The organism is Rhodobacter capsulatus, from assembly GCF_052363175.1.
GTDB classification, from domain to species: domain Bacteria; phylum Pseudomonadota; class Alphaproteobacteria; order Rhodobacterales; family Rhodobacteraceae; genus Rhodobacter; species Rhodobacter capsulatus_D.
In genome coordinates, this window is record NZ_CP198946.1 from 447,303 (window position 1) to 557,560 (window position 110,258).

General features: G+C 65.6%; 106 protein-coding genes and 3 pseudogenes (2 of these 109 cut by a window edge). 54 read left to right on the forward strand and 55 right to left on the reverse strand.

Features of this window, described 5'->3' with window-relative positions; all coding sequences use genetic code 11:
• Positions 1–641, reverse strand: partial view of a protein-disulfide reductase DsbD domain-containing protein gene (locus tag ACTTAI_RS02995; protein ID WP_444454168.1) — the 5' portion only. Its footprint begins 157 nt before the window's first position; only the first 641 of its 798 coding nucleotides appear in the window; its start codon is at positions 639–641; its stop codon lies off the left edge, out of view.
• Positions 642–781: 140 nt separating this feature from the next.
• Between ACTTAI_RS02995 and ACTTAI_RS03000 the strand changes: the two genes are divergently transcribed.
• The gene (locus ACTTAI_RS03000) at positions 782–1,087 is read left to right on the forward strand and encodes a YqgE/AlgH family protein (RefSeq protein ID WP_444454170.1); all 306 of its coding nucleotides are present in this window, start codon (positions 782–784) and stop codon (positions 1,085–1,087) included.
• Positions 1,084–1,335 carry a YqgE/AlgH family protein gene (locus tag ACTTAI_RS03005; RefSeq protein WP_444454171.1) on the forward strand — a complete coding sequence of 84 codons (252 nt, stop codon included), beginning with the start codon at positions 1,084–1,086 and terminating at the stop codon, positions 1,333–1,335. The genes ACTTAI_RS03000 and ACTTAI_RS03005 overlap by 4 nt, the downstream gene beginning before the upstream one ends.
• Positions 1,336–1,478: 143 nt before the next feature.
• Here ACTTAI_RS03005 and ACTTAI_RS03010 read toward each other — a convergent pair whose 3' ends face one another.
• The gene (locus ACTTAI_RS03010) at positions 1,479–2,432 is read right to left on the reverse strand and encodes an L-threonylcarbamoyladenylate synthase (protein ID WP_444454173.1); all 954 of its coding nucleotides are present in this window, start codon (positions 2,430–2,432) and stop codon (positions 1,479–1,481) included.
• A 142-nt stretch (positions 2,433–2,574) separates the two neighbouring features.
• Here ACTTAI_RS03010 and ACTTAI_RS03015 point away from each other — a divergent pair, with 142 nt between their 5' ends.
• The 3 genes from ACTTAI_RS03015 (at position 2,575) to ACTTAI_RS03025 (ending at position 6,042) form a co-directional block, all read left to right on the forward strand.
• Positions 2,575–4,257 carry an acyl-CoA dehydrogenase gene (locus ACTTAI_RS03015; protein ID WP_444454175.1) on the forward strand — a complete coding sequence of 561 codons (1,683 nt, stop codon included), beginning with the start codon at positions 2,575–2,577 and terminating at the stop codon, positions 4,255–4,257.
• Entirely contained in the window at positions 4,254–5,285 is a 1,032-nt protein-coding gene (locus tag ACTTAI_RS03020; RefSeq protein WP_444454177.1) for an MBL fold metallo-hydrolase, read from the forward strand. The genes ACTTAI_RS03015 and ACTTAI_RS03020 overlap by 4 nt, the downstream gene beginning before the upstream one ends.
• Positions 5,286–5,412: 127 nt before the next feature.
• Positions 5,413–6,042 carry a hypothetical protein gene (locus tag ACTTAI_RS03025; protein WP_444454179.1) on the forward strand — a complete coding sequence of 210 codons (630 nt, stop codon included), beginning with the start codon at positions 5,413–5,415 and terminating at the stop codon, positions 6,040–6,042.
• A gap of 6 nt (positions 6,043–6,048) precedes the next feature.
• On the opposite strand, the gene ACTTAI_RS03030 is transcribed toward ACTTAI_RS03025, so the two are convergent.
• Together ACTTAI_RS03030 and ACTTAI_RS03035 are read right to left on the reverse strand one after the other, a co-directional pair.
• Entirely contained in the window at positions 6,049–6,390 is a 342-nt protein-coding gene (locus tag ACTTAI_RS03030) for an AzlD domain-containing protein (RefSeq protein ID WP_444454180.1), read from the reverse strand.
• Entirely contained in the window at positions 6,387–7,106 is a 720-nt protein-coding gene (locus tag ACTTAI_RS03035) for an AzlC family ABC transporter permease (protein WP_444454182.1), read from the reverse strand. The genes ACTTAI_RS03030 and ACTTAI_RS03035 overlap by 4 nt, the downstream gene beginning before the upstream one ends.
• A gap of 107 nt (positions 7,107–7,213) precedes the next feature.
• On the opposite strand from ACTTAI_RS03035, the gene ACTTAI_RS03040 reads away from it, so the two are divergent.
• Positions 7,214–8,074, forward strand: coding sequence for a GNAT family N-acetyltransferase (locus tag ACTTAI_RS03040; RefSeq protein ID WP_444454184.1), 861 nt, complete (start codon positions 7,214–7,216; stop codon positions 8,072–8,074).
• On the opposite strand, the gene ACTTAI_RS03045 is transcribed toward ACTTAI_RS03040, so the two are convergent.
• Positions 7,989–9,467: an NAD-dependent succinate-semialdehyde dehydrogenase gene (locus tag ACTTAI_RS03045; protein ID WP_444454186.1), complete on the reverse strand. Its 1,479-nt coding sequence runs from the start codon at positions 9,465–9,467 to the stop codon at positions 7,989–7,991. The two genes, ACTTAI_RS03040 and ACTTAI_RS03045, sit on opposite strands and share 86 nt — an antisense overlap.
• An 88-nt stretch (positions 9,468–9,555) precedes the next feature.
• Between ACTTAI_RS03045 and ACTTAI_RS03050 the strand changes: the two genes are divergently transcribed.
• Positions 9,556–10,329 carry an alpha/beta hydrolase gene (locus ACTTAI_RS03050; protein ID WP_444454188.1) on the forward strand — a complete coding sequence of 258 codons (774 nt, stop codon included), beginning with the start codon at positions 9,556–9,558 and terminating at the stop codon, positions 10,327–10,329.
• 55 nt (positions 10,330–10,384) lie between these two features.
• On the opposite strand, the gene ACTTAI_RS03055 is transcribed toward ACTTAI_RS03050, so the two are convergent.
• Together ACTTAI_RS03055 and ACTTAI_RS03060 are read right to left on the reverse strand one after the other, a co-directional pair.
• Positions 10,385–11,371 carry a P1 family peptidase gene (locus tag ACTTAI_RS03055; protein WP_444454190.1) on the reverse strand — a complete coding sequence of 329 codons (987 nt, stop codon included), beginning with the start codon at positions 11,369–11,371 and terminating at the stop codon, positions 10,385–10,387.
• Positions 11,368–12,965 (reverse strand): annotated as a pseudogene (locus ACTTAI_RS03060) (GMC family oxidoreductase). Before ACTTAI_RS03060 ends, ACTTAI_RS03055 begins: the two are co-directional and overlap by 4 nt.
• Positions 12,966–13,074: 109 nt before the next feature.
• On the opposite strand from ACTTAI_RS03060, the gene ACTTAI_RS03065 reads away from it, so the two are divergent.
• Together ACTTAI_RS03065 and ACTTAI_RS03070 are read left to right on the forward strand one after the other, a co-directional pair.
• Positions 13,075–13,518 (forward strand): DUF1178 family protein, encoded by a 444-nt coding sequence (locus tag ACTTAI_RS03065; RefSeq protein ID WP_444454192.1) that lies wholly within the window; start codon positions 13,075–13,077, stop codon positions 13,516–13,518.
• 56 nt (positions 13,519–13,574) lie between these two features.
• Positions 13,575–14,219: an SDR family oxidoreductase gene (locus ACTTAI_RS03070; RefSeq protein WP_444454194.1), complete on the forward strand. Its 645-nt coding sequence runs from the start codon at positions 13,575–13,577 to the stop codon at positions 14,217–14,219.
• Positions 14,220–14,231: 12 nt separating this feature from the next.
• On the opposite strand, the gene ACTTAI_RS03075 is transcribed toward ACTTAI_RS03070, so the two are convergent.
• Positions 14,232–15,119, reverse strand: a complete 888-nt coding sequence (locus tag ACTTAI_RS03075; RefSeq protein WP_444454196.1) for a LysR family transcriptional regulator — start codon at positions 15,117–15,119, stop codon at positions 14,232–14,234.
• A 157-nt stretch (positions 15,120–15,276) separates the two neighbouring features.
• Between ACTTAI_RS03075 and ACTTAI_RS03080 the strand changes: the two genes are divergently transcribed.
• The gene (locus ACTTAI_RS03080; RefSeq protein ID WP_444454198.1) at positions 15,277–16,161 is read left to right on the forward strand and encodes a DMT family transporter; all 885 of its coding nucleotides are present in this window, start codon (positions 15,277–15,279) and stop codon (positions 16,159–16,161) included.
• Between the two features lie 246 nt (positions 16,162–16,407).
• On the opposite strand, the gene ACTTAI_RS03085 is transcribed toward ACTTAI_RS03080, so the two are convergent.
• Positions 16,408–17,028, reverse strand: coding sequence for a TetR/AcrR family transcriptional regulator (locus tag ACTTAI_RS03085; protein WP_444454200.1), 621 nt, complete (start codon positions 17,026–17,028; stop codon positions 16,408–16,410).
• 115 nt (positions 17,029–17,143) lie between these two features.
• On the opposite strand from ACTTAI_RS03085, the gene hpbA reads away from it, so the two are divergent.
• On the forward strand, positions 17,144–19,180 hold the full coding sequence (hpbA, locus tag ACTTAI_RS03090) for an N-methyl-L-proline N-demethylase HpbA (protein WP_444454202.1): 2,037 nt from the start codon (positions 17,144–17,146) through the stop codon (positions 19,178–19,180).
• 232 nt (positions 19,181–19,412) lie between these two features.
• Here hpbA and ACTTAI_RS03095 read toward each other — a convergent pair whose 3' ends face one another.
• On the reverse strand, positions 19,413–20,921 hold the full coding sequence (locus ACTTAI_RS03095) for a pyruvate kinase (protein ID WP_444454204.1): 1,509 nt from the start codon (positions 20,919–20,921) through the stop codon (positions 19,413–19,415).
• Between the two features lie 178 nt (positions 20,922–21,099).
• Here ACTTAI_RS03095 and ACTTAI_RS03100 point away from each other — a divergent pair, with 178 nt between their 5' ends.
• A complete protein-coding gene (locus ACTTAI_RS03100; RefSeq protein ID WP_110804876.1) occupies positions 21,100–22,359 on the forward strand; it encodes an aspartate kinase in 1,260 nt (419 codons plus the stop codon).
• A gap of 38 nt (positions 22,360–22,397) precedes the next feature.
• Entirely contained in the window at positions 22,398–24,644 is a 2,247-nt protein-coding gene (ptsP, locus tag ACTTAI_RS03105) for a phosphoenolpyruvate--protein phosphotransferase (RefSeq protein WP_444454206.1), read from the forward strand.
• Between the two features lie 18 nt (positions 24,645–24,662).
• Here ptsP and ACTTAI_RS03110 read toward each other — a convergent pair whose 3' ends face one another.
• From ACTTAI_RS03110 to ACTTAI_RS03120, 3 genes are all read right to left on the reverse strand, one after another.
• Positions 24,663–24,926 carry a DUF6455 family protein gene (locus tag ACTTAI_RS03110; RefSeq protein WP_444454208.1) on the reverse strand — a complete coding sequence of 88 codons (264 nt, stop codon included), beginning with the start codon at positions 24,924–24,926 and terminating at the stop codon, positions 24,663–24,665.
• Positions 24,923–25,240: a DUF6455 family protein gene (locus ACTTAI_RS03115; protein ID WP_444454210.1), complete on the reverse strand. Its 318-nt coding sequence runs from the start codon at positions 25,238–25,240 to the stop codon at positions 24,923–24,925. Before ACTTAI_RS03115 ends, ACTTAI_RS03110 begins: the two co-directional genes overlap by 4 nt.
• Positions 25,241–25,384: 144 nt before the next feature.
• A complete protein-coding gene (locus tag ACTTAI_RS03120) occupies positions 25,385–26,137 on the reverse strand; it encodes a M48 family metallopeptidase (RefSeq protein ID WP_444454212.1) in 753 nt (250 codons plus the stop codon).
• Positions 26,138–26,262: 125 nt separating this feature from the next.
• Here ACTTAI_RS03120 and ACTTAI_RS03125 point away from each other — a divergent pair, with 125 nt between their 5' ends.
• A complete protein-coding gene (locus tag ACTTAI_RS03125) occupies positions 26,263–26,514 on the forward strand; it encodes a hypothetical protein (RefSeq protein ID WP_444454213.1) in 252 nt (83 codons plus the stop codon).
• A gap of 103 nt (positions 26,515–26,617) precedes the next feature.
• Here ACTTAI_RS03125 and panC read toward each other — a convergent pair whose 3' ends face one another.
• Complete coding sequence (gene panC / locus ACTTAI_RS03130) at positions 26,618–27,457, reverse strand: pantoate--beta-alanine ligase (protein ID WP_444454215.1); 840 nt, start codon at positions 27,455–27,457, stop codon at positions 26,618–26,620.
• On the reverse strand, positions 27,454–28,278 hold the full coding sequence (gene panB / locus ACTTAI_RS03135; RefSeq protein WP_444454217.1) for a 3-methyl-2-oxobutanoate hydroxymethyltransferase: 825 nt from the start codon (positions 28,276–28,278) through the stop codon (positions 27,454–27,456). The genes panC and panB overlap by 4 nt, the downstream gene beginning before the upstream one ends.
• A 189-nt stretch (positions 28,279–28,467) precedes the next feature.
• Here panB and ACTTAI_RS03140 point away from each other — a divergent pair, with 189 nt between their 5' ends.
• Positions 28,468–28,806, forward strand: coding sequence for a cupin domain-containing protein (locus ACTTAI_RS03140; protein WP_444454219.1), 339 nt, complete (start codon positions 28,468–28,470; stop codon positions 28,804–28,806).
• A gap of 3 nt (positions 28,807–28,809) precedes the next feature.
• Here ACTTAI_RS03140 and ACTTAI_RS03145 read toward each other — a convergent pair whose 3' ends face one another.
• The 4 genes from ACTTAI_RS03145 to ACTTAI_RS03160 form a co-directional block, all read right to left on the reverse strand.
• Positions 28,810–29,661, reverse strand: a complete 852-nt coding sequence (locus ACTTAI_RS03145; protein WP_444454221.1) for a L,D-transpeptidase — start codon at positions 29,659–29,661, stop codon at positions 28,810–28,812.
• A gap of 171 nt (positions 29,662–29,832) precedes the next feature.
• Entirely contained in the window at positions 29,833–31,038 is a 1,206-nt protein-coding gene (locus ACTTAI_RS03150) for an aminopeptidase P family protein (protein ID WP_444454223.1), read from the reverse strand.
• A gap of 193 nt (positions 31,039–31,231) precedes the next feature.
• Positions 31,232–34,300, reverse strand: coding sequence for an efflux RND transporter permease subunit (locus ACTTAI_RS03155; protein ID WP_444454225.1), 3,069 nt, complete (start codon positions 34,298–34,300; stop codon positions 31,232–31,234).
• A 10-nt stretch (positions 34,301–34,310) separates the two neighbouring features.
• Positions 34,311–35,423 (reverse strand): efflux RND transporter periplasmic adaptor subunit, encoded by a 1,113-nt coding sequence (locus ACTTAI_RS03160; protein WP_444454227.1) that lies wholly within the window; start codon positions 35,421–35,423, stop codon positions 34,311–34,313.
• A 285-nt stretch (positions 35,424–35,708) separates the two neighbouring features.
• Here ACTTAI_RS03160 and ACTTAI_RS03165 point away from each other — a divergent pair, with 285 nt between their 5' ends.
• From ACTTAI_RS03165 to ACTTAI_RS03175, 3 genes are all read left to right on the forward strand, one after another.
• Positions 35,709–36,137, forward strand: coding sequence for a hypothetical protein (locus tag ACTTAI_RS03165; RefSeq protein WP_444454229.1), 429 nt, complete (start codon positions 35,709–35,711; stop codon positions 36,135–36,137).
• Between the two features lie 131 nt (positions 36,138–36,268).
• Positions 36,269–36,451: a hypothetical protein gene (locus ACTTAI_RS03170; protein ID WP_013066180.1), complete on the forward strand. Its 183-nt coding sequence runs from the start codon at positions 36,269–36,271 to the stop codon at positions 36,449–36,451.
• A gap of 135 nt (positions 36,452–36,586) precedes the next feature.
• Positions 36,587–37,075, forward strand: a complete 489-nt coding sequence (locus ACTTAI_RS03175) for a cytochrome b (protein ID WP_444454231.1) — start codon at positions 36,587–36,589, stop codon at positions 37,073–37,075.
• A gap of 3 nt (positions 37,076–37,078) precedes the next feature.
• On the opposite strand, the gene ACTTAI_RS03180 is transcribed toward ACTTAI_RS03175, so the two are convergent.
• Together ACTTAI_RS03180 and glyA are read right to left on the reverse strand one after the other, a co-directional pair.
• On the reverse strand, positions 37,079–37,861 hold the full coding sequence (locus ACTTAI_RS03180) for an alpha/beta fold hydrolase (RefSeq protein ID WP_444454233.1): 783 nt from the start codon (positions 37,859–37,861) through the stop codon (positions 37,079–37,081).
• An 82-nt stretch (positions 37,862–37,943) separates the two neighbouring features.
• A complete protein-coding gene (gene glyA / locus ACTTAI_RS03185) occupies positions 37,944–39,236 on the reverse strand; it encodes a serine hydroxymethyltransferase (RefSeq protein ID WP_444454235.1) in 1,293 nt (430 codons plus the stop codon).
• A gap of 194 nt (positions 39,237–39,430) precedes the next feature.
• Here glyA and ACTTAI_RS03190 point away from each other — a divergent pair, with 194 nt between their 5' ends.
• Complete coding sequence (locus tag ACTTAI_RS03190; protein WP_444454237.1) at positions 39,431–40,192, forward strand: NAD kinase; 762 nt, start codon at positions 39,431–39,433, stop codon at positions 40,190–40,192.
• On the opposite strand, the gene ACTTAI_RS03195 is transcribed toward ACTTAI_RS03190, so the two are convergent.
• From ACTTAI_RS03195 to ACTTAI_RS03210, 4 genes are all read right to left on the reverse strand, one after another.
• Positions 40,189–41,553 carry a sigma-54-dependent transcriptional regulator gene (locus tag ACTTAI_RS03195; RefSeq protein WP_444454239.1) on the reverse strand — a complete coding sequence of 455 codons (1,365 nt, stop codon included), beginning with the start codon at positions 41,551–41,553 and terminating at the stop codon, positions 40,189–40,191. The genes ACTTAI_RS03190 and ACTTAI_RS03195 overlap by 4 nt on opposite strands.
• Positions 41,550–43,082 carry an ATP-binding protein gene (locus ACTTAI_RS03200; RefSeq protein WP_444454241.1) on the reverse strand — a complete coding sequence of 511 codons (1,533 nt, stop codon included), beginning with the start codon at positions 43,080–43,082 and terminating at the stop codon, positions 41,550–41,552. The genes ACTTAI_RS03195 and ACTTAI_RS03200 overlap by 4 nt, the downstream gene beginning before the upstream one ends.
• A gap of 147 nt (positions 43,083–43,229) precedes the next feature.
• Entirely contained in the window at positions 43,230–45,122 is a 1,893-nt protein-coding gene (locus tag ACTTAI_RS03205) for a propionyl-CoA synthetase (RefSeq protein WP_444454243.1), read from the reverse strand.
• Positions 45,123–45,324: 202 nt separating this feature from the next.
• Positions 45,325–47,604 (reverse strand): NADP-dependent malic enzyme, encoded by a 2,280-nt coding sequence (locus ACTTAI_RS03210; RefSeq protein ID WP_444454245.1) that lies wholly within the window; start codon positions 47,602–47,604, stop codon positions 45,325–45,327.
• Positions 47,605–47,747: 143 nt separating this feature from the next.
• Between ACTTAI_RS03210 and ACTTAI_RS03215 the strand changes: the two genes are divergently transcribed.
• The 5 genes from ACTTAI_RS03215 (at position 47,748) to ACTTAI_RS03235 (ending at position 53,061) form a co-directional block, all read left to right on the forward strand.
• Positions 47,748–48,140 (forward strand): cytidine deaminase, encoded by a 393-nt coding sequence (locus ACTTAI_RS03215; protein WP_110804896.1) that lies wholly within the window; start codon positions 47,748–47,750, stop codon positions 48,138–48,140.
• Complete coding sequence (locus tag ACTTAI_RS03220) at positions 48,140–49,459, forward strand: thymidine phosphorylase (protein ID WP_444454247.1); 1,320 nt, start codon at positions 48,140–48,142, stop codon at positions 49,457–49,459. The genes ACTTAI_RS03215 and ACTTAI_RS03220 overlap by 1 nt, the downstream gene beginning before the upstream one ends.
• Entirely contained in the window at positions 49,459–50,670 is a 1,212-nt protein-coding gene (locus tag ACTTAI_RS03225) for a phosphopentomutase (protein WP_444454248.1), read from the forward strand. The genes ACTTAI_RS03220 and ACTTAI_RS03225 overlap by 1 nt, the downstream gene beginning before the upstream one ends.
• 12 nt (positions 50,671–50,682) lie before the next feature.
• Positions 50,683–51,315, forward strand: a complete 633-nt coding sequence (upp, locus tag ACTTAI_RS03230) for a uracil phosphoribosyltransferase (RefSeq protein WP_444454249.1) — start codon at positions 50,683–50,685, stop codon at positions 51,313–51,315.
• A gap of 66 nt (positions 51,316–51,381) precedes the next feature.
• Positions 51,382–53,061 (forward strand): SPOR domain-containing protein, encoded by a 1,680-nt coding sequence (locus tag ACTTAI_RS03235; protein ID WP_444454251.1) that lies wholly within the window; start codon positions 51,382–51,384, stop codon positions 53,059–53,061.
• Between the two features lie 64 nt (positions 53,062–53,125).
• Here ACTTAI_RS03235 and ACTTAI_RS03240 read toward each other — a convergent pair whose 3' ends face one another.
• Positions 53,126–54,151: a hypothetical protein gene (locus tag ACTTAI_RS03240; RefSeq protein WP_444454253.1), complete on the reverse strand. Its 1,026-nt coding sequence runs from the start codon at positions 54,149–54,151 to the stop codon at positions 53,126–53,128.
• 209 nt (positions 54,152–54,360) lie between these two features.
• Between ACTTAI_RS03240 and ACTTAI_RS03245 the strand changes: the two genes are divergently transcribed.
• From ACTTAI_RS03245 to ACTTAI_RS03255, 3 genes are all read left to right on the forward strand, one after another.
• Positions 54,361–55,260, forward strand: a complete 900-nt coding sequence (locus tag ACTTAI_RS03245) for a DMT family transporter (RefSeq protein ID WP_444454255.1) — start codon at positions 54,361–54,363, stop codon at positions 55,258–55,260.
• Positions 55,261–55,269: 9 nt separating this feature from the next.
• Complete coding sequence (locus ACTTAI_RS03250; protein ID WP_444454257.1) at positions 55,270–55,917, forward strand: sulfotransferase family 2 domain-containing protein; 648 nt, start codon at positions 55,270–55,272, stop codon at positions 55,915–55,917.
• A gap of 191 nt (positions 55,918–56,108) precedes the next feature.
• A complete protein-coding gene (locus ACTTAI_RS03255; RefSeq protein ID WP_444454259.1) occupies positions 56,109–56,774 on the forward strand; it encodes a Hint domain-containing protein in 666 nt (221 codons plus the stop codon).
• 56 nt (positions 56,775–56,830) lie between these two features.
• Here the strand turns inward: ACTTAI_RS03255 and ACTTAI_RS03260 are convergent, their stop codons facing one another.
• The 7 genes and pseudogenes from ACTTAI_RS03260 to ACTTAI_RS03290 form a co-directional block, all read right to left on the reverse strand.
• Positions 56,831–57,619 (reverse strand): amino acid ABC transporter permease, encoded by a 789-nt coding sequence (locus tag ACTTAI_RS03260; RefSeq protein ID WP_444454261.1) that lies wholly within the window; start codon positions 57,617–57,619, stop codon positions 56,831–56,833.
• Positions 57,616–58,392 carry a transporter substrate-binding domain-containing protein gene (locus ACTTAI_RS03265; RefSeq protein WP_444454263.1) on the reverse strand — a complete coding sequence of 259 codons (777 nt, stop codon included), beginning with the start codon at positions 58,390–58,392 and terminating at the stop codon, positions 57,616–57,618. The genes ACTTAI_RS03260 and ACTTAI_RS03265 overlap by 4 nt, the downstream gene beginning before the upstream one ends.
• Positions 58,393–58,453: 61 nt before the next feature.
• Positions 58,454–59,485: pseudogene (locus tag ACTTAI_RS03270) on the reverse strand (HesA/MoeB/ThiF family protein).
• A gap of 3 nt (positions 59,486–59,488) precedes the next feature.
• Positions 59,489–59,956, reverse strand: a complete 468-nt coding sequence (gene dut, locus ACTTAI_RS03275; protein WP_444454265.1) for a dUTP diphosphatase — start codon at positions 59,954–59,956, stop codon at positions 59,489–59,491.
• Between the two features lie 86 nt (positions 59,957–60,042).
• A complete protein-coding gene (gene coaBC, locus ACTTAI_RS03280; protein WP_444454266.1) occupies positions 60,043–61,239 on the reverse strand; it encodes a bifunctional phosphopantothenoylcysteine decarboxylase/phosphopantothenate--cysteine ligase CoaBC in 1,197 nt (398 codons plus the stop codon).
• 51 nt (positions 61,240–61,290) lie between these two features.
• Positions 61,291–62,100, reverse strand: coding sequence for a ChaN family lipoprotein (locus tag ACTTAI_RS03285; protein WP_444454268.1), 810 nt, complete (start codon positions 62,098–62,100; stop codon positions 61,291–61,293).
• On the reverse strand, positions 62,097–62,975 hold the full coding sequence (locus ACTTAI_RS03290) for an RNA polymerase factor sigma-32 (RefSeq protein ID WP_444454270.1): 879 nt from the start codon (positions 62,973–62,975) through the stop codon (positions 62,097–62,099). Before ACTTAI_RS03290 ends, ACTTAI_RS03285 begins: the two co-directional genes overlap by 4 nt.
• Before the next feature lie 178 nt (positions 62,976–63,153).
• Between ACTTAI_RS03290 and ACTTAI_RS03295 the strand changes: the two genes are divergently transcribed.
• Together ACTTAI_RS03295 and ACTTAI_RS03300 are read left to right on the forward strand one after the other, a co-directional pair.
• Entirely contained in the window at positions 63,154–63,846 is a 693-nt protein-coding gene (locus tag ACTTAI_RS03295; protein WP_444454272.1) for a glutathione S-transferase, read from the forward strand.
• Between the two features lie 61 nt (positions 63,847–63,907).
• On the forward strand, positions 63,908–65,422 hold the full coding sequence (locus ACTTAI_RS03300) for a YifB family Mg chelatase-like AAA ATPase (RefSeq protein ID WP_444454274.1): 1,515 nt from the start codon (positions 63,908–63,910) through the stop codon (positions 65,420–65,422).
• On the opposite strand, the gene ACTTAI_RS03305 is transcribed toward ACTTAI_RS03300, so the two are convergent.
• The 4 genes from ACTTAI_RS03305 to rsmI are packed head-to-tail and all read right to left on the reverse strand — an operon-like array spanning position 65,388 to position 68,580.
• Entirely contained in the window at positions 65,388–66,311 is a 924-nt protein-coding gene (locus ACTTAI_RS03305; protein WP_444454276.1) for an alpha/beta hydrolase, read from the reverse strand. The genes ACTTAI_RS03300 and ACTTAI_RS03305 overlap by 35 nt on opposite strands.
• Positions 66,311–67,255, reverse strand: coding sequence for a glutathione synthase (gene gshB, locus ACTTAI_RS03310; RefSeq protein ID WP_444454278.1), 945 nt, complete (start codon positions 67,253–67,255; stop codon positions 66,311–66,313). The genes ACTTAI_RS03305 and gshB overlap by 1 nt, the downstream gene beginning before the upstream one ends.
• Positions 67,256–67,312: 57 nt before the next feature.
• On the reverse strand, positions 67,313–67,672 hold the full coding sequence (locus tag ACTTAI_RS03315) for a YraN family protein (protein ID WP_444454280.1): 360 nt from the start codon (positions 67,670–67,672) through the stop codon (positions 67,313–67,315).
• A complete protein-coding gene (gene rsmI / locus ACTTAI_RS03320; RefSeq protein WP_444454282.1) occupies positions 67,669–68,580 on the reverse strand; it encodes a 16S rRNA (cytidine(1402)-2'-O)-methyltransferase in 912 nt (303 codons plus the stop codon). Before rsmI ends, ACTTAI_RS03315 begins: the two co-directional genes overlap by 4 nt.
• Positions 68,581–68,672: 92 nt before the next feature.
• On the opposite strand from rsmI, the gene ACTTAI_RS03325 reads away from it, so the two are divergent.
• From ACTTAI_RS03325 to murJ, 3 genes are all read left to right on the forward strand, one after another.
• Positions 68,673–69,848 carry a penicillin-binding protein activator gene (locus ACTTAI_RS03325; RefSeq protein WP_444454284.1) on the forward strand — a complete coding sequence of 392 codons (1,176 nt, stop codon included), beginning with the start codon at positions 68,673–68,675 and terminating at the stop codon, positions 69,846–69,848.
• Positions 69,849–69,913: 65 nt separating this feature from the next.
• Positions 69,914–72,676 (forward strand): [protein-PII] uridylyltransferase, encoded by a 2,763-nt coding sequence (locus ACTTAI_RS03330; protein WP_444454286.1) that lies wholly within the window; start codon positions 69,914–69,916, stop codon positions 72,674–72,676.
• Positions 72,673–74,223 (forward strand): murein biosynthesis integral membrane protein MurJ, encoded by a 1,551-nt coding sequence (gene murJ / locus ACTTAI_RS03335; protein WP_444454287.1) that lies wholly within the window; start codon positions 72,673–72,675, stop codon positions 74,221–74,223. The genes ACTTAI_RS03330 and murJ overlap by 4 nt, the downstream gene beginning before the upstream one ends.
• Here the strand turns inward: murJ and ACTTAI_RS03340 are convergent, their stop codons facing one another.
• Complete coding sequence (locus ACTTAI_RS03340; protein ID WP_444454289.1) at positions 74,224–74,907, reverse strand: rhomboid family intramembrane serine protease; 684 nt, start codon at positions 74,905–74,907, stop codon at positions 74,224–74,226.
• Positions 74,908–74,993: 86 nt separating this feature from the next.
• On the opposite strand from ACTTAI_RS03340, the gene trpS reads away from it, so the two are divergent.
• Positions 74,994–76,046 carry a tryptophan--tRNA ligase gene (trpS, locus tag ACTTAI_RS03345; protein ID WP_444454291.1) on the forward strand — a complete coding sequence of 351 codons (1,053 nt, stop codon included), beginning with the start codon at positions 74,994–74,996 and terminating at the stop codon, positions 76,044–76,046.
• A 68-nt stretch (positions 76,047–76,114) separates the two neighbouring features.
• On the opposite strand, the gene ACTTAI_RS03350 is transcribed toward trpS, so the two are convergent.
• Genes ACTTAI_RS03350 through ACTTAI_RS03360 form a run of 3 tightly spaced genes read right to left on the reverse strand, consistent with a single transcriptional unit; the run spans position 76,115 to position 78,419 of the window.
• Positions 76,115–77,482, reverse strand: a complete 1,368-nt coding sequence (locus tag ACTTAI_RS03350; RefSeq protein WP_444454293.1) for an MATE family efflux transporter — start codon at positions 77,480–77,482, stop codon at positions 76,115–76,117.
• On the reverse strand, positions 77,479–77,985 hold the full coding sequence (locus ACTTAI_RS03355) for a PaaI family thioesterase (RefSeq protein WP_444454295.1): 507 nt from the start codon (positions 77,983–77,985) through the stop codon (positions 77,479–77,481). Before ACTTAI_RS03355 ends, ACTTAI_RS03350 begins: the two co-directional genes overlap by 4 nt.
• Complete coding sequence (locus tag ACTTAI_RS03360; protein ID WP_444454297.1) at positions 77,982–78,419, reverse strand: PaaI family thioesterase; 438 nt, start codon at positions 78,417–78,419, stop codon at positions 77,982–77,984. The genes ACTTAI_RS03355 and ACTTAI_RS03360 overlap by 4 nt, the downstream gene beginning before the upstream one ends.
• A 120-nt stretch (positions 78,420–78,539) precedes the next feature.
• Here ACTTAI_RS03360 and ACTTAI_RS03365 point away from each other — a divergent pair, with 120 nt between their 5' ends.
• The 4 genes from ACTTAI_RS03365 (at position 78,540) to ACTTAI_RS03380 (ending at position 81,787) form a co-directional block, all read left to right on the forward strand.
• Positions 78,540–78,995 (forward strand): hypothetical protein, encoded by a 456-nt coding sequence (locus tag ACTTAI_RS03365; RefSeq protein WP_444454299.1) that lies wholly within the window; start codon positions 78,540–78,542, stop codon positions 78,993–78,995.
• Positions 78,992–79,366 carry a MerR family transcriptional regulator gene (locus ACTTAI_RS03370; RefSeq protein ID WP_444454301.1) on the forward strand — a complete coding sequence of 125 codons (375 nt, stop codon included), beginning with the start codon at positions 78,992–78,994 and terminating at the stop codon, positions 79,364–79,366. The genes ACTTAI_RS03365 and ACTTAI_RS03370 overlap by 4 nt, the downstream gene beginning before the upstream one ends.
• A gap of 228 nt (positions 79,367–79,594) precedes the next feature.
• A complete protein-coding gene (locus ACTTAI_RS03375) occupies positions 79,595–79,969 on the forward strand; it encodes a MerR family transcriptional regulator (RefSeq protein ID WP_444454303.1) in 375 nt (124 codons plus the stop codon).
• Positions 79,970–80,011: 42 nt separating this feature from the next.
• Positions 80,012–81,787, forward strand: a complete 1,776-nt coding sequence (locus tag ACTTAI_RS03380; RefSeq protein ID WP_444454305.1) for an acyl-CoA dehydrogenase C-terminal domain-containing protein — start codon at positions 80,012–80,014, stop codon at positions 81,785–81,787.
• A 201-nt stretch (positions 81,788–81,988) separates the two neighbouring features.
• Here the strand turns inward: ACTTAI_RS03380 and ACTTAI_RS03385 are convergent, their stop codons facing one another.
• Positions 81,989–82,723, reverse strand: a complete 735-nt coding sequence (locus ACTTAI_RS03385; RefSeq protein ID WP_444454307.1) for a DUF1013 domain-containing protein — start codon at positions 82,721–82,723, stop codon at positions 81,989–81,991.
• Between the two features lie 134 nt (positions 82,724–82,857).
• On the opposite strand from ACTTAI_RS03385, the gene ACTTAI_RS03390 reads away from it, so the two are divergent.
• Positions 82,858–83,493, forward strand: coding sequence for a ribonuclease T2 family protein (locus ACTTAI_RS03390; protein WP_444454309.1), 636 nt, complete (start codon positions 82,858–82,860; stop codon positions 83,491–83,493).
• Positions 83,494–83,573: 80 nt separating this feature from the next.
• On the opposite strand, the gene ACTTAI_RS03395 is transcribed toward ACTTAI_RS03390, so the two are convergent.
• Together ACTTAI_RS03395 and ACTTAI_RS03400 are read right to left on the reverse strand one after the other, a co-directional pair.
• Entirely contained in the window at positions 83,574–84,542 is a 969-nt protein-coding gene (locus ACTTAI_RS03395) for an NAD(P)H-quinone oxidoreductase (protein ID WP_444455690.1), read from the reverse strand.
• Between the two features lie 17 nt (positions 84,543–84,559).
• Positions 84,560–85,240, reverse strand: a complete 681-nt coding sequence (locus ACTTAI_RS03400) for a COQ9 family protein (RefSeq protein WP_444454311.1) — start codon at positions 85,238–85,240, stop codon at positions 84,560–84,562.
• 105 nt (positions 85,241–85,345) lie between these two features.
• On the opposite strand from ACTTAI_RS03400, the gene rpsU reads away from it, so the two are divergent.
• On the forward strand, positions 85,346–85,552 hold the full coding sequence (gene rpsU, locus ACTTAI_RS03405) for a 30S ribosomal protein S21 (protein WP_011748553.1): 207 nt from the start codon (positions 85,346–85,348) through the stop codon (positions 85,550–85,552).
• A gap of 90 nt (positions 85,553–85,642) precedes the next feature.
• Here rpsU and ACTTAI_RS03410 read toward each other — a convergent pair whose 3' ends face one another.
• The 3 genes from ACTTAI_RS03410 to ACTTAI_RS03420 all read right to left on the reverse strand — a co-directional run bounded on the left by ACTTAI_RS03410 (position 85,643) and on the right by ACTTAI_RS03420 (position 88,188).
• A complete protein-coding gene (locus ACTTAI_RS03410) occupies positions 85,643–87,349 on the reverse strand; it encodes a methyl-accepting chemotaxis protein (RefSeq protein WP_444454313.1) in 1,707 nt (568 codons plus the stop codon).
• 1 nt (position 87,350) lies between these two features.
• Positions 87,351–87,641 carry a hypothetical protein gene (locus ACTTAI_RS03415; RefSeq protein ID WP_444454315.1) on the reverse strand — a complete coding sequence of 97 codons (291 nt, stop codon included), beginning with the start codon at positions 87,639–87,641 and terminating at the stop codon, positions 87,351–87,353.
• Positions 87,642–87,729: 88 nt separating this feature from the next.
• Positions 87,730–88,188, reverse strand: a complete 459-nt coding sequence (locus ACTTAI_RS03420) for an Lrp/AsnC family transcriptional regulator (protein ID WP_013066227.1) — start codon at positions 88,186–88,188, stop codon at positions 87,730–87,732.
• 139 nt (positions 88,189–88,327) lie between these two features.
• Here ACTTAI_RS03420 and ald point away from each other — a divergent pair.
• Together ald and ACTTAI_RS03430 are read left to right on the forward strand one after the other, a co-directional pair.
• Positions 88,328–89,448, forward strand: a pseudogene (ald, locus tag ACTTAI_RS03425) (alanine dehydrogenase).
• Between the two features lie 102 nt (positions 89,449–89,550).
• Entirely contained in the window at positions 89,551–90,252 is a 702-nt protein-coding gene (locus ACTTAI_RS03430; protein ID WP_444454317.1) for a glutathione S-transferase N-terminal domain-containing protein, read from the forward strand.
• On the opposite strand, the gene ACTTAI_RS03435 is transcribed toward ACTTAI_RS03430, so the two are convergent.
• From ACTTAI_RS03435 to ACTTAI_RS03450, 4 genes are all read right to left on the reverse strand, one after another.
• Positions 90,243–90,896, reverse strand: a complete 654-nt coding sequence (locus tag ACTTAI_RS03435) for a hypothetical protein (RefSeq protein ID WP_146227872.1) — start codon at positions 90,894–90,896, stop codon at positions 90,243–90,245. The genes ACTTAI_RS03430 and ACTTAI_RS03435 overlap by 10 nt on opposite strands.
• Before the next feature lie 101 nt (positions 90,897–90,997).
• Entirely contained in the window at positions 90,998–91,789 is a 792-nt protein-coding gene (locus ACTTAI_RS03440) for an inositol monophosphatase family protein (RefSeq protein WP_444454320.1), read from the reverse strand.
• A 61-nt stretch (positions 91,790–91,850) separates the two neighbouring features.
• A complete protein-coding gene (locus tag ACTTAI_RS03445) occupies positions 91,851–93,047 on the reverse strand; it encodes an MFS transporter (protein WP_444454321.1) in 1,197 nt (398 codons plus the stop codon).
• A gap of 96 nt (positions 93,048–93,143) precedes the next feature.
• Positions 93,144–94,049 carry a LysR family transcriptional regulator gene (locus ACTTAI_RS03450; RefSeq protein ID WP_444454323.1) on the reverse strand — a complete coding sequence of 302 codons (906 nt, stop codon included), beginning with the start codon at positions 94,047–94,049 and terminating at the stop codon, positions 93,144–93,146.
• A 93-nt stretch (positions 94,050–94,142) separates the two neighbouring features.
• On the opposite strand from ACTTAI_RS03450, the gene metF reads away from it, so the two are divergent.
• Both metF and ACTTAI_RS03460 read left to right on the forward strand, forming a co-directional pair.
• Positions 94,143–95,009, forward strand: a complete 867-nt coding sequence (metF, locus tag ACTTAI_RS03455) for a methylenetetrahydrofolate reductase [NAD(P)H] (protein ID WP_444454325.1) — start codon at positions 94,143–94,145, stop codon at positions 95,007–95,009.
• 145 nt (positions 95,010–95,154) lie between these two features.
• Complete coding sequence (locus ACTTAI_RS03460; RefSeq protein ID WP_444454327.1) at positions 95,155–95,646, forward strand: PaaI family thioesterase; 492 nt, start codon at positions 95,155–95,157, stop codon at positions 95,644–95,646.
• On the opposite strand, the gene ACTTAI_RS03465 is transcribed toward ACTTAI_RS03460, so the two are convergent.
• Both ACTTAI_RS03465 and ACTTAI_RS03470 read right to left on the reverse strand, forming a co-directional pair.
• The gene (locus ACTTAI_RS03465) at positions 95,598–96,746 is read right to left on the reverse strand and encodes a DUF2235 domain-containing protein (protein ID WP_444454329.1); all 1,149 of its coding nucleotides are present in this window, start codon (positions 96,744–96,746) and stop codon (positions 95,598–95,600) included. The two genes, ACTTAI_RS03460 and ACTTAI_RS03465, sit on opposite strands and share 49 nt — an antisense overlap.
• Before the next feature lie 127 nt (positions 96,747–96,873).
• Positions 96,874–98,019 (reverse strand): type III PLP-dependent enzyme, encoded by a 1,146-nt coding sequence (locus ACTTAI_RS03470; RefSeq protein WP_444454331.1) that lies wholly within the window; start codon positions 98,017–98,019, stop codon positions 96,874–96,876.
• Between the two features lie 233 nt (positions 98,020–98,252).
• Between ACTTAI_RS03470 and ACTTAI_RS03475 the strand changes: the two genes are divergently transcribed.
• From ACTTAI_RS03475 to ACTTAI_RS03485, 3 genes are all read left to right on the forward strand, one after another.
• Complete coding sequence (locus ACTTAI_RS03475; protein ID WP_013066238.1) at positions 98,253–98,684, forward strand: Lrp/AsnC family transcriptional regulator; 432 nt, start codon at positions 98,253–98,255, stop codon at positions 98,682–98,684.
• A 104-nt stretch (positions 98,685–98,788) separates the two neighbouring features.
• Positions 98,789–99,547, forward strand: a complete 759-nt coding sequence (locus tag ACTTAI_RS03480) for a VOC family protein (protein WP_444454333.1) — start codon at positions 98,789–98,791, stop codon at positions 99,545–99,547.
• Positions 99,548–99,621: 74 nt separating this feature from the next.
• Complete coding sequence (locus tag ACTTAI_RS03485) at positions 99,622–102,735, forward strand: valine--tRNA ligase (RefSeq protein WP_444454334.1); 3,114 nt, start codon at positions 99,622–99,624, stop codon at positions 102,733–102,735.
• A 146-nt stretch (positions 102,736–102,881) separates the two neighbouring features.
• On the opposite strand, the gene ACTTAI_RS03490 is transcribed toward ACTTAI_RS03485, so the two are convergent.
• Together ACTTAI_RS03490 and ACTTAI_RS03495 are read right to left on the reverse strand one after the other, a co-directional pair.
• Positions 102,882–104,321, reverse strand: coding sequence for a UbiA family prenyltransferase (locus ACTTAI_RS03490; protein WP_444454336.1), 1,440 nt, complete (start codon positions 104,319–104,321; stop codon positions 102,882–102,884).
• A gap of 2 nt (positions 104,322–104,323) precedes the next feature.
• Complete coding sequence (locus tag ACTTAI_RS03495; RefSeq protein ID WP_444454338.1) at positions 104,324–105,193, reverse strand: lytic transglycosylase domain-containing protein; 870 nt, start codon at positions 105,191–105,193, stop codon at positions 104,324–104,326.
• 444 nt (positions 105,194–105,637) lie between these two features.
• Between ACTTAI_RS03495 and ACTTAI_RS03500 the strand changes: the two genes are divergently transcribed.
• From ACTTAI_RS03500 to ACTTAI_RS03535, 8 genes are all read left to right on the forward strand, one after another.
• The gene (locus ACTTAI_RS03500) at positions 105,638–105,832 is read left to right on the forward strand and encodes a hypothetical protein (RefSeq protein WP_110804951.1); all 195 of its coding nucleotides are present in this window, start codon (positions 105,638–105,640) and stop codon (positions 105,830–105,832) included.
• Between the two features lie 290 nt (positions 105,833–106,122).
• Entirely contained in the window at positions 106,123–106,317 is a 195-nt protein-coding gene (locus ACTTAI_RS03505; protein ID WP_110804951.1) for a hypothetical protein, read from the forward strand.
• Between the two features lie 199 nt (positions 106,318–106,516).
• Positions 106,517–106,711, forward strand: a complete 195-nt coding sequence (locus ACTTAI_RS03510; protein WP_444454341.1) for a hypothetical protein — start codon at positions 106,517–106,519, stop codon at positions 106,709–106,711.
• Between the two features lie 219 nt (positions 106,712–106,930).
• A complete protein-coding gene (locus ACTTAI_RS03515) occupies positions 106,931–107,125 on the forward strand; it encodes a hypothetical protein (protein ID WP_444454343.1) in 195 nt (64 codons plus the stop codon).
• A gap of 170 nt (positions 107,126–107,295) precedes the next feature.
• Positions 107,296–107,487, forward strand: a complete 192-nt coding sequence (locus tag ACTTAI_RS03520; RefSeq protein ID WP_444454345.1) for a hypothetical protein — start codon at positions 107,296–107,298, stop codon at positions 107,485–107,487.
• 131 nt (positions 107,488–107,618) lie between these two features.
• A complete protein-coding gene (gene cpaB / locus ACTTAI_RS03525) occupies positions 107,619–108,488 on the forward strand; it encodes a Flp pilus assembly protein CpaB (RefSeq protein WP_444454346.1) in 870 nt (289 codons plus the stop codon).
• A gap of 185 nt (positions 108,489–108,673) precedes the next feature.
• Entirely contained in the window at positions 108,674–110,083 is a 1,410-nt protein-coding gene (locus tag ACTTAI_RS03530) for a type II and III secretion system protein family protein (RefSeq protein ID WP_444454348.1), read from the forward strand.
• A 25-nt stretch (positions 110,084–110,108) separates the two neighbouring features.
• Positions 110,109–110,258, forward strand: partial view of an OmpA family protein gene (locus ACTTAI_RS03535; protein ID WP_444454349.1) — the 5' end (the start) only. The gene runs 513 nt beyond the window's last position; only the first 150 of its 663 coding nucleotides appear in the window; its start codon is at positions 110,109–110,111; the stop codon falls past the right edge of the window.

Below are 110,258 nucleotides of genomic sequence, written 5' to 3' on the forward strand. Positions count from 1 at the left end.
GAGACCCACATCGGCCGCGAGCGCAGCTCGAACAGCGCGGTTTCGCCCGCGGCTTGCGGCATGTCGATCCGCGCCGCGACGCGCACCCCGTCGCGAATGGGCGTGACGGTGCAGCGGGCCAGACCGGGCGCGGGGCGGGGCGCCGCCGCCATCGCCGCGACGATCTCGGGATCCTCGGCGCCGGGGCCGGACAGATCCTTCGTCAGCGCGACGCTGACAGGCACGCAGACCTCGTCGCAGATGCCGAACTCCAGCCCGGCGGTCAGCGTGACCGGAGCCTCTGGCGCCTTCGGGGTGATCTGCAAGGGCAGAACCAGCGTGTCGTGATAGCCGACGGTCTCGCTCTCGCCCGCCTCGAAGACCTCGGGGGCGGGCCAGATCACCTGCAGCGCCGCCACATTGGTCGAGGCATTGAAATCGAATTGCGGCGGCACGCCGACATCGCCCGGCACGCGCCAATAGGTCTTCCAGCCCGGCGCCAGCACGATGCGCAGCGCGGCCATCCGGCTGCCGTCCTTTTCCTGCCAGCCCGGCAACAGCTCGGCCGACAGGAGGCCGGGGCTCAGGGGCTGCACCTCCTCGGCCGCGACGGGGGCGGCAAGGGCAAGGCAGAGGAAAGGGGCAAGACAGCGCGCAAGCATGTCCTTGCGATAGCCGCCCCCCTCAAACCGGCCAAGTCACAAACGCGACAGGAGCCTATGGACAGGGTGTCGCCGGGGCTTGATTGCAACGCTGCCCGGGTCCACCTTTGAGACAGGCAGAGCGACCGAAGGAGGGCAGCATGGATCTGAGCGGCAAACTTCTGATCGCGATGCCGGGCATGGGCGATCCGCGCTTCGAGCATTCCGTGGTGGCGATGTGCTCGCATTCGGCCGAGGGCGCGATGGGGATCATCGTCAACAAGCCGCTGCCGAAACCGCCGATGGACGACCTGCTCGATCAGTTGGGGGATTCCGGTGACCGCCTCCGATCGCAGCTCGGCGCCGCTCTTTTTTGGCGGTCCGGTCGAGACCGGGCGCGGCTTCGTGCTGCATTCGGCGGATTGGTTCGCCGCGACGATGCCGGTGGGCGAGGGGGCTGGCGATGACCGCGACGCGCGATATCCTTGAGGAAATCGCCGCCGGGCGCGGCCCGTCGCGGGCGATCCTCGCGCTCGGCTATTCCGGCTGGGGGCCGGGGCAGCTCGAGCAGGAGATTCTCGACAATGGCTGGCTGGTGGCCGAGGGCAATGCGGCGCTGGCGCTCGATGCCGATCACGCGACGAAATGGACCCGGGCGCTGGGCACGATGGGGATCGACCCGCGCACGCTCTCGGCCTCGGCAGGTCATGCCTGAGGCCGGGCAGGGGGGCGCTGCCCCCCGCTTCGCTCCCCCCGAGATATTTGAGGCAAGATAAAACGAAGCCCGGGTCTGTTTTATCTTGCCCCAAATATCTCGGGGGTGAATTTTGGCGCAGCCAAAAGAGGGGGCAGCGCCCCCTATCCGCGCGGCGCGGCGGCCCGGCGCAGCCGGTCGTTGATCGCGCGGCCAAGGCCGGTTTCGGGGATCGGGGCAATGGCAATCGTGGCCGCCCCGCGCGCGCTGGCGAGCTTGTCGGCGACCCGCAGCATGGCAAAAAGCTTCGTCGCGGCCTCGATCAGATTGCCCTGTGCCGAAAGCGTCAGATCGGCCTCGGGGCCGGGGCCGAAGCCCAGATAGATCTCGCCTGGCTGCTTGTTGGTTGCCTCAAGCCGCACCGCCGCGCCGGGCGCGTAATGCGAGACAAGCTGCCCCGGCGCATTCGGTTTCACCGCATCGCCGCCAAAGGCAAGCGGCTGGCCCAGCATCTCTTCCAGCGTTTCGACATCGACCCCGCCCGGGCGCAAGAGCATCGGCGGATCAAGCCCGAGGATCGTCGATTCGACGCCAACGGGACAGGCGCCGCCATCGACGACGGCGGCGATCCGGCCTGAAAGTCCTTCCAGAACGTGATCCGCCTCGGTCGGGCTGACCTTGCCCGAGGGGGTTGGCCGAGGGCGCGGCCAAAGGCCCGCCAAAGGCCAAAAGCAGCGCGCGCGCGCCACCGGATGCGCGGGCATCCGCACCGCCACCGTGGGCAGTCCCGCCGTGACCAGATCGGAGATCCCGGCTTCCGGCCGGGCGGGCAGCACCAGTGTCAGCGGGCCGGGCCAGAAGCGCGCGGCCAGCGCCCGCGCCTGATCGGAAAAGATCGCCACCTGTTCGGCCATCGCCATGTCGGCCACATGCACGATCAGCGGGTTGAACTGCGGACGGCCCTTCGCGGCATAGATCCCCGCGACGGCCGTGCCCTGCCGGGCATCGCCGCCCAGCCCGTAGACCGTCTCGGTCGGGAAGGCGACAAGCTGCCCTGCGCGCAACAGATCGGCCGCGCGGGCAAGCCCCGGGGCCTCTGCCTCCAGACGTTCGGTCATTTCCTGCATCCCACCCTCGTGACGCTGCGTTGCGGTGGACGGGGGCTTCCCTTGCGGTAACCTGCCGTCAAACCCGACCCCGAATTTGCCCAACGCATACGCGCCCCGGCCCCATTTGCCAAGCGCAGCTCAGGAGACCGTCATGGCCTATCGCTCGCCCGTCGCCGACATCCGCTTCATCCTCGACAAGGTGGTGCCCTTGGCCCCGGTGGCGGCGACCGAGCGCTTTGTCGAGGCGACGCCCGAGACGGTGGAAGCCGTGCTGACCGAGGCGGGCAAGCTCTGCGACGAGGTGATGGCGCCGCTTTTGCGCAATGGTGACCTGCATCCGGCTCGGCTCGAAAACGGTGTCGTGCGGACCTCGCCCGGGTTCAAGGAGGCCTATCAGCAGATCGCCGAGGGCGGTTGGGTCGCCGTGGCTGCGCCGCAGGAGTTCGGCGGGATGGGCCTGCCGCAGACGATCTGCGTGGCCGTCAACGACATGATGTCGGGAGCCAATCTGGCCTTGCAGCTCAATCCGCTGCTGACGCAAGGCCAGATCGAGGCGCTCGAACATCACGCCAGCGACGAGATCAAGGCGCTTTACATTCCGAAGCTGATTTCGGGGGAATGGTCGGGCACGATGAACCTGACCGAGCCGCAGGCGGGCTCGGATGTGGGGGCCCTGCGAAGCCGGGCCGAGCCGCTAGGCGATGGCACCTATGCGATCACCGGGCAGAAGATCTTCATTTCCTGGGGCGATTCCGATGTGACCGAGAACATCTGTCACCTCGTGCTGGCGCGGCTGCCCGATGCTAGCCCGGGCACGAAGGGGATCAGCCTGTTCATGGTGCCGAAATATCTCCCCGATGCTTCGGGCAAGCCCGGCGTGCCGAATACGCTCGGCGTCGTGTCCTTGGAACACAAGATGGGCCTGCATGGCTCGCCCACTTGCGTGATGAGCTTCGACGCGGCCAAGGGCTGGATGGTGGGCGAGCCCGGCAAGGGCATGGCCGCGATGTTCACGATGATGAACAACGCCCGGCTGGCCGTCGGCGTGCAGGGGATCGGCGTGGCGGAAGCCGCGTTCCAGCAGGCCCTGACCTATGCGCAGGAGCGGGTGCAGTTCTCGCAGATCATCCAGCACGCCGATGTGCGCCGGATGCTCGCCGAGATGCGGGCCGAGATCTTTGCCGCGCGCTCGATCGCGCTCGCCTGCGCCGTCGCGCTCGATCTGGGGCGGGCGACGGGCGAAGATCACTGGCTGGCCCGCGCGGCGCTGCTGACGCCGATCGCCAAGGCCTATGGCACCGATACCGGGATCTGGGTGGCCGAACAGGGCGTGCAGGTGCATGGCGGCATGGGCTTCATCGAACAGACCGGCGCCGCGCAATATTGCCGCGACGTGCGGGTGACGGCGATCTACGAGGGCACGAACGGCATTCAGGCGATGGATCTTGTGGGGCGCAAGATGGCCGATGACGGCCGCGCCGCGTTTCGCCTTTTGCAGGAAATCGAGGATGCCGCGAAAGCCGCGCGCGAGGCTCTGCCCGATCTCGCTGAAGCGGTCTGGCAGGCGGCCGAGACCCTGCGCGAACATACCGAGGACATGATCGCGCAAGGCACGCAGGATCGCTTTGCGGGCGCCGTGCCTTACTTGCGCGCCTTTGCCCGGGTGCTTGGCGCACATTACCACCTGCGCGCGGCGCTTGAAGGGGGCGCGCATGAAAAGCTGGCCGCGATCTACATCCGTCGTCTTCTGCCGCAGGCCGAGGCGGCCCTGGCAGCGGCCGGTGCCGGGGCGGTTGACCTTTTCGCGCTTTCCCCCGAAGACCTCGGGGCATGAAACAACGATCCGGTCTGAGCTTCCCCTTTGAAACCGCCCCCGCCTTCGGCGAGACCCTTGCGGTCGCCGAGGGGGTGCTTTGGCTGCGCCTGCCGCTGCCGATGGCGCTTGATCACGTCAATGCCTATGCGCTGGATGACGGCGACGGCTGGACGCTGGTCGATCCGGGCATCGACAGCCGCGCCTGCCGGGCAGCCTTGCAACAGGCGCTCGATGGGCCGCTGGCGGGCAAGCCGGTCACGCGGGTCATCGTCACCCATTACCACCCCGATCATATCGGTCTGGCGGGCTGGCTGCAGGCCCGCGGCGCCGAGCTTTGGACGACGCGCACGAGTTGGCTTTTCGCCCGGATGCTGATGCTCGACGAGCATCCCCTGCCGGTGCCGGAAACGCTGGCCTTCTGGAAAGCCGCGGGGATGGACCCGGATTTGTTGGCGCGCCGCGCGCAGGAGCGGCCCTTCAACTTCGCCGATTGCGTGCATCCGCTGCCCTTGGGCTTTCGCAACATCACCGAGGGCGATCTTATCCAGTCCGCCGGGCGGCGCTGGCGGGTGCGGATCGGGCAGGGCCATGCGCCCGATCACGCCACGCTCTGGAGCGAAGACGATGCGCTGATCCTTGGCGGTGATCAGCTTTTGCCGGGCATTTCGGCCAATCTCGGCACCTATGCCAGCGAACCGCTCGCCGATCCGGTGGCGGATTGGCTCGCCGCCTGCCGCAGCTTCCAGCCGCTCGCGCGCGAAGATCAGCTGATCCTGCCCGGCCACAAGCTGCCCTTCCTCGGCCTGCCGCTGCGGCTGCATCAGATGATCGAAAACCACGAGGGCGCCCTCGCCCGTCTGCGCGAGGTTCTGGCCGAGGCCCCGCGCAGCGCGACCGGATGTTTCCCGGTGCTCTTCAAGCGCCCGGTGGGCGAGGCGGAATATGGCATGGCGCTGGTCGAGGCGGTGGCGCATCTGAACCACCTTTTCCTGCGCGGCGAGATCCGCCGCGAAGACCGCGAGGGCGTCTGGCTCTGGTCGGCCTGAGCGCCGTGGCACCGAATAGACACTTGCCGGGAAAACGCAGTCAAACGGGCAGGCGCCCGTTGCCGCGGCCTGCGGGCCATGCTTAACCGCTCGCAACACTGACACTCCTGCCCCCGAGGTTTTCCGGATGCGCGCGTTTCTTCTTTGTCTGGCCCTGCCGCTCACGCTCGCGGCCTGTGCCGAACCGAAATGGGCCCCGGACGAGGCCGTGAACGCCGCCCGCTATTCGACCGGCAACGCCCCCTCGCTGACGCTGTTCACGGTGATTTCCACCGACACCGGGGCCGGTGGCCATTCGGCGCTGATGATCGACGGGCGCGAGCGGGTGATCTTCGATCCGGCCGGGACCTGGTATCACCCCTCGGTGCCGGAGCGGAACGACGTCGATTTCGGTATCACCGACCGGATGTACAAGTTCTACATCGACTATCACGCCCGCTCCTCCTGGTATGTGCGCGAACAGCGCGTGCCGGTGACGCCGGCGCAGGCCGATGCGCTCTTGGCGCGGGTCGAAGCGAACGGGGCGGTGGCCAAGATGATGTGCGCGAACGACACGTCCTCGGTGCTGCGCGCGATCCCGGGCTTCGAGAGCATTCCGCACACGACCTCGCCCTTGAAATTGTCGAAGGCCTTCGGGCAGCTGCCCGGCGTTGTGACCGAGGATCACTACGACAACGATCCCGATGACAATTCGGGCGTGCTGATGATCCAGCAGGCGCCGCCGCAGCATGGCACTGCGTTTGGCAAGACCGAGTGATCGGTCTCAGCCAAGTCCCCAGAGGGCCAGATACAGCGTGACGAGCCCGCCAAGGATCGCAGCCAGCGTGTTGCGGCTGGCAAGGCCGACGGCGAGCGTTGCCCCCGCGGCCAGCAGCCGCGCCGGATCGGGATGCCCGCCAGTGGCTGCGGGCCACAGCACGAGCGGCGCCACAAGCCCCGGCAGCACAGCGACGGCGGTATAGCGCAGATGCCGCAGCGCCCATTCCGGCAGCTGTCGGTTGCCGATCCAGCCAAGGAAGGAATAGCGCAGAACGAAGGTGCCGATGCCAAGCGCAACGATGATCAGCCAGATCTTCGGATGGCCGTAAAGCTCTGCCGGGGTCATGCGGCGGCCCTCCTGCGGATCAGCCAGAGTTCGGTTTGCGCCCCGGCGGCCATGGCGATCAGCGCCGCCAGAATGAGCCCGGTGCCCGAGGGCAGGAACGACAGCGCCAGGGCCATCGTGATCGAGACGGCGGCGGCGACCAGATGCGGCAGCGAGCGCAGCATCGGCGCGATCATCGCGAGGAAGGTCACCGGCACCGCGAAATCCAGCGCGAAGGCGGGCGGGATCGCCTTGCCCAGCCATGCCCCCGCGAGGGTGGAGAAATACCACTGCGGGCAGACCGGCGTGCAGGCCCCGGCATAATAGGCCAGCTTCTCGGCGAGGCTCTGTTTCGGGGCGCGCTCGTAATCGGCGTTTGACAGCGCGAAGACCTGATCGACCATGAAATAGGCAACCAGCGCGCGGGCCCAGCTGGGCGCCGCCCCCAGATGCGGCGCGAGCGAGGCGGAATACATCGCCATGCGCAGGTTCACCGCGAGCGAGGCGAGGATCACCATCACCGTGCTCGCATGATCGGTCATCAGTTGTACGGCGGTGAATTGCGAGGCGCCCGCGATCACCAGAATGGAAAAGCCCATCACCTCGGACATCGTCAGCCCGGCCTCGGACCCCGCAACGCCAAAAAGGACGCCAAAGGGCACGATCACCAGGATGAAGGGCAGACCTTGGCGGCAGCCGCGCCAATAGGCGGAGGACAGGGAGGTTCGGGCGGTCATGGGGCTTGTCTCGAGGGAAGGGATGGGCGAGTTCTAGGGACAGCTCCGCAAGGCACCAAGCGGGCGATTGTATCGGGTGCAATTCGCGACTGGGTCGGGAGGCAAGGATGAAGGTGCTCCTGCACCAGGGCCTGACGGACGGGCAGCGCCGCGAGGCGGCGGCGCTTTACTGGCGTGCCTTCGGGGCCAAGCTCGGCCGGGTGATGGGGCCCGAGGCGAAGGCGCTCGCTTTCATCGAGCGGGTCATCGATCCGGCGCATGTGATCGCGGCGGTGGATGCGCGCGGCCATGTTCTGGGCGTGATCGGCTTTCGCACCCGCGAGGGCGCCTTTGTCGGGGGCGATCGGCGCGATCTGCGGGCCGTCTATGGCCGCATCGGTGCGCTTTGGCGCGGCCTTGCGCTGCAGGCGTTGGCGCAAGATCTGGAACAGGAGACGCTTTGCGTCGACGGCTTCGCCGTGGCCGAGACCATGCGCGGCATGGGGCTTGGCGAGGCGCTGATCGAAGCGCTCTGCGCCGAGGCGCAGATGCGCGGCTACCGGGCGGTGCGGCTGGATGTGGTCGACGAGAACCTGCGCGCAAAGGCGCTTTACGACCGGCTCGGCTTTGCGGTGACGGGTCGGGGTGGATCGATGGTTGACCGCGGTTGTCTTCGGCTATCGCACCGCGGTGGCGATGGAACGGCCTCTTTAATCTGCCCCGCCGAGGCCCCCGAATACTTGGGGCAAGGCAAAACAGGGGGCAAAAAACAAGGACACCGGCGTAGCCCCTCACAGCTCTTCCGGTGCCTGCTTTTTCTTGGCGAAACTACGCTGGGGGGGGCGGGGGGCAAAGCCCCCCGGCGGGTCGTCCCGCGTCAGCGGGACGATATCTGCCCCCCGCTCAGATCGACAGGCAGACGTATTTCAGTTCGAGATAATCCTCGACGCCGTGATGGCTGCCCTCGCGGCCGAGACCCGATTGCTTGACGCCGCCGAACGGCGCCACTTCGGTCGAGATGATCCCGGTGTTCACGCCGACGATGCCGTATTCCAGACCCTCCTGCACCCGGGTGATCCGGCCCACGTCGCGGGCGTAGAAATAGGAGGCCAGACCGAAGATCGTGGCATTGGCCTTCTCGATCACCTCGGCTTCGGTCTCGAACTTGAAGAGCGGCGCCACCGGGCCGAAGGTTTCCTCGGTCGCCACTTTCATCTCCTGCGTGACGCCGGTGACGACAGTCGGCTGGAAGAAGGTGCCGCCCAGTTCGTGCCGTGCGCCGCCGGTGACGATGGTGCCGCCGCCCGCCACCACATCGGCGATGTGCTCTTCGACCTTCTCGACCGCATCGGCCGAGATCAGCGGCCCGGTGGTCACGCCGTCCTTCAGCCCGTCGCCCACATTGAGCTTGCGCACCGCGGCGGCCAGCTTCTCGGCGAAAGTGTCATAGACGCCCGCCTGCACATAGATCCGGTTCGCGCAGACGCAGGTCTGGCCGTTGTTGCGGAACTTCGACATCATCGCGCCCTCGACCGCCGCATCCAGATCGGCGTCGTCGAAGACGATGAAGGGCGCGTTGCCGCCGAGCTCCATCGAGCATTTCATCACCTGATCCGCCGCCTGTCGCAGCAGGATGCGCCCGACCTCGGTCGAGCCGGTGAAGGTCAGTTTCCGCACCGCGTGGTTTTCGCAGAATTCCTTGCCGATATCCGAGGCCCGCGAGGAGGTGATCACCGACAGGATCCCCTTCGGCAGACCGGCACGCTCGCCCAGAAGCCCCATCGCCAGCGCCGAAAGCGGCGTTTCCGAGGCCGGACGGCAGACGAAGCCGCAGCCCACCGCGATGGCGGGGCCAGCCTTGCGGGCGATCATCGCATTCGGGAAGTTCCACGGCGTGATCGAGCCGACGACGCCGATCGGCTGTTTCAGCACGGTGATGCGCTTGTCGCGCATGTGGCCCGGGATCGTCTCGCCGTAGATGCGCTTGGCTTCCTCGCCGAACCATTCGATGAACGACGCGCCATAGGCGATCTCGCCACGGGCTTCGGCCAGCGGCTTGCCCATTTCGGCGGTCAGGATCAGCGCGAGGTCTTCCTGGTTCGCTATCATCAGCTCGAACCATTTGCGCATCACCGCCGCGCGTTCCTTGCCGGTGCGGGCGGCCCAGTCCTTCATCGCGACTTCCGCGGCCTTGATGGCGCGGGCGGTATCGGCGCGGGTCAGATCGGGCACGGTGCAGATCACGTCGCCGCGGGCCGGGTTCATCACCGCGAAGGTCTTGCCGTCTTCGGCATCGACCCATTCCCCGGCGACAAGCGCCTTCGTGCAGAGCAGGCTGGGATCCTTGAGCAGCGATTTCAGATTGGTCACGGTGTCGAGCATGGCGCATCTCATGGTTTGAGGGATATGAGAGGGAAGCACGGGGCGGCGCGGATGTAAATTGGCCGCCGTGGAAAGAAAGGGTGAGGAAGTGACCGATCTGGACGATGCCTATGCCAATATGCCTTACATCCCCGGGGGCGCCGACTATCCGGCGCGCTGGGCCAAGGCCGCTGCCGACTATCGCGACGAGGCGATGATGGTGCAGGTGGGCTATGGTCCCGGGGTGCGGCGGCAGATCGACATTTTCCTGCCGATGGGCAGCCAGAAGGGGCTGATCATCTTCGTGCATGGCGGTTACTGGATGAAATTCTGCCCGCAGGATTTCTCGCACCTGGCGAAAGGCGCGGTCGAGGCGGGCTGGGTCGTGGCGATGCCCGGCTATGATCTGGCGCCCGACATGCGGATCGAGCAGATCACCGCGCTGATCGCGATGGCGGTGGCGGAGCTGGCGCGGCGGTTCAGCGGGCCGATCCGGCTCGTCGGTCATTCGGCGGGCGGGCATCTGGTGGCGCGGATGCTGGAACCGGGAATGCTGCCCGAAGAGGTGGCGTCGCGGATCGAAAAGGTGGTGCCGATCTCGCCGGTCTCGGATCTTGCGCCGCTGTTGCGGACCTCGATGAACGAGACCCTGCGGCTCGACGCCGCCGAGGCGGGCCGCGAAAGCCCGGTGCATCAGCCGGTGCCGTCGGTGCCGGTCCATGTCTGGGTCGGCGCCGACGAGCGCCCGGCCTTCCTTGATCAGGCCCGCGGTCTGGCCGAGGCCTGGGCCTGCCCGCTGACCGTCGAACCGGGGCGGCACCATTTCGACGTGATCGACGGGCTCGAGGCGGAAAGCCCGCTATTGCAGGCGCTGATCGGGTAGAAGGGGGGCTCTGCCCCCCTGACCCCCCGGGATATTTGCGGCAAGATAAAGGGGATCAGCGCAGGCTTTGCCAGCTTGGTTGCAGATCGCCCGGATGGGGTGTGGCAGCGAAGACCGCGCGGGCGATGGCGCGGGCGAGGCAGGCGCTGGCCGCATGGCCAAGCTGGAACGGATCGGTGATCGGGTCCCTCAGCGGCTTCGCGCCTGTGGCGGCGGCAAAGACCAGATCGCCATCAAGCGGCGTGTGGCTGGGCACCAGCGCCCGGGCCATGCCGTCATGCGCGGCCACGGCCAGCCGATGCGCCTGCGCCTTCGTCAGTGCCGCGTCGGTGGCGACGATGGCGATGGTCGTCGCCTCGCCCATCCGCTTCATCGGCAGGGGGTCCGCATGGGCCGGGTAACAGGGGGCAGGGCCAAGCCCGCCGAATTCCGCCTCCATCTCCCAAGGGGCTGCCCAGAAATGCCGGGTCTCGCCCACGGTTGCCGAGCCGAGCGAATTCACCGCGACCAGCGCGCCGATGGTGAAACCGCTCTCCAGCACCGCCGAGGCGGAGCCGAGACCGCCCTTGAGCCTGCCGGTCAGCGCGCCGAAGCCCGCGCCCGCGGTGCCGATCTCGAAGGTCTCCGCGGCCGTCGCCAGCGCCGCCCGGCCAAGCCCCGCATAGGGGTTTTCCGCCCAGCCCTTATCCCCGCCGTTCAACAGATCGAAGAGGATCGCCGCGGGTACGATCGGCACCCGCGCCGGGCCGACGGCAAAGCCCCGCCCCATCGCATGCAGCCCGGCCATCACGCCCGAGGCGGCATCCAGACCAAAGGCCGAGCCGCCCGAGAGCACCAGCGCATCGACGCTTTCGACCAGCTTGTCGGGGGCCAGAAGGTCGGTCTCGCGCGTGCCGGGGGCGCCGCCCATCACATGCACGGCGGCGGTAAAGGGGCGGTCCGCCGTCAGCACGGTCACGCCCGAGCGCAGCGCGGCATCCTGGGCATTGCCGACGCGCAGCCCGGCAACATCGGTGATCAGATTGCGCGGTCCGGGTTTCATCGTTTGGCATCCTCCAGCAGCATCCGTGCGGCCTTTTCCCCCGATCATCATCACCGGCGCGTTGGTATTGCCAGAGGTGATCGTGGGCATCACCGAGGCATCGGCGATGCGCAGGCCGGCAAGTCCGCGCAGCCGCAGCCGCGGATCGACCACCGCCCCCCGCATCCGGCCCCATCCGGCAGGTGCCGACAGGGTGAAAGATCGTCGTGCCGATATCGCCCGCGGCTTTCACCAGATCGGCCTCGGACTGCACCGCCGCGCCCGGCAGGTGTTCGCCGCGGGCAAAGCACGCAAAGGCCGGTTGCGCCGCGATCTGGCGGGTCAGGCGGATGCCCTGGGCCGCCACGCGTCGGTCGGTCTCGGTCGCGAGGTAATTCGGCGCGATCACCGGGGCGGCGCGGAAATCCGGCCCGCGCAGATGGCTTTCACCGCGGCTCTCGGGGCGCAGGTTGCACACGCTCGCCGTCATCGCCGGAAACGGATGCAGCGGATCGCCGAATTTGTCGAGGCTCACGGGTTGCAGATGCCATTCCAGATCGGGCGTTTCGCGGTCGGGGAAGGACCGCGCAAAGATCCCGGCCTGAGACGGCGCCATCGACATCGGACCCGAGCGGAAGGCGGCATATTGTGCCGCGATCTTCGCCTTGCCCCACAGCGTCGCGGCCATGGTGTTGAGCGTCTTCACCCCCGCCACTTTGAAGACGAGCCGCAATTGCAGATGGTCTTGCAGGTTCTTGCCGACGCCGGGCAGATCGAGCTGCGGGGCGATGCCGTTGGCGCGCAAGATCGCCGGATCGCCGATGCCCGAAAGTTCAAGAATTTGCGGCGTGCCGATTGCGCCCGCGGCCATCACCACCTCGCCCGCCGCGACCTGATGCACTGCGCCGCCCAGATGATAGCGCAGCCCGGTCACCCGGCCTTCGGAGATCTCCAGCCGTTCCACCTGCGCCCCGGTCAGCACGCGCAGGTTCGGTCGCGTCCTCACCGGCTTGAGAAAGGCCGAGGCCGCCGACCAGCGCCAGCCGTTCCGTTGCGTGACATGGAAATAGCCCGCGCCCTCGTTGGTGCCGCGGTTGAAATCCTCGGTCCGGGGAATGCCCGCCTGTTCGGCGGCCTGCAGAAAGGCATCCAGAACCTCCCAGCGCACCCGGGCCTGTTCGACCCGCAAGGGACCGCCCGCGCCGTGCAGATCGGAGGCGCCACGGTAGAAATCTTCGTGATTGCGAAAGAGCGGCAGCACGTCCTCCCAGCCCCAGCCGGTGCAGCCCCTCTGCGCCCAGAGGTCGTAATCGCGCGCCTGACCGCGCATGTAGATCATCCCGTTGATCGCCGAGCAGCCGCCCAGAATCCGCCCACGCGGGTACAGCAGGCTGCGCCCGTTCAGCCCCGGTTCCGCCTCGGTCCGAAACCCCCAGTCGGTGCGCGGATTGCCGATGCAGTAAAGATAGCCGACCGGGATATGCACCCAAGGGTAGGTGTCGCGCCCGCCCGCCTCGAGCAGCAGCACCCGGTTGCGGGGATCGGCGCTCAGCCGGTTGGCCAGAACGCAGCCCGCGCTGCCCGCGCCCACAATGACGTAATCGTATCTTTCCATGCGAAATTCCCCCTCCGGTTGATCTTCTCAGCCGCGCCCCGCCCGCGCAAGGGCGCTTGCATTTTCTGGGCCGAGCCTGTCAGATGGGGCCTTCGAAACGGGCCCGACGATGATCCGATACACCCTCAAATGCGACAAGGAGCACAGCTTCGACAGCTGGTTCGCCTCGGCCTCGGCCTTTGATGCGCTGCTGGCCAAGGGGATGGTGTCCTGCACGATCTGCGGCTCCACCACGGTCGAAAAGGCGCTGATGGCGCCTGCCGTGCGCCCCGCGCGCAAGGCCGCTGCGGCCGAGGCAACGAAGCCGGAAGCGCCGCTGAGCGCGCCGCAAACCGGCATCGAGGAGGCCTTTGCCGCGATGCGTCAGGCGGTGGAGGCGAATTCGGATTATGTTGGCGTCAATTTCGTCTCGGAAGCGCGGGCGATGCACGAGGGCGCCAAACCCGAACGCGCCATTCACGGCGAGGCCCGGCTTGACGAGGCCAAGGCGCTTCTCGACGATGGTATCCCCGTGATGCCGCTGCCCTTTTTGCCCAAAAGGTCGCGGAATTGATTCAGGTCCTTGCGCTTGCCTGAACGCTGGCCAAGATGGCGGCACAGGAGGCGACCATGACAGTTCTCATCACCGGGGCGAACCGCGGCATCGGCGCTGCGCTTCTGGCCCATTACCGCCACACCGACACCGCGGCTTTCGGCACCGCGCGCAATCCCGAGGGCGATCTGCTGCCGCTCGACGTCACCCAACCCGACAGCGTCAAGGAACTGGCGCGGCGGTTGAACGGGCTGCCGATCGGGCTTCTGGTCTGCAATGCCGGGGTCTATGCCGATCTGGGGCAATCGCTGGAAAGCGGTTATGCGCCGATGCTTTGGGCGCGCAGTTTCTCGACCAACGTCATGGGCGTGTTCCTGACGATTCAGGCGCTGTTGCCGAACCTGCGCGCGGCGCATGGCAAGGTGGCGATCCTGTCCTCGGCGATGGGCTCGGATGCGCGGGCGCCGGGGGGCAGCTACATCTACCGGGCGTCCAAGGCCGCCGTGCTGAACCTTGGCCGCAACCTTGCCGCCGATCTGCGCCCCGAGGGGATCGCGGTGGGCGTCTATCACCCCGGCTGGGTGAAGACCGACATGGGCGGGCCGCAGGCCGAGATCACCGTGGCGCAATCGGTGGCCGGTCTGACGACGCGGTTCGATGCGCTCAACCTGACCAATTCGGGCTGTTTCGAAAGCTATGACGGGGCGGTGATTCCGTTCTGATCTGCGGGCGGGTCATCCCGCCAGCACCAACCGCCCGACCCGGCTGATTTCGGTCTCGATCTCGGCCACCAAAGTATCCAGCGCCGCGTTCCGTACTCTGCGGGCGCGGCGCACGACATAGGCGAGCCCGGGCGGACGGGGCAGGGGGGCGGTTACGATCTCCATCTCGGGGCGCAGATGGCGCGTCGAGAGCAGCGCGACGCCAAGCCCCGCACTGACCGCCGCGACGATCCCGGCGGCGCTGGCGCATTCGAAGACCGTCTCCAGCGTTGCCCCGCCATCCTGCCCGATATCCTGTGCCCAATGCCGGTAAAAGCAGTCGTCGTGAAAAGACAGAAACGGGATCGGCCCGCTCTCGGGCAGGGCCAATTCGCGGTGGCGGACCCAATGCAATTCCTCACGCAGCAGCACCACATCGGTTGGCCGGACCTCGTGGTCGAAGACCTGCAGGATCGCGGCGTCGATCTCGCCCCGGTCGAGCTGGGCGCGTAGGGTCAGGCTCATTCGGACCTGCGCGCGCACGCTGACTTGCGGATGCAGGCGACGGAACCGGCCAAGGATGCGGGCCAGATCGGAACAGGTCGTGTCCTCGGTCAGGCCAAGCGCAATCCGCCCCGCAAGCGGGGTTTTCGACAGGCTCAGCACGGCCTCGTCATGCAGGCCAAGGATGCGGGCGGCATAGTCCAGCAATTCCGCGCCCGCGGCGGTGAAAAGCGGTCCACCCGGGCGGCGGGACAGAAGATCGCTGCCAAGGCTGGTTTCCAGCCGCCGGATCTTGTGGCTGACCGCCGATTGCGACAGGCCCAAAGCCTCGGCCGCGCGCGTGACGCCACCATGATGGGCGATGGCGCGCAGGGCACGCAGCGCATCGATATCGAGGCGGGTGGAAAGTTCGGTCATGGCGAGCCTCATGGAATGAGGCCGATCCTGTGCCGAATGGCACCAAATGGCAAAGACTCATTCAATATTCGCTGCAAAAGTCATTATGTCATCGAAATTTGTCATGTGCATTTTGGCGGCGCTTCGCCGAGGAAGAGGGGCCCAAGACGAGGACATGATGACCGCGCCCGCCCTTTCCCTGCCCTGCCCCCTGCTGTGGCCGCTGATGGCGGTGGCCTTGGTGCTGAGCTGGAGTTCCGGCTTCATCGGCATCCGCTATGCCAGTGAAAATGCCGGGGTGGGGCTGGTGCTGTTCTGGCGCACATTGGTTGCGGGGTTGATCCTGCTGCCCTTCGCGTTGACGTTGGGGCCGCGGATGACCCTGCGCGGGGTGATCGAGCAATGTCTTTTCGGGGTGATGTCGGTCTTTCTTTACCTGGGCGGGTTTGCGCTGGCGATCGGGGTTCGGGTGCCGACGGGGACGGTGGCGCTGATCTCGGATCTGTTGCCGCTCGCCATCGCGGCGCTGTCGCAGCCGGTGCTGGGGGAACGGCTGTCAGCGGCGCAATGGGCTGGGACGGCGGTGGCCGTGCTGGGCGTGCTGATCGTCTCGGGCAACAGCCTCTCGGTGGGGACGGCGCCGCTTTGGGCCTATGGGTTGACGGTGGCCTCGATGCTGGTCTTTGCGCTGGCCTCGGTGCTTCTGAAGAAGCGGCCCGGGCTCAGGATGCCGCTGCATCAAAGCCTGTGCCTGCATTCGCTGACCGGGGCGGTGCTGTTCGGGCTGTGCCTCGGCTGGCAGGGCAGTCTGATGCCGCCGCTGACGGCACATTTTGCGCTGGGTGTCGGCTGGCTGGTTCTTTTTGCGACCTTCGGCGCCTATGGGATTTATTACAGTAGCCTGCGGCTCTTCCCGGTCGCACGGGTTTCGGCGGTGATCTATCTCAGCCCGCCGGTGACGATGCTCTGGGGCTGGGCGCTGTTCGGCGAGCCGCTGACGGCGACGATGTTCGCGGGGCTTGCGGTGACGCTGGTGGGCGTGATGCTGACGGTGCGGGGGTAGGTTTGGCCGGTTTCGGGCGGATCAGGAAAGGCATCGCCTTTCCCCGCCCGCTGGAGCCGCCTTGTCACGGGACCGGTTGCCCCGCGCGCTGCGGGAGGCCGGCGCCTGACCCGGCGGGCGAGAAGCGCCCGCCGAGGGCGGGGCGGGCGCTGGCCGGGGGCCTTTGGGGCCCCCGCCGGTCTTTGCCGCACTGTTTCGCGGGACCTCGGCACTGGCCTCGGTCATCGGGGCCAGCAAAGACAGGCCTTACCCGCCCGCGTGCAGCCCGGCTTCGAACCGCGTCAGTTCCGCGGCGCTGGGCAGCTTGCCGGTATAGACCTCGACATAATGCGCGATCCGCGCGATCCGCGTGTCAAGGCTTTCGCGCGTCTGCATCGAGATATAGCCGATCTGCACGAGGTAAATCGTTCGCGCCCGCACATCGGCATCCTCTGGCGCATGGCCCCAGCGCATCAGCAGGGCGGCGAGCGCCGCCAGCCGCTCGGCATCGGCCGCATGCAGATCCGCCGCCACCGAGGGATCGGCAAAGCCCCAGCTGCGCAGCGCAAATTCGAAGCGCGGATCGAATCGGTCCGACAGGAACACAGCCAGAAGGTTCAGCATCGCCTCTGTCTCGGTCGCGGCGTAAGCGGTCGTCGCGGAGAGCAAAACCTCGGTTGTCACCGCCCGCCAGCGGGATCGCAGCGCGGCCAGCAGATCCTCGCGATCGGTGAAGAACCAGTAGAACGAGGTCCGTGACAGGCCGAGTTTCTTGGCGAGTGGCAGGATCTTCACCGCCTCGACCCCACCCGCGATCAAGGCGTCGCAGGCGGCTTCAAGCCACCCCTCGCGCGAGCCGCGCCAACCGCTGTCCTTTGTCTCTGTCATCCATCGACCCTAGCCCGGACCACGGCCGGGCTCAAGAAAATGTTCAGGGGTGAATGTAAAATTGACATATGTGCACAATTCGCAAATCCTGCGCCCAGGAACCCCGGAGGCCCCCATGTCGAACGACCCGCTCTTGCAGCCTTACCAGCTGCGCCACCTGACTTTGCGCAACCGCATCCTGATCACCGCGCATGAGCCCGCCTATGCCGAGGACGGCATGCCGAAGGAACGCTACCGCGCCTATCACGTCGAACGCGCGCGGGCCGGGGTGGCGCTGACGATGACGGCGGGTTCGGCCTCGATTTCCCGCGACAGCCCGCCGGTCTTCAACAACATCCTTGCGTGGAAGGACGAGGTGGTGGGCTGGATGCGCCAGCTCGTTGATGAATGCCACGACCACGGCGCGGCGGTGATGATCCAGCTTTCGCACCTTGGCCGCCGCACCCGCTGGGACAAGGCCGATTGGCTGCCGGTGGTGGCGCCGAGCCATGAACGCGAGGCGGCGCATCGGGCCTTTCCGAAACGGGCCGAGGACTGGGATCTCGACCGGATCAAGGGCGATTTCGCCGATGCCGCCGAGCGGATGAAGGCCGCGGGCGTCGACGGGATCGAGCTGGAGGCTTACGGCCATCTGCTCGAACAATTCTGGTCGCCGCTGACGAATGATCTCGGTGCGCCCTATGGCGGCTCTCTGGAAAACCGGCTGCGCTTCACGATGGAGGTTCTGGGGGCGATCCGGCAGCGCTGTGGGCCGGATTTCATCGTCGGGCTGCGCTATACCGGCGATCAGGGCCTGCCCGGCGGCATGGACAAGTCCGAGGGCATGACGCTGTCGAAAAAACTGCGCGATTCGGGGCTGGTCGATTTTCTGAACGTCGTGCGCGGTCATATCGACACCGATCCGGGGCTGACCGATCTGATCCCGATTCAGGGCATGCGCAACGCGCCGCATCTGGATTTCGCGGGGGAGATCCGGGCCGAGACCGGCTTCCCGACCTTCCACGCCGCGAAGATCCCCGACATCGCGACGGCGCGACATGCGATTGCGAGCGGCAAGCTCGATATGGTCGGTATGACCCGCGCGCATCTGGCCGATCCGCATCTGGTCGCCAAGCTGATCGCGGGCAAGGAAGACGATATCCGCCCCTGTGTCGGCGCGAATTACTGCCTCGACCGGATCTATCAGGGCGGCATGGCGCTTTGCCTGCACAACCCCGCGACGGGCCGCGAATTGACCGAGCCGCAGACGATCACGCCTGCGGTGACGAAGAAGCGGGTCACCATCGTCGGCGCGGGTCCGGGGGGGCTGGAAGCTGCCCGTGTTGCCGCCGAGCGTGGCCATGCGGTCACCGTCTTCGAAGCAGCCGATCAACCCGGCGGGCAGGTGCGGCTGACTGCGCTCGACCCGCGGCGGCGCGAGATGGCGGCGATCACCGACTGGCGCTATCAGCAATGCCTCAAGCGCGGGGTGACCTTCAGTTTCAACAGCTTCGCCGAGGCCGCGGACGTGCTCGCCACCGATCCCGACGAGGTGGTGATCGCCACCGGTGGCCTGCCGCATACCGAGGTCTTGAGCGCGGGCAATGATCTGGTGGTGTCGACCTGGGACATTCTGTCCGGCGCGGTGAAGCCCGGCCGCGAGGTGCTGGTCTTTGATGATGCGGGCGATCATGCGGGGCTGATGGCGGCCGATCTGATCTCGGCCAGCGGCGCGAAGGTGGAGATCGTCACCCCCGACCGCGCCTTTGCGCCCGAGGTGATGGCGATGAATCTTGTGCCCTACATGCGGTCGCTGCAGGGGCGGGACACGACCTTCACCGTGACCTGGCGGCTGCTGTCGGTCAGCCGTGCGGGCAACCGGCTGACTGCGGTTCTGGGCAGCGATTACGGCCCGGTGACGCGGATGCGCGAGGTCGATCAGGTGGTGGTGAACCACGGCACGCGGCCGCTTGATGAGCTGTACTTTGCGCTGAAGCCGCTCTCGTCGAACCTTGGCATCGTCGATTACGAGGCCTTGGCGACGGGCAAGCCGCAGGCGGTCGTGGTCAATCCCGAGGGCCGGTTCCGGCTGGTGCGGATCGGCGATGCGGTGGCCGCGCGCAACACCCACGCGGCGATCTATGATGCGCTGCGGTTGATGAAGGACGTGTAAGGCGGTTGCGTCGGGCGGAGAAGGAAAGGCACCGCCTTTCCCCGCCCGTTTGCGGCCCCGCCGTCGCGGGACCGGTGCGGCCTGCACGACAGAGGCCAGCGTCCCGCCCCGGCGGCGCGAAAGCGCCCGCCGATGGCGGGGCGGGCGGCTCACCGAGTGCCTTTGGGCCCTCGGCGGTCACGGGGCGGATGTGCCGCATGGCCTCGGCGATGGCCGAGGCCAGATCGCCCGATCAAAGGTCGTGCCAAAGCCCCAGTGCCCCCAGCCGCGGGGATTTCTTTGACGTGTGCCGATCCATCCGCATCAACACATCGCGCAGGAACGTCACGGCCTGCACAAGATGCGGCCCCTTGTTCAGCATCACGCATTCGGCGCGCTGGCTCATCGCGGCATCGGTCATCTCGGCCCGGCTGGCCTGACCTTCCTTGACCATGCCTTCCAGCACTTGCGTCGCCCAGACCACCGGAACCTCGGCGGCCTCGCAGAGCCACAGGACTTCCTCCTGAATTTCACTGAGCCGCTCGAAGCCGATCTCCACCGCCAGATCGCCGCGCGCGATCATCACGCCAACCGGCACGCGCCCGCCCGCCTCGACGATCAGCCCCGGCAGATTGCGCAGCGCCAAGGGCGTCTCGATCTTCAGCATCAGCGCGGGCCAATCGCGCGAGGTGCCGCCATCGGACCGCGCATCTAGTTCGGCAAAAAGCGCGCGCAGATCGCCCCCCGTCTGCACGAAGGAAAAGCCGAGGATATCGGCATGGCCCAGAACGAAATCGAGATGACCCAGATCGACCTCGGTCAGCGCGGGCACGCGCAGATCGACGCCGGGCAGGTTCACCCCTTTCTCGACCTTGATCTTCGCGCCCTTCGAGGGCGTCGAGGTCACTTCGGCCAGCACCTTGCCCGGCCGCACCTTCAGGATCTGCGCCCGCAGCTTACCATCGTTGATCCAGATCGCGCCGCCCTCGGCCATCGCCTCCATCAGCGCCGGGTGGCTGAGGCGAATTTGCGGCAGATCGGCGTCATGGGCGAGGGTCTCGACCACTTCGAACCGATCGCCCTCGAACAGGCGCCCGGTTTCCTCGACGCTTTCCGAAAGCGCTTCGACTCGCAGCTTCGGTCCTTCGATATCCATCTGCACCGGCACGCGCCGCCCGGCCTTCATCGCCGCCTGCCGCACCTGACCGATCATTGCCGCCCAGACATCGGGGTTGTCATGGGCGCAGTTGATCCGCATGCAATCCGCCCCCGCCTCGATCAATGCCGAGACGAGATCCGGGCTGAAGGCGGCCTCGGTCGGCAAGGTCACCATCACGCGCGAGCGCGGTGCCTCGCGGCGCGCGCCGAAAAGCGCATCGCGCCGCGCGGCCAGACGCGCAGGCCCGGCTGCAAAGGTTTCCACGGTGGGGTAACTTGCGATCCCCTCGCCGCCGATCATCGCCAGCGACGCCAGCACCGCATCGATCGAGGGGCGCACATGCGCCTCGGCCCGACCGAGCGACGAGAGGCCCAGCGAGGCCAAAGGCGCCTGAAACGGCACCAGATCGCCGCGCCGCAGCGCCAGATAATCGGCGAGATTGCGCGCCGAGGGCAGGAACTCCGGCCGTCGCACCAGACCTTCCCAGCCTTCCATCGTCGCATCCGAGCGCCGCACCAGATCATCGCGCAGCGCTTCCAGCGCCCGTTGCAGACCACGCGCCTGCGCCCGCCTTTCGCGGTATTCGACCTCATCGAGACTCATCACATCCTCCTGCCCTGTTCGGGGCAAGCTTGCCCGGTGTGCATGACAGGGGAATGACGGGGCCATGACAGGCGCCAAAGGCGTTTCGCCGCAGGCAAACCCTTGCAAGCTTCGCCCCCTTCCGATAGCAGAAGCGCGACGCCGGGCACAGGGCCCGGGACAGGATTGGGGGGGGAAGATGCCGCTTCTCGTGATGAAATTCGGCGGCACCTCGGTGGCGGACCTCGACCGCATCGCGAATGCGGCGGCGAAGGTCAAGCGCGAGGTCGACCGTGGCTACGATGTCATCGTGATCGTCTCGGCCATGTCGGGCAAGACCAACGAGCTTGTCGGCTGGGTCGAGGGCACGTCGCCCCTGTATGATGCCCGCGAATACGACGCCGTGGTGGCCTCAGGTGAAAACGTCACCGCCGGTCTGATGGCGCTGCGGCTGCAGGAAATGGGGATCCCCGCGCGCAGCTGGCAAGGCTGGCAGGTGCCGATCAACACCACCTCGGCGCATGGCTCGGCCCGGTTCAAATCGATCCCGCGCGAGAATATCGACACGAAATTTGCCGAGGGCATGAAAGTCGCGGTCGTCGCGGGCTTCCAGGGCCTGTCGGCCGAAAACCGCATCACCACGCTCGGCCGTGGCGGCTCGGACACGACGGCGGTGGCCTTTGCCGCGGCCTTCGACGCGGAGCGCTGCGATATCTACACCGACGTGGACGGTGTCTACACCACCGATCCCCGGATCAGCTCGAAAGCGCGCAAGCTTGACAAGATCGCGTTCGAGGAAATGCTCGAACTCGCCTCGCTCGGCGCCAAGGTGCTGCAAACGCGGTCCGTGGAACTGGCGATGCGCTTTGGCGTGCGGCTGCGCGTGCTGTCCTCCTTCGAGGAAACCGACGAAACTTCTGGAACCCTTGTCTGCGGGGAGGATGAAATCATGGAATCGAAAGTCGTCTCGGGGGTCGCCTATTCGCGCGACGAGGCCAAGATCACCCTCTTCACCATCGAAGACCGCCCCGGCGTCGCGCAGGCGATCTTCGGGCCGCTGTCCGAAGCCGGCGTGAACGTCGACATGATCGTGCAGAACATCTCGGAAAAGGACTATGACGACAACCATCCGGGTGCCGTCACCGACATGACCTTCTCCTGCCCGATCAATCAGGTCGCCCGTGCGCAAAAGGCGCTCGAGGATGCCAAGGCTGCGGGCAAGATCAAATATGACGAGCTGATCATCGACACCGACGTCGCCAAGGTCTCGGTCGTCGGCATCGGCATGCGTTCGCAAGTGGGCGTCGCGGCGCGCACCTTCGAGGCGCTGGCCGCCGAAAACATCAACATCAAGGTCATCTCGACCTCGGAGATCAAGATTTCCGTCCTGATCGATCGGAAATATATGGAACTGGCCGTTCAGGCCCTCCATGATGCATTTGAACTGGAAAAGGCCTGACGCAGAGATCAGGCCTCTAAAACGGGGGCGGCTAGGCCATGGTGGATCGCAGCGAAAGTGACAGCCGCACGCTGTTGCGCCGGTTGCGTGACACTCTGGCCACCCCCGGCGACGGACAGGATCGGCTCGACCGGATCACCCATCTGATCGCCCATTCGATGCGGACGCAGGTCTGCTCGATCTATCTGTTCCGCGACCCGGAAACGCTGGAGCTTTGCGCCACCGAGGGGCTGAACCCCGAGGCGGTGCACAAGACCCGGATGCGGCTGGGCGAGGGTCTGGTGGGCCGCGTCGCCCGCACCGGCCAGCCTGCCAATACCGCCAATGCGCCTGCCGAACCCGGCTTCCGCTACATGCCGGAAACCGGCGAAGAGATTTATTCAAGCTTCCTTGGCGTGCCGATCCAGCGCGTCGGCGAGAAACTGGGCGTTCTGGTCGTGCAATCGCGTGAGGCGCGGCTCTTCTCGGATGACGAGGTCTACGGGCTCGAAGTCGTCGCGATGGTGCTGGCGGAAATGACCGAACTGGGCGCCTTCACCGGCGATCAGGGCGGTATTGGTGCGGCACATCGGTTCCCCGTCATGTTCCGCGGCTCGACCGGGCAGGAAGGCGCGGCCGAGGGCCGGGTCTGGCTGCACGAGCCGCGCGTCGTCGTAACGAACCCGGTCGGCGATGATCCCGATGCCGAAAAGGCCCGGCTCGATGCCGCAGTCTCGACGCTGCAGGCGCAGATCGACGACATGCTGATCGGCTCGGCCAGCATGGACAAGGAACAGCGTCAGGTTCTGGAAGCCTACAAGATGCTTGCCCATTCGCGCGGCTGGGTGCGGCGGATGAGCGAGGACATCGACCTTGGCCTCTCGGCCGAGGCGGCGGTGGAAAAGGAACAATCGACGGCGCGGGCGCGGTTGGAACAATCCACCGACGCCTATCTGCGCGAGCGGCTGCACGACCTTGATGACCTTTCGAACCGGCTGCTGCGGCTGTTGACCGGGCAGGGCAAGGATACCGGCGCCGAACTGCCCGACAATCCGGTGCTGGTTGCGCGCAACATCGGCCCGGCCGAGCTTCTGGATTACGGTCGCAAGCTCAAGGGTGTGGTGCTGGAAGAGGGCTCGGTCGGCAGCCATGCCGCGATCGTTGCCCGGGCGCTGGCGATTCCGCTGGTGATCCATGCGACGAGAATCACCAACGAGGCGCTGAACGGCGATCCGATTCTGGTCGATGGCGATCAGGGCATCGTGCACCTGCGCCCCGAAGACACCGTGGCCGCCGCCTTCCGCGACAAGATCGCGATGCAGGCGGAGGCGCAGAAACGCTACGCCGATCTGCGCACGAAACCGGCGGTGGATCGGGCGGGCAATGGTGTCAGCCTGATGATGAACGCGGGGCTGATGGCGGATCTGCCCTCGCTCAAGGGCTCGGGCGCCGATGGGGTCGGGCTGTTCCGCACCGAATTGCAATTCCTGATCCGCTCGCGCGTGCCGCGCCGCGGCGAATTGGCGGCGCTTTACAAGCGGGTAATCGACGCCGCCAAGGGCGCCAAGGTGCAGTTCCGCACCCTCGACATCGGCTCGGACAAGGTGCTTCCCTACATGAAGCCGCAAGAAGAGCCGAACCCGGCGATGGGCTGGCGGGCGATCCGGCTGGGCCTTGATAAACCGGGCGTGCTGCGGATGCAGTTGCAGGCGCTGATCCGCGCCTCGGAAGGGCGGCCGCTCTCGGTCATGTTCCCCTTCGTCGCCACGCCTGACGAGTTCAACGCGGCGAAAGCCACGCTGATGCGCGAGATCGACCGCGAGGCGACGCTGGGTCGGCCCGTGCCCTCCGATCTGCGCGTGGGGGCGATGCTGGAAACGCCGTCACTGGCCTTTGCCGCCGACAGCTTCTTTGCCAGCTGCGATTTCATCTCGATCGGCGGCAACGACCTGAAGCAGTTCTTCTTTGCCGCCGACCGCGAAAACGAGCGCGTCCGGCGCCGCTATGACACGCTCGACACCAGCTTCCTGACCTTCATCGAAAAGATCATCGCGCGCTGCGCCACGAATGACACCGCACTCAGCTTCTGCGGCGAGGATGCCGGACGCCCGATCGAGGCGCTGACTTTCGCCGCGCTTGGCATCCGCACGCTCTCGATGCGCCCGGCCTCGATCGGGCCAGTCAAGCACCTGCTGCGCCGCGCCGATCTGACCGAGTTGAAAGCGGTGATCGATGACGCCCGCGCGCGCGGCATGCAAAGCGTCCGGCCCGCGGTGACCTCCTATCTGGCCGGGTTGCAGGGCTGAGACGCCGCGGCGAGAGGCTCAGACCATCTCGCCGATTTCGCGCAGCACGGGGCCGTTCGCGCACCAATCGGGTGCCGATCCGCGGTCTTCCGAATGTTCCGAAAGATAGGCAAGGCAACCTTCCGAGCCGGCGCACATGCGGCAGTGATTGATCATCTGCGCGAAATCCGACTGCGACAGCAGCCCTTCATGCATCGCCTCGGTGAGGTTCACCCCCATCCGACGGCCCATGCCGCGGGCGATCCAGAAATACAGATCGATGTTGCCCTGAATGCCCATCATTTCTCTCCTTCGGCGTCTGCAAGAATCTGATCCGTCGCCAGCGCCGCCCGCAGGCGGGCCATCATCTCGCGATTGGTGCAATAATCCGGGGCTTCGGCTTCCGGTTTCCCGGGCCCGTTGTCTTCGTCATGCGCCGAGAGCCAGTGCAGGCATTCGGTCGGCTCCGGACAACCGGCACAGCGCACCACCGCTTCGCGCCAATCATCACCGCCCAGCTTCCCTTGCAGCATCATCTCGGTGAGATTGACGCCAAGAGCCTGTGCCATGCGGTTCATCAGGGCGGCATGCCGATTGAGGATCTTCCGTCCGTGCATAAGCAATTCCTTGTTCCGGGCAGGGTCGCACAAATCATCTGCCGCGGGTGTCGAATTGCCATGATTCAGATCAATCTTTGCGCGAGGCGCGCGGTGTTACCGCTCGCGCAATCAGATATGCCGGGGAATTGGGCAGACTGCGGATCAGAAGCCGTGGAAGGTGCCCTTGCGCAGCGCCGAGGTGACCCGGTGCACGACGGCGATGCGCTCACCATTCGCCGGATGGGTGCCAAGGAAGCTGTGCCCCGGATCGGGCAGGCGGGTAAAGAACAGCGCCCCGCGCTCTGGGTTGTAGCCCGCGTTCCAGGCGATCACCGTGCCCAGGGCATCGGCCTGCAATTCGTAATCCTTGGAATAGGCGCGCGCGCCCATTTCTGCGCCGAAATCCCGCGCTTGCGCCACGCCATCGGCATCCGCCCCCGAGGCCGCTGCCAAAGCGCCCAGAATCAGCGCCCCGCGGGTCGCATCCGAACTTTTCTGTTCCAGATGGCCCAGAATGTAATGCGCCGCCTCGTGCCCCATGACGAAGGCCAACTCGTCGCGGTTGCGCGCCTCGGCGATCAGGGCAAGGTTGAAGGCGACGATCGGACGGCCGCGCGCGTCCAGCGTCTGAAAGGCGTTCGGTTGCGGATCGGGGCGTTCATCGACCATCACCTGATAGTCGCAATTCATCCGCCCATGCGTCCGCGACAGACATTCGCTTTCGATCCGCGGTTCCATGTCCCGCGCGACGGCCAGAAAATTCGCCGCTGCCGTATGGGCATCTGGCCCGGTCTCAACCGTCACCACCGGCGCTTTCGGTCGGGGCAGGGACGTTGCGTCCATCCCCTGATGCGGAGCCTCGCAGGCGGCAAGCGCCAGCGGCAGGGCAAGGACAGCAAGGAGACGGCGCGCCATGGATCGAAGGACCGGAATGAATTTCCGCGATACTAGCGGCGCTGCGTCCGGGTGCAATCGCCTTTGGTCCGATCACCGAAATGTTTGCCCTTTTCGTGTCCGTCCATGCGCGTTAGCATCGGATCATGTTCACCATCGAGCACGAATTCGACGCCACCGTGATCACCCTCGTCGACGAGGGCGATGACCCCCGCGATTATCTGCGGGAAGACATCACCATCCAGTCCTTCGAGGATTGCGTGGTGGTCGAACAACTCGACGAAACCACCGAGACGGTGGTGCGGGTGGTCTTCTCGCATGCGCAACTGCGCGAACTCGCCGCCGCCCTCGACCTGCCCGAAGGCGTCTATCGGTTGCAATCCAGAACAAAGGCCTGAGCAAGGCCCGCCCGCGCAAGGGCGTATTTGGACCAGGAAAAGCCATGGCCTTTTTCTTGGCCGAAATACGCCGGGGGTCCGGGGGCAGCGCCCCCGGCGCCTGTCACACGGCGATATTGTCGATCAGCCGCACATCGCCCAGATGAACCGCCGCCAGCATCCGCGCCGGTTCCGACAGCTCGGTCATCGGCCGCAGACCGTCGGCGGTGCGCAACTCAAGATAATCCCAGTCTCCGAAACCGGCCGCGCTGATCGCGGCCTTTGCCGCCGCGAGCGTCTCGGCCACCGGCGCCCCTGCCCGGATCGCCTCGGCGGCCGCCTGCATCTCTGCGTAAAGCTTCGGCGCCAGCGCGCGTTCCTCGGGGGTCAGTCGCACATTGCGCGACGACATCGCCAGCCCGTCCTCTTCGCGGATCGTGGGGCAGGGGATGATGCGGATCGGCACGTTCAGGTCTTCGACCATCCGCTTGACGACCTGCACCTGCTGCCAGTCCTTCTCGCCAAAGAAGGCGCGGCCCGCCTGCGTCATCCCGAAAAGCTTGCTCACCACGGTCGCAACACCTTCGAAATGGCCGGGGCGGAAGGCGCCTTCGAGCGGCTCCGACACGCCCGAGACCGAGACGACCGTGGCGAAGCCGTCCGGGTAGACCTCGTGCACGCCGGGGGCGAAAAGCACATCCGCCCCTTCTGCCTCGAGAAGCGCCAGATCGTGATCCTCGTTGCGCGGGTATTTCGCCAGATCGTCCTTGTTGTTGAACTGCATCGGGTTGACGAAGATCGTCACGATCACCCGGTCGGATTGCTTGCGGGCCTCGCGCACGAGGCTCATGTGGCCATCATGCAGCGCGCCCATCGTCGGCACGACCCCCACGAGCATCCCCGAGCGTTTCCAGGTCGCCACCTTTTCGCGCAGTTCGGCCGAGGTGCGGATCACTTGCGTCATTTCTTCACCTCGTCGAAGAAGGAATAGTCCGGCGTCGGGAAGGCCCGGCTGCGGACCTCGGCGGCATAGGCCGCGACGGCTTCGGTGGCGGTGCGGCCCAGTTCGGCATAGCGCTTGACGAATTTCGGCCGGAAATCGGTGAAGAGGCCCAGCATGTCGTCGATCACCAGCACCTGACCGTCGCAATCGACCCCGGCGCCGATGCCGATCATCGGAATGGCGAGCATCGCCGAAATCTCGCCCGCAAGCTCCGCGGGCACCTTTTCCAGCACCACCGAGAACGCCCCGGCCTCGGCCACCGCCAGCGCATCGGCCTTGAGCCGGTCACCATCCGCGCCGCGGCCCTGCACCTTGTAACCGCCCAGCGTGTTCACCGATTGCGGCGTCAGCCCGATATGCGCCATCACCGGAATGCCACGCGCGACCATAAAGGCGATGGTCTCGGCCATGTGCACGCCGCCCTCGAGCTTCACCGCCCCAGCCCCGCTTTCCGCCATGATCCGTGCGGCATTGCGGAAGGCCTGCTCCGGCCCTTCCTCGTAGCTGCCAAAGGGCATGTCGATCACGACCAGCGCCCGATCCGAGCCGCGCATCACCGCGCGGCCGTGCAGGATCATCATCTCCATCGTCACGCCCAGCGTCGAGGGCAGGCCATGCAGCACCATGCCGACCGAATCGCCGACCAGCAGCACGTCGCAGGCCGGATCGGCCAGCTGCGCGATTGGCGTCGTGTAGGCGGTCAGCACCACCACCGGCACCTTGCCCTTCAGGGCCAGAATGTCCGACGGCATCAGCCGCCTTTGACTCGCGGTTGCGCTCATGGAATCCTCCCTCTCCCTCGCGGGCTTCCTACTCTTTCCAATCCGTAAATGCAAAGTGGCAACGCCGCGACGCAGCATCCATGGCGGTCTCTTTCGTCGCAGTCCACCTTCTGCTTTTATCTTGCGGCAAATATCCTGGGGTCCGGGGCAAAGCCCCGGCTCTCATTCTCCAATCGCGAAGGTCCCGCCATGCTGATCGAACGTCTGACGCCCGTGGGCGATCCGGAACTCTCCCGTCCCGACCCGGAACGTCTGATCGAGGGCGATCCCGTTCACCGCGCCTGGAATGCCGAGGAGGAGGACGGTCTTTTCTGCGGCATCTGGGAAAGCACGCCGGGGGCGTGGCGTGTGCATTATGATGAATGGGAATATTGCCGGATTCTGGCGGGCCGCTCGGTGATCGAGGGCGACGCGGGCGAGCGGATGGAGGTCGGTCCGGGGGACGCTTTCTTCATCCGCCCGGGGTTTCGGGGGATCTGGCGGGTGATCGAGACCACCCGCAAGGATTATGTGATCCTGATCCGTTAGGGCTCAGTTTCCGGCTGCGCCGCGCGCCTCGGCCGAGGCGACGGCGGCGGCGTGCTGTTGCGCCTCCAGCACCGCGGGATCGGTGATCTGACCGGCCGCCCAGGCGGCGTCATCGGCGGCGATCAGCTCGACCTCGGCCTCGGGCACGACATAGCCGGTATGCAGTTCGTGCATCGGCCCTTCGAGTTCAAGGCTCTCGGCGCGGGTGCGGACCTTGACGCGGGTGCCCATCGGCGCCTCGTCGAACATGTCGATGATGTCCTGATTAAAGAGCCGGATGCAGCCTGCCGAGGTGGCCTTGCCGATCGAGGACGGGTCCATCGTGCCATGGATCCGGTAATAGGTGTCCTGGCCGTTGCGGTAAAGATAAAGCGCCCGCGCGCCGAGCGGGTTGTCGAGCCCGCCCTTGAGCCCGCCCGCCAGCGGCCCGTAAAGCGCGGGATCGGCCCGCACCATTCGCGCCGTCGGTTGCCAGGACGGATAGATCTCCTTGCGACCGACCACGGCATTGCCCGAAAAGCCCTTGCCCGCCTTGCCCACGGCAATGCCGAAGCGCATCGCCTTGCCCGGTTCGACGACGTGGTAGAGCACGCGCGCATAGGGGTCGATGACGATCGTATCCTTGCCCTCGGGGCCGGTATACTCGACCCAGCGGCGGCGGTTGCGTTCGTTCAGATAGGCGGGGTTCACCGCGGGCACGACGCGTTCGCCATCCGGGCGGGCCTGATATTCCGGGGGAACGCCCTTGAGCGGCGCAGTGGTGGCGGCCTTCGGATCGGCGGCGCAGCCTGCCAGAACGGAAAGAACCAGAAGTCCCGCAAGCGGGGCGCGGAAGACAAACGAAAGACGGGACACGGGCAGCACCTGTCGAGAAATGAGCGAATCTCCCCGCAAGCGGGGCATTGGCGGCGATCAGGGGGCGGCGCCGACGCAAGGTCAAGCCCTCGCGCGGTTGTGATCCTGAAAAGTCATGAAAATTCCGCTGGCTGTGGCGAAAGGGGCGACCTGAGCCGCCCCTTGCCGATCTTACCCCACGACGTTGAAGCCGGGGCCGTAGGGATATTTGGTGATGTCCTCGGCGCCGTCTTCGCCGATCACCAGAATGTCGTGTTCGCGGTAGCCGCCCGCACCCGGCATCCCCTCGGGCAGGGTAAGCATCGGTTCCATCGAAATCACCATCCCGGGTTCGAGCACGGTGTCGATATCCTCGCGCAGTTCAAGCCCCGCCTCGCGGCCGTAGTAATGGCTGAGCACGCCGAAGCTGTGGCCATAGCCGAAGGTGCGGTATTGCAGCAGTTGCCGTTCCTCGAAGAAGGCATTGATCTTGTGCGTGACTTCGGAGCAGACCGCGCCCGGCACCAGCAGCGACATGCCGTATTCATGCGCGGCGACGTTCGCCTCCCAGATCCTCAGCGAGGCCGGGTCGACCTCGCCCACGAACATCGTGCGTTCAAGCGCGGTGTAATAGCCCGAGATCATCGGGAAGCAGTTCAGGCTGAGGATATCGCCGCGCTTCAGCACCCGCCCCGTAACCGGGTTGTGGGCGCCGTCGGTGTTCATCCCGGACTGGAACCAGACCCAGGTGTCGCGGTATTCGGCATCGGGGAAGCGCTTGGCGATTTCCGCTTCCATCGCATCGCGGCCCGCCATCGCGACGTCAATCTCGCGAATGCCTTCCTTGATCGTGTCGTGGATCGCATAGCCGCCCACATCCGCCACGGCGGCGCCGTGCTTGATCAGCGCGATCTCGGCCTCGGATTTCACCATCCGCTGCGTCATCGTCGCCGGGGCGATGTCCAATCCGCGCCTCGGCTTCAGGAAGTGGTTGAACTTCTCGGCGTTCAGCATCGTCAGGTGATCGGCCTCGCAGCCCACCGCCTTGCCTTGGCCCACGACATGGGCGACCGCGCGCCAGTAATTGTCGCGCGCCCAGTCGGTATAGGTCAGGCTTTCGCCATGCGAGCGCCGCCACGGTTGCCCCGCATCGATCCCGGCCGAGATCACGACCGAGCGATCCTTCGTCACGACCAGCCCGTAGGGACGGCCGAAGCTGCAGTAAAGGAAGCCCGAGTAATAGGCGATGTTGTGCATCGAGGTGAGCAGGACTGCGTCAAGGCTGTGCAGCTCCATGATGTCGCGCAGGCCTGCAAGGCGTGCCTCGTATTCCGCGGCCTCGAAGGGCAGCAGAACCTTGGGGCCATTTTCGCAGGTGTAGAATTCCGGTCTTTGCATGATCTGTCCTTTGGGCCTCTGGGACCCCGAAAGATCCCGGCGTTCAGGACGTAAGCGGGCCCCGAAACGGTTCGGTTTCCGCAAGCATCGGGCAGGGCCCTGTGGCGACGCCATCGCCACGGCTCGGCCCCAGAATGCCAAAGGGGCGCGCGGCTTGCAAGCCCCGCGCCCCTCTCTGTCTTTCAGGTCCGGCTCAGCCCGCTGCCAGCCGTTTCTCTTCCGCCGCCTTCATCGCCGCATCGGAGGGGGCGATGAAGGTGTAGAACATCGGCACGACGAACAGCGTGAACATCGTCCCGATCAACAGGCCAGAGAACATCACGATCCCCATCGCCTCGCGCGCCGCCGCGCCCGCGCCATCGGCGATGACCAGCGGCACCACGGCCAGCGCCATCGCGGCGGTGGTCATCAGGATCGGCCGCAGTCGGGTCTTCGCCGCCAGCACGATGGCGTCCTGCCGGTTCAGCCCGTGATGCTCGCGCTGCTGGTTGGCGAATTCCACCATCAGGATGCCGTGCTTGGTGATCAGCCCGATCAGCGTGATCATCCCCACCTGCGAATAGATGTTCAGCGTCCCCAGCCCCAGGTTCAGCGGCAGCACCGCGCCAAAGATCGTCAGCGGCACCGACATCAGGATGATGAACGGGTCGCGGAAGCTCTCGAACTGCGCGGCCAGCACCAGATAGATCACCAGCACCGCCGCGGCAAAGGCGATCATCAGCGTGTTGCCCTGCGTCTGCTCCAGCCGCGACTGGCCGGAATAATCAAGGAAGAATCCCTCCGGCATCACCTCGTTGGCGATCTGGATGATCGCCGCCAGCCCGTCGCCCGAGGATTGCCCGGGGATCGGCAGCGCCGAAATCGTTGCCGAGTTCAGTTGGTTGAACTGCTCCACCTTCGAGGCCATCGAGCCGGTCTCGATCTTCACCACGGACGACAGCGGCACCATCTCGCCGCTGGCCGCGCGGACGAAGTAACGGCCCAGATCCTCGGGGGTGCCGCGGTAGCTCTTGGGCACCTGCAGGATGATGTCATAGCTGTTGGAATCGCGGTCGAACTGCGCCACCGAGCCGCCACCGACCAAAAGGCCCAGCGTTACCCCGATGTCCGAGATCGGCACGTTCAGCGCCGCCGCCCGGTCGCGGTCGATGGTCACGCGGATCTCGGGTGCGTCGAAGCTGAGCGAGTTCTGCACGAAGATGAACTTGTGCGTCGCCTGCGCCTTTTGCCGGATTTCCTCGGCCACTTCGGCGACACGATCCGCCCCGTAGATCGACTGCACCACCACCGAAATCGGCAGACCGCCGCCCGCGCCTGGCAGGGTGGGGGGGGCGAAGGCAAAGCCCTCCATGCCGGTCGAGGCGTCGATCCCGGCTTGGATGTCCTTTTGCACCTCTTCCTGCGAACGGTCGCGGTCAGCCCATTTCTTCAGTGCCCAGATATAGATCCCCATGCTGTCAGACCCGCCGAAGCCGGCGATCGAAAAGGCGGTGCGGACCTCGGAAATGTCCTTGGTGGCCTGCCCGAGCTGGTCGATGTAATGCGCGGTGTAATCGGCGGTCGCATAACGCGGCGCCTGCACCATGGCGATCACCGCGCCCTGATCCTCGTCGGGGGCCAGTTCGGTCGCGGTGCGCTGGAACATGAAGCCCATCGTGCCCACAAGCACCACCACGACCAGCACCGTTACCGGGCGATATTTCAGCGAGCCCGCGACGCGGCGTTCGTAGAAATTCGCGAAGCGCTCGAAGGTGCGGTCGATGAAGGCGGCAAAGCCGGTGGCATGACCCTCCTTCAGGATGCGCCCCGCCATCATCGGCGTGATCGTCAGCGCGATCACCCCCGACAGGATCACCGAACCCGCAAGGGTGAAGGCGAATTCGCGAAACAAGGCCCCCGTCACGCCGCCGGTAAAGGCGAGCGGCGACAGCACGGCGGCCAGCGTGATCGTCATCGCCACGACGGCGCCGGTGATCTCCTTCATCCCCTGCACGGCGGCGGGGATCGGTTTCATCCCCTCCTCCATGTGGCGGTGGATGTTTTCGACCACGACGATCGCATCATCGACCACAAGCCCGATCGCCAGCACCATGGCGAGCAGCGTCAGAAGGTTGATCGAATACCCCAGCGCCAGCAGCACCGCCATCACGCCGACCAGCGACAGCGGAATGGTGACGATCGGCATCGCCACCGACCGGATCGAGCCAAGGAAGAGCAGGATCACCACGACGACGATGGCGACGGCCTCGGCGATGGTCTTGAACACCTCGGTGATCGAGGCGGAAATCTGTTCGGTCGTGTCATAGACCAGCTCGATCGTCATGCCCTCGGGCAGGGTGTCTGCGATCTTCGGCAGCTCCGCCCGCACCGCGGCGGCGGTGTCGAGCGGGTTCGCCGAAGGCGTCTGCGACAGGCCGATGAACGTGCCCCGCGCGCCGTTGAAGGTGACGATCTCGCCGCTGTCATCCGAGGCAAGCTCGACCTGCGCCACGTCGCGCAGTCGCACCACCGCGTCGCCCTCGGCCCGGATCGGCAGGGCGCCGAAGGCCTCCGGGGTCTGCAGCGTCGATTTCAGCGTGATCGATTTCGCGACATAGGTGTTCTCGGTCTTGCCGGGCGCGGCGAGATAGTTCGAGGCTTTGATCGCCGCCAGCACTTCGGAGGCCGTCACCCCCCGCGCTGCCAGCTTCATCGGGTCGAGCCAGACCCGCATCGCATAATTCGCGGCCCCGATCACCTCGATTTCGGCAACCCCCGAAATCGTCGACATCCGCGGCCGGACCACCCGTTCCAGATATTCGGTCAGCTGCTCGGTCGTCATGTTCGGGTTCTGCGCCGCCAGATACATCAGCGCGAAGGTCTGGCCGGTGCCCTTGACGATCACCGGATCTTCCGCCTCCGAGGGCAGCTGCCCGCGCACCTGCTGCACCTTGGACAGAACCTCGGTCAGGGCGGTGTCGGGATCGGAGCCAAGCTTCATGTTGACCGAGACCTGCGACACCGAGGGCATCGAGGTCGAGGTCACATAATCGATGTTCTCGGTGGTTGCGACCGCGGCCGAGATCGGCGCGGTGATGAAGCCCTGAATGAGTTCGGGCGAGGCCCCTGCATAAGTCGTGGTGATCGTGACGACGGTCTCGTCCACTTTCGGATATTGCCGCACCGGCAGGCTCATGAAGGCCTGAAAGCCGAGCAGGAGCATGAATGCGCCGAGCACCATCGAGAGGACGGGGCGGCGGATGAAGAGTTCGGAAAAATGCATCTCCGGGCCCTCAGTTTCCGCCCACGCCGGGCAGCGATTGCGAATTGTCGATCTTGACCGTCGCGCCCGAGGACAGCTTGTTCTGCCCCGCGGTCACCACCTGATCGCCCGGTTCCAGCCCGGTGCGGATCTCGACTTTGTCGTCGAAATGGCGACCGACCTTGATGAAGACCTGCCGTGCATGCAACTCGGCCGTGTCGGCACCTTCCGGTTTTTCTTCGCGCACGACAAAGACGCTGTCGCCGTAAAGGCTCGAAGAGACCACGGTCTGCGGCAGGGCGATCACGTTCTTTTCCACCGGCAGCGCCACGCGGACATGCAGGAACTGCCCGGGCGTCAGCTTGTCGCCGTCGTTCGGCACATCGGCGCGCAGCGTGACCAGACGCGAATTCGGGTCGATTTTCGGCTCGATCCCGGTGATCTTGCCCTCGACCGAGACATCGCCCACTTCCGAGGTGACAGTCACCGGCATGCCGGGTTTCGCGATCGCCGCATCGCTTTCGGTCAGGGTGAAATCGACCCGCATCCGCGAGCGATCCTGCAGCGTCGCAAAGACGGTGCCCGGCGTCACATAGGACCCGATCTCGATCTTCGGAATCCCGATCGTGCCCGCAAAGGGTGCGGTCAGCTGTTTCGTCGACAGCGTCGCTTCCAGTTTCGCCACGGTGGCCCGGGCCTCGATCGCGGCGGCTTCCGCCTCGTCCAGCGCCGAGGTTGCCGAAACGCCTTTCTGCCGCAACTCCTTGGCGCGGGTCAGGGCGGTTTCGGCCAGCGTTTCCGCCGCCCGCGCCGCATCCAGATCGGCGCGCTCTTGCCGGTCGTCGATCTGCACCAGCGCCTGGCCCTTTTCGACATGGTCGTTCGCGGTGAAGCGGATCTCGCGCACGATGCCCGCGGCTTCGGTGGCCAGATCGGTCCCCTTCACGGCGGCGGCGGTGCCGATCGCCTCAAGACCGGGTTGCCAGTCTTCCGCCGTCACCTTGGTCACCGAGACGGCAACGGGCGGGGCCTTCATGTTGGCGAAGATGCCGGCGATCATCTTGCCGACAAAGAGGTTGTAGCCAATGATCCCCCCCGCCACGATGACGAGAGCGACGATGGCGATGAGCAGGCGTTTGATCATGGGCGGCTCCGCAGACGCGACGTGGACAGGCGCGACGAAAGCCACGCCAAGCCCACCCGTCAAAAAGACCGGGCAGGCTCGTTTCTTGGCAGAAGATGTGGTGCGAAAAGCCGAAAGACAAGCCACTTGGACCTCGCATTTCCGCACAGTGGCCCCGCTGCCCCGGTTTCGCGTAAAAGTTGTGAAAATCCTGTGCCGAGGTTCGGAAAATGCTGCCCCAACGGGCGACTTTAACAATTGCTTAACCATGAACGCGGATGCTGAGGGTGCCGAATGGAGGTTGCCATGCACGTCGACCCGATTGCCCAGACCCCCGCCATTCTCGTTTCGCCCCGCCCCGCCCCGCAACAGGCCCCCCAAGAGGCCCGCTCTGCGGCCCGGCTGCTGTCGACACCGCTGCTTTTCGCGCTGGTGCTGGCCGTGCTTCTGTCGGCCTGCGGGGCTTCGGCGTCGCCACCGTTTTTCGGGTCCAGCCGTCATGATGTGACGTTGCAGGGCTATCGTTTCACGGTGCTGCTGAAGGACACTCATGCCGAGGTGATCCGGCTGGGCTATCTGTCCCGGGCCGAACGCAAGGCGGTTCCGCCGCTGATGATCGCGGCGGCCGAACAGGCCTCGGGCTGCAAGGTCATTGGGCCGGCGACCGGGATCTACCGCTCGCCGTCGCTGCCGGGTGACACCGGCGAAGCGCGGTTTGATCTGCGCTGCGGCTGAGACGCTTCGGGCTGCGGCGTTCCGCCGCGGGATCTTGGCCGTCCCGCAGCGGTGCACATGACCCAGATCAAGGCCGGATCATGTGCAAATATATCTTCCTTTGCATGGAACGCGCTGCACCGGAGGAACCCATGACCCGCCTTTTTGGCATCATCTATGCTCTCGTCGGCCCCACTGTGGCTGGCGTCCTCATCGTCGTGGCGCTGACCATGAACATGTATGACATGAAAACGATGATCTACGCCGCTGTCATCGGCTTTGTCGCGGCCCTGCCTGTCGCCTGGATCGTGGCGGGCAAGATCAACGACGCGTAACACCGGACAGATCGGGCGCGGGGCGGGTTTGGGAAGGAGTCCACCCTGCGCTGATCTATCCGCTTGCGGGGCGGGAGGGGCTGTGCAAGCCTTTCCTGCCCCGTTTCATTTTCGGAAACCCGCCAGGAGGTCCCCATGCCCGTTTCCCAAGGATACAGCCGCACCCAGATCCTGCTGCACTGGGCGGTTGCCGTTCTGATCATTCCGCAATTCCTGCTGGGCGAGAACATCGCCGAGGCCTTCGGCAAATGGATGTCGAACGAGCCCACGCCCTTCAACCCCGCCGTGATCTTTCATGTGATGACCGGCCTGACGATCTGTGCGCTGGTGATCTGGCGTCTGGTGCTGCGCCTGCGCCACGGCGCGCCCGCGGCGCTTGATTCGGGCAGCCCGGTGATGAACAAGGTCGCCTCGGGGGTGCAGCACACGATGTATCTGGTGCTGATCCTGATGGTGGTCAGCGGCGGCACCGCCTGGTTCGGCCTGGTCGGCCCGGCGGCGGGCGTGCACAATGTGCTGAAGCTGGTGCTGCTGCTGTTGATCCTGATCCATGTCGCCGGTGCGGTGAAGGGTCAGTTCGTGCTGAAGAACGGCATCATCCGCCGGATGATGAAGGCCGAATAAGCCTCAGCGGCCGAGGAAGCTTTCCACGGCCGTTTCCACCTCGCGCGGGCGCTCGGCATGCAGCCAATGGCCCGCACCTTCGACAGATTGGAAATCCGCGTGCGGGAACAGCGCGCGGATTTTTTCATGGCTGTCCGGGCGGACATAATTCGAGGCCGCGCCGTAAAGAAAGAGCGCCGGTCCGGGGAAGGGCTTTGCCCCCGCAGGCAGTGGCTCCGGCCAGTCGAGAATCGCAGACAGGTTCGCCGCCAGCGCCGTCAGGTTGAACTTCCAGCGCACCGGCCCGTCGCGCAATTCCAGCGATTGCAAAAGGAAGGCCCGGGTGCCCGGGTCTTTCACATTCTCGGCCAGACGCTTGTCGGCCTCGCTTCGCGTCGTCAGATCATCAAGCCTCATCGCCTGCATCGCCGCGATCAGCCCGCCATGCGCCGCGCCGTGGCTGTAGGGCACGGGGGCCATGTCGGCCACCACCAGCCGCTCGACCAGCCCCGGTCGGGTCAGCGCAAGCATCATCGCCGCCTTGCCGCCCATCGAATGCCCCATCACATCGCAGGCGCGGCCCTCGGCCTCGATCACCGCGGCCAGATCGGCGGCCAGATCGGGGTAAGTGTGGCTGTCGGCCCAGAAGCTGTCGCCGTGATTGCGCAGATCAAGCGCGAGCACCTTTCGCCCGGCGGAAAGCCGCTTCGCGATCACGCCCCAGTTCCGGCCCGAGCCGAAAAGACCCGGGGCAATCAAGAGCGGCGGCAGGGCGGTGTCGGGGCCATGGGCGATGAAACTCAGCATTCGCCCGATCTAGCGCGCGGGCCGCCCCCGGACAATGAAAAAGGCCCCCGAAGTCGGGGGCCTTCTCGATCTGGTGAACCGCTCAGAGCGCCGGATACAGCGGGAACTTCGCGCAAAGCGCCGAGACTTCCGCCCGCACTTCGGCTTCGACGGCGTCATTGCCCTCTTCGCCATTGGCGGCCAGCCCGTCGACGACCTTGATGATCATGCGCGCGATCTGGCGGAACTCTTCTTCCTTAAAACCGCGGGTGGTGCCGGCGGGCGTGCCCAGACGGATGCCCGAGGTCACGGTCGGCTTTTCCGGGTCGAACGGGATGCCGTTCTTGTTGCAGGTGATGTGCGCGCGGCCCAGAGCCTTGTCGGTGGCGTTGCCCTTCACGCCTTTCGGGCGCAGGTCCACCAGCATGACGTGGGTATCGGTGCCGCCGGTGACGATGTCGAGACCGCCCTTCATCAGCTCGTCCGCCAGCGCCTGCGCGTTGGAGATAACTTGCTTCGCATAGACCTTGAATTCGGGGCGCAGCGCCTCGCCGAAGGCGACGGCCTTGGCGGCGATGACATGCATCAGCGGCCCGCCCTGAATCCCCGGGAAGATCGCCGAATTGACTTTTTTCGCGATCTCTTCGTTGTTCGTCAGGATCATGCCGCCGCGCGGACCGCGCAGGGTCTTGTGCGTGGTGGTGGTCGCCACATCCGCATAGGGGAAGGGCGAGGGATGCGCGTCCCCGGCCACGAGACCGGCAAAGTGGGCCATGTCGACCATCAGATACGCGCCCACGCTGTCGGCGATCTCGCGCATTTTCGCGAAGTCGATCTGACGCGGAATGGCCGAGCCGCCCGCAATGATCAGCTTCGGATTATGCTCTTTCGCCAGACGGGCGACTTCGTCGTAGTCGATCCGGCAGTCCTGCTGACGCACGCCATATTGCACGGCGTTGAACCATTTGCCCGACTGGTTCGGCGCGGCGCCGTGGGTCAGGTGACCGCCCGAGGCGAGGTTCATGCCCAGAATGGTGTCGCCCGGCTTCAGAAGCGCGTTGAACACGCCCTGGTTGGCTTGCGAGCCCGAGTTCGGTTGCACGTTGGCGAAGGAACAGCCGAACAGCTCGCAGGCTCGCGCAATCGCCAGATCTTCGGCCACGTCGACGAACTGGCAGCCGCCGTAGTAGCGCTTGCCCGGGTAGCCCTCGGCGTATTTGTTCGTCATCACCGAACCCTGCGCTTCCATCACGGCGGCAGAGACGATGTTTTCCGAAGCGATCAGCTCGATTTCGTCGCGCTGACGGCCAAGCTCGCCACGGATGGCGGCGAAAAGCGCGGGGTCACGGCTGGAGAGGCTCTCGGTAAAGAACCCGGCGTCGCGTTGATCGGTCATGGGCAACTCCTGAGGCGAATGTCGTCGCCCGTTTATCGCAGAAAATCGGCCCCCGAAAGCACTCAAAGCGACAAACGGGCATTTTGGCGCGTCACGCCGGGGCGACATTTGCCCAGCAGGAAACGCGCCAAGGCCCGAACGGGCTTGTCATTCGCCCCCCGCCTTGTCACACCAAGAGGAACCGGAGGCCGACCGTGAACCGACCGAGCAAGATCCATTTCGCGGCCTCGCAGGCCGACAGCGCCCAGGAGGCGCTGGAAGATCTTGTCGCGCGCTATGGGCAGGCCTCGCTCGTCGAGGCGGATGTGATCGTGGCCTTGGGCGGCGACGGCATGATGCTGCAATGCCTGCACGCCGGATCGGGGCTGCCGGTCTACGGGATGAACCGCGGCTCGGTCGGGTTCATGATGAACGATTACCGTGTCTTCGATCTGCCCGACCGGCTGGCCGCGGCCGAGGAAGCCCATATCAACCCGCTGGCGATGCGCGCGAAGACCGCCGACGGGGTGATCCGCGAGGAATTGGCGATCAACGAGGTCTCGCTGCTGCGCGCCGGGCCGCAGGCGGCGAAGCTGCGGATTTCGGTCAATGGCCGTGTGCGGATGGAAGAGCTGATCTCGGATGGCGCCATCGTTTCGACGCCCGCGGGATCGACCGCCTACAATTATTCTGCGCATGGGCCGATCCTGCCCATTGGCTCCGACGTGCTGGCACTGACGGCGATTGCACCGTTCCGGCCGCGGCGTTGGCAAGGCGCGATCCTGCCCAGCTCGGCCACGGTGCGGTTTGATGTGCTCGAAGCCGCGAAACGCCCGGTGATGGCCGATGCCGACAGCCGCTCGGTGAAGCCGGTGCTCTGGGTCGAGATCCGGTCCGAGCCGACGATCACCCACCGCATCCTGTTCGATCCCGGCCACGGGCTGGAAGAACGGCTGATGCGGGAACAATTCGCCTAATCGGTGCGCCAGCTTTCCAGCTTGCGGTAAAGCGTCGAGGCGGCCACGCCCAGATCGGCGGCGGCTTTCGGCACTGCCCCGTCATGGCGATCCAGCGCGGCCTCGATCACCCGGCGCTCGACCTCGGCCAGCGTCAGGCCGGACAGATCCGCCGCCGCGGTCGCGGGGGGCAGCCCGGAGGCGTGCACCTCGGTCGGCAGCATCGCGGGGGTCAGCTCGTCGCCCTCGTGCAGCACGGTGACGGCGCGCAGCACGTTCGACAGTTCCCGCACGTTGCCGGGCCAGGAATAGGCCCGCAACAGCGCCATCGCCTCGGGCGAAATCCGGGTGAAACTGCGCCCCTCGATCGCTGCATAGCGGGCGAGGAAGGTCTCGGCGAGCGGCAGCATATCCTCGCCGCGCTGGCGCAGCGGCGGCATCTGCAAGCCCACCACCTGCAGGCGGTAGAACAGATCTTCGCGCAGCTGTCCCGTGCGCACCGCTTCGGCCAGCGGCATCGTCGAAGCCGAGATGATGCGCAGGTTCACCCGCCGCGCCGCCTCGGCGCCCAGAGGATGCACGAGCCCGCTTTGCAGGAACCGCAGAAGCCGCGGTTGCAAGGTCGGATGCAGTTCGCAGACCTCATCCAGAAACAGCGTGCCGCCATCGGCCAGTTCCGCCGCGCCAAGCCGGTCCGACAGCGCACCCACAAAAGCGCCGCGGCGATGGCCGAAGACCTCGGATTCGAGCCGGTCGGGTGGGATTGCGCCGCAATCGAGGGTGATGAACGGACCCTGTGCCCGTGCCGAAAGCCGGTGGATCGCCAGCGCGGCCAGTTCTTTGCCGGTGCCGCTTTCGCCGCTGATGCAGACCGGCGCCATCGAGCGGGCGGCAGCGCGGATGCGGTCATAGATGTCGCGCATCGCGGGGGAATGGCCGATGAAATCGGGTAGTGGCGCCCGCGATTCCGCGGAATGCGGGTCATGGGCAATATTCGCCGCGCGCCGGGCGGCCTCGACCGCCTCCATCAGCCGCGATTCCGTGACCGGCTTCACCAGGTAATCCAGCGCCCCCCTGCGGATCGCTGCCACCGTCCGCTCGGTCGAGCGTTCCGCGGCGACCACCACGACTGAGGTTTCGGGCCGCATTTCCAGCAGATCGACGAGCAGATCGAGCCCGTCGCGGTCGGGCAGCATCAGATCGAGCAGCACCACCGAAATCGGATGTACGCGAAACATCTCCAGTGCATCGGCCGCGGTGCCCGTCGACACTGTCCGATAGCCCGCGCGCCGCAGATGGGATTCATAGATCGTCCGCATCGAGGCCGTGTCTTCGACCAGCAGGATGTCGGGGGCATCAAGCGCATGCAGCGGCAGGTTCATGCCCCGACCTCATCAAAGCGGCGCTGTCGGCGCACGGCATAGGCGATCAGCCGGTCGATCTGTGTCAGAACCGAGCGCCCGATCAGCTGCGTCGCGACCGCATCCTCACGCCGGGCCGCGGCGCAAAGCTCTTCGGCCAGTTCCTGCAGCCGCACCGCCCCAACCGCCCCGGAGACGGAAAGCAGTACATGGCTGTCCGACCGCACCAGCGCCAGATTGGGCTCCGACAGGCCTGCGACCAGCCCGCGTTCAACCCGGCTCAGATCCGAGATCAGCCGCTGCAGCAACTCCTGCGAGGCGCCGGGACCGGCCACCACCAGAAGCTCATCGAAGACCGTCTCGTCTACGACAGGGGGGCAGGGACGGCGGCCGTCCCCTGCGGTTTCGGCGCTTTGCCGTTCCAGGGCCAGGGTGATCGCTTCCGCAATGGGTTCGATCGCGGTCAGTGGTTTCGAGGCAATCGCATCCGCCCCGGCCGCCACGATTGCCTCGCGGTTCGCGCGCAGGACATAGGCGGTGCAGACCACGACCGGAATCGCGCTGTGTCGCCCGCCGCTGGCGCGCAGGGTGCGGATCAGATCGAGCCCGGACAGCCGCGGCATCTCGGCATCGATCACAGCCAGATCGTAACTTCCATTGTCGAGCATCTCGAGTGCCTCGACCCCGTCGGAGGCCGTATCGCAATGCGCCCCCATCGCAGAGAGCATGTGACCCAGCACGGCCTGATTGAGCGCGCTGTCTTCGGCCACCAGTACCCGCATCCGGCTCAGATCGGGCAGGGGGGTGTCGATGGCGATTTCGGGCGGCATCAGCCCCGCAAGCGGCAGCGACAGCGCCACCTGGGCCCCGCCTTCGGCACGGTTCGAGACCTCGATCCGGCCATCCAGCCGTCGCGCCATGTCGCGCGAGATAAAAAGGCCGAGCCCGTTGCCCGCCTTGCCCGGAACCTCGCCGCGCGCGCCTTGCCGAAACAGCCGCCCGCGCAGTTCGGGATCGAAGCCCGGCCCGTCGTCAAGCACGGTGAACAGGAGCCGCTCATTCGCCTCGACCGTCAGCGCCAGCCGCACCGAACCGCTGTCGGTATATTTCACGGCATTCGAAAGCATGTTCGACAGCACCCGCTCGAGTGCGATCCGGTCAAGCCGCACCAGCACCGGCACATCGGGGGCCATGGCGACGTGAAAGCCGAGCCCCTTTTCCTGCGCCCGTCCGGTCCAGCGCATCTCGACGTCGTAAAGCAGCCGCGCCAGCTGCACAGTTTGGCGCAAAGGCCCCACGGCCTGATCGGTGACGATCTCGAAGCCTTCCTCGATCAGCCGGGCCATGTCTTCGCCCGCCGCCCGCATCCGCTCGAATTGCAGGCGCATGGCGGGGCTCAGATCCTCGTCTGCAAGCAGATGCAACCCGCCCAGAATATCGGAGACAGCTGCCCTGAGGTCATGCCCAAGGAGCATGATCCGTGCAATCTGTGCCTTGTTTTCCGAAGGCGCGCCGCTGGCGCTTTCGGAGGGAGGACCAATATCATTCATGACGACACCTTGACCGGTTCATCTTCCAGCCCGGCGTTGGCAAATCAAGTCCCGAGAATGTGAGGGGACCGAAAAGAGGCAGATGACTTCACGTAAAAATTGCAACCCGACACGACCCTGCACGTGCAGGGCCGTGTCGGCGTCAGCTCAGGCGACGGCGGGGTAGCCGATCGCTTTCAGCGCCGCGGTGATCTCGTCGAGAATCGCCGGATCATCAATCGTCGCGGGCATCTTGTACTCGACGCCATCGGCGATCTTCGCCATCGTGCCGCGCAGGATCTTGCCCGAGCGCGTTTTCGGCAGACGGTCGACGACGACCGCCAGCTTGAACGCCGCGACCGGGCCGATCTGGTCGCGCACCAGACGCACGCATTCCTTGATCACATCAGCCGCCGGGCGGGTGCAGCCCTTGGTCAGGCACAGGAAGCCCATCGGCAGCTGGCCCTTGAGCTCGTCCGCGACACCAATGACGGCACATTCGGCGACGTCCTTGTGCGAAGCCAGAACCTCTTCCATCGCGCCGGTCGAGAGGCGGTGACCCGCGACGTTGATCACGTCGTCGGTCCGGGCCATGATGTAGACATAGCCGTCTTCATCAATGTAGCCCGCGTCGCCGGTCTCGTAATAGCCCGGGAAGTGGGTCAGATAGCTTTTCGTGAAGCGGTCGTCGGCATTCCACAGCGTCGGCAGCGTGCCGGGCGGCAGCGGCAGCTTGATCGCGATGGCGCCCAGCGTGCCCGGGGCCACCGGATGGCCGCCCTCGTCGAGCACCTGCACGTCATAGCCCGGCATCGGCTTCGTCGGCGAGCCGACCTTGACCGGCAAGAGTTCGATGCCGAGCGGGTTGCCCGCAATCGCCCAGCCGGTTTCGGTCTGCCACCAGTGGTCGATCACCGGCACGCCCAGATGTTCCTGCGCCCATTTCACCGTTTCCGGGTCGGCGCGTTCGCCGGCAAGGAACAGCGCCTGCATCTCGTGCAGCTTGTAGCGCTTGATGTAATCGCCATTCGGATCCTCGCGGCGGATGGCGCGCAGCGCGGTCGGCGCGGTGAAGAACGATTTGATGCGGTGATTCTGGATGATCCGCCAGAACACGCCCGCGTGCGGGGTGCCGACCGGCTTGCCTTCGAACACCACGGTGGTGGCGCCCGCAAGCAGCGGGCCGTAGCAGATATAGCTGTGGCCGACGACCCAACCCACGTCCGAGGCGGCCCAGAAGCGGTCGCCCGCTTCGATGTTGTAAATGGCCTTCATCGACCAGTTCAGCGCGACCAGATGGCCCGCGGTCGGACGCACGACACCCTTCGGCGCCCCGGTGGTGCCCGAAGTGTACAGGATATAGGCCGGGTGGTTGCCCTCGACCGGCACGCATTCGGCCGGTTTCACGCCATACTGGAAGCCGTGCCAGCTGAAGTCGCGGCCCTCGACCAGCTTCGCAACCTCTTGTTCGCGCTGGAAGACGACGCAGAATTCGGGCTTGTGCGTGGCTTGATCGATGGCGGCATCAAGCAGCGGCTTGTAATGCACGACGCGGCCCGGTTCGAGACCGCAAGACGCCGCGATGATCGCTTTCGGCGTGCAGTCGTCGATCCGCACGGCGAGTTCGTGCGCCGCAAAGCCGCCGAAAACGACCGAGTGGATGGCGCCCAGACGCGCGCAGGCCAGCATCGCTTCCAGCGCTTCGGGGATCATCGGCATGTAGATGATGACGCGGTCACCCTTTTCGACGCCGCGCATGCGCAGCGCGCCCGCAAGGCTCGACACGCGCGCCTGCAGTTCCTTGTAGGTGATGCCCTTGGTCGAATGGGTGATCGGGCTTTCGTGCATGATCGCGATCTGATCGCCGCGACCGGCCAGAACGTGACGGTCCACCGCGTTGAAGCAGGTGTTCACCATGCCGTCGGCAAACCATTCCCCGGCCGGGCCCTGATCGAAATGTGCCTTGGAGGGGCTTTGCACCCAATCGATGCCCTTGGCTGCATCCATCCAGAACCCTTCGGGGTCCGCCTGCCACGCGGAATAGACTTCCTTGTATCCCATGGTATCCCTCCTCCAACCTTGCAAGCTTGTTACGCAGGCGGAAAGGTTTGTGCAAGAATGTTACCGCCGCAGGTGAGGGCTTGGCACAAAAATTTGCAGAAAGCGGCGGGGATTCCGCCGCAAACTTTTGCAAATATTGCTTATATTTGAACGCCGTCACGAAAGCGAAAAGCGTTTTGCAAAGTTGCTCCGCTTTGCAGAATCAACCGTAAGCCGCCACCGGGGTGCCCGCCAGCACGGCGACGTTCAGCAGGCCGCGCGTGGTGATCGAGGGGGTCACGATATGCGCCCGGTTCCCCATTCCCATCAGAATTGGCCCGACCTCCAGCCCGTTCGCCTTCGCCTTGAGGATGTTGCGCACCCCCGAGGCGGCGTCGGTATTGGCAAAGACCAGCACATTCGCCGATCCTTCCAGCCGCGACTCGGGCAGCAGCCGGGCGCGAATTTGCGGATCGAGCGCGGCATCGATATGCATCTCGCCCTCGTAGACGAAATCGGGCTCGCGGGTGTCGAGCCGTTCCAGCGCCGCACGCATCCGTCGCCCGGAATCGGTGTCGAGGTTGCCGAACTGGCTGTGCGAACACAGCGCGACCTTGGGCGCGAGGCCAAACCGGCGCACATGCCGCGCCGCCGCCATCACCGTGGCGGTGATCTCGTCCGGCGTCGGTTCGTGATGCACATGGGTGTCGGCGATGAAGAGCGGCCCGTCTTCCAGGATCATCAGGCTGAGTGCGCCCACCGGATGCAGCCCGCCCCGCGCCAGCACCTGTCGCACATAGCCAAGGTGCCACAGATATTGCCCGAAGGTGCCGCAGATCAGGCTGTCGGCATCGCCCTGATGCACCATGATCGCGCCGATGGCGGTGGTGTTGGTGCGCAGGATCGCGCGGGCCAGATCGGGGGTGACGCCGCGCCGGGCCATCAGCCCGTAATAAGTCTCCCAATAGCTGCGGTAGCGGGCGTCGTGTTCGGGGTTCACCACCTCGAAATCGCGCCCGGGCACGAGCGACAGCCCGGCCCGTTCCGCCCGCCGTTCGATCACCTCGGGGCGGCCGATCAGGATCGGTTTCACCGTGGTTTCCTCGATCATCGCCTGCGCCGCGCGCAGCACGCGCTCATCCTCGCCCTCGGCAAAGACGACGCGACGGGCGGCGGTGGCGGCAGCCTCGAAGACCGGCCGCATCAAGAGCGACGAGCGCACGACCGAGCCTTCAAGCTTGCGCCGATAGCCGTCAAGATCGGCAATCGGCCGGGTGGCGACGCCGGTTTCCATCGCGGCCTTGGCGACCGCGGTCGAGACGGTGGCGATCAGGCGCGGGTCGAAGGGCTTCGGGATCAGGTAATCCGGGCCGAAGGTCAGCTTCTCGCCGCGATAGGCGGCGGCGGCTTCGGCCACGGTGGTGGCGCGGGCAAGCGCCGCGATCCCTTCGATGCAGGCCAGCTGCATCTCGTCATTGATCGTCGTGGCCCCCACGTCCAGGGCGCCGCGGAAGATGAAGGGGAAGCACAGGACGTTGTTGACCTGATTGGGGAAATCGCTGCGGCCGGTGGCGATGATCGCCTCGGGCGCGACCGAGCGCACCGCCTCGGGCAGGATCTCGGGCGTCGGATTGGCGAGCGCAAAGACGATCGGGCGCGGCGCCATCCGCGCCACATGGTCGGGGGTCAGCACGCCGGGACCGGAAAGGCCCAGGAACAGATCCGCCCCTTCGATCACGTCATCGAGCGTCCGCTTCGTCGTCGGCTGCGCGTAAGTGGCCTTGAGCGGGTTCATGTCGACTTCGCGGCCCTGATAGACCAGTCCGTGAATGTCGCAGAGCCAGACGTTTTCGCGCCGCACACCGAGTTTCACCAGCATGTTCAGACAGGCGATCCCCGCCGCGCCACCGCCGGTCGAGACGATCTTGATCTCGTCAAACCGCTTGCCCGCGATGCGCAGGGCGTTCGTGGCGGCCGCGCCGACGACAATCGCCGTGCCGTGCTGGTCGTCGTGAAAGACCGGGATCTTCATCCGCTCGCGGCAGATCCGCTCGACGATGAAGCAATCGGGGGCCTTGATGTCTTCAAGGTTGATGGCGCCGAAGCTGGGTTCCAGTGCGCAGACCAGATCGGCCAGTTTTTCCGGGTCGGGCTGGTTCACTTCGATATCGAAGGCGTCGATATTGGCGAATTTCTTGAACAGAACCGCCTTGCCTTCCATCACCGGTTTCGCGGCGAGCGGCCCGATATTGCCGAGCCCCAGAACCGCGGTGCCATTCGTCACCACGGCGACCAGATTGCCCCGCGCGGTGTAGCGCGCGGCCTCGGCCGGGTCGGCCTTGATCTCGAGGCAGGCTTCGGCGACGCCCGGCGAATAGGCGCGGCTCAGGTCGAGGCCGTTGGCGAGCGGCTTCGTGGCGCGGATTTCCAGCTTTCCGGGCTTCGGAAATTCGTGGTAATCCAGCGCCGGATGGCGTGCGGACGGGTGACGTTCGTCGGTCATGAGCCTCTCCCTGAAGATGGTTCAGCCTTAAACCAATTCCATATCGCCGGGAAGCGTTGATAGCGCAAGCGGGCACCCCCCTTGCGCTGCCGCCCCGCCCGGCGCAGGATCACCCGAACCGAACCCTTTGCCGGAGGCGGACGATGTCCCTGCTCGATGCCGCGCGCGATGTGCGCGAGAATGCCTATGCTCCCTATTCGAAATTCAAGGTGGGGGCGGCGGTGCGGGGGGCCTCTGGCACGATCTATCGCGGCGTGAACGTGGAAAACGTCGCCTACCCCGAGGGCACCTGTGCCGAGGCGGGCGCGATTGCCGCGATGGTGGCCGCGGGCGAGACCGAGCTGGTCGAGGTCGCGGTGATCGCCGACAGCCCGGCGCCGGTGCCGCCCTGTGGCGGCTGTCGGCAGAAGCTGGCCGAGTTCGGGCGCGGTTCGGTGCCGGTGACGCTGGCGACGACCGCGGGCGCGCGGCTCGACACCACCATCGGCGATCTGCTGCCGGGCCGGTTTGACGCCAGCCACATGGACAACGTCTGATGGACGCCCGCTCGATCATCATGGCCGTGCGCGACGGCGCGGGCCTCGCGCCCGAGGCCGCCGCCTGGTTTGCCAAGGGGCTCGCCGATGGCACGGTTTCGGACGCGCAGGCGGGGGCTTTCGCGATGGCGGTTCTGTGCCGCGGCATCGGTCCTGCGGGCCGGGTGGCGCTGACGCAGGCGATGCGGGACTCGGGGCAGGTGGTGCGCTGGGATCTGCCCGGCCCGGTGGTCGACAAGCATTCGACGGGCGGCATCGGCGATTCCGTGTCGCTTCTGCTTGCTCCGGCGCTGGCGGCCTGCGGCGTCTATGTGCCGATGATCTCGGGGCGCGGGCTGGGCCATACCGGCGGCACGCTCGACAAGATGGAATCCATTCCCGGTTACAAATCGCTGCCCGGCATCGAGGCGCTTCGGAAGGTCGTGGGCGAGGTCGGCTGCGCCATCGTCGGCGCGACCGAGGAAATCGCCCCGGCTGACAAGCGGCTTTACGGCATCCGCGATATCTCGGGCACGGTCGAAAGCATCGATCTGATCACCGCCTCGATCCTGTCGAAGAAACTTGCGGTCGGGCTTGGGGCCTTGGTGCTCGACGTTAAGGTCGGCTCGGGCGCCTTCATGGCCACGGTCGAAGACGCGCAGGCGCTGGCGGAAAGTCTGGTGAAGACGGCGAATGACGCGGGCTGCCGGACCTCGGCCTTGATGACCGACATGAACCAGAGCCTCGGGCAATCGGCGGGCAATGCGCTGGAAGTGCTTGAGGTGATGGAGACGCTGACCGGCACCTCGGTCAACGAGGCGCTGTGGGATGTGACCTCGGCTTTGGGGGGCGAGGTGCTGATGCTGGCGGGCAAGGCGGCGAGCCTTGATGATGGCGCCGCGCTGATCGACACGGCGATCGAGACCGGCCGCGCCGCCGAGAAATTCGGGCAGATGGTCGCGGCGCTGGGCGGGCCGCTCGATTTCGTCGAGCGTTATCCCGACCGGCTTCCGGCCGCGCCGGTAATCGTGCCGGTGCCCGCGCCGCGCGCCGGGTTCGTGGCGCGGGTCAACGGGCGGGCTTTGGGCGAGGCGGTGGTGCGTCTGGGCGGCGGGCGTCTGGTTGGCAGCGACCGGATCAACCCCTCGGTCGGGCTGACCGGGCAGGCGGTGATCGGCGAGGAAATGGTGCGCGGCGAGGCCTTGGCGCTGGTCCATGCCCCCGATCAGGCCCGGGCCGAGCGGGCGGTGGCGGCGGTTCTGGCCGCCTATCAGCTCTCCGAGGAACCGCCCGAAGAGCCGCCGCTGATCCATTGCCGGATCGGGCCGGAGGACGTCTGATGGCCCGTGCTTTTCTCATCGTGATGGATTCCGTTGGTATCGGTGGCGCCCCGGATGCCGCCGCCTTCTTCAACGAGGGCCGCCCGGACACCGGGGCGAACACGCTTGCCCATATCGCCGCGGCCTGTGCCGAGGGGCGGGCGGAAGACCGGCGATCCGGGCCGCTCAAGCTGCCGCATCTCGATGCGCTGGGCCTTTCGGCGGCTGTTGCACTCGCTTCCGGTGTTGCCCCCGCGGGGCTTGGCGTAGACCCTCAGGGCCTTTGGGGCGCCGCGACGGAAGTTTCAAAAGGCAAGGATACCCCATCGGGTCACTGGGAGCTGGCCGGGGTGCCGGTGCCGTGGGACTGGCATTACTTCGTTGACACGAAAGGCAGTTTTCCGGCCGATCTGGTGGAGTTTGTCGCGAGGGCCGCGGGAACCGCAGGCATTCTGGGCAATTGCCACGCCCCGGGCACCGCGATCATCGAGCGGCTTGGCGCGGAGCATCTGCGCACCGGCTGGCCGATCTGCTACACCTCGGCCGACAGCGTCTTTCAGATCGCCGCGCATGAGGAAAGCTTCGGGCTCGACCGCCTTCTGCAGCTGTGCCGCGATGTGGCCCCCCGCCTGCATGCGATGAAAGTCGGCCGCGTCATCGCCCGCCCCTTCACCGGCGCGCCCGGCGCCTTCACCCGCACCCCGAACCGGCGCGATTTCGCCATCGAACCACCTGCGCCGACCGTGCTCGACTGGGTCGAGGTCGCGGGTCGCGTGACCCATGCCATCGGCAAGATCGGCGACATCTTTTCCCATCGCGGCATCACCCATCTGCACAAGGGCAAGAGCGACGCCGACCTTATGGAGCATCTGATCCGCCTTGGGTCCGAGGCAGAGGAGGGCAGCCTGACCTTCGCCAATTTCGTCGAGTTCGACAGCCTCTGGGGGCATCGGCGCGACGTGTCGGGCTATGCCCGCGCGCTGGAATGGTTCGACGCCTGTCTGGGCCGCTTTCTGCCGACCCTGCGCCCGGGCGATCTGGCGCTTTTCACCGCCGATCATGGCAACGACCCGACATGGTCGGGCACCGACCACACCCGCGAGCGGGTGCCGGTGCTGGGTCACGGGCTTGGGTTGCGCCCGGTGGGGCAGGTCGCCTATGCCGACATCGGCGCGTCGATCGCGACGCATCTGGGCGTGGCCCCGCACGGCCCCGGCCGCAGTTTTCTTTGAAAGGACAAGACCATGGATCAACAGGTCACCGTCGTCGATCACCCGCTGGTGCAGCACAAACTGACCTTGATGCGGGAAAAGGATACCTCCACCGCGTCCTTCCGCCAGCTTCTGCGCGAAATCAGCCTGCTGCTGGCCTATGAGGTCACGCGCGGGCTCGATCTGACCACGAAGCGCATTGAGACGCCGCTGTGCGAAATGGATGCGCCGATCCTTGAGGGCAAGAAACTCGCGCTGATCTCGATCCTGCGGGCGGGGAACGGGCTTCTCGATGGCATCCTCGAGCTGATCCCGGCGGCGCGGGTGGGTTTTGTCGGGCTTTACCGCGATCCGGAAACCCTGCAGCCGGTGCAGTATTACTGCAAGGTGCCCGCGGAACTCGAAGACCGGATGGTGATCGTCGTCGATCCGATGCTGGCGACGGGCAACAGCTCGGCCGCGGCGGTGCAGCTGATGAAGGACAAGGGCGCGAAGAACATCCGCTTCCTGTGCCTGCTCGCCGCCCCCGAAGGCATCGCGCGGATGCGCGCCGCGCACCCGGATGTGCCGATCGTCACGGCGTCCATCGACAACCACCTGAACGATCATGGATATATCGTTCCGGGTCTAGGGGATGCGGGTGACCGCATGTTCGGCACCAAATAGGCCGATTTTCCTTTACTCTGCAACAATTGTGCTGCACTTTTTCCGCAAAGATCATCGGGGGATGACATGCGGCGGTATGGTTGGTTGTTGGTCGCGACGGCAGTTGCGGCCGCGATGGGGGGCACGACCGCCCTCGCAGAGATGAATCTCAATGGTCCGGCAGAAGTGCCGTCCCCGTCGTTCAAGGGGCGGCAATATGTCGACAGCGCGGGGTGTGTCTTCGTGCGCGCGGGCTATGGCGATGCCGTGAACTGGGTGCCGCGCGTCGATCGCACGAAGAATCAGCTTTGCGGATACACGCCCACCTTCAAGACGGGGCAGGCGGTTCTCGACATCGCCAAGGTCGGGCCCGCGGCCCCGGCGTCGTCGGCAAAGCCCTCGCCGACGGTCGTGCCGACAAGCGCCGCCGCCCCGACATCTGTCGCGACGGCGGCGCCGGTCAAACCCTCGAAATCGCCCTTCGCGCCGACGCCTTTCGTCGGCAAGCCGATGGAGACCATCGCCACCACCGAAACCCCGCCCCGGATCGGCCCGGCCGCGGCCACCACGGCCGCACGTCCCGTGGCGCCCGTCGCCGCAACGCCGGTGCGGGTGGCCGTCGCGGCGCCCCCCCCGGCGGTCCCGCCGCAGACCGCAGCGATGCCGTCGCGCTCGGGCTATGTCTCGCCCTATGCGTTGAATGACGGCCCGGTTGCGACGACGCCGGACGTGCCCGCCTCTGCGCCGGTTGCGACGCCGGTCCGTGGCAGTGTGCGCTATCACAACACGCTTCCCGTTCCGGTTCAGATCGTTGGCACCGAGCCGGTGGCGGCGGTCGCGACCTCATGCCCGGCGGGCACGGGCTCGGCGCAGCGTTACCAGCTTTCGGACGGCCGATCCGTCGTGCGCTGCGGGGGGGCGGTCGACAACCCCGCCGCCTTCATCAACGCCGCCGCCGTGCCCGGACTGGTTGTCAGCTCGGCGCCGATGATGGGGGGGACAGGCTATGGTTCCTCGGCCTATGACGCGAGCGCCTATCCGGTCTCGACGACCGCGCCGATGGTCGGCGGCACGGGCTATGGTGTCAGCTATCAGGCGCAGTCCGTGGTTCAGGGTCCGGGCGGGATGACCCCGCAGCAGGCCTATGGCGCCGCGAGCCCCTATGCGCTGAACGCACAGCCAGCGCCCGTGCCGCAAGCCGCCGGGCGGATCTCGTCCAACAGCTATGCGCCGCCGCCGGTCTATGTGCGCTCGCCCGCCGGGCAGGTGACGCTGACCCCGATCGAAGTGGCGACGGATATCGGGCCGACCGGCTACGCCCCGGCCTTCGAAGACGGGCGTCTCAATCCCTTCCGCGGGCCGCGCACGGCGATGGGCGATGCGCAGCAGGGCGTGCTTTGGACCAATCAGGTTCCGGCGCGTCCCGTGAACGACAAGACACCGGCGCGCAAACGCATCGTTCCGGCCGAGCCCGTCTATGTCGCGCCCTATGGTCAGACAGAAACGCGGCTGTCGTCAAAATCCGTGGCCGCGCCCGTGGCAGCAGCCCCGCAGGCGGCCGGGCCGCGCTATCTGCAGGTGGGCACCTTCGCGGTGCCGGGCAATGCCGATGCGGCCAAGGCGCGTCTGGCCGCGGTTGGCCTGCCGGTCTCTGTGGCAACGACCGGGCGCGGTCTGACCGTGGTTCTGGCCGGTCCCTTTGCCGATGCACGTCAGGCGCTGACGACGGTGCGGGGCGCGGGCTTTGCCGATGTGATCCTGCGCTGAAAAGATCGTCCAAAGGACATCGCGGGCGGTTCCCTCAGGGGCCGCTCGTTTCCGTGTCCGGCGTTCAGGAACAGATGTCTTTCAGCGCCAGCCATTGATCATCGGCCAGAACCGGCTCGGGCGCGGGCGAGCCGCGGAACGGATCGGCCTCAATCAGACCCAGCGCCATCTCGCCTGTCGGGTCGATCGCATAGGCATAGGGGGTCGAGGAAACACCCGCGGCCTTGAAGGCGGTCAGCAACGCCTCGGTCTCGGCCTCGCTGTGCGCCATCGTCGTGGGGGTGGCCAGAACCTCGGCGCCATAGCCCTGCATCCGTTCGGCGGGCAGATTGCCCGTGGTCAGAAGCGTCAGCGCCACGGCACTGCCCGCCCAGCCAAGCGCCGCATGCAACGGATCTTCCGTCGACTGCGCCTGCAGCGCCGCGAGGATTGCCCCCGCCGCCACCTCGGGCGTGTCGGGGCCGGTCAGCGTGTCGGTCCCCAGCGCGACAACGCCACCGGGCAGAATCCGCGCCCCCTTCAGCCCGTGCGGCAAAACAGCGATCTCGCTGATGCCCTGCAGCCGGTTCGCCAGCGCCTCAAGCGCGGCATCGCCCTCGGTCGAATGGCAGGAGACGCCGGTGCTGCGCTCCATGTCCCGCAGCACCATCCGGCCGATATCGGTGCGCTTGGCGGTCGGCACCACCCGCACCGCCTGATCGATCATCGCCCCGGGCAGCCAGAACACCGCGCCTATAGCCAGCGCGACAAGGCCAAGGCTCCAGCCGATCCGCCGCAGACGCCCCGGATGCGGGCGTCGGGATTCGATCACTGCCTGAACCTTTTCGATCGCCTCGACCATCAGTTCGTCGCCGATCTCAAGCTCTTCGCCCGGCTCTTCGGAGGCGGTGTAAAGCGCGGGCTTTCCCCCCGGATTGCGCCGGATCAGCGCCGCGAGCGACCAATGCGCCACCGCCCGGTCCGACAGGTTGTCACGGATCACCAGCGTCGCATCGCCCAGCGACAGCAGAACCAGCCGCCGCTGCGCCTGCGGCGTTTCCCGCCACAATCCCTGCGCGGTAAGCATTTCATATTGCGGCAGCGCGGTCATTCTCGGCTTCGACTAAGGCTTGAGGCTTTTGCTCTCTTCCCCTCAAAGAATAGCGATTGGGGCTACAGGGTCAATTGCGTGATTCGTCGCCCTGTCGCAGGGCTGCAAGAGGTCGTTTTTGTGCCTGATAGCGTCTCATATGTCGGGAATGGACGCGCCAAACCGCAAACGGGCCGTCACATCTGGGGCAGGGACAGGGGGCAGCCGCAATGACGGACAAAAACCACACCGCGATGGCCGCGGCGGCGATATCGGGCTATGCGCTGATCATCGGCTTTACAGACAATTACGTGCGCGTCATCGCCTCGGAAATCGGGTTGTGGCAGTTCCATCTGACGCGCTCTCTGATGGTGGTTGTGCTGCTGCTAGTCGCCGTGCCGCTGTTCCGGCTGGATCTGCGGCCGCGGAACTTCCGCGCCGTGGCGGCGCGCTCGGTTGTGCATGGCGTGGCGATGCTGTGCTATTTCGGCAGTCTCGGCTTTCTGCCGGTGCCGCAGGTGGCGGCGGGTCTCTTTACCGCGCCGATCTTCGTTTTGCTGATCACCCGCTTCTTTTACGGCGAGCACATCGGCCTTGTCCGTATCGCCGCCGTGGCGATGGGTTTTGGCGGTATCCTTCTCGTGCTCGGCCCCGAGGCGGCGCGGATCGGCCCCGCCGCGGTGATCCCGGTGCTGGGCGGCGCGCTTTATGCGCTGGGCAATATCGCCACGCAGCGCTGGTGCCCCGGCGAAGGGGCGGTGACGCTGACCGCGGGCTTCTTTGCCATGCTCGGCATCCTTGGTGCCTGCGGGCTGGGGGTGCTGACGCTGTTCCCGATGGCGGGCGAGGGGACGCTTGCCTTCATCCTGCGCGGCCCGGCGGTGCCCTCGACCACGGTGCTGTTCTGGGTCTTCGCGCAGGCCCTGGGATCGCTGATCGCGGTGAGCCTGATGGTGAAGGGCTATCAGCTGGCCGATGCCACCCGCGCCTCGGTCTTCGAATATGTCGTGCTGCCCGCTGCCGCGCTCTGGGGCTTTCTGCTCTGGGGCGAGGTTCCGGGCTTGCGCGAATGGGCGGGCATGGCGCTGATCTGGCTTGCGGGTCTCGCGATCGTCGCGCGGGGGCGCTAGACTGCCCGCATGATCATCTCTCCGGGCCGTCGCTTCATCTTTGTCCATATCCCGAAAACCGGGGGCACGGCGCTGGCGCTGGCGCTGGAGGCGCGGGCGATGGCCGATGACATCCTGATCGGCGACACGCCGAAAGCGCAGCGCCGCAAGGGGCGGCTCAAGGGGGTGACGACGGCGGGGCGGCTGTGGAAGCATACGACGCTGGCCGAGGGGATCGGGCTTTATACCGAGGCTCAGGCGCGGGACTGGTTCACCTTCACCCTGGTGCGCAACCCCTGGGACCGGATGGTGAGCTATTACCACTGGCTGCGGGCGCAGAGCTTTGCTCATCCGGCGGTGGCCTTGGCGCAAGGTCATGATTTTGCGGGCTTCGTCGCGCATCCGCAGACCGTCGCCTCGGTCGGGGGGGCGCCCTATGGCAGTTACCTGCGCCTGCCCAACGGCACCGAGCCCGCAACCGCTTTCCTGAGGCTTGAACATCTTGAGGAGGACGGCGCCGCGCTCGAGGCGCATCTGGGCTTTCGTCTGTTTCCGCTCGCCCGCAGCAATGCATCAGAGCGGCGGGCGGACTGGCGCAGCTATTACGACGACGCGACCGCCGAACAGGTGGCCCGGATCGCTGCGGCTGATATCGCCCGCTTTCAGTACACCTTCTGAGCCGTTTACCTTCCCCCCCCCTGAAGTGTCGCGGCGATCTGCGGAAAGATTGCCGGATGGCCCGCATTGTTGTTCGTCTGGAAACGGCGCCTTGATTGCGCCCCAAACTTGCCGCGGAAACTCCCTTTGAATCACCCGAAATGGTGGCAGGAAATGCGGGTCTCGCCCGGGAGAAGACGAGGGAACGACGGATGTTCGGACTGACCACTTCCAAACGCGCGGACACCGGGGAAGACGCCCGGGACTTCAAGGATCTCGGCCTGTCGCAGCGGTTCGAAACGCAATCCGGTCTTGGTCAATCGCAAGGCATCGTTGCCGGAACCCGCATCGCGACTGCGACGGGCTGGCGCCCGGTCGAGGCGATGGCTCCGGGTGATCTGCTGATGACCTTCGATCATGGTCTGCGCCCGCTGGTCTCGGTGCAACGCAGCCATCTTTTCGCCGGTCGCAACGCCTGCCCGCGTCCGCTGATGCCGCTTGCCGTGCCGGTGGGGGCGCTCGGCAATGCCAGCCCGATGCTGCTTTTGCCCGAACAGAATGTGCTGGTCGAAAGCGATCTGGCCGAAGCGGTCTTCGGTGATCCTTTCGCGCTGATCCCGGCTGCGGCGCTTGAAGGCTATCGCGGCATCGACCGCATCACGCCGCATCAGCGCGTCGAGATCGTCACCCTGCACTTCGTCGAAGAAGAGGTGATCTATGCCAATGGCACCGGCCTGATCCATTGCGGTTCAGCCTCGGGCCAGTCCTTCGGCGCGATGATGGATGATCCGACAAGCTACATAGTCCTGCCGATGGACATGGCCCGCGCCATCGTCGCGCAGTTGATCGAGACAGACGATCAGGCGTCCCGCCTCTGACACCTGCACGCCTGTCTGATCGTTGGAAGGCTGCCGGATTGCCTCCCGGCAGCCTTTCAGTCGCGGTCGGGGGCCCCGCGCTTGCGCAGATGCGCCTCAAGCTTGCGCAGCAGCAGCGACAGTGTGACCGTCATCGCCAGATAGATCAGGGCGACGACATTGTAGGTCTCGAAATAGCGGAAGTTGCCCGCCGCCGTGACCTTGCCGAGCTGGGTGATGTCGGCCACGCCCAGCACCGACACAAGCGAGCTGTCCTTCACCATCGCGACGAAATCATTGCCCAAGGGCGGCAGCACGGTGCGGAAAGCCTGCGGAAAGATGATCAGCCGGAACCTGAGCCAGCCGTTCAGGCCAAGCGCCTTGGCCGCCTCGATCTGGCCGCGCTCGACTGACAGCAGACCAGCCCGAAAGACCTCGGCCAGAAAGGCGGCATAGGCGAGGATCAGCGCCAGCACCGCCCTTGCCAGCAGCGGGAAATCCCGCACCGAAGCCTCGGGCAGGCCAAGCGCGTTCCAGCCCGCCACCACCGCGGGCACCAGCGCGAAGGCGACGTACAGCAGCATCACGATGATCGGCACGCCGCGGATCACCTCGGTGTAGAACCGTGCCAGCTGGCGCCAGATCAGATGGCGCGAGAGCGAGGCGACAGCGAGCCCCAGCCCCAGCACCAGCGCGCCCGCAAAGGCAAAAAGCGTCACGAAGATGGTGATGCCGACGCCTTTCGACAGCGTGGCAAAGATCTTCGCATGCATCGGATCGGCGGCGACCGCCACGCCAAGCCCGAGGGCGGCCGCGCCAAGCGCCACCAGCCACCACGGGAAATCACGGTCGGCGTTGGGGCTCATTCCCCCATCTTGTAGTCAAGGAACCACTTCTTGTTCAGCGCCGCGAAGGTGCCATCGGCCTTCATCTCGGCGATGGCCGCATTGACCGGCGCCACAAGGTCCGAGCCCTTCGGGAAGATGAAGCCGAAATCCTCGGCGCCGAGTTTCTCGCCGATGATCTTCAAGGCGCCGTTCGAGGCCTTGGCATAGCCCTCGCCCGCGGTGGAATCGGTCAGCACCAGATCGACATCGCCCGCCCGCAGCGCCTCGACGCCCGCGCCGAAGGTCTCGAACATCTTGATGCGCGGGTTCGCCTCGTTGCCGTCAAGCAGGTCGTAGACCCCGACATAGAAGGGCGTCGTGCCCGGCTGCGCCGCCATCAGCAGATCCGGATTGGCGGCAAAGCTCTTGCCGTCGGTGAAGCGGCTTTCGTCGCCGCGCACCAGCATGATCATTTCCGAGCGCATGTAGGGGTCGGAGAAATCGACAGCGGTCTTGCGGTCGTCGCGGATGGTGATGCCGGTCATGCCGATATCATATTGCCCGGCGGACACGCCCGGGATCATCGCATCCCAGCTCGAATGGTCGTAGGTGACGGTCATGTGCAGCCGCTTCGCCATCTCGGCCATCGCGTCATATTCCCAGCCCACCGGCGTGCCCGCGCCATCGACGAATTGCAGCGGCGGATAGGCATCCTCGGTCACCACGGTGACGGTCCGGCCCGCCAGATCGGGCAGTTGGGCCAAGGCGGGCGAGGCGGCAAGCAGGGCTGCGGCAAGCAGGGGCAATTTCATCGGAAAGCTCCGGTTCGAGGGGTCGACCCAAGCTATTCCCGAGGGCGGGGGCTGTCCAGCCTCAGCCGCCGCACACCGGGCATGAGGGATCGCGCTTGACCTCGATGGTGCGGTTTTCGCCGTAAAGCGCATCGATCAGCTGCAGCTTGCCGCGCAGGCTGCTGCCCGCCTTGGTGATCTCCTTGATCGCCTCGGCCGCCATCATCGTGCCGAGGATCCCCGGGCAGGGCCGCCATCACGCCACCCTCGGCGCAGGTGGGGGCAAGCCCGGGGGCGGGGGCTTTTGTGGAAAAAGGCAGGCCAGACAGGGGCCGCCCGTCGCCGGGTGGTAAAGGCCGATCTGCCCCTCCCACTGCGAGATCGCAGCAGAAATCAGCGGCTTGCCCGCGGCGACACAGGCGCGGTTCACCAGCTGTCGGGTCTCGAAATCGTCGCAGCCATCCAGCACCAGATCATACTCCGCGATCAGACCTGCAGCGATCTCCTCGGTCAGGCGACGGTGATAGGGCTTGATCGCGATGAAGGGATTGAGCGCCTGCAGCGCCGTCTCGGCGGCAAAGACCTTCGGCTTGCCGATATCCTCGTCGCGGTAAAGCACCTGCCGCTGCAGGTTCGAATTGCTCACCTCGTCGTGGTCGATCACGCCCAGCGTGCCGACGCCTGCAGCGCTCAGATAGAGCAGCGCCGGCGAGCCGAGCCCGCCCGCGCCCACCACCAGCACCCGCGCGGATTTGAGCCGCCGCTGCCCGGTGCCCCCGATCTCGCGCAACAGCATGTGGCGGGAATAGCGGTTCAGCTCGGTTTTCGAAAATGGCCCTTCGGCAGGCGCTTCAGGCGTCACGGCGCGGGCGCGCAGCCGGGCCAGCGCCCAGCGATAGGCCTGCACGACCACCGCCACGACCCCAAGGCCGATCCACGCGGGCAGGCTGCCACCGACCAGTGCGGGCAGCGGATGGGCCGGGTCGGGAAAGAGCAGATGCACCAGAACGAAGGCGCCCCACAGGATTGCCAGCGTTCCCCACAAAAGGCCCGCGGGGGCGCGCAGTTTCCAGCCAAGGGCGGCGATGACGGCCAGCAGGATCAGTCCGGTCACGGCTCAGCCCTTGCCGGTCGAGCCAAAACCGCCCGCGCCGCGGTCGGTCTCGCCCAGATCTGCGACGATCTCGTAGCGCGCCTGCACGACCGGGGCGACGATCGCCTGCGCCACCCTTTCGCCATGCGTGATCGTATAGGCTTCGGCGCCGAAGTTGATCATCAAGACGCCGAGCGGGCCGCGATAATCGCTGTCGATCGTGCCGGGGCCGTTCGGCATTCCCAAGCCATGCTTGAAAGCCAGCCCCGAGCGCGGGCGGATCTGCATCTCGAACCCCTCGGGGATTTCGACGCGCAGCCCGGTCGGCACGATCGCCCGCCCCATCGGCGCCAGCACCAGTCCGGCTTCGCGGATTTCGGGCGGCAGATTGGCGCGAATGTCCGCCCCGGCCGCGCCTTGGGTTTCATAGCTCGGCAGCGCCACCGCCGGGTCAGCCCAGGCCTCGCGCAGCACCTTGATGATCGGCGTCATGCCTGCCCCTTCCGTTTTCCTTGCGTATTTGGACCAAGAAAAAACCAGCTGCTTTTTCTTGGCACAAATACGCCCCTTTCGCCCTGTCAGCCCGCGGTCAGCGCGGTTGCGATGCGCGCCGCCAGCCTGCGGGCCACTTCGTCCTTGCCCATCCGCGCCCAAGTCTCGGTCCCGGTATTGTCAAGGATTGTCACCGCGTTTTCGGTCCCGCCCATGATGCCGGTGCCCGGGCTGACGTCATTCGCCACGATCCAGTCGCAGCCCTTGCGGGCGCGTTTCGCCGTCGCATGGGCCGCGACATTCTCGGTTTCGGCGGCAAAGCCGACGACCAGTTTTGGCCGTCCCGTCGTCAGCTTCGAGACGGTGGCCAGAATGTCCGGGTTTTCGGCAAAGGCGAGCGCGGGCGCCTGACCAGAGCCATCCTTCTTCATCTTTTGCAGGCTGGCATTCGCCACCCGCCAATCGGCGACGGCGGCGGCAAAGATCGCCGCCTCGGCGGGCAGGGCGCTCTGCACCGCCGCCAGCATCTCGCGCGCGGTTTCGACTTTGACCACCCTCACCCCCGACGGCGGCGGAACCGAGGCCGGGCCGGTGACGAAGGTGACATTGGCGCCCAGATCGCGCAGCGCCGCGGCCAGCGCCGTGCCCTGCGCCCCCGAGGAGCGGTTGGCGATGTAGCGCACCGGGTCGATCGGCTCATGCGTCGGACCCGAGGTCACCAGCACATGCCGCCCCTTGAGCGGGCCATCCGCCAGCGCCGACTGAATCGCGGCCAAAATCTCTGCCGGTTCCGCCATCCGGCCAAAGCCATATTCGCCGCAGGCCATGTCGCCTTCGTTCGGGCCAACGGTCAGAACGCCATCCGCCTGCAACTGCTTCAGATTGCGCTGCGTCGCCGGGTGCTGCCACATCCGCACATTCATAGAGGGCGCGATCAGCACCCGCTTGTCGGTGGCCAGAAGCAGCGTCGAGGCCAGATCCCCCGCCAGACCCGCCGCCATCTTCGCCATCAGATCGGCGGTCGCGGGCGCCACCACCACCAGATCGGCGGCGCGGCTCAGCTGGATATGGCCGATCTCGGCCTCATGTGTCAGATCGAAAAGCGCCGTATGCGCGGCCTCGCCTGCGAGCGAGGAGACCGAGAGCGGCGTCACGAATTCCACCCCGGCTTTCGTCAGAACCGGGGTCACGGCATAGCCCGCGCCGCGCAGAAGCCGGATCAGTTCCGGTCCTTTCACCGCCGCGATGCCGCCGCCGATGATCAGCAGAATCCGTTTTGCCATGGGCCCCTCCGGTTTTGCCAAGGTGTAGGGCGGCGGCGGGGCTCGCGCAAGTTACTGAAAGGCCTTGCAGGGGTCTTCGCGCGGCGCGGGATCGGTGACGATCCACAGATCGAAGGGTTGGGTTCCCTCTGCCGGGCGTTCGAGTTGACCAAGCGACAGCAGGCGCACCCCCGGCTCGGCATGGGCAATCAGCGCAGGCACGGCGCGGTCTGTGCGGGCGTGACCCGAGCCGGTGATCAGCGCGACCGGCCCGCCGGTCTCGGCCAGCGCCGTGAGCGTCGCTTGCGCGAAGGCCGCATCGCGCAGCCGCTGCGCCGCGACCATTCCGGGCAAAAGCTCGGGCGGCAGGGCGTTGCAGTGATCCGCCTGCGTCTCGGCCTCAAGCCGGGCCTGCAGATCGGCAGGGTAGGGTTTGTCCAGACCGAAGCGCGCGGCCTCGGGGAAGACCTGCGCCAAGGGCTCCTTCATCGCGCGCCGCACCTGATCGCGGGGTAAAGCGGCGCCATAGATCCGCGCCGTGGGAGCGGCGGCAAAGATCGGCGCATACATCGAAAAATCCGGCCAGCCTGCGTCTTTCCAGCCCAGCACCTTGGCCAGTTCGTCAGGTTTGCCGATCAGGGCGGGGGTGACCTTCGCCGCCTGCGTCGGGTCGAGCATTTCGAAGACCAGTGCCTTCGGTTTCAGCGCCGCCACCGCCGCCGCCTGCGCGCGGTGATGCGCGGCATTGTCATGCACCTCGCCCAGCACGGCCACCTGCGGGGCCGCGGCAACAATCCGCGCGGGAAGGTCAGCGGCCGAAATCTCTTCGGCCGCGACCGGAGCCGCCAGCAGCAGCGCAACAAGACCCGCGAAACTCCTCATGCGAAGAAGCTTATCACCTCTTCGCTGCGGCTTTCCAGAGACTTGCGCATCTTGGTGAAGGCCTGCGCCTCCAGCTGGCGGATCCGTTCCTTCGACAGGCCAAGTTCCTCGCCCAAGCTTTCCAGCGTCCGCGGTTCGTCGATCAGGCGACGCTGCGCGACGATATAGCGTTCGCGGGCCGACAGTTGCCCCATCGCCTGCCCCAGCCAGTCGCGGATCTTAGCGCCATCATGGGCTTCGGTCACCCGTGCTTCGGGGCTGCCGCCCTCGTCTTCCAGCGTGTCGACCCATTCGCGGCCGTCCTCGTCATTCGACTGCGGCGCGTTCAGCGACAGGTCCGAGCCCGAAAGCCGCCCCTCCATCATCTCCACATCGGCCATCGAGACGCCGATCGAGATCGCCACCTTTTCGCGCAGCTGCGCGGCATCCAGAACCACACCCTCGGCCTCGGCCTCGCGCTGGATCTGCGCCTGCACGCGCTTGAGATTGAAGAACAGCGCCTTTTGCGACGAAGTCGATCCGGTGCGCACCATCGACCAGTTGCGCATCACGAATTCCTGGATCGAGGCCTTGATCCACCAGACCGCATAGGTTGAAAACCGCACGCCGCGATCGGGGTCGAACTTGTCGGCGGCTTTCATCAGCCCGAGCGACGCCTCCTGAATGAGGTCGTTCATCGGCGCGCCATAGCGGCGGAACTTCGAGGCCATCGAAATCGCAAGCCGCATATAGGCGCTCACAAGGCGGTGCAGGGCCGCCTCGTCACGTTTGTCCCGCCAGGCGCGGGCCAAGGCGGCTTCGGTCTCGGCGTCCAGATATTCCGCGCGCATCGCCTGCCGAGGAAGCGTGTCGTCGGTCATTCCATCGAGTGCCATGTCAGTCTCCCCGGGTCTCCCAACCCGCTGTTAGGCGTGCTCACTGCACCTACACTGACAGAAACGATCTGGAATGTCTCCAAGTTGCATTGTGCATCACAAAAAAATCACTGTGCAGGATTCACCATTGCGAAAAGGCGCCTAGATCTTAGCATTCGCGCGCAAAAGGGAGGCTGACATGGGCTATGAACTGGCGATCGGGGATCGGTCGTATTCAAGCTGGTCGCTGCGCGGCTGGCTCGTGTTCGCCAAGGCGGGCGTGCCGGTGAAGACCGTCTCGGGGCGGCTTTACAGCGATGATTTCAAAAGGCTTTTGGCGGAATTTGCGCTGGCGACGCTGGCCCCCGCATTGCGTCTGCCCTCGGGTGTCGTGATCGGGGAAACGCTGGCGATTGCCGAAACGATCGCCGAGCGTCACCCCGAAGCCGGGCTCTGGCCTGCCGATCCCGATGCCCGCGCGATGGCGCGCTGGTTGGCCTCGGAAATGCACGCGGGGTTCACCGCGTTGCGCAGCCATTGCCCGATGAACCTGCGGGTCAGCTATCTTGATTGCGCGCCGACCGAGGCGGTTCTGGCCGATCTGGCCCGCATCGAGTCGCTCTGGTCGATGGCGCGGACGGCCCATGGTGCGGGCGGTCCGTGGCTCTTCGGGCAGTGGTCGCTGGCCGATGCCTTCTTCGCCCCGGTGGCGGCGCGGATCGCGGGTTACAACCTGCCGGTCGGCCCCGAGGCCGCGGGTTATGTCGCGACCTGGCTCGCCGATCCGGAGTTCCGCGCCTGGCGCGAGGAAGGCCTGACCGAAGGCCCCGATCAGCCGTTCTACAAGCGCGACTGGCCGACCCGACCCTGGCCCGGCGACGCGCTGGGCTAAGGCGTTAACCCTTCATCAACCAAACCGCGTTAACCATCTATCAACCTGAGCGGGTGTTTTGATGGTGGCGCGGACCTACACGGTGGCATTCGAGGGCGTCGAGGCCCGCACGGTCGAGGTGCAATGCGCCCTTGCCGCCGGGATGCCCAGTTTTGCCATCGTCGGCCTGCCTGACAAGGCGGTGTCCGAGGCGCGCGACCGTGTGCGGGCGGCGCTCGCGGCGCTGTCAATCGCGCTGCCGATGCGGCGGATCACGGTGAACCTGTCCCCCGCCGATCTGCCCAAGGAAGGCTCGCATTTCGACCTGCCGATCGCCATCGCGCTGCTGGCGGCGATCGAGGTCGTGCCCCGCGAAGAGGTCGAGGGGCTGGTGTCGATCGGGGAACTGGCGCTCGACGGCCGGATCGTGCCGGTCGTCGGCGCGCTGCCCGCGGCGATGGCGGCGGCGGCCGAGGATCGCGCCCTGATGTGTCCGAAACCCTGCGGCGCCGAGGCCGCCTGGGTCGCCGCGACGCAGGTTTTCGCCCCCGCAACCCTGACCGAGGCGCTGCGGCATCTGACCGGGCAGCAGCCGCTCGACCCGGCGCGGCCGGGTGAGGTGGAAACACCGCCCACCGCCCGCGATCTGCGCGACGTGAAGGGGCAGGAGCGGGCGAAACGCGCGCTGGAGATCGCCGCGGCGGGGCGGCATCATCTGTTCATGGCGGGGCCACCCGGTTCGGGCAAGTCGATGCTTGCGGCGCGGCTGCCCGGGATCCTGCCGCCGCTCTCGCCGCTGGAAGCCCTTGAAACCTCGATGGTGCATTCGCTCTCGGGGCTCTTGTCCGAAGGGGGGATTTCCCGAAATCGCCCGTTTCGCGAGCCGCATCACACGGCTTCCATGGCGGCGATGATCGGCGGCGGGCGCGGCGCACGGCCGGGCGAGGTGAGCCTTGCCCATAACGGCGTGCTCTTCATGGACGAGTTCCCGGAATTCCCCCGCCCGGTGCTGGAAACCCTGCGCCAGCCGATCGAGACCGGCGAGGTGGTGGTCGCCCGCGCCAATGCCCATGTGCGCTACCCCTGCCGGTTCCTGCTGGTGGCGGCGGCCAATCCCTGTCGGTGCGGCTATCTGGGCGATCCCGCCCGCGCCTGCGCCCGGGTGCCACAATGTGGCGAGGATTATCTGGGCCGGATTTCCGGCCCGTTGATGGACCGCTTCGATCTGCGCATCGAAGTGCCCGCCGTCGATTGGCGCGATCTGGACCTGCCCGCCGCGGGGGACAGTTCGGCCACGGTCGCGGCCCGGGTCGCGGCGGCACGCGCCATTCAGACCCGTCGTTTCGCCGATCATCCGCAGATCCGGGTGAATGCCGAGGCCGAAGGCGTGGTGCTCGACGAAATTGCTGCCCCCGACGCAGAGGGGCGGGAGCTTCTGGGCAAGGTCGCGGCACGCTTCGGGCTGACCGCGCGCGGCTATCACCGGGTGCTGCGCACGGCGCGGACGATTGCTGACCTTGAGGGCGCAGATCAGGTCCGCGCGCCCCACCTTGCCGAAGCGGTCAGCTATCGTCTGACCTTTGCGGCGGCGCGGTAAGCACGCGGGTCACGAAACGGGCGGTATCGCGCAGCGCGTCCCGTGCTTCGGGGATCAGCCCATCCATCATCTGCCAGGCATGCGGCACGCCGGGCCAAAGCTGCACCATGACCTCGGTGCCCGCCTTGCGCAGCTTTTCCTCCATCCGCAGCGCGTCGTCGGTCAGGATCTCGGTTTCCGAGGTCTGCAGCAGCACTGGGGGACAGTTGGGGAAGGCGGCAAAGATCGGCGAGGCCTCGGGGTCGTCGGCTGGATGGCCCTGCAGGTAGAACTGCGCGGCTTCGGGCAGACGATGTCCCGCCAGCATCGGGTCGGCATTGGCATTTTCGCGCACCGAGGGCGAAGATCCCGTCAGGTCGAACCAGGGCGAAAAGGCAAAGGCCCCCGCAGGCGGGGTGCCTTTGGCGCAAAGTTTCGCAAGCAGCGCAAAGGCCAGAGCCGCCCCCGCGCTGTCGCCCGAAAGGACCAGGTTTTCAGGCTTGTAACCTTGGGAAAGCAAGGCCTCCCAGACCGCTTCGGCTTCACGCAGCGCCGCTGGGAACGGATGCTCGGGCGCAAGGCTGTAGCTTGGCGCAATCACCGTGACCCGCGCCAGTTTGGCCAGCCGCGAGAGCATCGGCAGATGCGTCTGCGGGCTGCCGGCGATGAAGACGCCGCCGTGGAAATGCACCACGGCAACGCCCGTGCGCGGCGTGCCCGCCCGGATCGAGAGCGCAGACCGCCCCGCCAGATCGAGCGGCATCGCCACGCTGCCGGGTGCGGGGCGCAAAGCGATCCGGGTGAACCGCTCCATTGCCTCGCGCAGCTCGGCCGGGTCGGTCATCTTCGCCAACCGCGGCTTGGTGAACAGCCGCAGCCCGAGGGTCAGAAGATGCGCGCGCAGGCTCATCACAGACCCCGCTTTGCCTCGATCACCTGCCAGATCCTTTCGGCGACATTGGTGCCGTCGAACCGTTCCAGCTCCTGAATGCCGGTAGGCGAGGTGACGTTGATCTCGGTCAGCCAGTCGCCGATCACGTCGATGCCGACGAAGATCTGCCCCTTTTCGCGCAGGGTCGGACCGATCGCGGCACAGATTTCGCGTTCACGGTCCGTCAGTTGCGTCGGCTCCGGGCGGCCGCCCACATGCATGTTCGAGCGCGTCTCGCCCGCCGCAGGTACGCGGTTGATCGCGCCGACCGGCTCGCCGTCGATCAGGATGATGCGCTTGTCGCCCTTGACCACGGCCGGAACGTATTTCTGCACGATCATCGGCTCGCGGTTGATCGAGGTGAAGAGCTCGTGCAGCGAGGCCAGGTTGCGGTCGTTCGGGTCAAGCCGGAACACCCCGGCGCCGCCATTGCCGTAAAGCGGCTTCAGGATCACGTCGCCATGCTCGGCCTTGAAGTCCCGAATCACCGCCAGATCGCGGGCGATCAGCGTCGGCGGGGTCAGGTCGGGGAAGTCGAGGACCAGCAGTTTCTCGGGGTAGTTGCGCACCCAGAACGGGTCGTTGACGACCAGCGTCTTCGGATGGATCCGGTCGAGCAGATGCGTCGTGGTGATATAGCCCATGTCGAAGGGCGGATCCTGCCGCAGCCAGACCACATCCATCTCGGCCAGATCGAATTCTGCCTCGGTTCCCAGCGTGAAATGGTTGCCCTTCTCGCGCCGCACGGTCAGCGGCCAGCCCCGCGCCAGCACGCGCCCCTGCCGATAAATCAGCCGGTCCGGCGTGTAATAGAACAGCTCATGCCCGCGGGCCTGCGCTTCAAGCGCGATGCGGAACGTGCTGTCCCCGTCGATGTTGATGGCCGCGATCGGGTCCATCTGGAATGCAACTTTCAAGGCCATGACGCCCCCTTTCGTTGCCTCCTTGATGCCTTGCGCGCCCGGCCGATGCAATCGGCCTCAGTCGAACTGATAGGCGTTCTCAAGGATTTCGATCCGCCCCTGCGCATCCACCAGCGCCACGTCGAAGCGCCGATCAAGATTGGCGCAATCCGGTTGACCGGCGACGAATTCATCGGCGGAGATGCAGATCCGCTCCAGCTGTCGACGGCTCACCCGCTCGACCGCCCAGGCGTGGGTTTGAGCCCGTTTCACCTCGATGAAGACGACGGTGTCGCCGTCGCGTGCGATCAGGTCGATCTCGCCGCCATAGCGGCCACGCCAGCGATGTGCGGCGATCTTGCTGCCGCCGCGCTGATAATGCGCTTCAACCTGATGCTCGGCCGCAAGGCCGGAGTGATATGACAAGGCGCCGCTCATCCGTCCTTCTCCATCGCCAGGGCACGTTGATAAACCTCGCGCCGGGGCAGCCCCAGCATCTCGGCCACTTCCGCCGCCGCATCCTTCACGCTCATCCGCTGCAGGCGATCCCGCAGCGCTGCTTCGACATCTTCGGGTCCAAACCTTGGCGCCCGCGAGCGATCGACAAGCACGACAATCTCGCCCTTGATCGGTGTATCCGCGCAGCTTTCGACCAGATCGGCGAGGGTGCCGCGACGCACTTCCTCGAATCGTTTGGTCAATTCACGGCACAGCACCGCCTCTCGATCTGCGCCCAATTCTGAGGCCAGATCGGTTAACATGTCCCTAACGCGCTTTGGCGATTCATAGAAAACCAGCGTTGCGGGCACCTGCGCGAATTCGGCGATCCATTTGCGGCGGGCCTGCGCCGTGTTGGGCGGAAAGCCTGCAAACAGGAACCGGTCCGAGGGCAGGCCGGACACCGTCAGCGCCGCCAGAACCGCGGAAGGCCCCGGGGCCGCAAAGACCCGATGACCCGCCGCGATCGCGGCGCGGCCCAGCTGAAAGCCCGGATCTGCCACCAGCGGCGTGCCGGCTTCGGAGGCATAGGCCACTGCCTTGCCCTCGGCCAGCGCGGCGAGCAGCCGGGGCCGCACCGCCTCGCCATTGTGGTCGTGATAGGCGACGATCTGCCGCCCCCCGAGCGGGATGCCGTGAATGTCCATCAGATGGCGCAGGGTACGGGTGTCCTCGGCCGCAAGCAGATCCGCCTCGCGCAGGATGTCGAGGCCGCGCAGGGTGATGTCGCGGGCCGCGCCGATCGGCGTCGAGACGAAATGCAGACCCGGCGCGGGTTTGCGGCCCGCGGGCCCGTATTCCTCAAGCGGCGTCACCGGCGGGCCGAGGTCTTCATCAGGCTCTGTCATCGATCCGCCTACTGTTTCCGAGTCAAGTTTACTTCGTGCGGCGAAACGCTTACGGTTCGCCCAATTCCCCCGCCCAAACGGAGGCCGCTTTCATGTTCGCTGCTTTGCGCACCCCCCGCAACCCCCTGCTGATCTTCGTCACCCTGGTCTCCTCGCTGCTGCTGGCGGCGTGTGAGCCGGTCCCGGGTAGCGGCAACGGACCCAGCGTCGACAGTGGCGCGGCCGTTCCGGTGGCCCTTCTCGTGCCCGCAGGCTCGGGCAATACCGGTGACGAGACGCTTGCCGCTTCGCTCAAGCAGGCGGCGCAGCTGGCGATTTCCGATCTTAATGGCGTGAAGATCGACCTGCGCGTCTACAACACCGGCTCCAGCCCCGATCAGGCGGCTGCGATGGCGAGCAAGGCGGTGGATGAGGGCGCGAAGATCATTCTTGGCCCGGTCTTTGCCGAATCCGCGAATGCCGCCGGTCGGGCCGTCGCCAACCGCGGCGTGAGCGTGCTGTCCTTCTCGAACAACACCGACATCGCGGGCGGCAACGTCTTCGTGCTGGGCCCGACCTTCCCGAATACGGCCAATCGGTTGGCCAGCTTCGCCGCGGCGCAGGGCAAGCGCAACATCATGGTCGTGCATGACCAGACCCCCGCAGGCACGATCGGTGCCGGGGCGGTGCAGGTCGCTGTCGCCCGAGCGGGTGCCTCGGTGGCGGGCATCGCCTCCTATCCGTTCTCGCAGCAGGGCATCGTCGAGGCGATGCCGACGATCGCGGGCCGGGTGAAAGCCGGGGGCGTCGATGCGATCTTCCTGACCGCCGACACGGCAGGCGCCTTGCCGCTTCTGGCCGAGATGCTGCCCGACAATGGCGTCAACCCGGGGCAGGTCAAGTTCATCGGCCTGACGCGCTGGGACATTCCCTCGGCGACCCTGGCACTGCCGGGGCTGCAGGGCGGCTGGTTCGCGATGCCTGATCCGAACATGAACAACCGCTTCAAGGAGCGTTATGAGACCGCTTTCGGCGCCGCACCGCATCCGATCGCCGGGCTGGCTTATGACGGCATAGCGGCGATCGGCGCGCTGGTGAAATCGGGTCGCCCCGATCCGCTCAGCCGCGCCGCGCTGACCCAGCCCTCGGGCTTCGTCGGCGTGAACGGCATCTTCCGGCTGCGCCCCGATGGCACCAACGAGCGCGGCTTGGCCGTCGCCGAGATTCGCAACGGGCAGGCCGTCGTCATCGACGCCGCCCCCCGTTCCTTCGGCATGGCCGGGTTCTGATCCCGGCCGTTCCCCTCGCCGCAGAAAACCGCCGCCGAAAGGCCCCCAAGGATCATGAGACGCACGTGAGCGACAGCGCCAGAACCGCCCCGGCCGACACCGGGGCGAGCTTGCTTTTCGACCTTCCCGCCCTGACCGCCCGGCTTGATGCCAGTTTGCAAGGAACGGAACCGCGCAATATCCGCGCCGAGACGGTGCGCCTGCTCGTGGCCGAGCGCGACGCCGCCCTGCCGCAGATCGTGGCCGAGTTCGGTGATCACCCGCGCAAGGCGGGCGAGACCGTCGCCGCCTATGCCGCGATGACCGACGGGCTGGTGCGCGCCGTCTTTCACGTCGCCACGACCCGGCTGCATCCGTTGCAGGCCCCCACCGCGGCCGAGGGGATCTCGGTTCTGGCCGTTGGCGGCTATGGCCGCGCCGAGATGGCGCCCTTCTCTGATGTCGATCTGCTGTTTCTGACGCCGTGGAAGATCACTCCATGGGCGGAAAGCGTGATCGAAAGCATGCTCTACATGCTTTGGGATCTGAAGCTGAAGGTTGGCCATTCCTCACGCACGGTGGAAGACTGCATCCGCCTTGGCCGCGAGGATATCACGATCCGCACGGCGCTTCTGGAAAACCGCTACCTCGACGGCGATGCAGCCTTGGCAGAGCGGTTGAACCAGACCCTGCGCAACGATTTGTTCAAGGGCACCGGCCCCGAATTCATCGAGGCGAAACTGGCCGAGCGGTCCGAACGCCACCGCCGTCAGGGCGGGCAGCGCTATGTGCTTGAGCCCAATGTCAAGGAAGGCAAGGGCGGTCTGCGCGATCTGCAGACGCTCTACTGGATCGCGAAATATCTGCATGGGGTGAATGACACCGCCGATCTGGTCGGTCTGGGCGTCTTCACCGCCGAAGAATATGCGGTTTTTTACGAGGCCGAGGATTTCCTCTGGGCGGTGCGCTGCCATTTGCACCTGATCGCCAACCGCGCCGCCGACCAGCTGTCTTTCGATGCGCAGGTCGAGGTCGCCCGGCGCATGGGCTTTGCCGATACCGCGGGCCGCCGTGGCGTCGAGGTGTTCATGCAGCACTACTTCCGCCATGCGACGCGGGTGGGCGAGCTGACGCGGATCTTCCTCACCGTGCTTGAGGCCCAACATGCGAAACCGGCGCCGGTGCTGAAACGGCTGTTCCGCCGCAAGAAGCCGCTCAAGGCGCCGTTCTTCGATGACGTCTCGCGCGTCAACGTCGCCGATAGCCGGGCCTTTCTGGCCGATCCGCTGAACTTCCTGCGCATCTTCGAGGAAGCCCTGCGCACCAACATGCTGCTGCATCCCGATGCGATGCGGCTGATTGCGGCCAATCTTGATCGAGTCGACGATCAGCTGCGCGACAGCCGCGAGGCCTCGCATATCTTCCTTGACCTGCTGCTGCGACATGGCAACCCCGAGCGGGTGTTGCGGCGGATGAACGAGCTGGGCCTGCTGGCCGCCTATATTCCTGAATTCGAGCCGATCGTGGCGATGATGCAATTCAACATGTATCACAGCTACACGGTCGACGAGCATACCATCCAGTGCATCTCGACCTTGGCGCAGATCGAGCGGCGCGAGCTGATCGAAGAGCTGCCGCTCTCGTCGCATATCCTCGACGAGGGGGTGAACCGGCGGGTGCTTTATGTGGCGCTGCTGCTTCACGATATCGGCAAGGGCCGCCCCGAGGATCACTCGATCCTTGGCGCGCAGATCGCCCGCAAGGTCGCGCCGCGGCTGGCTTTGAACGCCGAAGAGTGCGAGACGGTCGAATGGCTCATTCGCCACCACCTGCTGATGTCGGACGTGGCGCAGAAGCGCGATCTGTCGGACCCGCGCACCATTCGCGATTTCGCCAAGCAGGTGAAGACGCGCAAGCGGCTGGATCTGCTGACCGTGCTGACTGTCTGCGATATCCGCGGCGTCGGGCCGAATGTCTGGAACAACTGGAAAGCGACGCTCTTGCGTCGGCTTTATTCCGACACCACCCGGGCGCTGGAACACGGGCTCGAGGCGGTGAACCGCGAGCAGCGCACCGACGAGGCGAAAAAGGCCCTGCGCGAGGCGCTGTTGGGCTGGGAGCCAAAAGACATCCGCACCGAACTGGCCCGCCATTACGACCCCTATTGGCAGGGGCTGGGCACGGCGACGCAGGCGATCTTCGCCGAGTTGCTGCGGGGTCTGGGCGATGACGAAATCCGCATCGACCTGCATCCCGACCCCGATCACGATGCCACGCGCGCGGCCTTTGCGCTGGCCGATCACCCGGGCATCTTCTCGCGGCTGGCGGGGGCGCTGGCGCTGGTGGGTGCCAACGTCGTTGATGCGCGGACCTATACCTCGAAAGACGGCTATGCGACCGCCGTCTTCTGGGTGCAGGACAGCGAAGGTCACCCCTACGAGGCCACGAAACTGACCCGTCTGCGCGGGATGATCGAGAAGACGCTGAAGGGCGAGGTGGTGGCCCGCGATGCGCTGAAGGATCGCGACAAGATCAAGAAGCGCGAACGCGAATTCCGCTTCCCGACCCATATCACCTTCGACAACGAGGGCTCGGACATCTACACGATCGTCGAGGTCGACACCCGCGACCGGCCGGGTCTGCTTTATGATCTGACCCGGGCGCTGGCGTCCTCGAACATCTACATCGCCTCGGCCGTGATCGCGACTTATGGCGCGCAGGTGGTCGATACTTTCTACGTCAAGGACATGTTCGGCCTGAAGCTGCATTCCGGCCAGCGGCAGGAGTCGCTTGAGAAACGGCTGCGCGATGCGATCATCCGCGGCGCCGAACGGGCAGGGCAGGCATGAAACCCATTCGACTGGTCCGCGGTTTTCTGACCGTGGGCGGCTGGACCTTCGGGTCCCGCCTTCTTGGCTTCGTTCGCGACATGATGATGGCGGCCTATCTTGGCTCCGGCCCGGTGGCCGAGGCCTTTCTGGTCGCCTTTTCGCTGCCCAACATGTTCCGCCGCTTCTTCGCCGAGGGCGCGTTCAACATGGCCTTCGTGCCGATGTTCGCGAAAAAGCTGGAGGGCGGCGAGGATGCGCTGGGCTTCGCCAAGGACGCCTTCAAGGGGCTGACGGCGGTTCTGCTCTTCTTCACCCTCCTTGGCACTTTGGCGATGCCCTGGCTTGTCTGGGCGATGGCCTCGGGCTTTGCCGGGGATCAGCGCTTTGATCTGGCCGTGCTCTATGGGCAGATCGGCTTTTCCTACATCCTCTTCATCTCGCTGGTGGCGCTACTGTCTGGCGTGCTGAATGCCTTTGGCCATTTCACCGAGGCCTCGCTGGTGCCGGTGCTGATGAACCTGATCTTCATCATCGCGATGTGGATGGCGGATTACGCGGGCTGGGACATGGGGCTGACGCTGGCCTGGACGGTGCCCATCACCGGCGTCGCGCAATTCGCGATGACCTGGATCTCGGCGCATCGGCTGGGCTACACGCTTTTGCCCGGCATTCCGCGCTTCACCCCGGAATTGAAGCGGCTCATGATCATCGCCGGACCTGCGGTTCTGGCGGGCGGTGTCGTGCAGGTGAACCTGATCGTCGGCCGTCAGGTGGCGTCTTTCACCGAGGGCGCGGTGGCCTGGCTCTCCTATGCCGACCGGCTCTATCAGCTGCCGCTGGGCGTCGTCGGCATCGCCATCGGCACGGTGCTTCTGCCGGTGCTGTCGCGCCACCTGCGCGCGGGCGAGCATGACCAGGCCCGCAACAGCTTTTCCCGCGGCGCCGAATTCGCGATCTTCCTGACGCTACCTGCCGCGGTGGCGCTCGTCGTGATCGCGACGCCGCTGATTTCGGTGCTTTACGATCGCGGCGCGTGGCAGCCCGAAGATACGACCGCCACGGCGCTGGCGCTGGCGGCCTATGGCCTCGGCCTGCCCGCCTTCGTGCTGCACAAGGTGCTGCAACCGCTTTACTATGCGCGCGAGGACAGCCGCAGCCCGTTCCGTTTCGCCGTCGTCTCGATGGTGGTGAACGCGGCTTTTGCCGTCGGCATGATGCCGGTGATGGGCTTCGTCGCGGCGGCTCTGGCCACGACGGTCTCGGGCTGGGTGATGGTCGGGCAACTGTGGTGGGGCGCACGCAAGATGGGCGACGCCGCCCGTCCTGATGCCCGGTTCTGGCGCCGGTTGTGGCGGATCGGCGTGGTCTCGTGCGTGATGGGGGTGCAGCTCTGGTTCACCGCCGACTTGCTCGCCCCGCAGCTGGCCCAGCACGGCGCCGCGCGCTGGGGGGCGCTGGGTATCTTGTGCGGTTCGGCCATTGCGCTTTACTTCGCGCTGGGGGCGGTCGTTGGGGCCTATGGTCTGGGCGAGCTGAAGGGCATGCTGCGCCGCCGTCGCGGTTGATCAGCGCTTGCGGATCTTGCGCAGCAGATGCCCCCAGCCCCCCGGGGCGACGAAGAAGCTGATCAGGAACCCGGCGCCGAAGCCCGAGAACTGGGCGATCCAGTCCGGCCCGGTGCCGAACAGCGCGCCAAAGACCAGCTGCAGCCCGGCCAGCATCCCGATCAGCGAAAACGCCCGCATCCGGTGCGGATGGCCTGCGCCAAGCCGCATCCAGAGGATCCAGGTGAAGGCGCCAATCAGCCCGTAGGCGCCGGGATAGCCGCCGATCAGCATCATCTGGGTGAAGGGCATCAGCGCATAGACCAGCGCGCCGAGCAGCGTCGAGCCGATGAAGACGGTCGCCACGGCCCAGCCCGGAAACACCTCGCCGACGAATTTGCCGATCGCCAGAATGAAAACCACGACCATCGCTGCATGGGTCAGGCTCAGATGGACAAAGGCATAGCTGACAAGCCGCAGCAGGTCATGCACCGACCAGAGCCCGATTTCGGCCATGTGGCGGAAGGTGACCGGATCGAAGCCCAGCTGCCCGAGGATCGCCAACCGCCAGCCCATCGCCTGCGATCCAAGCGCCCCGGTCGTGCCCAGAGCGAACAGGATCTCGGTCACGATGATCGGCGCGGCCAGCACCCAGACGACGGGCGGCAGCGGGTTGACCGGGTGTTCGTCATGGCCGTGGTGCATTGTCCCTCCTTTTGGGCGCTCATTGACGCCCCGCGCCCTTTAGCGATAAGCGCAAGACATCCGAATTTCCAGCCCGGAGCGCCCAGATGTCCGAACAGTCGCAACCTACCCCCGAAGAGATCAACGCCAAGTTCACGCCGCGGATCTTTTCCGGCATCCAGCCCTCGGGCAACCTGACGCTGGGCAATTATCTGGGGGCGCTGAAGCGGTTCGCCGAAAAGCAGAACGAAGGCATCGAGACGATCTATTGCCTTGTCGATCTGCACGCGATCACCGTCTGGCAAGACCCCGAAGCGCTGAAGAAACAGACCCGCGAGGCGGCGGCGGCCTTCATCGCCTCGGGCATCGATCCCGAGCGCTCGGTGCTGTTCAATCAATCGCAGGTCTCGGGCCATGCGGAGCTGGGCTGGCTTTTGAACTGTGTCGCGCGGATGGGCTGGATGAACCGCATGACGCAGTGGAAGGACAAGGCGGGCAAGAACGCCGAAAAGCAGTCGCTGGGTCTGTTCGCCTATCCCTCGCTGATGGCGGCGGACATCCTGCTTTACCACGCCACGATGGTGCCGGTGGGCGAGGATCAGAAGCAGCATGTGGAACTGTGCCGCGACATCGCCGCGAAGTTCAACCATGACTACGGTGTCGACTTCTTCCCGGCGCCGCTGCCGCTGATCGAAGGCGTCGCGACGCGGGTGATGAGCCTGCGCGACGGCTCGAAGAAGATGTCGAAATCGGACCCGTCCGATGCGAGCCGGATCAACCTGACCGACGACGCCGATACGATCGCGAAGAAGTTCCGCAAGGCGGTGACCGATCCCGAGCCGCTGCCCGACAGCCTTGAAGGGCTTGAAGGCCGGGCCGAGGCGCGCAACCTCGTGAACATCTATGCGGCGCTGGCCGACAAGACCCCCGCCGAGGTGATTGCCGAATATGCCGGGCAGGGTTTTGGCACCTTCAAACCGGCGCTCGCCGATCTTGCGGTTTCGAAGCTGGAACCGATCTCGACCGAGATGAGCCGGTTGATGAACGACCCGGCCGAGATCGACCGGATTCTGGGCAAGGGCGCAGACAAGGCCGATGCGATCGCCCAACCGATCCTGCAAAAGACGCTTGAGATCATGGGGATGATCCGCTCGCGGTAAGCGACAGAGGCGGGGGGCTCTGCCCCCGCACCCCCGGGATATTTGAGGCAAGATAAAAGGCAGTCTCTTTATCTTGCCCCAAATATCTCGGGGGGTGACTGACCGAAGGTCAGAGGGGGGCAGCGCCCCCCCTGCGCCGGTGCAGCTTTCGCCTCGGCCCGGGGATAAAGCCGCGCCATCGTCACGCCGCGCGCGAGGTTCAGGACCATCAGCGCCGCCCAGAGCCCGTGATTGCCAAAGGCCGGGATCAGGGCACAAAGCGCGGCGATGTAGATCGTCACAGAAAGCAGCATCGCATTGCGCATCTCGCGGGTCAGCGTCGCGCCGATGAAGATGCCGTCGAACATCCAGGCGGCGATGCCGAGGAGCGGCGCCAATCCCATCCAGGGCAGGTAGTGCCGGGCCGTTTCCCGCACCTCGGGCGCCGTGGTCATCGTGTCGATGATCATGCCGCCGAAGAGCAGGAAGGCTGCCGCCAAGAGCGCCGCGCCGCCTGCGCCCCATTGCGCGGCAACGATTGCCGCGCGGCGCAAGCGGGCGGGGGAGCGGGCGCCGACCGCCTGTCCGACCAGACTTTCCGCCGCAAAGGCAAAGCCGTCGAGGGCATAGGCGGTGATCTCCAGAAACTGCAGCAGCACCTGATTGGCGGCCAGTTTCACATCGCCCTGACCTGCGCCCAGAAACAGGAAGGTGGTGAAGCTGCCCTGCAGGATCACCGAGCGGATCATGATGTCGGTGTTGACCCGCGCCATCTGCCTGAGCGGGGCCGCGGCAAGGATCACAGCCCTGCTCAGCCCCGGCACGAGGGCCGAGCGGGCGAGCCAGAGCGCCAGCACCAGCCCCGAGAGTTCGGCGATCAGCGTGGCCGCCGCCACCCCCTTCACGCCAAGCCCGAGACCAAGCACGAACCAGAGATCAAGGCCGACGTTCAGCCCGTTCATCAGGAGTTGCAGCACCAGCACGGCGCGGGTGCGTTCGAGTGCGATCAGCCAGCCGGTGAAGGCGTAAAGCGAGATCGTGGCAGGGGCGCCCCAGATCCGGATCGACAGATAGTCGTGGGCAAGCGTCTCGACCTCGGGCGAGGCGAGGGCGATCTGGAAAGCTGCCCAGAGGACCGGGGAGTGCAGCACGATCAGGCTCAGCCCCGCCAGCCAGCCGATCAGGACCGCGCGAATGAGCCCGGCCGAGACCTCAAGGCTGTCACCCTCGCCGCGCGCCTGCGCGACAAGCCCCGTGGTGCCCATGCGCAGGAAGCCGAAGATCCAGTAGACCGAGGCCAGCACCACGGCGCCGATGCCGACGGCACCAATCGGCGCGGCCTGTCCCATCTGGCCGACGACGGCCGTATCGACCGCGCCCAGAAGCGGCACGGTCGCATTCGAGATCACGATCGGAAGCGCAATGCGCAGCACCCGGCCGTGGCTGATCTGGTTCATTCCTCGCGGTCCGGCATCAGGAAATGCCCGGTCGCCTGCGCGAAGAGTTTCGCGCGGTTGTCCTGCCAGGCTTCGACATGCACCGAGGCATAGCGCCGACCCGAGCGGTTCACCCGCGCCCGCGCATAGGCATCGCGCGGCAGGCCGGAGCGCAGGTAATCGACGGTGAAATCGATCGTCTTCGGCAGCCGCGGCAAGACCGGATCGGGGGCGGAGAGGTCGATCAGACCGGCCTCCATATCCTCCCACAAAAGCGTCCACGACAGTTCCATGATCGCCGCGACTTCGAGGAAAGCCGCGGTCACGCCGCCGTGGATCGCCGGGATCAGCGGGTTGCCGATCAGCTTGTCGTCATAGCGCATCACCGCGGTCAATTCGTCGCCGCGACGGTCGAATTCGATGCCGAGGAACTGGATATAGGGCACGCCCGAGACGAGCGCGCGCAGGGCCGCATCGCGACGGCCCTTGACCACCTGAACGGGTTCGGGTTTCGGGCGGCTCATTGCGCACCGCCTTTCGGGCGTTCGACGGTAAAGGCGCCGGTGGCCGAGGCGACGGGCAGGCCCGCTTCCTCGTCATGGGCCGTCGCCCGCAAAAACGCCACGCTACGGGTGATGTGATAGACCTCGGCCCGGGCGGTGATGCGCTGGCGCGGCGTCGCCGCGCGCATGTAATCGATGCGCAGATCGATGGTTGCGGTGCCAGCGGGCGCCTCGGGGTGGCTCATCACCGCAGCCCCGCAGCAGGTGTCCAAAAGCGCCGAGACCGCGCCGCCGTGAATGACCCCGGTGCGCGGATCGCCCACCAGATCTTCGCGCCAGTCCATCGACAGTTCCGCCGCGCCGCCGCCGATCGCGTCAAGCCGCATCCCCAGCGCGCGGGCATGCGGGATCGCCTCGATGAACATCCGCGCCTGTTTCAGCTTTGCCTCGTCCATGTGCCCTCCGATTTCGGCCACGATGCCGTGACGTTGCGACCAAGGCAAGCCACACGCGGCGCGAGAGAGGTTGATGCTGCGTCAACCGCGCGTTAGCTTCGCCCGCGAGGGGGACGCACCATGGGATATCACGTCGAGCTTGTCGCAAGTCCATCCCGCCCTATCGGCTGGGCCGAACTGGCCCTCGCGGGGGAGGCGTTGGGCTGGGATGCCGATGAGAAGGAACAGGAACTGCGGCTTGAACCGGAGGGGAAGCTTGTCGCGCGGGTTGTCCTGTCGGATGGAGAAGCCTGGATCAAGACGCCGGACGACGTGGCGTTGACTGCGGTCATTGCGTTGGCAGAGAAGATGGGGTTGCGCGCGCGCGGCGACGAATTCGAATCTTATCGCAGCCTGAACGAATGGTATATCCATCCCGATGACGAGATGTTGCGTGCACGCCCGCCGACGCTGGCGGCCTCTCCGTCAGCGCAGAGGCTGCTGCGTCAGCGCCAGATGATCAATTTCGCCAAGCTTGCGGTGCTCGTCGTGATGTTCCTAGGTTTCGCGATCAAGGCGTGGAAGGAGTTCCAATGACCGAGCCAAGTCGCATGAGCTTCAAGGAAATGTGCGCGCGCTTCGACGTCACGCCGCGAACGCTGCGCTATTACGAATATATCGAGCTGCTGGCGCCGCAGAAGGAAGGCCGGGCCCGGTTCTATGGCCCGCGCGAAGTGGCGCGGATGACGCTGATCCTGCGCGGACGCCGCTTCGGCTTCAGCCTGGAAGAGCTGCGGCAGTGGCTCTTGATCTACGATCATCAGGGCACCGAGGCGCAGAACCGCGCCTGGATCGAACTGGCCGACCGGCAGCTGGGCGTTCTGGGCAAGCAGCTTGACGAGCTGCAGGCGGCGATCACCGACCTGCGCGCGCTGCGCGACGATGTCGCCCGGATCCTCACCGACTGACCTCGAATCGGCCTTCTTTCAGGGCCATCTTTTCCGCTGTGCGATCGCTTTGCCCGCCCGTTGCGGGTAACGGAATTTCCATTTTCCTGCGCTTTTCTGTCTGACATTACGTCAACGTCACCGTGACGCGACGTTACAGTGACGCGAACGTAAACCAAACTTGTAATGTGATGGTGGAAACTCGATCTGCCGCCTTACGTTACGCAAAGGGAAGCAAGGGGCGGCACGATGAGTGACGACATGATGACGATCCGCGAGATGTGCGATGCGTTCGAGGTGACGCCCCGCACCTTGCGGTTCTACGAGGCGAAGGAGCTGCTGTTTCCGGTCCGCGAGGGGCAGAAACGGCTGTTCACCCGGCGCGACCGGGCGCGGTTGAAACTGATCCTGCGCGGCAAGCGCTTCGGCTTCAGCCTCGAGGATATTCGCCAGCTGCTGGACCTTTATGACATGGGGGACCAGCAGAAGACGCAGATGGCCGAGACGCTGAAACTGGCGCGTCAGAGGCTGAGGGAGATGGAGCGTCAGCGCGACGAACTCGGTCAGGCGATCGAGGAGTTGGCGACGCAGATTGCCTGGGGCGAGGAGAGGCTGGCGGAGTAGGCCGCGCTCCTTTCCCGGGTCGGAGGGAAAAGGGAGAGACCCATGCCGAGCTATACCGCGAACATCCGTGACATGCAGTTCGTGCTGCACGAGCTGCTGAACGTCTCCGGGCAGGATGTGCCCGGCTATGCCGATCTGGAGCGTGAGTTCACCGAGGCCGTGCTGGACGCGGCGGGCAAGGTGGCCTCCGAGGTGCTGGCGCCGCTGAATGCGGTGGGCGACACGCAGGGCTGCAAGCTGGAAAACGGCACCGTGCGCACGCCCGCTGGCTTCGACAAGGCTTTTGCCGCGATGAAGGAAGGCGGCTGGACCGCGCTGGATTGCAACCCCGATTACGGCGGGCAGGGGATGCCCTATGTGATCAACTGCGCTGTCGGCGAGATGTTCGTTTCGGCCAACATGGCTTTCAACATGTATCAGGGCCTGACGCATGGCGCCGTTTCGGCGATCGAGGCGCATGGCACCGAGGACCAGAAGGCGACCTATCTGCCGAAAATGGTGGCCTGCGACTGGACCGGGACGATGAACCTGACCGAGCCGCATTGCGGCACCGATCTGGGGCTGTTGCGCACCAAGGCCGAGCCGCAGGCGGATGGCAGCTACAAGATCACCGGCACGAAGATCTTCATCTCGGCGGGCGAGCATGATCTGGCCGAGAACATCATCCATCTGGTGCTGGCCAAGGCGCCGGGCGGCGGCGAGGGGACGAAGGGGATTTCGCTCTTCATCGTGCCGAAATTCCTTGTGAATGCCGATGGCTCGCTGGGCGCCCGCAATGCGGTGAGCGTCGGCAAGGTCGAGCACAAGATGGGCATTCACGGCTCGGCGACCTGCGTGATGAATTATGACGGCGCGACCGGCTATCTGCTCGGTGATCTGCACAAGGGCATGCGCGCGATGTTCACGATGATGAACGAGGCGCGGCTGGGCGTGGGTCTGCAGGGCTATGCGGTGGCCGAGGCCGCCTATCAGAACGCGCTGGCCTATGCGAAGGACCGTCTGCAGGGCCGCGCCGTGACCGGCATCGCCAACCCCGCAGGTGCGGCCGATCCCTTGATCGTGCATCCCGACATTCGCCGGTCGCTGATGGATCAGAAAAGCTTCCTCGAAGGCGCGCGGGCCTTCACCTATTGGGGGGCGACGCTGATCGACCGCGCGCATGGGCTGCAGGACGCGGGGGCCGAGGGGCTGATCTCGCTGATGACGCCGGTGATCAAGGGCTTCCTGACCGACAAGGGCTTCGAGACCTGCGTGCTGGCGCAGCAGGTCTGGGGCGGGCATGGCTATATCGAAGAACAGGGGATGAGCCAGTTCGTCCGCGATGCCCGGATCACGATGATCTACGAAGGCGCGAACGGGGTGCAGGCGCTGGACCTTGTCGGGCGCAAGCTCGCGGCCGAGGGTGGCAAGCCGCTGATGGGCTTCTTCGAGATGGTCAAGGCCGAGTGCAAGGCGCATGACGGCGATGACCGGATGAAGCCTTTCACCGATGCGCTGAAGGTTGCCTCGAAGCAGATGCAGGCGGCGGGGATGTTCTTCCTGCAGAATGCTGCGAAGAACCCGGATGCGGCGCTCTCGGGCAGCTACGACTTCATGCATCTGATGGGGCATGTCTGCCTTGGCCTGATGTGGACGCGGATGGCGGCGGCGGCGCATGCGGCGCTGGACGGCGGGGCCTCGGATCGGGCCTTCTACGAGGCGAAGATCACCACCGGGCGCTATTACATGGCGCGGCACCTGCCCGCCTGCGCCTTGCATCTGGCGCGGATCGAAAGCGGTTCGGAGACGGTGATGGGGCTGTCGGTCGAGCAGTTCTGAGAGCGCGCGGATTTCGCCGCGGGCTTGCGCCCGAGGCGACTCGCCGGGGGCTCCGCCCCCGGACCACCGGCGTATTTGAACCACGAAAAAGCCTTGCCGGGTTTCGAGGTTCGGAAATTGAAGAGGGGCCCTTCCGTCGCCGGAGGGCCCCTTTCTTTTGAAATGGCGGAACGATCAGCGGCGCGGATCGTGGCTGTCGTCTTAATCCTCGTCGTCGTCGCCATGCGGCAGGTTGAAGAAGCTGTCGGCATCCGAGAAGTCTTTCGGATCCTCCACCTCTTCGTCGCGCGGATCGAGGCCGAAGCCCTCGATGCCGGTGCCCGGCAGGCGCGGTTCGGTGCTCATGCCGAGGCTCTGCTCGGTCGACACCAGTTTGCGGCGCTCGTCATCGCTCATCACGCCATCGGCGGCGCGTTTCTTCGCGGCCTTCTGCACTTCGCTGTCGAGTTCTGACTGACGGCACAGACCCAGCGCGACCGGGTCGATCGCGGTCATCGAACCGATGTTCCAATGCGTGCGCTCGCGGATCGAGGCGATCGTCGGTTTCGTCGTGCCGACCAGACGGGCGATCTGCGCATCGGCAAGCTCGGGGTGGAACTTCACCAGCCAGAGGATCGCATTCGGCCGGTCCTGACGCTTCGACAGCGGCGTGTAACGCGGGCCGCGGCGCTTGTCCTCGCCCACGGCGGCGGCATTGAACTTGAGCCGCAGCTTGTAGATCGGGTCTTTCTCGCCCTTTTCGATCTCGCGCGGGTCGAGCTGGTTCGAGCCGACCGGATCGAAGCCCTTCACCCCCACTGCAACGTCGCCATCCGCAATCCCCTGCACCTCGAGCTCATGCATGCCGCAGAAATCGGCGATCTGCTTGAAGGTCAGGGTCGTATTGTCCACGAGCCAAACGGCGGTGGCCTTCGCCATCAGGGGCTTGTTCGTCATCGGAGCGATCCTCTACACATATCTCTCCCGGGCCGAGAAATCGGCTGCGGCCCGGGTTCCCCCCGGCCGCGGTCCATCTCTGGTGGGGAATTGCCGGTCTATATAGGGCCGAATGGCTGCGGAGGAAAGAGAAAATGAGACTTTTCGCCATTTGTGCCGCAGTTCTGATTGGCTCGAACGCCTTTGCCGAGGGCGAGCGGGCGGGCGATTTCGACTATTATGTGTTGGCGCTGAGCTGGTCGCCCGGATGGTGTGCGACCGAGGGCAGGGACCGGGACGCCCGCCAATGCGACCCGGGCAGCGGTGCCGCTTTCGTGCTGCACGGGCTTTGGCCGCAGTTCGAGGAGGGCTATCCGAGCTATTGCCGCAGTTCGGTGCGGGATCCGTCGCGGGCGCAATCGGCGGCGATGGCGGATGTGATGGGCTCGGACGGGGCGGCCTGGTATCAGTGGAAGAAGCATGGCCGCTGTTCCGGTCTGGCGGCGGAGGACTATTTCGCAACGGCGCGGAAAGCCTATGCGAACATCGCGGTTCCAAAGCCGTTTCAAGCGCTTGCGCGGGATTTGCGGCTGCCCGCCTCTGTGGTCGAAGAGGCTTTCCTTGAGGCCAATCCGGGGCTGTCGCGCGAAAGTGTGACGGTGACCTGTGAGGGCGACCGGATCGACGAGGTCCGGATCTGTCTGAAAAAGGACCTCGCGCCGCGGCGCTGCGGGGCGGATGTGCGGCGCGAGTGCCGCCTGCGCGATGCCTTGATGGAGCGCGTGCGATAAGCGCCTGAAAGGGCGTATTTGAACCAGGAAAAGCCGCAGGGTTTTTTCTTGGTGCAAATACGCCCTTTCCGTGGGCGTTCTCAGAAGAGGCGCAGCACGATCTTGCCGATATGGGCGCTTGATTCCATGCGGGCATGGGCGCTTGCGGCCTCTTCGAGCGGGAAGACGCTGTCCTGCACCACCTTGAGCTTGCCCGCCTCGATCATCGGCCAGACTTGTGCGCGCAGTTGCCGAGCGATTTCTGCCTTGGCGGTGTCGGATTGTGGACGCAGGGTCGAGCCGGTGATCGTCAGGCGGCGCAGCATCACCTGGGCGAAGTTGATCTCGGCCTTCGGGCTTTCGAGGAAGGCGATGAAGACCATCCGCCCCTCGTCCGCCAAAGCTTTGAGATTGCGGGCGATATAGCTGCCCCCCACCATGTCGAGGATCAGGTTCGCGCCGCCCTCGGCGCGCAGAACTTCGGCGAAATCGGCCTCGCGATAGTTGATCGCGGTGGCGCCCAAGGCTTCGCAGGCACTGCATTTCTCGGCGCTGCCAGCGGTCGCCCAGACCCGGGCGCCGAGCGCGCGGGCGATCTGGATCGCCGTCGTGCCGATGCCGGAGGAGCCGCCGTGGATCAGAAACCGCTCGCCCGCCGAGAGGCCGCCGCGCATCACCACGTTCGACCAGACGGTGAAGCAGGTCTCGGGCAGGCAGGCGGCGTCGCGCAGGCTGATGCCGATCGGGATCGGCAGGGTATGGGCGGCGGGGCAGGTGGCATATTCGGCATAGCCGCCGCCGGGCAGGAGCGCGCAAACCGGATCGCCGACCGACCAGCCGGACACGCCGGGGCCGAGCGCCGCGATTCGGCCCGAGGCTTCGAGGCCGGGCAGGTCCGAGGCGCCGGGTGGCGCCTTGTAGGCCCCGGCGCGCTGCAGCGCATCGGGGCGGTTCACCCCGGCGTAAGCGATCTCGATCAGGATCTCGCCGGGGCCGGGGACCGGAACGGCGCGGCTGGCAAGTTTCAGCACCTCGGGGCCGCCGGGGGCGGTGATTTCGATGCAGCGCATCGACTGCGGCAGGGCCTTCAAAGTGTTTCCCTCCGCGGCGAGAGACTGCCCGGGGCAGCCATTGGCACCGGGGCGCGAATCGTGTCGAGGAAACCGCGCAGGCCCGGCAGGCGCAGCAGCCCGCCCTTGATCTTTTCGAACTGCAGCACGTCCTCGATCCGGTGGTTCAGGAAGGCCCAGGTGTCGGCATGCTCGGGGCTTTCGTCGCCGATCCAGAACAGCACCGTCGTCGAGAACACGCCCGACAGCGTCAGGCGCTTCGAATACCAGTTGTAATCGCGGCTCTCGTCGCCAAGGCCGAGCCAGATCGTATCCGCGGTTTCCCAGACGAGCCGTCCGCCCAGCGCCATGTTCTGCGGCAGGGCAAAGGCGGAACTGGCGCGGCGGACAAGCTCGGCATCGACCATGCCGATCCGCATCTTCACCGCCGTCGCGACCTTGTCGCGAAAGCGAAGGTCCTGAAAATCTTGTTCTTTCAGCGCTACAGCCAGCGCCCGGTCGGCGGCGCGGTGATATTCTGCCGCCAGATCGATGGCGCCGCGCGGGCAGACAAGCCGCGCCAGCGTAGGATCGACGCCAAGATCGGTCACTGCCGCGGCAAAGGCCGGATCGGACCAGCCATCGAAAGGCACATGCGGCGTGATCGCCTCGAGCAGGTCGGCCCGCAGGCGCGATGCCTCCAAATGGTCGTTTTTCATTGCTTTTCCCTTGCGCGGCAGCGGTGGACAAATGTCCGGACCTTTGCTATATGGCCGCTTCCTGCAAACTGATGCAACTCAAACTTAGGAAGGTGGTGACACCACATGCAGGTCAGCGTTCGCGACAACAACGTCGAACAAGCGCTTCGTGCCCTGAAGAAAAAACTTCAGCGCGAGGGGGTTTTCCGTGAAATGAAGCTCAAGCAGCATTTCGAAAAGCCGTCCGTGAAGAAAGCGCGCGAGAAAGCTGAAGCCGTTCGCCGTGCCCGTAAACTGGCGCGGAAGAAAGCTCAGCGCGAAGGCGCACTTTAAGAGGCGTTTGATAACGCTGGCGGGCTTGCCCGCACCGCGAACCCCCGTGGCTCAGCCAACGGGGGTTTCTGGTTTTAGGGGGCGGTTGGCTCAGGCAACCCGACGTTGCGACTCGGCCATGGCTTCGGTGCGGAAAAGCACCATGGCTTCGCGCAGTTGTGCCGACATGCCCGACAATACACGGCTGGCAGCGGTCGTTTCCTCGAACATCGCGACGTTCTGTTGCGTCACTGCATCGAGTTGCTCGACCGAGCCGTTGATCTCGGTCAGCGCCCGCGATTGCTCTTCGGCCGAGCGGGCAATTTCAGCAACCCGGGCCGAGATGTTTTCGACCGCCGAAACGATGCTGTCGAGCGTGGTCACCATCTGGTTCACCAGATCCACCCCGGTCTTCACCTGTCGCTCCGACGATTGGATCAGCGTCGAAATCTCGCGCGCGGAGGCCGAGGACCGTTGCGCCAGATCGCGCACCTCGGAGGCGACGACGGCAAAACCGCGGCCCGCTTCGCCCGCTCGGGCGGCTTCGACCCCGGCGTTCAGGGCCAGAAGGTTGGTCTGGAAGGCGATATCGTCGATGACCGAGGTGATCGAGGCGATCTGATGCGAGCTCTGCTCGATTTCGCCCATGGCGCGGATCGAAGCACTGACGACATGCGTGCTGTCGCGCGCCATCTTTTCCGCGGCCTGAGCCGCCTGTGCGGCCGCAGTGGCCATCTGTGCGGCAGAGCCCACCGAGCTCGACAATTCGTTCATCGCCGAGGCGGTGGTCGCCAGCGCATGCGCCTGTCGCTCCGTCCGCGCCGAGAGATTTTCCGAGGCCGAGGTGATATCGGCAATCTGCGCGGTGATCTCTTCCGAGCAGGACAGCGCCACCCCGATGGCCTGCGCAAGCTGGGTCACTGCGGCGTTGAAATCTTCACTCAGAGAACCGTAGTTGCCGCCTTCGATCCGGGCCAGCCGAACGGTCAGATCTCCGCCCGAAAGGGCCCGCAACACGTCGCGCAGGCGGGTGACGACCTCTTCCTGACGTGCCGTGTGGGCGTTGCGCTCATCCGCCAGACGGGCGGACGCCTCCAGCGCGCGGGCATTGGCTTCGGCCGCGGCACGGGCCGTTTCCTCGGCTTCGGCACGCAGGGCATGGGCTTCCTGCGCCACCTTGTCCGAGTCGCGTCGACGCGCTTCGGCCTGCTGGGCGGCTTCCTCGGCGCGGCGTTGGGCTTCCTCGGCGCGTTGGGACATCTGGTGCACGCTGTCGAGCTGGGTGGAGAGCGACGCCTCCATCTGCTGGCGATAGACCACGCTTGCAATCAGAACCCCAGTTTCCGCCACTACTAGGGCGCCGTGGAACAGGGTGCGCAGGATGTTGGGCCAAAGTTCGCTGCTGGGGTAGACGAGATTCGGCACCAGGACGCTGAGCGACAGATGATGCAAGGCGATCGTGGCTGCCGAAATCAGCAGCACGCGGATGTCGACCATCGCCCCGAGTGCGGCGAGAACCGCGAAATAGACCATGTGGCTGTCGATCTGCCAAGGATGCCCGGACAGGGCGGCGGTGAAAGCAATTGCTTGCCCCACGAGCCCCTGAGCCACCAGGGTGCGGCCGCTCGTGCAGTCCCCGCGCAGATAGCCAAGTCCGGCGATGCCCGCAAAGATCCAGGCAATCAGACTGGCTGCCAGCGTCGCCGTGCCGACAAGGACTGCAACGCCGGTGACAAGGACGGCACAGGTCAGGGTCGCCAGCAGAAAAAGCCGCAACCGGATCGAGATCATGTCCTGTTCCGTCGAGGGCATCTTCATCTCAGTACACTCCACAAAATGCGGTCACGGTCGCGGCGTCGAGGACGGCCCAAGCCCCGGCATCGGCAAGGCGCTTTGCCGCGCCCGGCTCCGATGCGGCCACGAGATGTCCGAGAGGGGCCTCTGTCGGGCCGATGATATGCGCGCCCGCCTTCGCGGCGATCAGATCGGCGCTGCGCCAAGGTGGGACAACCATGACCCAAGGGCCTGCACCCGATGCTTTCGCATCGAAAAGTGCGCCCGCCGGGGCAAGCGTTATGGACAGGGCCAGAACCATGAATTCGAGTCGCATCAAAGCCTCCGGCCGGAAGCCTAGGCGCAAGCTCTTAACAACCGATGTTCAGGCATCCTGAGCCCTGACACTTATGCGCAAATTCCGCTCAGATCGGCAGCGCGGTGGTCTTGAAAACGGTGCGCAGCGCGAAGGAGCTTTGCATCCCCTGCACGCCGGGCAGCCGCGCCAGTTTCGAGCGGTGGATGCGGGCGAAATCCTCGGTGTCCTCGGCCACGACCTTCAGCAGATAGTCGGCAGAGCCCGCCATCAGATGACATTCGAGCACATCGGGGATTTTTTTGACCTCGCGTTCGAAGGCTTCAAGCACCTCGTCCGCCTGACCCGAGAGCGTGATCTCGACGAAGACGGTGGTCGGTCGACCCAGTCGCCGGGCGTCGAGCAGCGCGACGTAATCGCGAATGTACCCCTCTTCCTCAAGCCGTTGCACGCGGCGGTGGCAAGCCGAGGCCGAGAGGTTGACCCGCTCGGACAGTTCCGCATTCGAGATGCGGCCCTGTTTTTGCAACACGGTCAGGATGCGACGATCTGTGGCGTCAAGGGTCATGGCTGCGCAAGTTTCTTCGAAGGTTTTGCGGATTGGCGAAATATATGCGCGCAGTAAGGGGTGTTTTGCAAGCATATTTGAATGCATTTTTCATGCCAGCAAGCGCAGAGTGAGGACAGAAATGGCAGGGAGGAAAGCCATGAAGATCGGATGCGTGAAAGAAATCAAGGCGCAGGAATTTCGGGTCGGCATGACCCCGGCGGCGGCGCAGGAGGCGGTGGCGCAGGGCCATGCGGTGCTGATCGAAACCGGCGCGGGGCTGGGGGCGGGGTTTGCCGATGCCGATTATGTCGCTGCCGGGGCGGCGATCGCGACGGATGCGGCAACGGTCTGGGCCGAGGCCGAGATGGTGGTCAAGGTGAAAGAACCTCAGCCGGTCGAACGGGCACAGCTGCGCCCCGGGCAGGTGCTGTTCACCTATCTGCATCTGGCGCCCGATCCGGAGCAGACGGCGGATTTGATCAAATCCGGCGCCACTTGCATCGCCTATGAGACCGTGACCGACCGCAACGGCGGGTTGCCGCTTCTGGCGCCGATGTCCGAAGTGGCGGGGCGGCTGGCACCGCAAGTCGGGTCTTGGGCGCTGCAAAAAGGCCAATGGCGGGCGCGGTGTGCTGATGGGCGGCGTGCCGGGGGGTGCGTCCGGCCAATGTGGTGATCATCGGTGGCGGGGTCGTCGGCACGGCGGCGGCGCGGGTGGCGACCGGGATGGGGGCGCATGTGACGGTGCTTGATCGCTCGATCCCGCGGCTGAGCTATCTGGACGATGTTTTCATGGGGCGGCTGACGACGCAATATTCCGACCGCGCCGCGACGGCCGAGCTGATCAAGGACGCCGACATGGTGATTGGCGCGGTGCTGGTGCCGGGGGCGGCGGCGCCGAAACTGGTCAGCCGCGCGATGTTGAAGACGATGAAGCCGGGCGCGGTGCTGGTCGATGTGGCGATCGATCAAGGCGGTTGTTTCGAGACCTCGAAAGCCACGACCCATCAGGATCCGATCTACGAAGTGGATGGAATCATTCACTATTGCGTGGCGAACATGCCGGGCGCCGTGGCTCGGACCTCCACCCAGGCGCTGGGCAATGCGACGCTGCCCTTCCTGCTGGCACTTGCGAACAAGGGCTGGCGGCAGGCCTGTGGCGACGATCCGCATCTGCTGGCTGGGCTCAATGTCCATGCGGGCCGGATCACCTGCGCCCCGGTCGGCGCGGCGCTGGGCCTGACGGCGATCGATCCGGCGACGGCGCTGAAGCTGTAAGATAATCCCTGTTCCGGCGTGCATGTCGGAACAGGGGCTGTTCGCCGGTGCGGCTTGCGCGTGGGCAGATTTCGGGCAGGCTGGTCCCACAGGAGGCCCCTCATGACCGATCTTTCGCTTTTCCCGATCACCCGGCGCTGGCCCGCGACCCGTCCCGATGCGATCCAACTCTACTCGCTGCCGACGCCGAATGGCATCAAAGTCTCGATCCTGCTTGAGGAGACGGGTCTGCCCTATGAGCCGCATCTGGTCAGTTTCGACACGCAGGACCAGATGACGCCCGAGTTCCTCTCGCTCAATCCGAACAACAAGATCCCGGCGATTCTCGATCCGAACGGGCCGGGGGGCAAGCCGCTCGCGCTGTTCGAAAGCGGTGCGATCCTGATCTATCTGGCCGAGAAATCAGGACAATTCCTGCCCCAGGCGCAGCGCTACGAGGTGCTGCAATGGCTGATGTTCCAGATGGGCGGGGTCGGGCCGATGTTCGGTCAACTGGGTTATTTCCACAACTATGCGGGCAAGGACATCGAAGACCCTCGCCCGAAAGAGCGTTACCGCGCCGAGGTGGCGCGGCTGTTGCGGGTGCTCGACGAGGTGATGGCGGGCAAGGAGTGGATCGCGGGCGACTATTCCATTGCCGACATTGCGATCTGTCCCTGGTTGCGCGCGTTGCAGGTGCATTACAAGGTGACCGATCTGGTCGGCTGGGACGCGCTGCGCCATGTGCCTGCCTGGCTCGATCGATTCCTTGACCGCCCCGCCGTGCAGTGCGGTCTGTCGGTGCCGCTGCGCGATCAGGCCTGAGAGGGGCCGCCCGACATGCCGCGACCGGCGCGCTCGGCCAGCCGTGCGGCAAGCCAGGCCATCCAGCCCTCCGGCTGGGTGAAATGGAAGGGCGAGCCCTCGGGCGTCGGGATCGGTGCACCTGTCTGACGGGCTTCTGCTTCGAGCCGGGCGGCGGCAATGATCTGTGCCGGGCTGCGCGCCAGCGCGGCGCGGGCCAGTTCGACTGCCTCGTCTCGGGTCAGGGCCGGGTCGAACAGATCGGCGCCCATCCCCTCGGTCTCGATGAAGCTGCGCAGACGCGATTGCGCCGCCTCGATCCGGACGACGGCATGGTCGCGCTGATCGGCGCGGAAGGCGCGTTCCAGCGGCAGCGTTTCCTCGAATGACGACAATTCTTCGCTCAGACCGTCGATCGCGGCGGCCAGTTCCAGCGCAACCTTCGTATCCTCCTGCACCGCGATTTCGGCGCGGCAGGCGGCGATCATGTCGCGCAAGACAGAAATCCGGTGCAGGGCGATCACATCGGCGGTTTCGGCAAAGGCGATATCGCGTGCGGCGCGGCCAAGATCGTCCATCGCCGATTCGAGCGGAAAAAGCGCCCGGGCAGGGCGGGCAGAACTGTACAGGTTTCCGGCAAGTGTCCAGGCCGCGTCGTGAAGCATGATGCATCCCCTTCTGGTGATGCAGGCACCCTGTCACAACCGGGTGAACAAGCGGTGAACGCTCAGCGCGATGTTCGCTGTGCGTTCATGCTTTGGGCCGATCAGTTCACGTCGCGGATGATCTTGCAGAGCGGCTCGAAGAGTTCCGCATTGCCCGCGATCACCGAGCTGCTTTCGAAAATGCCGCGATCGGCGCGCACCGGGCCGACAAAGCCGCCCGCTTCCTTCACGATGATCAGACCGGCGGCGATATCCCAGGCGTTGATGCCGCGCTCCCAATAGCCGTCGTAGCGGCCCGAGGCGACATAGGCGAGATCAAGCGCGGCAGAGCCGAAGCGGCGCACGCCCGCGCAGACCGGCATCAGCCGGGCCAGATCCTGCAGCGTCGCGGGCAGGGTCGAGCGGCCACCGAAGGGCACGCCGGTCGCAAACAGCGCCTCGATCATGTGACGACGGCCCGACACGCGCAGGCGGCTTTCGTTCATGAAGGCGCCAAGGCCTTTTTCCGCATAGTAAAGTTCGTCTTTCGCCGCGTCGAAGATGACGCCCGCGACGACTTCGCCCTTGTGTTCGAGCGCGATCGACACCGCCCAATGCGGCAGGCCGTGCAGGAAGTTCGTGGTGCCATCGAGCGGATCGACGATCCAGCGGCGGGTCGGGTCTTCGCCCGCCTCTTCGCCGGTTTCCTCACCGAGCCAGCCATAGGTCGGACGGGCGCCGCGCAGCTCTTCCTTGATGATCCGCTCGGCTTCGCGATCGGCTTTCGACACGAAGTCGCCCGGCCCCTTGGCCGAGACCTGAAGGTTCTCGACCTCGCGGAAGTCCTTCACCAGAGCCCGCCCCGCCTTGCGCGCGGCCTTGATCATCAGGTTGAGGTTGGCACTGCCTTGCATCGGGTGGGCTCCTTCGGTTCAAGCGCCTGCCTTACACGGCAGAAGTGAAGATTCCAAGAGGTCAGCCGCGGATCAATTCGGCGCGTTTCGGCAGGAACACTGTCAGCACGCCCATGACGGGCAGGACCGAGCAGATCAGATAGACGGTGCGGATGCCGAAATGGTCGGCCATCAGCCCCAGACCCGCCGCCGCGATGCCGCCCATGCCGAAACTGAGGCCAAAGAAGATCCCGGCGACCATGCCCACGCGGCCCGGCAGCAGCTCCTGCGCCAGCACGACGATGGCCGAGAAGGCCGAGGCGAGGATCAACCCGATGCAGACCGTCAGCACGCCCGAGGCGACAAGTCCGACATGTGGCAGCGCCAGGGTGAAGGGCAGCACGCCCAGGATCGAGATCCAGATCACCACCATCGGGCCGAAGCGATCCGCGACCGGGCCGCCCAGCACGGTTCCGGCCGCCACCGAGCCCAGAAACAGGAACAGCATCAGCTGCGCGGTGCGGGTGTCGACCCCGAAGCTCTCGATCAGGTAGAAGGTGTAATAAGAGTGCAGCGACGCCATGTAGGCGTTCTTCGAAAAGGTCAGGATCACCAGCACCGAGATGGCGGCGATGGTGCGACCCTTAGACAGCGGCAGGGTCTTGTCCACCATCCTTTTCGCACGGGTGGCCAGATGGCTTGCATACCAGCGGCTGACCTGTACCAGAACGATGCCCGCCAGCACGGCGAGCCCCGCAAAGATCGCGACCGAGGGGCGACCAAAGGGCAGCACGACGAAGGCTGCCAGCAGCGGGCCGATGGCGGTGCCGAAATTGCCGCCGACCTGAAAGACCGATTGCGCAAGGCCAAACCGCCCACCCGAGGCGACGCGGGCGACGCGGCTACTCTCCGGGTGGAAGATCGCCGAGCCAAGCCCGACCAGCATCGCCGCTGCGATCAGCGCCGGATAGGTCGGCGCAAAGGCCAGCCCCATCACGCCAAGGAAGGTGCAGCAGGATGCCAGCGGCAGCGACCAAGGCTGCGGCTTCGCATCGGTGTAAATTCCGATCGCTGGTTGCAACAGCGAGGCCGTGCCCTGAAACGCCAGTGTCAGAAGCCCGATCTGCCAATATTGCAGCGCAAAATCGTGCTTCAGGATCGGATAGATCGACGACAGCATCGACTGCATCACATCGTTCATCATGTGGCAGGCGGATACGGCCAGAAGGATCGGGAACACGGTCGCTTGCGCGGCGCGCGGCTGGGGAATGGCGGTCATGGATGGTCCTCGGGCTGAGATCGCGATCTAAGCCCGGCCCCGATCCCGCGTCACGCGCAACTTTGTGACGGTTACATCACCCTTGCGTGACGGCCCTTATGCCCGTTGAAGCTTCACCGGCTCGGTCCGCGCCAACCGCAGGAAATGCGCCATATAGGGCTCGGTCACGTCTTCCTCGCGCGTGGCAGCGTAAAGCCGCTTCGTCAGCCCGTGCTCCGTCACCCGCTTCGTCACGTAGTCGGGCTGATATTTCACCTCGCGCAGCACCCAGTCGGGCAGCACGGCGACCCCGCGCCCCGAGGCCACCAGCATCAGGATGACGGTCGTCAGCTCCACCTGCCGATGCGCTTTCGGCTCCACCTTGGCCGGGGCGAGCAGCAGCGAGAACACATCCGACCGCGCCCGGTCGATCGGGTAGGTCAGCAGCGTCTGATCGGCGAAATCCTCGGCCACGACAAAGGGTTTCGCCGCGAGGGGCGAGGAGGCCGCGGCGATGAAGGTGGGCGAATAATCGAAGAGCGGGTTGAAAGTGATGCCCTCGATTCGCTCTGGGTCCGAAGAGATGACAAGGTCGACTTCTTCGCGCGCAAGGGCGGCGAGCGCGGTGAAGGCCAGACCCGGGCGGATGTCGATGTCGATCTCGGGCCAGACGCGGCGAAAGGCTTCCAGCACCGGGAACAGCCATTCGAAACAGGCGTGGCATTCGATGGCGATATGCAGCCGCCCGGCGCGGCCCTGCCGGATCGCGGCGAATTCCGCCTCGGTCGCGTCGATCTCGGGCAGGATGCGCTCGGCCAGCCTGAGCAGCTTCAGCCCCGCGGCGGACAGGCGCAAGGGCTTGGAACGGCGGGCAAAAAGCTCGACGCCCGCCTGATCTTCCAACCCCTTCACCTGATGCGAGAGCGCACTTTGGGTGATGTGCAGCAGGTCGGCCGCCTTCGCCAGACCGCCCGCATCGTGAATCGCCTTGATCGTGCGCAGATGCCGGAACTCGATATGCATTATGAGGCTGCCTCATCACCTTCTTGAAGATTATGAATTTGTCTCACATCGCGGAATCGGCGACAAGGGGGCAACGAAACAAGGATGCCCCCGATGACCACGCCGAACATCAGCTTTGAATTCTTCCCGCCGCAGACGCTCGACGCCTCGTTCCGGCTGTGGGAGACGGCGCAGGTTCTGGCGCCGCTGAAACCCGGTTTCGTCTCGGTTACCTATGGCGCGGGCGGCACCACCCGCAAGCTGACCCATGAGGCCGTGGCGGCGATCCACAAGAATTACGGGCTGCACGTCGCCGCGCATCTGACCTGCGTCGATGCGACGAAAGCCGAAACGAAAGAGATCATCGACGCCTATGCCGAGGCCGGCGTGACCGAGATCGTCGCGCTGCGCGGCGATCCGCCGAAAGGCGCCGCCCGCTTCACCCCCCACCCCGAGGGCTTCGCGTCGTCGGTCGATCTGATCGAATGGCTGGCCGAGGATGGCCGCTTCACCCTGCGTTGCGGCGCTTACCCGGAACCGCACCCGGAAGCCGCCGACAGCTTCGCCGACGTGCGCTGGCTGAAACGGAAATGCGAAGCGGGCGCCACCTCGGCGATCACGCAATTCTTCTTCGAGGCCGAGACTTTCTTCCGCTTCCGCGATGCCTGCGTGAAGGAAGGGATCACCGCGAAGATCATCCCGGGCATCCTGCCGATCCAGTCGTGGAAAGGCGCCAAGGGCTTTGCGCAGCGCTGCGGCACCTCGATCCCGACCTGGGTCGAAGAAGCCTTCGATCATGCGATCCGCGACGACCGCGAGGCGCTTCTGGCCACCGCGCTCTGCACCGAGCTTTGCGACAACCTGATCGCGGGCGGCGTGGAAGATCTGCACTTCTATACGCTGAACCGGCCGCAGATGACCCGCGACGTCTGCCATGCGCTGGGCGTCAACCCGGATGTGGTGCTGGAAAACGTCGCCTGACAAGCCTGCCGCGCAAAAGTGGGCACCGGTTTTGCGCTTCCCGGGCAGGCGTTTGCGCCGTGACGTGACGGAACAGGCGCAGGGGGCTTCGGCCCCCTTTTCCGTTTCTTTCCCCTGCGTCACGCTGGCGCAAAGGGAGAGAGAAATGACCACACCGAAATATGCCGCTGGCCCCGAGGATTTTCTGACGCTTGCCGACGTGCAGGCGATGACGGGGCTTGCGTTCATGCAGGCGATGCTGGCGGGCAAGGTGCCCACCACCACGATCGCACGCGGCTGCAATTACCGCGTCACCCGGGTCGAGCCCGGTCTGGTCGAGGTGACGGGCACGCCGGGGCATGAGCACACCAATGCGTTCGGGGGCGTGCATGGGGGCTGGTATGGGGTTTTGCTCGATACTGCGCTGACCTGCGCCGTGATCACCGGGCTGAAGCGCGGCCAGTATCAGACGACGACGGAATACAAGGTCAACATGCTGCGCGCGATTCCGCTTGGCACCGAAGTCCGTGCGATTGGCCGGACCGAGCATCTGGGCCGCTCGACCGGGGTTGCGCGTGGCGAGATCGTCGGTGTGGCCGATGGCAAGACCTATGCCCTTGGCACGGCGACCTGTCTGATCATGGGCGGCTCTGCCTGAGCGGGGGCGAGCGCCAGTTCCGGTTTCGGCCCGCGCTTCTTCAGCCCGGTGCCGACGCGGATCCACCACTCCAGCTTGCGCTTGCGCACCGAGTCGTGCAGCCGCTCCGACCCGTCCGTGCCCACCCGGCGCGGTTGGCGCATGATGTAAAGCTTGCCCCAACCACCCCAGCTGCCGACCGAGGGCGCGGCGGGATCACAGGGAAATTCCGCCCGCCAGCCCTGTGGCAGGGTCAGGCCAAGGGTTTCCGCCTGCTCCAGCATCCAGACGAGCGGAATGTTCGACAGCGGCCGCGCGGCGTCATACTCGGCCAGCTGCCCGCCCACATCGGCATGGCAGCCGCGAAACCAGACCTGCTCGATCCGTTCGGCGCCGGTGCCGTCGCTGTCCCAAAGAAGCGGCGACAGGACCGGCCGGGTTTCGTGCAGGGCCAAAGCCTGAAAGCCGTGCCGGACCGAGCGGCCCAGCCGATGATCGTGAAAGCGGATGCGTTCTGCGCTCATCGTCCACAAAAGCGGCAGTCGCACGCCAAGCGCCGCCACGGTGTCGAAGACGCCGACCATCTCGATCGGCGCCGCGGCATGGCAGAGCGCATCGCGAAAGGCCGTCGGCGAGACCTCGGCCCGGTAGTGGCGCCAGGCCTGTTCGACATTCCGCTCGGTCGCGGCATCCTTGCGCAACAGCCCGACGCGGTCGATCAGCCCGGCGAGCGAACGCACCGCAAAGGCGCCGCGCGAATAGCCGATCAGAAAGATCCGGTCCCCCGGACGGTAGCGCATGGCAAGCCAGCCATAGGCGCGCAGGATCTGCGCCTCCACCCCCCAGCCCAGCCAGATATCCTTGATGTCGCGCCATTCGCGATATTGCAGGCCTTTGCCGTAATAGACCGAGGCCCGCGGCGAGGAGCGGCGCAAGAACCGGTAGATCATCCCGATCGAGGTCAGATGCGCCTGCGAGAGCGAGCCAAGCGTGCCGTCAAGCAGCACCACATGGTCGACCGAGCCGCGCGCGGGGCGTTTGACCGGACTTGCGTCGACGCCTGCCACGCTGGCCTTGCGTTGCCGCCAGTTCCCAACCACGCGATGAAACAGTCCGACCATGACGCGACCCCACCGTCTTGCGACATTGAAATGTTAGCGGCCTCACCCTGAACTTAGGGCAAGGCCGTTAATCCTCAATTACGCGCGCGCCAAAGTGTCGCGGATGTCGTCAACTGTTGCTTTCGGGTCAACCCTTCAGCGACAGCGCCGTGACGATCTCCATCTGGCCAAAGCCATTGAAGCGGGTGTTGGTGGCCGAGCAATAGGCGCCCATGCCGTGGAACACCACATAATCGCCCTCGGACAGTTCCGCGGGCAGGGCCACGTCGCCCGGCAGCCGATCGACCGAATCGCAGGTCGGGCCGAAGACGATGCGCTCGACCATGTCGCCGCCGCGCTGGAAGCCCTCGGGAGACCAGACCTCGATCCGCTCGATGTTGCCGATCAGCGGCAGCTCTGCCAGACCGCCATAGACACCATCGTTCAGGAACACATGCGTATCATCGCGCAGCGCCTTGACCTTGGTGATATGGGTGAAGGCATCGCCCACCAGCCCGCGGCCCGGTTCGCAGACCAGAATCGGACGGTCCGATCCGAAAGCCTCGGTCGTGGCGCGGTCGATGAGATCGAAGATCTCTTCCAGCACCGGGGCTGGGCCCATCTGGCGATGGTTCGGGAAACCGCCGCCAACGTTCAGCCGATGCGCCTGCACGCCTGCCGTCGCGCAGATTTCCGAGGCGACCAGGATATAGGCCTCCCAGGCCGCCGGATCGGTGCATTGCGTGCCCGGGTGGAAGGTGAGCGAGGGGATGAACCCCGCCTCCGCCGCGCGGCGCAGCAGCTCGGCCGCCAGATCCGCGGTGGCGCCGAACTTGGCGCCGAAGTTGTAGGCGGCACCCTGCACCGGCAGCTTGAAGCGCACCGAGATTTCGCAGTTCTCGGTCGGCACCATCTCGATCAGCTTTTCCAGCTCGCTGCGCGAATCGACCGACCAGGTCTTCACACCCGCCCGCACCGCATGGGCGATTTCCTCGCGGCCGCGGACCGGGTTGTGGTAATGCAGCGCCGCCCCGGGGGCGAGACGCTGGATCAGGTCGATCTCATAGGGCGAGGCGACGTCGAACCCCTTGACGCCCGCGGCGACGAGGTTCTGGATCACCATTTCATCCGGGTTCGACTTCACCGCATAGGTGACGACGCCCGGAAAGCCCTTCAGGAACCGCCGCGCGGTTGCCTGCAACGCGGTGGGCGAGAACACCAGCACCGGATGATCGGGTTGTTTCGTACGGATGATTTCGGACGGTTGAGTCCAAATAGTTTTGGAAAGTCCCATCGGCTTCTCCTCGCCAATAGAACGCAGCCACCTCTTGCCCCGGCTATGTTACGGGTGGGGAGACGCTTACGACGCGTTTCGACCTAACCCAGGCCAGGTGCGTATGAGCCGCCCTTTTCCTGCTCTCTCAGAATGCGCGATATGATGCACATTTTCACCGATCAAAAGAGTAGAAATGCGGCGATCTATCGTTATAATGACGAAATCATCGGTCAATCTGCAAGTGTTGCACAATGGACGAACTGGATACGGCAATCGTGGGGCTGCTGTCGGGCGACGCCCGGATTTCGGTGGCCACGCTGTCGCGACGACTAAAGGTGGCGCGCTCGACGATTCAGGCCCGGCTGGAGCGGCTGGAGACCTCGGGCGTGATCGCGGGCTATACGGTGAAGCTGGGCGAAGCGGCCCGGGCGGGGCGGCTGCGGGCGACCGTCTTGCTGATGGTCGAGCCCCGTGCGCAGGCGGGCATCCTGACCCGGCTGAAGTCGATCCCCGAGGTCGAGCGGATCTCGACCACCTCGGGGCGGATCGATCTTTTGCTGCAGGTCGCGGCCAATTCGACGGCGCAACTGGATGTGGTGCTCGACCAGATCGGCGAGATGCAGGGCGTGCGCAGCTCGGAAAGCCTCATTCATCTGAGCACGAAACTGGATCGCGCCGTGTGACACCGTGCGGCGGCGCTCAGGCTGTTGTTCGGGCCCCCAAAGGGCTATGCTAAGTCTGGAACAAGCTCCCGGCCGCGAGGTTTCGGGGACCGGAGGAGATGCCGATGTCCTTTCACGGGCTTCCATGCTGGTTCGAGCTGATGGCGCGCGATCTTGATGCGGCGCAGGCGTTCTATACCGATGTGTTGGGCTGGGCTTGGGGGGCGGATGCGCGGGCCGGGTTCGACTATCGGCTCGCCCGGTCCGGAGAGGCTCTCGTCGCCGGTCTGATGCCGGTCGCGATCTGCCCCGAAGGCACGCCGATCAGCTGGATGCCCTATTTCAGGGTCGATGATTGCGATGCGACGACGGAGCTTGCCGAGATGATCGGCGGTTTCGTCTGGAAGTCCCCCGCCGACATCCCCGGCACCGGGCGCTTTGCCGTTCTGGCCGATCCGGCGGGGGCGGTCTTCGGTATCCTGGCGCCGCTGCCGATGGACCGGCCGCCGGCAAGCGGGGCCTGGAACCCCGCTCGTGCCGGACATGGCGCGGCGCTCGATCTTTGTCATCCGCTGCCCGAGACGGCGCTGCGCTTCTACAACCGGCTGTTTGGCTGGAGCGCCGCGCCCGGTCCGCAAGAGACCCTGACGCTTCTGGCGCGCGACGGGCGGGGCATCGGTCGCATCACCGGGCTTGGGGCGGCGCCGCTGCCGAACTGGCATTGCGGCTTTGCCGTGCCGGATCTGGCGGCATCGGCGGCGCGGGCCGAGGCCTTGGGGGCGACGGTGATCCGCCTGCCCGCGCACGACCCCCGGGCCGCGACTGCGGTGATCGTGCGCGATCCCCAAGGTGCCTGGTTCGATCTGAGCGCCCCGAAACCCTGATTGCACTGCGTCAAAGGCTTTTCCTTGCAAGGGCTGCGCGCTAAAGAGCGTCAAGCCCTGAAAGGACAGAACCGATGACGATGGAAAAGACCTTCGACGCGCGCGAAGCCGAGCCGCGGCTTTATGCGAAATGGGAACAGGCAGGCGCCTTCAAGGCCGGGGCCAATGCCTCGCGCCCGGAAACCTTCTGCATCATGATCCCGCCGCCGAACGTCACCGGGGCGCTGCACGTCGGCCATGCCTTCAACAACACGGTGCAGGACATCCTGATCCGCTGGCACCGGATGCGCGGCTTCGACACGCTCTGGCAGCCGGGGCAGGACCACGCGGGCATCGCCACCCAGCTGATGGTGGAAAAGGAACTGGCGAAGACCCAGCAGCCCTCGCGCGCGGAACTTGGCCGTGACGAATTCCTGAAGAAGGTCTGGGAGTGGAAGGCGAAATACGGCTCGACGATCATCGGCCAGCTGAAGCGCCTCGGCTCGTCCTGCGACTGGTCGCGCAATGCCTTCACCATGTCGGGCGCCCCGAATGCCCCCGCCGGCGAGGAAGGCAACTTCCATGACGCGGTGATCAAGGTCTTTGTCGACATGTACAACAAGGGGCTGATCTACCGCGGCAAGCGGCTGGTGAACTGGGACCCCCATTTCGAGACCGCGATTTCCGATCTGGAAGTCGAGAACATCGAAGTCGCTGGCCACATGTGGCACTTCAAATATCCGCTCGCGGGCGGCGAAACCTACACCTATGTGGAAAAGGACGCCGAGGGGAATGTGATCCTCGAAGAGGTCCGCGATTACATCTCGATCGCGACGACCCGCCCCGAGACGATGCTGGGCGATGGTGCGGTGGCGGTGCATCCGTCTGACGAACGCTATGCGCCGATCGTCGGCAAGCTTTGCGAAATTCCGGTCGGGCCGAAGGAACACCGCCGTCTGATCCCGATCATCACCGACGAATATCCCGATCCGACCTTCGGCTCGGGCGCGGTGAAGATCACCGGCGCGCATGACTTCAACGACTATCAGGTGGCCAAGCGCGGCAACCTGCCGATGTATCGGCTGCTCGATACCAAGGCGAAGATGCGCGCCGATGGCGCCGATTACGAAACCTGCGCCCGCCGGGCGATGGAGATTTCGAAAGGCGCCGCCTTCACCGAGGCCGAAGTCGACACGCTGAACCTGATCCCCGAGAACCTGCGCGGCCTTGACCGGATGGACGCCCGCAAGATCGTGGTCGAGGAGATCAACGCCGAAGGTCTGGCGGTGATGATCGCGAACCCGAAGGCGGGCGAGGAAGGCCAGCCTGATCTGATCCCTTACGTCGAGTCGAAGCCGATCATGCAGCCCTTCGGCGACCGCTCGAAGGTGGTGATCGAGCCGATGTTGACCGACCAGTGGTATGTGGATGCCGAAAAGGTCGTCGGCCCGGCGCTGGAGGCCGTGCGCACCGGCAAGACCAAGATCATGCCCGAGGCGGGCGAGAAGACCTATTACCACTGGCTCGAGAACATCGAGCCCTGGTGCATCTCGCGTCAGCTCTGGTGGGGGCACCAGATTCCGGTGTGGTATGCGATGGTGCCAAGCGTCAAGGGAGACATCGGAACCTGGAGAACAACCGTCGGTGACGGTATTTCTCTCGGGGTTGCGGCCAAATTCAAACGCGAACATGGCTTCAACGAAGAGGCGCTTGGCGGCAAGCTCACTCAAGGCGGCTTGCTTGTTCAAGAGTTCTGTGCGGCTTCGGTCGAGGAAGTTAAACGGAAAATCTCAGACATTTGGGAAGAACGCACTGGATCACGCCCGGCGAAGCTGGTCGAAGTTGAAACTGAGCCACATGGATGGCCTCTGGAGGATTCTTCTGAAGAGGGCTACCTCAGTATCCCCTTCTGGCGCGACCCCGACGTGCTCGACACCTGGTTCTCCTCCGGCCTCTGGCCGATCGGCACGCTGGGCTGGCCGGAAGACACGGAAGAAATGCGCAAGTATTTCCCCACCGATGTGCTGGTGACGGGCTTCGACATCCTGTTCTTCTGGGTCGCCCGGATGATGATGATGCAGCTGGCCGTGACCGGCGAGATTCCGTTCCACACCGTCTACCTGCACCAGCTCGTCCGCGACGAGAAGGGCAAGAAGATGTCGAAAACGGCGGGCAACGTGATCGACCCGCTCGAAATCATCGACGAATTCGGCGCCGATGCTTTGCGCTTCACCAATGCCTCGATGGCGGCGATTGGCGGGGTGCTGAAACTCTCGAAAGACCGCATCGCGGGCTATCGCAACTTCGGCACCAAGCTCTGGAACGCCACCCGCTTTGCGGAAATGAACGGCGTCTTCGAGGCCGAGGTCGCGGGCATTCCTGCGCCGACGCAAACGGTGAACCGCTGGATCATCGGCGAAACCGCCAAGGTCCGCGAAGTGGTCGACGAGGCCTTCGCCGCCTATCGCTTCAACGATGCCGCGAATGCGCTTTACGGCTTTGTCTGGGGCAAGGTCTGCGACTGGTATGTGGAGTTCTCGAAGCCGCTCTTCGACGGTGAACACGCGGCGGAGACGCGGGCGACGATGCGCTGGGTGCTCGATCAGTGCTACACGCTGCTTCACCCGATCATGCCCTTCATCACCGAAGAGCTTTGGGGCCTGACCGGCACCCGCGCGAAGATGCTGGTGCATGGCGACTGGCCGACCTACGGCGCCGAACTGATCGACGCCGAGGCCGACCGCGAGATGAACTGGGTGATCGCGCTGATCGAAGAAATCCGGTCTTCCCGCGCGCAGATGGGCGTGCCCGTCGCAATGAAGCTGCCGATGGTTCTGGCCGAAGCCGATGGTCAGGCGCGCGAGGCGCTGGCGCGGAACGAGGCGCTGATCCTGCGCATGGCCCGGCTCGAAGCGATCACCGAGGGCGTGGTGGCCAAGGGCTCGATCTCGATCCCGGCGGCGGGGGCCTTGTTCGGTCTGCCGCTTGAAGGCGTGATCGATGTGGCGGCGGAAAAGGCCCGGCTCGAGAAATCGCTCGCCAAGGTCGAGAAGGAAGCGGCGGGGCTGAAGGCGCGGTTTGCGAACCCGAAATTCGTCGCGAACGCGGCCGAAGAGGTGATCGAGGAAGCCCGCGAAAACCTCGCCGCGCGCGAGGAAGAAGCGGCGAAGATCGGCGCGGCGCTGAAGCGTCTGGCCGAACTCGGATAAGAAGAAGGGGGGGGCTCTGCCCCCCGGCTTCGCCTCCCCCCGGGATATTTGGGGCAAGATAAAGGGGCCGGAAGCTTTCCATTTATCTTGCCGGAAATATCCCACGGGGGTGCGGGGGTGTGAAACCCCCCGCCGCTGCGGCGAGATCAGCCGCCCATCCCGAACCATTTTGCCCAAAGGCCCGCGGCCCAGAACATCAGGCTCAGCGTCATCATCAGGATGCCGAGCCCGAACTTGTCGCGCAGCGCAAAGACGATCGGGTCGTAATCCTGCTTGCCGAACCAGCCAAGCGCCACCATGCGCACCAGCCACCAGCCCATCGGCAGCATCGCCAGCCACAAAAGCCAGGTGTCGGGGTAAAGCATCCGCCCTTGATCCGAGATCGAATAGAGGAAGAAGATCACCAGCGCGCCGACGACGCCGATCCCGGCGACGTTGAGCAGATCGCCCCGATCCGGGCGACCATAGCCGCGGCCGGGCAGGGGCTCGTCATTCGTGGCGAGCGTGAGTTCGGTCAGCCGCTTCACGCAGCCAAGGCTGAGGAAGATCGGGAAGATGAAGATCAGCATGTAGATCGAGACATCGACCGCCGCGGCTGCCGCCCCCGCAATGACGCGGATCGTGTACAGCGCGGCCAAGGTGGTGATATCGACCCAGCGCATCCGCTTCAGCTTCAGCGAATAGGCGAGCGAGGTGATCATGTAGAGCACGATGATGCCGAAGAAGCTCGCGTTCAGCGCCGCGGCGATGCCAAGGGCCGCGGCGGCGAGGCCGAGGAAGGCGATCATCCCGACCTTGATCGGCACTGCGCCGCAGGCGAAGGGCCGGTGGCACTTCGTCGGATGCAGCCGGTCGGCCTCGAGATCGAGCAGGTCGTTGACGATGTAGATCGACGAGGCGGCAAAAGAAAAGGCCAGCATGCCGAACAGGATCGGCACCAGCGTTGCGGCATCGAAGCGATGCGCCGCGATCATCGGCAAGAGCAGAAGGACGTTCTTCACCCATTGATGCGGCCGGATCGCCTTGAAAAGCGCCTTGGGCGCCCAGCCGCCGGGCAGGGTCACCACCCCGATGCCCCGTGCGGGCAGGGACTTGGCCTCGGAGACATGACCGACCACCACCGCGGTTTCGGCATGTTCCCAGACCGCCATGTCCGTGGCCTCGTTGCCGGCATAGACGAAGCCGCGCGGCCCGAAGGCCCGCACCAGCGCCCCGGCCTTGGCCGCCCCTTTCAGATTGACCCGGCCGTCCGAGGCAAAGACCCGCTCGGACAGGCCATGATCCGCGGCGAGCTGCGCCACCAGTAACTGGTCCGAAGCGGAGGCCAGACAGACTTCGCGCCCCTCGTGCAGGGCGTCGATCACCACCTCTGCGACGGCGGCATTGACCGGCATCAGATCTGTGCGCAGCGGCACCAGCGCGGCCAGCTCCGCCTTCAGTCGCGCCCGGTCGCCAAAAGAGGTCGCCGCAAGGCGCAACGTGCCGATGGGATCGCGGCCAAGACCGGCCCAGAACCCCTCGTAGAGCAGATCCGTGGTCAGAAAGGTGCCGTCGACATCAAGCACCAGCGGTTTGTCGTTGCTCATTCTCATCCCTTCGATGCGAAGACGCAGCCGTCGGTGACCAGTTCCGGCGGGCTCAGGCAGAGCCCCCGCGCCACCTGCCAGGCCGCCAGCACCTTGGGCACATAATCGCGTGTCTCGGCATAGGGCGGAACGCCGCCATTGCCCTTCACGGCGTTTTCCCCGGCGTTATAGGCGGCGATCACCATCAACGGATCGCGGTCGAATTCCTTCATCAGCCAGTCCAGATAGGCGACGCCGCCCTTGATGTTCTGGCCCGGATCGCGGCTGTCGGCGACGGCAAAGCGGGTCGCCGTGGCGGGGATCAGCTGCATCAGCCCGACCGCCCCCGAATGCGAGACCGCATCCGCCTGCCCGCCCGACTCGGTCGAGATCACCGCGAGCACCAGCGCCGGCGAGACCTCGGTGCCGATCGTCGCCGCGAGGATGTCGCGGCCATGCGTCTGTGCGATCGCCTGCAGATTGGCCAGCCGTGGTCCCTGAACCGACTGCCCGCCCGGTCCCATGCTCAGCGCGTCGAGCGCTTGCTGGAACCGTCCCGAGCGATCCGCAAGATTGGGCGACACCACGCTCCAGAACCAGGCATAAGAGGCGGAACCGCCATCGGTGGGCCGCGTCGAGACAGATCCGGTGGCCGGGGGCGGCGTTGCGGTGATCGGCGCGAAGGGCTTGGCCGCCTGCGCGGCAAGGGCCGCAGCCTGTTCCTCGGGATCGATCTGGATGGTGAGGAAACGTGTCTGCCCAGCCTTCGGCGGCAGCACGCGCCGGGGCTCGAAATGATGGACCGTCGGTGTTTTCGGACCGATCTCGGCGAAAACCGGCACGACCGAAACGGTCGCGCTCAGGGCGAGACTGACAACGAATATACGGCGCATGTGCGCGATCCTGCTCTTGCGGTCCGATTTCGGACCCTTTGTCCGGCCTGCACCGGTTGCCGTCACTATTCCCGAAATGGTCGGAAAAACCAAGAAAAACGCGTTTTACCCCTGCAACCAGCCGCGCATTGGCGCCGAAGTGTTGCACGAAGGCTTGTCCGTGCCGGGCCTGCTGCCCCGCTTGGGAGGCTTGCGATCAGGTCTTTGCGTTGCCGCAGCGGGTCGGACCCGCAGGACCGGCATCCGTCAAATATTCGCATCGAAGGCGCTTTCTTTAGCGTCTTCTTGATGAATTTCTGTCGCCGCGAAGATTTCTGGAAGCTGCCCAAATCGGGTCAAGATTCGACGCCACAACGTCCTCATACCGCGATGCAGGGAAACACAAGACACCCGACAGACACCGCGGCAGCCAGCATGTCGAACCTACACCCAAGGAGACCCCAGATGAACTTCTTCAAACTCGCCCGCAAGATCCGCACCGAAGAAGACGGCGCCGTGACCGTTGACTGGGTCGTGCTGACCGCTGCTGTCGTCGGTCTTGGCGCGGCTGCCCTGACGCTCGTGCGCACCAACACCGGCACGCTGACCACCAAAGTCGGCAACTATCTTGCCTCGGCTTCGGTCAACACCAGCTTCTGATCGCGTCGCAAGACAAGATCTCAAAGGCCGCCCCCGAGGCGGCCTTTTTGCTTTTGCGATCAAGATCAGTCTTGCCGATTCGTCTTGATGCGCGCGTCAGAAACCGCCTGTGGCCGACGGGATAGTTAATATTTCATTTTCCCCGACGCCGATTTGGCCTTGCCGCGAAGATATACTTCTTGCGCCCCAATCGCGTCACGATTCACCGCCATAACAAACCCATCCCGCGAGGCTGGAAACAAGCGAAGCCCGGCAGCAGCGCGGCAAACCCCAAACCAAGGAGACATCCGATGAACTTCTTCAAACTCGCCCGCAAGATCCGCACCGAAGAAGACGGCGCCGTGACCGTTGACTGGGTCGTGCTGACCGCTGCTGTCGTCGGTCTTGGCGCGGCTGCCCTGACGCTCGTGCGCACCAACACCGGCACGCTGACCACTAAAGTCGGCAACTATCTTGCCTCGGCTTCGGTCAACACCAGCTTCTGATCGCGTCGCAAGACGAGGATCGCAAAGGCCGCCCCCCGAGGCGGCCTTTCGCATTTTCATAAGTCTTAGATATGCCTGAAAGAAAAACCGTTAAGGCCTATTAGCGTCATTTTCGTTTGCCAGGGTTCAGTCATACGCGAGGCATTATGCTTGGCATTTCCCAGCTGCTCCGCATCCACACGACTTCAGGAGAGACGAGATGAAATTTTTCAAAATGGCGCGCAGGATTCGCACTGAGGAAGACGGCGCTGTGACTGTGGACTGGGTCGTGCTGACTGCCGCTGTTGTCGGAATCGGGGCCGCCGCGCTGACGCTTGTGCGCACCAAGACCGGCACGCTGACCACCAAGGTCGGCAACTATCTGGCCTCGGCTTCGGTCAATACCAGCTTTTGATCCGTGCTCATGCGCCGGAAGGGTCGCCGCAAGGCGGCCTTTCCATTTTGGCTGGCGCGACATTCGGTCGACTGCAATGTTGTCGCGCAACCAGAGCGCGAAAAATATTCGTTAATGCCTTATTAATGCCGTTTTTCGTGGCGATAGAGGGGGCGCCGGGTGAAACCGGATTTTGTAGAACATCGGTTTCGCGCGTCTTTGGTAGCAGGAGTTAATGATATGAAGTTCTTCAAGATTTCCCAAAAAATCCGGATCGAGGAAGACGGGGCTGTAACCGTCGATTGGGTGGTGCTGACCGCGGCCGTTGTCGGTATGGGTGGCGCTGCGCTTGGCATCGTGCGCACCAAGACCGGAACCCTGAGCACCAGCGTCGGCAATTATCTGGCGTCGGCCTCGGTCAAGACCAGCTTCTGAGACATCTGACCCAGCGGGGCAGCTTCGGTTGCCCCGCCGCGATGGCGGCGCGGCCATCTTGGAATTTCGCCGAAAAAAATGCGCCGAGATGCCCCAATTACGCCGCCTTGCTTGTGCAGACACAGTCTGGAATGTCGCAGGCCGCAAGGAGAGCAGGAATGGGGAAGAGCATGACACGAGCAAGCTGGGCCTGGATCCTGTGCGAGGAAGAGGGCGCGGTGACGGTGGATTGGGTCGTGCTGACCGCCGCCGTCGTCTCGATGGGCATGATCGCCGGGACGATCGTCTGGACCAACTCCGGCAGCGTCGCGCGCAACGTTTCCTCCTATATCGGCTCGCAATCGGTGGTCACCACCTTCTGAACCCGGGCCAGAGGTGCGCCGCGCCGGGGTTTGGGCTGCGGTCATGAAATCGCCCGATTTCACATCGAGTATCCGCAACGGTATTTTGGCTGAAGTCTCGGCCGGGAAAGGAACATGGTGAGCCGATGCGCATGGTTGTCGCTCTTGTGCTGGTTTTGGGGGTCGCCCTTGCCGGGGCCGCCGTCTACATGGCGCAACAGCAGATTTCGCAATTCCAGAGCGAACGCGACATGCTCATGGCAGAGCAGGCGAATGCGCCGCAACTGGTCGATGTGGTGGTCCTGCGCCGTGCGCTGGCCTATGGTGAGCGGTTCACCGCGGCCGATCTCGGGGTGATCAAGATGCAGGAGGGCCATCTTCCCGAAGGCATCTTCCACATCATCGCCACGCCGCAGGACGCGCCGGAAGAGGCGCAGGCCGCCTCGGTTTTCCCGGGGGGCGAGACCCGTCCGCGCGCGGCCCTGCGCTCTTACGACGCCTATGAGGCGATCCTTGCCAACAAGATCACGGCGCCCGGTGTCGATGCCGGGATCATGGCGACGCTGTCGCCGAACATGCGCGCCTTCACGATTTCGGTGAACGCGACCACCGGCGTTTCGGGTTTCCTGCGGCCGGGCGACCGTGTCGATGTCTATTGGTCAGGCGAGGTGAAGGGCGAAAAGGTGACGAAGCTGATCGACACCAACCTGCGGCTGATCGCCATCGACCAGAGCGCCGATGCCGACCGGTCCGAGGAAACCAAGGTGGCGACCACGGTGACGGCGGAAGTGACGCCCGAACAGGTGGCGGCCCTCACGCTGGCGCAAGGCACCGGAGAGCTGACGCTTTCGCTTGTGGGGATGCAGAACACCTCCGATCCGGGTGCGATCGAGATCGATCGCAACAAGCTTCTGGGCATTCAGGTGCAGGAAGCGGTGAAGGTCGAGTCGGAACGTGTCTGCACCGTGAAGATGCGCAAGGGCACGGAACTGGTCGAGACGCCGATCCCCTGCAAGAACTGAAGGATCGCGGCCCGGGCGCATCTGCTGTGCGGTCCGGGCCGATCCGGCATGAAACAGGTCGGAAAACCGGTTGATTCTTGCAATAAAACAAACATTCGGGCATTGTCGGTGCCACACGGGTGAAAATCACCGATACCGGGCGTCAGATCCGGGCATAGCAGTGTGATCGGAGAGGCAGGATCACCATGAAGATGAAGAGTTTTCTTGGCGCTTGCGCGATGGGTATCGTGCTTGCGTCCGGTCTGTCGGTCCCGCTGTCCGCGGAAACGCTGCGCATTGTCTCGGGCACGGGCAGCACGCCTCTGGCCGTTCCGATGAACCGGGCTGTGGTCGTGGAAAGCGACAAGCCGTTCTCGGAATTGTCGATCGCCAACCCCGGCATCGCTGATGTCACCACCCTGTCGGACAAGACGATCTACGTGCTTGGCAAGGTTCCGGGCCGCACCACGATGACCGTTCTGGGCGCCGACGGCTCGCTCCTGTCGAACGTCGAAGTGCAGGTCACCCCCGACATTGCCGAGTTCAAGGAACGCCTCAAACAGATCCTGCCCGGCGAGAATATCGAGGTCCGCACCGCCAACGACGGCATCGTTCTGTCTGGCACGGTCTCCTCCTCCGCGAAGCTCGACCGTGCGCTTGATCTGGCCAAGCGCTATGCGGGCGAACGGGTGTCGAACCTGATGAACGTCGGCGGCACGCAGCAGGTGATGCTGAAAGTCCGCTTCGCCGAAATGCAGCGCTCGGTCTCGAAGAACCTTGCCTCGTCGCTGGCGATGAGCGGCACGGTGGGCGGCGGCAGTGCCAAGACCGGCGTCGTCACCGGCACCGGCAACTTCACGGCGGATGGGGCGATCTCCAACGCCTTTGACAATGGCACCTTCCCGATTTCCACCGGCACGCAGGGCGCGATGGGGCTTGGTTTCACCGTCGGCAACATGGAATTCGGCGTGCTGCTGGAAGCGCTGGAAAGCAAGGGCATGGTCCGTACGCTGGCCGAACCGAACCTGACCGCGCTGTCGGGCCAGCAGGCGAAGTTTCTGGCGGGCGGCGAATATCCGATCCCGGTCGTGGACGACAGCGGCGTGTCGATCGAATACAAACCCTTCGGCGTCGAGATGACCTTTGTGCCGCGCGTTGTCGAGGGCGATCTGATCAACCTCGAAATCGCGGCGGCCGTGTCGGCCATCGACACCTCGGTGACGATGACGAACAACGGCACCACTGTGAACGCCTTCAAGCGCCGCGAGACCTCGACCACGGTCGAAATGCACGATGGCGAAAGCTTTGCCATCGCCGGTTTGCTGCAGGACGATTTCAACGATCTGAACAGCCAGATTCCATGGCTGGGCGATGTGCCGGTGCTGGGCGCGCTGTTCCGCTCGACCGCTTACGAACGCAAGCAATCCGAACTTGTCATCATCATCACGCCGCATCTTGTCACGCCTACCCATGGCGAGGCTCTGGCGCTGCCGACCGACCGCGTGAAGCTTCCGAGCGAATCTGACCTGTTCCTGCGCGGCAAGACCGAAGGCGGGGCTGCGGGCGAAGTTGCCAAGCAGGACTTTTCCGGCTCCTATGGCTATGTGATGGAGTGACAGGATGCAGGGTAGGGGCCAGACCATGCGCTATTGGGTGATCGTGGCGGGCGCATTGGCGCTGGCAGGATGCGGCAGTTCGGAAGTGGGCAGCCAGTATGAAACCGGCGGTTTCGGCAATGCCACGATGAACAACACGCTGGTGATGACGGGTCAACGTGACTTCGCCATCAGC

Bases quoted from the DNA above. Each gene is read 5' to 3' on its own strand.
- ACTTAI_RS03395 (WP_444455690.1), bottom strand. From the start codon at position 84,542: ATGCGCTGCATCGAAATCACCGCCCCCGGCGGCCCCGAGGTGCTGAAA.
- rpsU (WP_011748553.1), top strand. From the start codon at position 85,346: ATGCAGGTCAGCGTTCGCGACAACAACGTCGAACAAGCGCTTCGTGCC.
- ACTTAI_RS03020 (WP_444454177.1), top strand. From the start codon at position 4,254: ATGAAACAACGATCCGGTCTGAGCTTCCCCTTTGAAACCGCCCCCGCC.
- ACTTAI_RS03225 (WP_444454248.1), top strand. From the start codon at position 49,459: ATGGCCCGTGCTTTTCTCATCGTGATGGATTCCGTTGGTATCGGTGGC.
- ACTTAI_RS03215 (WP_110804896.1), top strand. From the start codon at position 47,748: ATGTCCCTGCTCGATGCCGCGCGCGATGTGCGCGAGAATGCCTATGCT.
- ACTTAI_RS03295 (WP_444454272.1), top strand. From the start codon at position 63,154: ATGGGCTATGAACTGGCGATCGGGGATCGGTCGTATTCAAGCTGGTCG.
- ACTTAI_RS03040 (WP_444454184.1), top strand. From the start codon at position 7,214: ATGAAGGTGCTCCTGCACCAGGGCCTGACGGACGGGCAGCGCCGCGAG.
- ACTTAI_RS03035 (WP_444454182.1), bottom strand. From the start codon at position 7,106: ATGACCGCCCGAACCTCCCTGTCCTCCGCCTATTGGCGCGGCTGCCGC.
- ACTTAI_RS03375 (WP_444454303.1), top strand. From the start codon at position 79,595: ATGAGTGACGACATGATGACGATCCGCGAGATGTGCGATGCGTTCGAG.
- ACTTAI_RS03085 (WP_444454200.1), bottom strand. From the start codon at position 17,028: ATGACAGAGACAAAGGACAGCGGTTGGCGCGGCTCGCGCGAGGGGTGG.
- ACTTAI_RS03380 (WP_444454305.1), top strand. From the start codon at position 80,012: ATGCCGAGCTATACCGCGAACATCCGTGACATGCAGTTCGTGCTGCAC.
- ACTTAI_RS03030 (WP_444454180.1), bottom strand. From the start codon at position 6,390: ATGACCCCGGCAGAGCTTTACGGCCATCCGAAGATCTGGCTGATCATC.
- ACTTAI_RS03355 (WP_444454295.1), bottom strand. From the start codon at position 77,985: ATGAGCCGCCCGAAACCCGAACCCGTTCAGGTGGTCAAGGGCCGTCGC.
- ACTTAI_RS03340 (WP_444454289.1), bottom strand. From the start codon at position 74,907: ATGCACCACGGCCATGACGAACACCCGGTCAACCCGCTGCCGCCCGTC.
- ACTTAI_RS03015 (WP_444454175.1), top strand. From the start codon at position 2,575: ATGGCCTATCGCTCGCCCGTCGCCGACATCCGCTTCATCCTCGACAAG.
- ACTTAI_RS03220 (WP_444454247.1), top strand. From the start codon at position 48,140: ATGGACGCCCGCTCGATCATCATGGCCGTGCGCGACGGCGCGGGCCTC.
- ACTTAI_RS03435 (WP_146227872.1), bottom strand. From the start codon at position 90,896: ATGCTTCACGACGCGGCCTGGACACTTGCCGGAAACCTGTACAGTTCT.
- gshB (WP_444454278.1), bottom strand. From the start codon at position 67,255: ATGGCCTTGAAAGTTGCATTCCAGATGGACCCGATCGCGGCCATCAAC.
- ACTTAI_RS03415 (WP_444454315.1), bottom strand. From the start codon at position 87,641: ATGCGACTCGAATTCATGGTTCTGGCCCTGTCCATAACGCTTGCCCCG.
- ACTTAI_RS03390 (WP_444454309.1), top strand. From the start codon at position 82,858: ATGAGACTTTTCGCCATTTGTGCCGCAGTTCTGATTGGCTCGAACGCC.
- ACTTAI_RS03255 (WP_444454259.1), top strand. From the start codon at position 56,109: ATGTTCGGACTGACCACTTCCAAACGCGCGGACACCGGGGAAGACGCC.
- ACTTAI_RS03485 (WP_444454334.1), top strand. From the start codon at position 99,622: ATGACGATGGAAAAGACCTTCGACGCGCGCGAAGCCGAGCCGCGGCTT.
- ACTTAI_RS03160 (WP_444454227.1), bottom strand. From the start codon at position 35,423: ATGATCAAACGCCTGCTCATCGCCATCGTCGCTCTCGTCATCGTGGCG.
- ACTTAI_RS03510 (WP_444454341.1), top strand. From the start codon at position 106,517: ATGAAATTTTTCAAAATGGCGCGCAGGATTCGCACTGAGGAAGACGGC.
- ACTTAI_RS03440 (WP_444454320.1), bottom strand. From the start codon at position 91,789: ATGCAAGGCAGTGCCAACCTCAACCTGATGATCAAGGCCGCGCGCAAG.
- ACTTAI_RS03150 (WP_444454223.1), bottom strand. From the start codon at position 31,038: ATGCAAAGACCGGAATTCTACACCTGCGAAAATGGCCCCAAGGTTCTG.
- ACTTAI_RS03430 (WP_444454317.1), top strand. From the start codon at position 89,551: ATGACCGATCTTTCGCTTTTCCCGATCACCCGGCGCTGGCCCGCGACC.
- ACTTAI_RS03055 (WP_444454190.1), bottom strand. From the start codon at position 11,371: ATGAAACCCGGACCGCGCAATCTGATCACCGATGTTGCCGGGCTGCGC.
- ACTTAI_RS03300 (WP_444454274.1), top strand. From the start codon at position 63,908: ATGGTGGCGCGGACCTACACGGTGGCATTCGAGGGCGTCGAGGCCCGC.
- ACTTAI_RS03515 (WP_444454343.1), top strand. From the start codon at position 106,931: ATGAAGTTCTTCAAGATTTCCCAAAAAATCCGGATCGAGGAAGACGGG.
- ACTTAI_RS03195 (WP_444454239.1), bottom strand. From the start codon at position 41,553: ATGAACCTGCCGCTGCATGCGCTTGATGCCCCCGACATCCTGCTGGTC.
- ACTTAI_RS03285 (WP_444454268.1), bottom strand. From the start codon at position 62,100: ATGAGGAGTTTCGCGGGTCTTGTTGCGCTGCTGCTGGCGGCTCCGGTC.
- ACTTAI_RS03265 (WP_444454263.1), bottom strand. From the start codon at position 58,392: ATGAAATTGCCCCTGCTTGCCGCAGCCCTGCTTGCCGCCTCGCCCGCC.
- ACTTAI_RS03200 (WP_444454241.1), bottom strand. From the start codon at position 43,082: ATGAATGATATTGGTCCTCCCTCCGAAAGCGCCAGCGGCGCGCCTTCG.
- ACTTAI_RS03115 (WP_444454210.1), bottom strand. From the start codon at position 25,240: ATGCACGGACGGAAGATCCTCAATCGGCATGCCGCCCTGATGAACCGC.
- ACTTAI_RS03140 (WP_444454219.1), top strand. From the start codon at position 28,468: ATGCTGATCGAACGTCTGACGCCCGTGGGCGATCCGGAACTCTCCCGT.
- ACTTAI_RS03315 (WP_444454280.1), bottom strand. From the start codon at position 67,672: ATGAGCGGCGCCTTGTCATATCACTCCGGCCTTGCGGCCGAGCATCAG.
- ACTTAI_RS03480 (WP_444454333.1), top strand. From the start codon at position 98,789: ATGTCCTTTCACGGGCTTCCATGCTGGTTCGAGCTGATGGCGCGCGAT.
- rsmI (WP_444454282.1), bottom strand. From the start codon at position 68,580: ATGACAGAGCCTGATGAAGACCTCGGCCCGCCGGTGACGCCGCTTGAG.
- ACTTAI_RS03075 (WP_444454196.1), bottom strand. From the start codon at position 15,119: ATGACCGAACTTTCCACCCGCCTCGATATCGATGCGCTGCGTGCCCTG.
- panB (WP_444454217.1), bottom strand. From the start codon at position 28,278: ATGAGCGCAACCGCGAGTCAAAGGCGGCTGATGCCGTCGGACATTCTG.
- ACTTAI_RS03490 (WP_444454336.1), bottom strand. From the start codon at position 104,321: ATGAGCAACGACAAACCGCTGGTGCTTGATGTCGACGGCACCTTTCTG.
- ACTTAI_RS03170 (WP_013066180.1), top strand. From the start codon at position 36,269: ATGACCCGCCTTTTTGGCATCATCTATGCTCTCGTCGGCCCCACTGTG.
- ACTTAI_RS03505 (WP_110804951.1), top strand. From the start codon at position 106,123: ATGAACTTCTTCAAACTCGCCCGCAAGATCCGCACCGAAGAAGACGGC.
- ACTTAI_RS03240 (WP_444454253.1), bottom strand. From the start codon at position 54,151: ATGACCGCGCTGCCGCAATATGAAATGCTTACCGCGCAGGGATTGTGG.
- glyA (WP_444454235.1), bottom strand. From the start codon at position 39,236: ATGACCGATCAACGCGACGCCGGGTTCTTTACCGAGAGCCTCTCCAGC.
- ACTTAI_RS03260 (WP_444454261.1), bottom strand. From the start codon at position 57,619: ATGAGCCCCAACGCCGACCGTGATTTCCCGTGGTGGCTGGTGGCGCTT.
- ACTTAI_RS03165 (WP_444454229.1), top strand. From the start codon at position 35,709: ATGCACGTCGACCCGATTGCCCAGACCCCCGCCATTCTCGTTTCGCCC.
- ACTTAI_RS03325 (WP_444454284.1), top strand. From the start codon at position 68,673: ATGTTCGCTGCTTTGCGCACCCCCCGCAACCCCCTGCTGATCTTCGTC.
- ACTTAI_RS03095 (WP_444454204.1), bottom strand. From the start codon at position 20,921: ATGAGTCTCGATGAGGTCGAATACCGCGAAAGGCGGGCGCAGGCGCGT.
- ACTTAI_RS03000 (WP_444454170.1), top strand. From the start codon at position 782: ATGGATCTGAGCGGCAAACTTCTGATCGCGATGCCGGGCATGGGCGAT.
- murJ (WP_444454287.1), top strand. From the start codon at position 72,673: ATGAAACCCATTCGACTGGTCCGCGGTTTTCTGACCGTGGGCGGCTGG.
- ACTTAI_RS03305 (WP_444454276.1), bottom strand. From the start codon at position 66,311: ATGAGCCTGCGCGCGCATCTTCTGACCCTCGGGCTGCGGCTGTTCACC.
- ACTTAI_RS03235 (WP_444454251.1), top strand. From the start codon at position 51,382: ATGCGGCGGTATGGTTGGTTGTTGGTCGCGACGGCAGTTGCGGCCGCG.
- metF (WP_444454325.1), top strand. From the start codon at position 94,143: ATGACCACGCCGAACATCAGCTTTGAATTCTTCCCGCCGCAGACGCTC.
- ACTTAI_RS03100 (WP_110804876.1), top strand. From the start codon at position 21,100: ATGCCGCTTCTCGTGATGAAATTCGGCGGCACCTCGGTGGCGGACCTC.
- ACTTAI_RS03530 (WP_444454348.1), top strand. From the start codon at position 108,674: ATGAAGATGAAGAGTTTTCTTGGCGCTTGCGCGATGGGTATCGTGCTT.
- ACTTAI_RS03450 (WP_444454323.1), bottom strand. From the start codon at position 94,049: ATGCATATCGAGTTCCGGCATCTGCGCACGATCAAGGCGATTCACGAT.
- ACTTAI_RS03465 (WP_444454329.1), bottom strand. From the start codon at position 96,746: ATGGTCGGACTGTTTCATCGCGTGGTTGGGAACTGGCGGCAACGCAAG.
- cpaB (WP_444454346.1), top strand. From the start codon at position 107,619: ATGGTTGTCGCTCTTGTGCTGGTTTTGGGGGTCGCCCTTGCCGGGGCC.
- ACTTAI_RS03070 (WP_444454194.1), top strand. From the start codon at position 13,575: ATGACAGTTCTCATCACCGGGGCGAACCGCGGCATCGGCGCTGCGCTT.
- ACTTAI_RS03110 (WP_444454208.1), bottom strand. From the start codon at position 24,926: ATGATGGGCATTCAGGGCAACATCGATCTGTATTTCTGGATCGCCCGC.
- ACTTAI_RS03410 (WP_444454313.1), bottom strand. From the start codon at position 87,349: ATGAAGATGCCCTCGACGGAACAGGACATGATCTCGATCCGGTTGCGG.
- ACTTAI_RS03005 (WP_444454171.1), top strand. From the start codon at position 1,084: ATGACCGCGACGCGCGATATCCTTGAGGAAATCGCCGCCGGGCGCGGC.
- ACTTAI_RS03400 (WP_444454311.1), bottom strand. From the start codon at position 85,240: ATGAAAAACGACCATTTGGAGGCATCGCGCCTGCGGGCCGACCTGCTC.
- ACTTAI_RS03385 (WP_444454307.1), bottom strand. From the start codon at position 82,723: ATGACGAACAAGCCCCTGATGGCGAAGGCCACCGCCGTTTGGCTCGTG.
- trpS (WP_444454291.1), top strand. From the start codon at position 74,994: ATGTCCGAACAGTCGCAACCTACCCCCGAAGAGATCAACGCCAAGTTC.
- ACTTAI_RS03045 (WP_444454186.1), bottom strand. From the start codon at position 9,467: ATGCTCGACACCGTGACCAATCTGAAATCGCTGCTCAAGGATCCCAGC.
- ACTTAI_RS03495 (WP_444454338.1), bottom strand. From the start codon at position 105,193: ATGCGCCGTATATTCGTTGTCAGTCTCGCCCTGAGCGCGACCGTTTCG.
- ACTTAI_RS03460 (WP_444454327.1), top strand. From the start codon at position 95,155: ATGACCACACCGAAATATGCCGCTGGCCCCGAGGATTTTCTGACGCTT.
- ACTTAI_RS03065 (WP_444454192.1), top strand. From the start codon at position 13,075: ATGATCCGATACACCCTCAAATGCGACAAGGAGCACAGCTTCGACAGC.
- ACTTAI_RS03120 (WP_444454212.1), bottom strand. From the start codon at position 26,137: ATGGCGCGCCGTCTCCTTGCTGTCCTTGCCCTGCCGCTGGCGCTTGCC.
- coaBC (WP_444454266.1), bottom strand. From the start codon at position 61,239: ATGGCAAAACGGATTCTGCTGATCATCGGCGGCGGCATCGCGGCGGTG.
- ACTTAI_RS03500 (WP_110804951.1), top strand. From the start codon at position 105,638: ATGAACTTCTTCAAACTCGCCCGCAAGATCCGCACCGAAGAAGACGGC.
- ACTTAI_RS03125 (WP_444454213.1), top strand. From the start codon at position 26,263: ATGTTCACCATCGAGCACGAATTCGACGCCACCGTGATCACCCTCGTC.
- ACTTAI_RS03175 (WP_444454231.1), top strand. From the start codon at position 36,587: ATGCCCGTTTCCCAAGGATACAGCCGCACCCAGATCCTGCTGCACTGG.
- ACTTAI_RS03365 (WP_444454299.1), top strand. From the start codon at position 78,540: ATGGGATATCACGTCGAGCTTGTCGCAAGTCCATCCCGCCCTATCGGC.
- upp (WP_444454249.1), top strand. From the start codon at position 50,683: ATGGATCAACAGGTCACCGTCGTCGATCACCCGCTGGTGCAGCACAAA.
- ACTTAI_RS03155 (WP_444454225.1), bottom strand. From the start codon at position 34,300: ATGCATTTTTCCGAACTCTTCATCCGCCGCCCCGTCCTCTCGATGGTG.
- ACTTAI_RS03210 (WP_444454245.1), bottom strand. From the start codon at position 47,604: ATGACCGACGAACGTCACCCGTCCGCACGCCATCCGGCGCTGGATTAC.
- ACTTAI_RS03180 (WP_444454233.1), bottom strand. From the start codon at position 37,861: ATGCTGAGTTTCATCGCCCATGGCCCCGACACCGCCCTGCCGCCGCTC.
- ACTTAI_RS03475 (WP_013066238.1), top strand. From the start codon at position 98,253: ATGGACGAACTGGATACGGCAATCGTGGGGCTGCTGTCGGGCGACGCC.
- ACTTAI_RS03080 (WP_444454198.1), top strand. From the start codon at position 15,277: ATGACCGCGCCCGCCCTTTCCCTGCCCTGCCCCCTGCTGTGGCCGCTG.
- dut (WP_444454265.1), bottom strand. From the start codon at position 59,956: ATGACGCCGATCATCAAGGTGCTGCGCGAGGCCTGGGCTGACCCGGCG.
- ACTTAI_RS03010 (WP_444454173.1), bottom strand. From the start codon at position 2,432: ATGACCGAACGTCTGGAGGCAGAGGCCCCGGGGCTTGCCCGCGCGGCC.
- hpbA (WP_444454202.1), top strand. From the start codon at position 17,144: ATGTCGAACGACCCGCTCTTGCAGCCTTACCAGCTGCGCCACCTGACT.
- ptsP (WP_444454206.1), top strand. From the start codon at position 22,398: ATGGTGGATCGCAGCGAAAGTGACAGCCGCACGCTGTTGCGCCGGTTG.
- ACTTAI_RS03520 (WP_444454345.1), top strand. From the start codon at position 107,296: ATGACACGAGCAAGCTGGGCCTGGATCCTGTGCGAGGAAGAGGGCGCG.
- ACTTAI_RS03360 (WP_444454297.1), bottom strand. From the start codon at position 78,419: ATGGACGAGGCAAAGCTGAAACAGGCGCGGATGTTCATCGAGGCGATC.
- ACTTAI_RS03290 (WP_444454270.1), bottom strand. From the start codon at position 62,975: ATGGCACTCGATGGAATGACCGACGACACGCTTCCTCGGCAGGCGATG.
- ACTTAI_RS03350 (WP_444454293.1), bottom strand. From the start codon at position 77,482: ATGAACCAGATCAGCCACGGCCGGGTGCTGCGCATTGCGCTTCCGATC.
- ACTTAI_RS03025 (WP_444454179.1), top strand. From the start codon at position 5,413: ATGCGCGCGTTTCTTCTTTGTCTGGCCCTGCCGCTCACGCTCGCGGCC.
- ACTTAI_RS03250 (WP_444454257.1), top strand. From the start codon at position 55,270: ATGATCATCTCTCCGGGCCGTCGCTTCATCTTTGTCCATATCCCGAAA.
- ACTTAI_RS03470 (WP_444454331.1), bottom strand. From the start codon at position 98,019: ATGGGACTTTCCAAAACTATTTGGACTCAACCGTCCGAAATCATCCGT.
- panC (WP_444454215.1), bottom strand. From the start codon at position 27,457: ATGACGCAAGTGATCCGCACCTCGGCCGAACTGCGCGAAAAGGTGGCG.
- ACTTAI_RS03205 (WP_444454243.1), bottom strand. From the start codon at position 45,122: ATGGGATACAAGGAAGTCTATTCCGCGTGGCAGGCGGACCCCGAAGGG.
- ACTTAI_RS03420 (WP_013066227.1), bottom strand. From the start codon at position 88,188: ATGACCCTTGACGCCACAGATCGTCGCATCCTGACCGTGTTGCAAAAA.
- ACTTAI_RS03370 (WP_444454301.1), top strand. From the start codon at position 78,992: ATGACCGAGCCAAGTCGCATGAGCTTCAAGGAAATGTGCGCGCGCTTC.
- ACTTAI_RS03445 (WP_444454321.1), bottom strand. From the start codon at position 93,047: ATGACCGCCATTCCCCAGCCGCGCGCCGCGCAAGCGACCGTGTTCCCG.
- ACTTAI_RS03245 (WP_444454255.1), top strand. From the start codon at position 54,361: ATGACGGACAAAAACCACACCGCGATGGCCGCGGCGGCGATATCGGGC.